At 70.5% G+C, this 113,201-nt stretch carries 93 protein-coding genes (1 of these 93 cut by a window edge); 45 read left to right on the top strand and 48 right to left on the bottom strand.

Annotated features, from left to right (window positions below):
* From OV207_RS05970 to OV207_RS05995, 6 genes are all read left to right on the top strand, one after another.
* Nucleotides 1-1,434, top strand: partial view of a PA14 domain-containing protein gene (locus tag OV207_RS05970; RefSeq protein WP_267553351.1) — the 3' portion only. 462 nt of this gene lie to the left of the window's left edge; the window shows 1,434 of its 1,896 coding nt (coding positions 463-1,896); its start codon lies off the left edge, out of view; the stop codon is at nt 1,432-1,434.
* A 505-nt stretch (nt 1,435-1,939) separates the two neighbouring features.
* The gene (gene hrpA / locus OV207_RS05975) at nt 1,940-5,650 is read left to right on the top strand and encodes an ATP-dependent RNA helicase HrpA (protein WP_267553353.1); all 3,711 of its coding nucleotides are present in this window, start codon (nt 1,940-1,942) and stop codon (nt 5,648-5,650) included.
* Nucleotides 5,651-5,864: 214 nt separating this feature from the next.
* Entirely contained in the window at nt 5,865-7,196 is a 1,332-nt protein-coding gene (locus tag OV207_RS05980) for a PQQ-dependent sugar dehydrogenase (protein ID WP_267553354.1), read from the top strand.
* 294 nt (nt 7,197-7,490) lie between these two features.
* Nucleotides 7,491-8,960 carry a matrixin family metalloprotease gene (locus tag OV207_RS05985; RefSeq protein ID WP_267553357.1) on the top strand — a complete coding sequence of 490 codons (1,470 nt, stop codon included), beginning with the start codon at nt 7,491-7,493 and terminating at the stop codon, nt 8,958-8,960.
* Nucleotides 8,961-9,022: 62 nt separating this feature from the next.
* Nucleotides 9,023-9,934, top strand: coding sequence for a hypothetical protein (locus OV207_RS05990; RefSeq protein WP_267553359.1), 912 nt, complete (start codon nt 9,023-9,025; stop codon nt 9,932-9,934).
* Between the two features lie 170 nt (nt 9,935-10,104).
* Nucleotides 10,105-11,130 (top strand): methyltransferase, encoded by a 1,026-nt coding sequence (locus OV207_RS05995; protein WP_267553362.1) that lies wholly within the window; start codon nt 10,105-10,107, stop codon nt 11,128-11,130.
* Nucleotides 11,131-11,187: 57 nt separating this feature from the next.
* Here the strand turns inward: OV207_RS05995 and OV207_RS06000 are convergent, their stop codons facing one another.
* Nucleotides 11,188-11,517 (bottom strand): hypothetical protein, encoded by a 330-nt coding sequence (locus OV207_RS06000; protein ID WP_267553363.1) that lies wholly within the window; start codon nt 11,515-11,517, stop codon nt 11,188-11,190.
* Between the two features lie 268 nt (nt 11,518-11,785).
* On the opposite strand from OV207_RS06000, the gene OV207_RS06005 reads away from it, so the two are divergent.
* From OV207_RS06005 to OV207_RS06020, 4 genes are all read left to right on the top strand, one after another.
* Nucleotides 11,786-12,850, top strand: coding sequence for a lipase family alpha/beta hydrolase (locus OV207_RS06005; RefSeq protein WP_267553366.1), 1,065 nt, complete (start codon nt 11,786-11,788; stop codon nt 12,848-12,850).
* 53 nt (nt 12,851-12,903) lie between these two features.
* Nucleotides 12,904-13,962 (top strand): Gfo/Idh/MocA family protein, encoded by a 1,059-nt coding sequence (locus OV207_RS06010; protein ID WP_267553368.1) that lies wholly within the window; start codon nt 12,904-12,906, stop codon nt 13,960-13,962.
* A 282-nt stretch (nt 13,963-14,244) separates the two neighbouring features.
* Nucleotides 14,245-15,405, top strand: coding sequence for a M4 family metallopeptidase (locus OV207_RS06015; RefSeq protein ID WP_267553370.1), 1,161 nt, complete (start codon nt 14,245-14,247; stop codon nt 15,403-15,405).
* A 40-nt stretch (nt 15,406-15,445) separates the two neighbouring features.
* Nucleotides 15,446-15,778 (top strand): protealysin inhibitor emfourin, encoded by a 333-nt coding sequence (locus OV207_RS06020; protein WP_267553373.1) that lies wholly within the window; start codon nt 15,446-15,448, stop codon nt 15,776-15,778.
* Nucleotides 15,779-15,967: 189 nt separating this feature from the next.
* On the opposite strand, the gene OV207_RS06025 is transcribed toward OV207_RS06020, so the two are convergent.
* The 4 genes from OV207_RS06025 to OV207_RS06040 form a co-directional block, all read right to left on the bottom strand.
* Complete coding sequence (locus OV207_RS06025; RefSeq protein ID WP_267553376.1) at nt 15,968-18,151, bottom strand: hypothetical protein; 2,184 nt, start codon at nt 18,149-18,151, stop codon at nt 15,968-15,970.
* A complete protein-coding gene (locus OV207_RS06030) occupies nt 18,148-18,924 on the bottom strand; it encodes a hypothetical protein (RefSeq protein ID WP_267553379.1) in 777 nt (258 codons plus the stop codon). Before OV207_RS06030 ends, OV207_RS06025 begins: the two co-directional genes overlap by 4 nt.
* A gap of 150 nt (nt 18,925-19,074) precedes the next feature.
* Complete coding sequence (gene hmgA, locus OV207_RS06035; RefSeq protein ID WP_267553381.1) at nt 19,075-20,370, bottom strand: homogentisate 1,2-dioxygenase; 1,296 nt, start codon at nt 20,368-20,370, stop codon at nt 19,075-19,077.
* Between the two features lie 38 nt (nt 20,371-20,408).
* Nucleotides 20,409-20,876, bottom strand: coding sequence for a MarR family winged helix-turn-helix transcriptional regulator (locus tag OV207_RS06040; protein ID WP_267553384.1), 468 nt, complete (start codon nt 20,874-20,876; stop codon nt 20,409-20,411).
* A 127-nt stretch (nt 20,877-21,003) separates the two neighbouring features.
* Between OV207_RS06040 and OV207_RS06045 the strand changes: the two genes are divergently transcribed.
* From OV207_RS06045 to OV207_RS06060, 4 genes are all read left to right on the top strand, one after another.
* On the top strand, nt 21,004-21,375 hold the full coding sequence (locus tag OV207_RS06045; protein ID WP_267553388.1) for an ArsR/SmtB family transcription factor: 372 nt from the start codon (nt 21,004-21,006) through the stop codon (nt 21,373-21,375).
* Nucleotides 21,372-21,887, top strand: coding sequence for an SRPBCC family protein (locus OV207_RS06050; RefSeq protein ID WP_267553391.1), 516 nt, complete (start codon nt 21,372-21,374; stop codon nt 21,885-21,887). Before OV207_RS06045 ends, OV207_RS06050 begins: the two co-directional genes overlap by 4 nt.
* Nucleotides 21,880-22,344, top strand: coding sequence for a GyrI-like domain-containing protein (locus tag OV207_RS06055; protein WP_267553394.1), 465 nt, complete (start codon nt 21,880-21,882; stop codon nt 22,342-22,344). Before OV207_RS06050 ends, OV207_RS06055 begins: the two co-directional genes overlap by 8 nt.
* Nucleotides 22,345-22,406: 62 nt before the next feature.
* Nucleotides 22,407-23,066 carry a glutathione S-transferase family protein gene (locus tag OV207_RS06060; protein WP_267553621.1) on the top strand — a complete coding sequence of 220 codons (660 nt, stop codon included), beginning with the start codon at nt 22,407-22,409 and terminating at the stop codon, nt 23,064-23,066.
* Between the two features lie 69 nt (nt 23,067-23,135).
* Here the strand turns inward: OV207_RS06060 and OV207_RS06065 are convergent, their stop codons facing one another.
* Nucleotides 23,136-24,833, bottom strand: coding sequence for a PA14 domain-containing protein (locus OV207_RS06065; protein ID WP_267553397.1), 1,698 nt, complete (start codon nt 24,831-24,833; stop codon nt 23,136-23,138).
* A gap of 210 nt (nt 24,834-25,043) precedes the next feature.
* Here OV207_RS06065 and queD point away from each other — a divergent pair, with 210 nt between their 5' ends.
* Nucleotides 25,044-25,430, top strand: a complete 387-nt coding sequence (gene queD / locus OV207_RS06070; protein ID WP_267553400.1) for a 6-carboxytetrahydropterin synthase QueD — start codon at nt 25,044-25,046, stop codon at nt 25,428-25,430.
* Nucleotides 25,431-25,434: 4 nt separating this feature from the next.
* Here the strand turns inward: queD and OV207_RS06075 are convergent, their stop codons facing one another.
* The 3 genes from OV207_RS06075 to OV207_RS06085 form a co-directional block, all read right to left on the bottom strand.
* Nucleotides 25,435-26,142 carry an SDR family NAD(P)-dependent oxidoreductase gene (locus tag OV207_RS06075; protein ID WP_267553403.1) on the bottom strand — a complete coding sequence of 236 codons (708 nt, stop codon included), beginning with the start codon at nt 26,140-26,142 and terminating at the stop codon, nt 25,435-25,437.
* Complete coding sequence (locus tag OV207_RS06080; protein WP_267553405.1) at nt 26,135-26,632, bottom strand: 6-pyruvoyl trahydropterin synthase family protein; 498 nt, start codon at nt 26,630-26,632, stop codon at nt 26,135-26,137. The genes OV207_RS06075 and OV207_RS06080 overlap by 8 nt, the downstream gene beginning before the upstream one ends.
* A gap of 106 nt (nt 26,633-26,738) precedes the next feature.
* On the bottom strand, nt 26,739-28,358 hold the full coding sequence (locus OV207_RS06085; RefSeq protein ID WP_267553407.1) for an NADP-dependent glyceraldehyde-3-phosphate dehydrogenase: 1,620 nt from the start codon (nt 28,356-28,358) through the stop codon (nt 26,739-26,741).
* 138 nt (nt 28,359-28,496) lie between these two features.
* Between OV207_RS06085 and OV207_RS06090 the strand changes: the two genes are divergently transcribed.
* Nucleotides 28,497-29,243: a type 1 glutamine amidotransferase domain-containing protein gene (locus tag OV207_RS06090; RefSeq protein WP_267553409.1), complete on the top strand. Its 747-nt coding sequence runs from the start codon at nt 28,497-28,499 to the stop codon at nt 29,241-29,243.
* A 6-nt stretch (nt 29,244-29,249) separates the two neighbouring features.
* Here the strand turns inward: OV207_RS06090 and OV207_RS06095 are convergent, their stop codons facing one another.
* On the bottom strand, nt 29,250-30,137 hold the full coding sequence (locus tag OV207_RS06095; RefSeq protein WP_267553411.1) for a hypothetical protein: 888 nt from the start codon (nt 30,135-30,137) through the stop codon (nt 29,250-29,252).
* A 230-nt stretch (nt 30,138-30,367) separates the two neighbouring features.
* On the opposite strand from OV207_RS06095, the gene OV207_RS06100 reads away from it, so the two are divergent.
* Nucleotides 30,368-31,579 carry an RICIN domain-containing protein gene (locus OV207_RS06100; RefSeq protein WP_193347200.1) on the top strand — a complete coding sequence of 404 codons (1,212 nt, stop codon included), beginning with the start codon at nt 30,368-30,370 and terminating at the stop codon, nt 31,577-31,579.
* A 61-nt stretch (nt 31,580-31,640) separates the two neighbouring features.
* On the opposite strand, the gene OV207_RS06105 is transcribed toward OV207_RS06100, so the two are convergent.
* Nucleotides 31,641-32,708 (bottom strand): HEAT repeat domain-containing protein, encoded by a 1,068-nt coding sequence (locus OV207_RS06105; RefSeq protein ID WP_267553413.1) that lies wholly within the window; start codon nt 32,706-32,708, stop codon nt 31,641-31,643.
* A 103-nt stretch (nt 32,709-32,811) separates the two neighbouring features.
* On the opposite strand from OV207_RS06105, the gene OV207_RS06110 reads away from it, so the two are divergent.
* Complete coding sequence (locus OV207_RS06110; protein ID WP_267553415.1) at nt 32,812-33,444, top strand: LysM peptidoglycan-binding domain-containing protein; 633 nt, start codon at nt 32,812-32,814, stop codon at nt 33,442-33,444.
* Between the two features lie 120 nt (nt 33,445-33,564).
* The gene (locus OV207_RS06115) at nt 33,565-37,752 is read left to right on the top strand and encodes an Ig-like domain-containing protein (protein WP_267553417.1); all 4,188 of its coding nucleotides are present in this window, start codon (nt 33,565-33,567) and stop codon (nt 37,750-37,752) included.
* 8 nt (nt 37,753-37,760) lie between these two features.
* On the opposite strand, the gene OV207_RS06120 is transcribed toward OV207_RS06115, so the two are convergent.
* From OV207_RS06120 to OV207_RS06135, 4 genes are all read right to left on the bottom strand, one after another.
* Nucleotides 37,761-38,825, bottom strand: a complete 1,065-nt coding sequence (locus OV207_RS06120; protein WP_267553419.1) for a HEAT repeat domain-containing protein — start codon at nt 38,823-38,825, stop codon at nt 37,761-37,763.
* A gap of 162 nt (nt 38,826-38,987) precedes the next feature.
* On the bottom strand, nt 38,988-39,374 hold the full coding sequence (locus OV207_RS06125) for a VOC family protein (protein WP_193347195.1): 387 nt from the start codon (nt 39,372-39,374) through the stop codon (nt 38,988-38,990).
* 37 nt (nt 39,375-39,411) lie between these two features.
* Nucleotides 39,412-39,978: a DNA-3-methyladenine glycosylase I gene (locus OV207_RS06130; RefSeq protein ID WP_267553422.1), complete on the bottom strand. Its 567-nt coding sequence runs from the start codon at nt 39,976-39,978 to the stop codon at nt 39,412-39,414.
* 83 nt (nt 39,979-40,061) lie between these two features.
* Nucleotides 40,062-40,772 carry a class I SAM-dependent methyltransferase gene (locus OV207_RS06135; RefSeq protein WP_267553425.1) on the bottom strand — a complete coding sequence of 237 codons (711 nt, stop codon included), beginning with the start codon at nt 40,770-40,772 and terminating at the stop codon, nt 40,062-40,064.
* Between the two features lie 173 nt (nt 40,773-40,945).
* On the opposite strand from OV207_RS06135, the gene OV207_RS06140 reads away from it, so the two are divergent.
* Nucleotides 40,946-42,601: an FAD-binding dehydrogenase gene (locus OV207_RS06140; RefSeq protein ID WP_193347192.1), complete on the top strand. Its 1,656-nt coding sequence runs from the start codon at nt 40,946-40,948 to the stop codon at nt 42,599-42,601.
* Nucleotides 42,602-42,655: 54 nt separating this feature from the next.
* Here the strand turns inward: OV207_RS06140 and OV207_RS06145 are convergent, their stop codons facing one another.
* A complete protein-coding gene (locus OV207_RS06145; protein WP_267553427.1) occupies nt 42,656-43,114 on the bottom strand; it encodes a GFA family protein in 459 nt (152 codons plus the stop codon).
* Between the two features lie 172 nt (nt 43,115-43,286).
* On the opposite strand from OV207_RS06145, the gene OV207_RS06150 reads away from it, so the two are divergent.
* From OV207_RS06150 to OV207_RS06165, 4 genes are all read left to right on the top strand, one after another.
* Entirely contained in the window at nt 43,287-45,248 is a 1,962-nt protein-coding gene (locus tag OV207_RS06150; protein ID WP_267553429.1) for an alpha/beta hydrolase family protein, read from the top strand.
* 169 nt (nt 45,249-45,417) lie between these two features.
* On the top strand, nt 45,418-45,576 hold the full coding sequence (locus OV207_RS06155; RefSeq protein WP_193347189.1) for a hypothetical protein: 159 nt from the start codon (nt 45,418-45,420) through the stop codon (nt 45,574-45,576).
* Between the two features lie 216 nt (nt 45,577-45,792).
* Nucleotides 45,793-46,335 carry an HNH endonuclease gene (locus OV207_RS06160; protein WP_193347188.1) on the top strand — a complete coding sequence of 181 codons (543 nt, stop codon included), beginning with the start codon at nt 45,793-45,795 and terminating at the stop codon, nt 46,333-46,335.
* A gap of 79 nt (nt 46,336-46,414) precedes the next feature.
* The gene (locus OV207_RS06165; protein WP_267553432.1) at nt 46,415-49,237 is read left to right on the top strand and encodes an AAA family ATPase; all 2,823 of its coding nucleotides are present in this window, start codon (nt 46,415-46,417) and stop codon (nt 49,235-49,237) included.
* Between the two features lie 43 nt (nt 49,238-49,280).
* Here OV207_RS06165 and OV207_RS06170 read toward each other — a convergent pair whose 3' ends face one another.
* The 3 genes from OV207_RS06170 to OV207_RS06180 form a co-directional block, all read right to left on the bottom strand.
* Complete coding sequence (locus OV207_RS06170; protein WP_267553434.1) at nt 49,281-50,081, bottom strand: hypothetical protein; 801 nt, start codon at nt 50,079-50,081, stop codon at nt 49,281-49,283.
* Between the two features lie 121 nt (nt 50,082-50,202).
* Complete coding sequence (locus OV207_RS06175) at nt 50,203-51,792, bottom strand: M56 and MltD domain-containing protein (protein WP_267553436.1); 1,590 nt, start codon at nt 51,790-51,792, stop codon at nt 50,203-50,205.
* Nucleotides 51,792-52,187 (bottom strand): BlaI/MecI/CopY family transcriptional regulator, encoded by a 396-nt coding sequence (locus OV207_RS06180; protein ID WP_267553438.1) that lies wholly within the window; start codon nt 52,185-52,187, stop codon nt 51,792-51,794. Before OV207_RS06180 ends, OV207_RS06175 begins: the two co-directional genes overlap by 1 nt.
* Nucleotides 52,188-52,342: 155 nt before the next feature.
* Here OV207_RS06180 and OV207_RS06185 point away from each other — a divergent pair, with 155 nt between their 5' ends.
* Genes OV207_RS06185 through rimO form a run of 4 tightly spaced genes read left to right on the top strand, consistent with a single transcriptional unit; the run spans nt 52,343 to nt 57,066 of the window.
* Nucleotides 52,343-53,983 carry a ribonuclease J gene (locus OV207_RS06185; RefSeq protein WP_267553440.1) on the top strand — a complete coding sequence of 547 codons (1,641 nt, stop codon included), beginning with the start codon at nt 52,343-52,345 and terminating at the stop codon, nt 53,981-53,983.
* A 25-nt stretch (nt 53,984-54,008) separates the two neighbouring features.
* Nucleotides 54,009-54,506, top strand: coding sequence for a YajQ family cyclic di-GMP-binding protein (locus OV207_RS06190; RefSeq protein ID WP_193347182.1), 498 nt, complete (start codon nt 54,009-54,011; stop codon nt 54,504-54,506).
* A gap of 11 nt (nt 54,507-54,517) precedes the next feature.
* On the top strand, nt 54,518-55,633 hold the full coding sequence (locus tag OV207_RS06195; RefSeq protein WP_193347181.1) for a hypothetical protein: 1,116 nt from the start codon (nt 54,518-54,520) through the stop codon (nt 55,631-55,633).
* Nucleotides 55,634-55,665: 32 nt separating this feature from the next.
* Nucleotides 55,666-57,066, top strand: a complete 1,401-nt coding sequence (gene rimO, locus OV207_RS06200; protein ID WP_227026948.1) for a 30S ribosomal protein S12 methylthiotransferase RimO — start codon at nt 55,666-55,668, stop codon at nt 57,064-57,066.
* 101 nt (nt 57,067-57,167) lie between these two features.
* Here the strand turns inward: rimO and OV207_RS06205 are convergent, their stop codons facing one another.
* The 6 genes from OV207_RS06205 to rplU all read right to left on the bottom strand — a co-directional run bounded on the left by OV207_RS06205 (nt 57,168) and on the right by rplU (nt 62,345).
* Nucleotides 57,168-58,586 carry a hypothetical protein gene (locus tag OV207_RS06205; RefSeq protein WP_267553442.1) on the bottom strand — a complete coding sequence of 473 codons (1,419 nt, stop codon included), beginning with the start codon at nt 58,584-58,586 and terminating at the stop codon, nt 57,168-57,170.
* Nucleotides 58,587-58,601: 15 nt separating this feature from the next.
* Complete coding sequence (locus tag OV207_RS06210; RefSeq protein ID WP_267553444.1) at nt 58,602-59,429, bottom strand: LolA family protein; 828 nt, start codon at nt 59,427-59,429, stop codon at nt 58,602-58,604.
* A gap of 82 nt (nt 59,430-59,511) precedes the next feature.
* Nucleotides 59,512-60,192 (bottom strand): TrmH family RNA methyltransferase, encoded by a 681-nt coding sequence (locus OV207_RS06215; protein WP_193347177.1) that lies wholly within the window; start codon nt 60,190-60,192, stop codon nt 59,512-59,514.
* Nucleotides 60,193-60,196: 4 nt separating this feature from the next.
* On the bottom strand, nt 60,197-61,582 hold the full coding sequence (gene obgE, locus OV207_RS06220; protein ID WP_267553446.1) for a GTPase ObgE: 1,386 nt from the start codon (nt 61,580-61,582) through the stop codon (nt 60,197-60,199).
* A gap of 128 nt (nt 61,583-61,710) precedes the next feature.
* A complete protein-coding gene (gene rpmA / locus OV207_RS06225) occupies nt 61,711-61,986 on the bottom strand; it encodes a 50S ribosomal protein L27 (protein WP_120536731.1) in 276 nt (91 codons plus the stop codon).
* A 50-nt stretch (nt 61,987-62,036) separates the two neighbouring features.
* The gene (gene rplU / locus OV207_RS06230) at nt 62,037-62,345 is read right to left on the bottom strand and encodes a 50S ribosomal protein L21 (RefSeq protein WP_120536730.1); all 309 of its coding nucleotides are present in this window, start codon (nt 62,343-62,345) and stop codon (nt 62,037-62,039) included.
* Nucleotides 62,346-62,604: 259 nt separating this feature from the next.
* On the opposite strand from rplU, the gene OV207_RS06235 reads away from it, so the two are divergent.
* Nucleotides 62,605-62,967: a hypothetical protein gene (locus tag OV207_RS06235; RefSeq protein WP_267553453.1), complete on the top strand. Its 363-nt coding sequence runs from the start codon at nt 62,605-62,607 to the stop codon at nt 62,965-62,967.
* Nucleotides 62,968-62,993: 26 nt separating this feature from the next.
* Here the strand turns inward: OV207_RS06235 and OV207_RS06240 are convergent, their stop codons facing one another.
* Nucleotides 62,994-65,006, bottom strand: a complete 2,013-nt coding sequence (locus tag OV207_RS06240; protein ID WP_267553455.1) for a serine/threonine-protein kinase — start codon at nt 65,004-65,006, stop codon at nt 62,994-62,996.
* 175 nt (nt 65,007-65,181) lie between these two features.
* Between OV207_RS06240 and OV207_RS06245 the strand changes: the two genes are divergently transcribed.
* Together OV207_RS06245 and OV207_RS06250 are read left to right on the top strand one after the other, a co-directional pair.
* Nucleotides 65,182-66,144, top strand: coding sequence for an isopenicillin N synthase family dioxygenase (locus OV207_RS06245; RefSeq protein ID WP_193347173.1), 963 nt, complete (start codon nt 65,182-65,184; stop codon nt 66,142-66,144).
* A 15-nt stretch (nt 66,145-66,159) separates the two neighbouring features.
* On the top strand, nt 66,160-67,203 hold the full coding sequence (locus OV207_RS06250) for a carbon-nitrogen hydrolase family protein (RefSeq protein ID WP_267553457.1): 1,044 nt from the start codon (nt 66,160-66,162) through the stop codon (nt 67,201-67,203).
* Here the strand turns inward: OV207_RS06250 and gatB are convergent.
* Genes gatB through OV207_RS06270 form a run of 4 tightly spaced genes read right to left on the bottom strand, consistent with a single transcriptional unit; the run spans nt 67,200 to nt 70,818 of the window.
* Nucleotides 67,200-68,645, bottom strand: a complete 1,446-nt coding sequence (gene gatB / locus OV207_RS06255) for an Asp-tRNA(Asn)/Glu-tRNA(Gln) amidotransferase subunit GatB (RefSeq protein WP_267553459.1) — start codon at nt 68,643-68,645, stop codon at nt 67,200-67,202. The two genes, OV207_RS06250 and gatB, sit on opposite strands and share 4 nt — an antisense overlap.
* Nucleotides 68,646-68,678: 33 nt before the next feature.
* Complete coding sequence (gene gatA, locus OV207_RS06260; RefSeq protein ID WP_267553461.1) at nt 68,679-70,145, bottom strand: Asp-tRNA(Asn)/Glu-tRNA(Gln) amidotransferase subunit GatA; 1,467 nt, start codon at nt 70,143-70,145, stop codon at nt 68,679-68,681.
* 6 nt (nt 70,146-70,151) lie between these two features.
* A complete protein-coding gene (gene gatC / locus OV207_RS06265) occupies nt 70,152-70,439 on the bottom strand; it encodes an Asp-tRNA(Asn)/Glu-tRNA(Gln) amidotransferase subunit GatC (RefSeq protein ID WP_193347169.1) in 288 nt (95 codons plus the stop codon).
* Nucleotides 70,440-70,482: 43 nt separating this feature from the next.
* On the bottom strand, nt 70,483-70,818 hold the full coding sequence (locus OV207_RS06270) for a zf-TFIIB domain-containing protein (protein ID WP_193347168.1): 336 nt from the start codon (nt 70,816-70,818) through the stop codon (nt 70,483-70,485).
* Nucleotides 70,819-71,007: 189 nt separating this feature from the next.
* On the opposite strand from OV207_RS06270, the gene OV207_RS06275 reads away from it, so the two are divergent.
* The 3 genes from OV207_RS06275 (at nt 71,008) to OV207_RS06285 (ending at nt 75,760) form a co-directional block, all read left to right on the top strand.
* Nucleotides 71,008-74,088: an FtsK/SpoIIIE family DNA translocase gene (locus OV207_RS06275; RefSeq protein ID WP_267553464.1), complete on the top strand. Its 3,081-nt coding sequence runs from the start codon at nt 71,008-71,010 to the stop codon at nt 74,086-74,088.
* A 129-nt stretch (nt 74,089-74,217) separates the two neighbouring features.
* A complete protein-coding gene (locus OV207_RS06280; RefSeq protein ID WP_267553466.1) occupies nt 74,218-74,502 on the top strand; it encodes an antibiotic biosynthesis monooxygenase family protein in 285 nt (94 codons plus the stop codon).
* 34 nt (nt 74,503-74,536) lie between these two features.
* Nucleotides 74,537-75,760, top strand: coding sequence for a THUMP domain-containing class I SAM-dependent RNA methyltransferase (locus OV207_RS06285; protein WP_267553468.1), 1,224 nt, complete (start codon nt 74,537-74,539; stop codon nt 75,758-75,760).
* Here the strand turns inward: OV207_RS06285 and plsY are convergent.
* Both plsY and OV207_RS06295 read right to left on the bottom strand, forming a co-directional pair.
* Nucleotides 75,686-76,264, bottom strand: coding sequence for a glycerol-3-phosphate 1-O-acyltransferase PlsY (plsY, locus tag OV207_RS06290; protein ID WP_267553469.1), 579 nt, complete (start codon nt 76,262-76,264; stop codon nt 75,686-75,688). The two genes, OV207_RS06285 and plsY, sit on opposite strands and share 75 nt — an antisense overlap.
* A gap of 19 nt (nt 76,265-76,283) precedes the next feature.
* Nucleotides 76,284-76,715: a DUF2752 domain-containing protein gene (locus OV207_RS06295; RefSeq protein WP_267553471.1), complete on the bottom strand. Its 432-nt coding sequence runs from the start codon at nt 76,713-76,715 to the stop codon at nt 76,284-76,286.
* 89 nt (nt 76,716-76,804) lie between these two features.
* Between OV207_RS06295 and OV207_RS06300 the strand changes: the two genes are divergently transcribed.
* Nucleotides 76,805-77,359 (top strand): DUF4920 domain-containing protein, encoded by a 555-nt coding sequence (locus tag OV207_RS06300; RefSeq protein WP_193347162.1) that lies wholly within the window; start codon nt 76,805-76,807, stop codon nt 77,357-77,359.
* A 22-nt stretch (nt 77,360-77,381) separates the two neighbouring features.
* Complete coding sequence (locus tag OV207_RS06305; protein ID WP_267553473.1) at nt 77,382-78,020, top strand: hypothetical protein; 639 nt, start codon at nt 77,382-77,384, stop codon at nt 78,018-78,020.
* Nucleotides 78,021-78,036: 16 nt separating this feature from the next.
* Here the strand turns inward: OV207_RS06305 and OV207_RS06310 are convergent, their stop codons facing one another.
* The 4 genes from OV207_RS06310 to OV207_RS06325 all read right to left on the bottom strand — a co-directional run bounded on the left by OV207_RS06310 (nt 78,037) and on the right by OV207_RS06325 (nt 84,668).
* Nucleotides 78,037-78,975 carry a hypothetical protein gene (locus tag OV207_RS06310; protein WP_193347160.1) on the bottom strand — a complete coding sequence of 313 codons (939 nt, stop codon included), beginning with the start codon at nt 78,973-78,975 and terminating at the stop codon, nt 78,037-78,039.
* Nucleotides 78,976-79,074: 99 nt separating this feature from the next.
* Nucleotides 79,075-80,619, bottom strand: coding sequence for a radical SAM protein (locus tag OV207_RS06315; RefSeq protein ID WP_193347159.1), 1,545 nt, complete (start codon nt 80,617-80,619; stop codon nt 79,075-79,077).
* 122 nt (nt 80,620-80,741) lie between these two features.
* Nucleotides 80,742-81,443: a hypothetical protein gene (locus tag OV207_RS06320; RefSeq protein WP_193347158.1), complete on the bottom strand. Its 702-nt coding sequence runs from the start codon at nt 81,441-81,443 to the stop codon at nt 80,742-80,744.
* Between the two features lie 30 nt (nt 81,444-81,473).
* Nucleotides 81,474-84,668 (bottom strand): TonB-dependent receptor, encoded by a 3,195-nt coding sequence (locus tag OV207_RS06325; RefSeq protein ID WP_267553476.1) that lies wholly within the window; start codon nt 84,666-84,668, stop codon nt 81,474-81,476.
* Between the two features lie 230 nt (nt 84,669-84,898).
* On the opposite strand from OV207_RS06325, the gene OV207_RS06330 reads away from it, so the two are divergent.
* The 5 genes from OV207_RS06330 (at nt 84,899) to OV207_RS06350 (ending at nt 89,261) form a co-directional block, all read left to right on the top strand.
* Nucleotides 84,899-85,645, top strand: a complete 747-nt coding sequence (locus OV207_RS06330) for an energy transducer TonB (protein WP_193347156.1) — start codon at nt 84,899-84,901, stop codon at nt 85,643-85,645.
* Between the two features lie 67 nt (nt 85,646-85,712).
* Nucleotides 85,713-86,396 (top strand): MotA/TolQ/ExbB proton channel family protein, encoded by a 684-nt coding sequence (locus tag OV207_RS06335; protein WP_193347155.1) that lies wholly within the window; start codon nt 85,713-85,715, stop codon nt 86,394-86,396.
* Between the two features lie 102 nt (nt 86,397-86,498).
* Nucleotides 86,499-86,912 (top strand): ExbD/TolR family protein, encoded by a 414-nt coding sequence (locus OV207_RS06340; RefSeq protein WP_193347154.1) that lies wholly within the window; start codon nt 86,499-86,501, stop codon nt 86,910-86,912.
* Complete coding sequence (locus OV207_RS06345; RefSeq protein ID WP_193347153.1) at nt 86,912-87,421, top strand: ExbD/TolR family protein; 510 nt, start codon at nt 86,912-86,914, stop codon at nt 87,419-87,421. The genes OV207_RS06340 and OV207_RS06345 overlap by 1 nt, the downstream gene beginning before the upstream one ends.
* A 232-nt stretch (nt 87,422-87,653) precedes the next feature.
* Entirely contained in the window at nt 87,654-89,261 is a 1,608-nt protein-coding gene (locus OV207_RS06350; RefSeq protein ID WP_267553479.1) for a YifB family Mg chelatase-like AAA ATPase, read from the top strand.
* Between the two features lie 18 nt (nt 89,262-89,279).
* Here the strand turns inward: OV207_RS06350 and OV207_RS06355 are convergent, their stop codons facing one another.
* Entirely contained in the window at nt 89,280-90,656 is a 1,377-nt protein-coding gene (locus OV207_RS06355) for an NAD(P)/FAD-dependent oxidoreductase (protein WP_267553480.1), read from the bottom strand.
* A gap of 272 nt (nt 90,657-90,928) precedes the next feature.
* On the opposite strand from OV207_RS06355, the gene recA reads away from it, so the two are divergent.
* A complete protein-coding gene (gene recA, locus OV207_RS06360; protein ID WP_193347086.1) occupies nt 90,929-91,954 on the top strand; it encodes a recombinase RecA in 1,026 nt (341 codons plus the stop codon).
* On the opposite strand, the gene OV207_RS06365 is transcribed toward recA, so the two are convergent.
* From OV207_RS06365 to pssA, 4 genes are all read right to left on the bottom strand, one after another.
* Nucleotides 91,951-92,460, bottom strand: a complete 510-nt coding sequence (locus OV207_RS06365) for a DUF1285 domain-containing protein (protein ID WP_267553481.1) — start codon at nt 92,458-92,460, stop codon at nt 91,951-91,953. The two genes, recA and OV207_RS06365, sit on opposite strands and share 4 nt — an antisense overlap.
* A gap of 57 nt (nt 92,461-92,517) precedes the next feature.
* The gene (locus OV207_RS06370; protein WP_267553483.1) at nt 92,518-94,014 is read right to left on the bottom strand and encodes a hypothetical protein; all 1,497 of its coding nucleotides are present in this window, start codon (nt 94,012-94,014) and stop codon (nt 92,518-92,520) included.
* Nucleotides 94,011-95,276, bottom strand: coding sequence for a CinA family nicotinamide mononucleotide deamidase-related protein (locus OV207_RS06375; RefSeq protein WP_267553485.1), 1,266 nt, complete (start codon nt 95,274-95,276; stop codon nt 94,011-94,013). The genes OV207_RS06370 and OV207_RS06375 overlap by 4 nt, the downstream gene beginning before the upstream one ends.
* Nucleotides 95,277-95,345: 69 nt before the next feature.
* Entirely contained in the window at nt 95,346-96,206 is an 861-nt protein-coding gene (gene pssA, locus OV207_RS06380; RefSeq protein ID WP_193347082.1) for a CDP-diacylglycerol--serine O-phosphatidyltransferase, read from the bottom strand.
* Nucleotides 96,207-96,321: 115 nt separating this feature from the next.
* On the opposite strand from pssA, the gene OV207_RS06385 reads away from it, so the two are divergent.
* A complete protein-coding gene (locus tag OV207_RS06385; RefSeq protein WP_267553488.1) occupies nt 96,322-97,440 on the top strand; it encodes an alpha/beta fold hydrolase in 1,119 nt (372 codons plus the stop codon).
* A gap of 18 nt (nt 97,441-97,458) precedes the next feature.
* On the opposite strand, the gene OV207_RS06390 is transcribed toward OV207_RS06385, so the two are convergent.
* Nucleotides 97,459-98,484 carry a hypothetical protein gene (locus OV207_RS06390; protein WP_267553491.1) on the bottom strand — a complete coding sequence of 342 codons (1,026 nt, stop codon included), beginning with the start codon at nt 98,482-98,484 and terminating at the stop codon, nt 97,459-97,461.
* Between the two features lie 1,245 nt (nt 98,485-99,729).
* Here OV207_RS06390 and OV207_RS06395 point away from each other — a divergent pair.
* Nucleotides 99,730-99,999: an HU family DNA-binding protein gene (locus OV207_RS06395; RefSeq protein ID WP_120535979.1), complete on the top strand. Its 270-nt coding sequence runs from the start codon at nt 99,730-99,732 to the stop codon at nt 99,997-99,999.
* A 24-nt stretch (nt 100,000-100,023) separates the two neighbouring features.
* Here OV207_RS06395 and OV207_RS06400 read toward each other — a convergent pair whose 3' ends face one another.
* Together OV207_RS06400 and ltaE are read right to left on the bottom strand one after the other, a co-directional pair.
* Complete coding sequence (locus OV207_RS06400) at nt 100,024-101,049, bottom strand: M23 family metallopeptidase (RefSeq protein WP_267553497.1); 1,026 nt, start codon at nt 101,047-101,049, stop codon at nt 100,024-100,026.
* Between the two features lie 124 nt (nt 101,050-101,173).
* A complete protein-coding gene (gene ltaE / locus OV207_RS06405; RefSeq protein WP_193347078.1) occupies nt 101,174-102,199 on the bottom strand; it encodes a low-specificity L-threonine aldolase in 1,026 nt (341 codons plus the stop codon).
* On the opposite strand from ltaE, the gene nth reads away from it, so the two are divergent.
* Nucleotides 102,198-102,944: an endonuclease III gene (nth, locus tag OV207_RS06410; protein WP_227026767.1), complete on the top strand. Its 747-nt coding sequence runs from the start codon at nt 102,198-102,200 to the stop codon at nt 102,942-102,944. The genes ltaE and nth overlap by 2 nt on opposite strands.
* Here the strand turns inward: nth and def are convergent.
* The 4 genes from def to OV207_RS06430 form a co-directional block, all read right to left on the bottom strand.
* A complete protein-coding gene (gene def, locus OV207_RS06415) occupies nt 102,941-103,468 on the bottom strand; it encodes a peptide deformylase (protein WP_193347076.1) in 528 nt (175 codons plus the stop codon). The genes nth and def overlap by 4 nt on opposite strands.
* Nucleotides 103,469-103,520: 52 nt before the next feature.
* Nucleotides 103,521-109,352, bottom strand: a complete 5,832-nt coding sequence (locus OV207_RS06420; RefSeq protein WP_267553502.1) for a response regulator receiver protein — start codon at nt 109,350-109,352, stop codon at nt 103,521-103,523.
* Between the two features lie 15 nt (nt 109,353-109,367).
* Nucleotides 109,368-111,761, bottom strand: coding sequence for a replication restart helicase PriA (gene priA / locus OV207_RS06425; protein ID WP_227026766.1), 2,394 nt, complete (start codon nt 111,759-111,761; stop codon nt 109,368-109,370).
* Nucleotides 111,762-112,046: 285 nt separating this feature from the next.
* Complete coding sequence (locus tag OV207_RS06430) at nt 112,047-112,634, bottom strand: hypothetical protein (protein WP_267553505.1); 588 nt, start codon at nt 112,632-112,634, stop codon at nt 112,047-112,049.
* Between the last annotated feature and the right edge of the window lie 567 nt (nt 112,635-113,201).

Consider the following 113,201-nt stretch of genomic DNA (forward strand, 5'->3'; position numbering starts at 1 on the left):
AACTTCAGCGATACCTTCACCCACCTGGACGTCGTGGACGCCCGGCTGCTCCGCACCGAGCTCGTCTTCGAGAACAGCGCGGCAGCCGGCTCGCTGGTGTCGTCCATCATCTGGCTGGACATCACCAGTCGCCGCGGCACCGGGCTCCAGGGGCAGTACTTCAACAGCATGGACCTCACCGGCGTCCCGGTGAACCGCGTCGACCCCACCGTTGACTTCAATTGGGGAGCGGCTGCGCCCCTCTCCGGCGTCGGCGCCGATGGCTTCAGCGCGCGCTGGACGGGCAAGGTCAGCGCCGACCACACGGAAACCCATACCTTCTATACGACCAGCGACGATGGCGTTCGCCTGACCGTGAACGGCACGCGCATCATCGACAACTGGACCCACCACGGCGCAGTCGAGAACTCCGGGACCCTCGCCCTCCAGGCCGGCGAGTCCTACGACCTCGTGCTCGAGTACTACGAGAACACGGGCAACTCCGAGATCAAGCTCTCGTGGTCATCGCCCTCGAAGCCGAAGGGCGTCATCTCCAAGGAGAACCTCTTCCCGGGGCCCGTGAGCACACCGCCTCCTGTCACGGTGCTGACGTGTCCCACGGGCTTCACCCGCGAGCTCTTCCGGGATGACTTCGACGGCAATGCGCTCGACGACTCGAAGTGGAACATCGTCCAAGGCAACAACAGCCCCAGCAACGGCACGTTCACGAAGCTCACCAAGATGCTCCGCGCCAACGTGAAGGTGGAGGGCGGCAGGTTGAAGGTCTCCTCCAAGCGTCACTGCGCGGACCCGTATCCCAACATCACGCCGGAGCACCCTGCCCAGTGCGCGGGGACGAACTACTACTCGGGCGCGTGGCTGAAGGGAAATGACACCTTCGCTCCGGGCAAGGGCGTGATGGCCTTCCACGCCAAGATGCCGGCGCCCATGCCGGGCACGTTCCCTGCCCTCTGGGCCCGCAACAGCTTCGGCGATGCGCGCTATGGCGAGCTCGATCTCGTCGAGACCTGGTGGGACATCCCCAAGGGCACGGCCAACAATCCCAACAAGTTCTCGGTCACCACGCACCTTGGCTCAAGCCCGATGATCCACACCTCGGGCAACGATGTGGGCCCCTTCGCCAATCTGGTGACCGCATTCCACGTCTGGGAAGTCGAGTGGGACGCCACCGCGGTTCCGGCGGTCGCCAGGTACTACTACCGGGACAGCCTGGGCGCCTCGCGCATCCTCGTGCGGGCCGTGAACTTCCAGACCGCCGGCTTCAACGGGAAGGTGACCGACGCGGCGTTCCGCACGGCGCTCGCCGACGGATGGCGTCCCTACATCGACTTCGCCGTGCAGCCGGACGACACCTGGCACGTCGGGCCGGACACCGCGGTGACCTACGACCCGGATGACCTGGAAGTCGATTCGGTCATCATCTGCGCCCCCTGACGCAGCGCCTGTTCCGCAGGGGATGCGCCCGTCGCGTCAACCTGCCGGGGATCTCATCGCGTGAGCGTTCCACGGCGCTGGCGCCCCACTGGGAGCCGTCAGAGACGCCAGCACCCGGCGCCTGCCTCCACACCTGCCGCAGGCGAACACGTCCAGCGCGAAACTCCTGCTTGAGCAACCCGGCCCCATCCCGCCGCGGCGTGCGCTCCGGGGTCGGCTCCTGTCTCGTCGCTGCTAAAGGCAGCTCGCTTGCCTCTTCCGGCTTCGCCTCTGCCACCGATTGAGGGACAGAAATGGCCGGGGTTTCGCGGGCGTCGTGACAAACGCTCCAGCGCCAACGCGCCGCGCGCTCCATGGCGGCACAGCCGCTCCAGCCCCTGCCGATCATTGGCGTGCAGGTGCGTATGGGCGTGCAGGGAGCATCCCTCCAGGAACGCCGGGAGAGCAGGCGCCCACACGATTCGTCAGGGGCGCGGCGCGCGCTTCGGTGCTAGTCCATGCTGCCATGTCCGGCGCCCCACCCGACCCCACCTCCGGCGACTTCCCCACCCTGCACTTCCCCCCCGAGCTCCCCATCTCGAGCCGGGTGGAGGACATCACCGCGGCCATCTCCGCCCATCAGGTGGTCATCGTCGCGGGGGCCACCGGTTCGGGGAAGACGACGCAGCTGCCGAAGGTCCTGCTCGCCATGGGGCGCGGTCGCCCGCGCCAGATTGGCGTCACCCAGCCCCGCCGCATCGCCGCGACGAGCGTGGCGGCGCGCGTGGCCCGCGAGCTGGGCACGGAGCTGGGCACGGACGTCGGCTACCAGATTCGCTTCGAGGACCGCTCGACCCGGCGGACGGCCGTGAAGTTCATGACCGACGGCGTGCTGCTCGCGCAGATCCACAGCGACCCGCTCCTGAAACGCTACGACACCATCGTGCTCGACGAGGCCCACGAGCGCAGCCTCACCATCGACTTCCTGCTCGGGTGGCTCAAGCGCATCCTCCCCAGGCGCCCCGACCTCAAGGTGGTGGTCAGCTCGGCCACCATCGAGACCGAGCGCTTCTCGCAGTTCTTCGGGGGCGCTCCGGTCATCCAGGTGGAGGGCCGGACCTTCCCGGTGGACGTGCTCTACGAGCCGCCCCCCGAGGACGATGAGCTCGCCGACGCCGTCGCCGATTCGGTGGCGAACGTGCTCTCGCTCGACCCGAACGGAGACGTCCTCGTGTTCCTCCCCGGGGAGCGGGAGATCCGCGAGGCCGAGAACGCCCTGAACGCGCGCGAGCTGCGCGGCGCGGTGGTGCAGCCCCTGTATGGGCGCCTGTCGGCCGCCGAGCAGTCGCGCGTCTTCGCCACCATCCCCGAGCGCCGGGTCATCCTCGCCACCAACGTCGCGGAGACGTCCGTCACCATCCCGGGCATCGTGTACGTCGTGGACACGGGGGTGGCGCGCCTGTCGCGCTACGACCCACGTTCGGGCACCACGCGCCTGCACATCGAGCCGGTCTCCCAGGCCAGCGCCGACCAGCGCAAGGGGCGCTGCGGGCGCGTGCGCGAAGGCATCTGCGTGCGCCTCTACGACGAGGCGAGCTTCACCACGCGGCCCGCCTTCACCGATCCGGAGATCAAACGCACCGGGCTCGCGGGGGTCATCCTGCGGATGAAGTCCCTCGGCCTGGGTGACGTCGAGGACTTCCCCTTCCTCGACCCGCCCCAGCCGAAGGCCATCGCCGAGGGCTGGCGGGTGCTCGAGGAGCTCGGGGCCATCGAGGGCAAGGAGCGCGCCTTGACGCCGCTCGGCCACCAGCTCGCGCGCTTCCCGGTGGACCCGCGCGTCGCGCGGATGATCCTCGCCGGCGCCGAGTATGGGTGCCTGGACGAGGTGCTCATCATCGCCGCGGCGCTCAACCTGCAGGACCCGCGCGAGCGGCCACGGGAGCTCGCGCAGAAGGCGGACGCGTCGCACGCGCGCTTCCGTGACGAGAACTCGGACTTCGCGGGGCTGCTCAAGCTGTGGGCGTTCGTGCGCGAGGCCGAGGGCCGGGGGACGTCCCATCTGCGGCGCGTGTGCCGGGACAACTTCCTGTCCTTCCTGCGGGTGCGTGAGTGGCGGGACGTGCAGCGCCAACTGGAGGAGACCGTCCGCGAGCTGCGCCTGTCGCGCAAGGGCCAGGGCGCCCCGGCGCGCGGGGACGTCCTGCACCAGGCGCTCCTCACCGGGCTCCTGTCCCGCATCGGCCAGTGGAATCCGGAGCAGCGTTACTACACGGGCGCGAAGCAGACGCGCTTCATGGTCCACCCCTCGTCGGCGCTCGCGAAGAAGCCCCCTGCCTGGGTGATGGCGTTCGAGCTCGTGGAGACGTCCCAGTTGTTCGCGCGCACCGCGGCGAAGCTCGACCCGGAGTGGCTCGCGGCGGCGGCCCCCCACCTGCTCAAGCGCAGCTTCTCCGAACCGCACTGGTCGGAGAAGTCCGCGCGCGCCGTCGTGAAGGAGAGCGCGACCCTCTTCGGGCTTCAGGTCTTCAAGGAGCGCCCCGTGGCCCTGGCCAGCATGGACCCCGCCCGGGCACGGCTGATGTTCCTCGAGCATGCCCTGGTGCGCGGCGAGTACCGCACCCGGGGGGCGTTCCAGGAGGAGAACCAAGAGGTGCTCGAGCGCGTGGCGCGCCTGCGGGACAAGGCCCGGCGCAGCGAGCTGCTCGACACCGAGGCGCTGCTGACGTTCTTCGACCAGCGCGTCCCGGCGGACGTGACGGACGGAGCGGGCTTCGAGGCCTGGCGCCGCAAGGCCGAGGCGGCCGACCCCGACGTGCTCATCCTCACGATGGAGGATGCCCTCTCACACGACCCGGGCCTGTCCCCGGCGCGCTACCCGGATGCCATCACCCTGCACGGCGCGTCCGTGCCGGTGACGTACACCTTCGACCCCTCGGCAGAGGACGATGGCATCACCGTGAGCGTGCCGCTGCTGCTGCTCGCCCAGCTGGTCCCGGGTGAGCTCGACTGGACCATCCCCGGGTGGCAGCGGGAGAAGCTCACCGCCCTGCTCGAGCAGGTCCCCCGCGCCCAGCGCAAGCAGCTGGGGCCGGTGCCAGAGCTGGTCGACCGCCTCGAGAAGGAGCTGGTGCCCTTCCGGGGGCCGATGATTCCAGCGCTCGCGCGTGCGGTGTCCCGGCTGTGCGGCGTGGACGTGCCCGAGGAGTCCTTCCGGGCGGATGCCGTGGTGCCGTACCTGCGCATCACGCTCCGGGTGCTCGACGAGCGGGGAAAGGAGCTCGCGCGGAGCCGCGACGCCGACGCGCTGCTCGAACAGCACGGGGGACGTGCACGGGCGGCGCTGCGCAGCGTGGCGCCGACTTCGGACTGGGAGCGCAAGGGTCTGACCGCCTGGACCTTCGGTGAGCTGCCCTCGGTGGTCACCCGGCGGGTCGGCGGGCTTGAGGTCCGCAGCCATCCCGCGCTCGTTGACCGGGGCGCGGCCGTGGATCTGGTGCTGCTCGAAACCCCCTCCGCGGCCGACGCGGCCACGCGCACGGGGCTCCGCCGGCTCCTGATGCTCGCCGCGCGCGGACACGTGGCCGTCAGCGCCGCGCGCATGCCGCTGCCCTTCCCGTCCCTGGACGGCGCGCCGCCCGCGCGGGGCCAGGCCGACACCTTCCGGGCGCTCGTCCTCGCACGCAGCGTCGACGATGCGTTCAAGCTCGCACCGGGCGCGCCGTTGCCCCGCACGAAGGCGGCCTTCGAGGCGCTGGTCCAGGAGGGCTCACCCCGCATCGAGCAGGCGGCCCGGGACTGGGCGAACGCCGTCGTCGCCACCTCCATGGAGCTCGCGGAGACGCTCGCCGCGCTCAAGACAGCATCCAAGGGGCCGAGCGGCGCGGCGGCCGTGCGGGACATCCGCTCCCAGCTCGGGCAGCTGTTCCCCGCGAAGCTCATCGAGTGGATCCCCTTCATGCGCCTGCTGAACTACCCGCGCTATCTCCGCGCGGCCCGGGCACGACTGTCGCGTGCGGTGGCGAACCCCGGCAAGGACGCAGGGAAGGCCGTGCCCTTCACCCCCCTGTGGGAGGCCTTCCTCGCCAGGTGCGCCTCCGTGCGTGACCAGGAGGCGGCGCAGGAGCTGCGGTGGGCCTTCGAGGAGCTCCGCGTGGCCATCTTCGCTCCGGAGGTGACGACGCCCGTGTCGGTGACGGTGGCGAAGGTCGGCGCGGCCCTCGCGGCGCTGCGCTAGAACTCGAAGCCCGCTCCCGGCAACGTCGTCACGCAACACGTTCCAGGTTGGCTCAATGGCAGAGCACGCGGCTGTTGACCGCGGGGTTGGGGAGGGTCGCGGAAGCAGGGGGGTGCTCGATCCGATGTCCAGCACCGCCACCGGCTGTAACGCGTCCTTCCCTGTCGATTCGAAGAGCGCGATGTTCACTCCCCTTCCCCCTGGAGTGAGTCACATGCGCATCCTGTCATTGTCCCTCATCGTCGCCACCCTGCTGGTCGGTTGCCAAGAGGATCCAGAACCCACGCCACCGGACTCGGGCGTCCCGCAGCAGGATGCTGGCGCCCCGCAGCAGGACTCTGGCGTTCCTGAAGATGACGCGGGCATCATTGAAGATGACGCGGGCGTTCCGGAAGACCCGCTCCCCAGCGGTCCCCCGGTTCCGCAGGGCCCGCCCAACGTGCCCGAGTTCAAGCCGGCCTTCCCCGGGCAGACGCGCGTCCCCGCCATCCAGACGAAGACGCCCATCCAGGTCACTGAGATTGCGTCGGGCTTCAGGAACCCCTGGGCTCTCGCCTTCCTGCCTGACCAGCGCATGCTGGTGACGGAGAAGCCCACCGGCTCGCTCTACATCGTCACGCAGCAGGGCGCGAAGTCCCCCGCCGTCAGCGGCCTGCCCGCCGTGGACGGACGCGGTCAGGGCGGCTTGCTCGACGTGGAGGTGGGCCCGGACTACGCCCAGAGCCAGCTCATCTACTGGACCTATTCCGAGCCACGCCAGGGCGGCAACGGGCTGGCGGTGGCGCGCGCGCGGCTCGTGGATGGAGCGCAGCCTCGCGTGGAGAACGTCCAGGTCATCTTCCGCATGATGCCCACGCTCGAGTCGACGCTGCACTCCGGGGGACGGATGGTGTTCACCCCGGACGGCAAGCTGTTCGTCACGCTCGGGGAGCGCTCCATCCTCGCGGGCCGTGTCCAGGCCCAGGACGTGAAGAGCCACTTCGGCAAGGTGGTCCGCATCAACCCCGACGGCTCCGTGCCCCAGGACAACCCCTACCTGAAGACCCCGGAGGCGAAGCCGGAGATCTGGTCGGTGGGTCACCGCAACGTCCTGTCCGCGGCGCTCGACGGCCAGAACCGGCTGTGGACGGTGGAGATGGGGCCGCGCGGAGGTGACGAGGTCAACCGCCCCGAGGCAGGCAAGGACTACGGTTGGCCCACCATCGGGTATGGAGAGGACTACTCCGGTGCGTCCCTCCACGACAGTCCCCAGGCTCCGGGCATGGAGCAGCCCGTGTACTACTGGGACCCGGTGATTGCCCCCTCGGGGATGACCATCTACTCCGGGACCCTGTTCCCCGAGTGGCGGAACGACATGTTCATCGGCGGCCTGTCCTCCAAGGCGCTGGTGCGGCTCATGGTGCGGAACGACCGCGTGGTGGGCGAGGAGCACCTCCTCAAGGACATGGACTCGCGCATCCGCGAGGTGGTGCAGGGCCCCGAGGGCGCCCTCTACCTGCTCACCGATGCCACCAACGGCAAGGTGCTCAAGGTCACGCCGCGATGAAGCATCCGTAGGCCACGGCGCGCTCCCCGCACCCCGAGAGCATCAAACCTCGGGGAGCGGAGGGGGCGCGCCGCCGCGAAGCGAGTCAGGCCCGGCGAGCGCCGATGCAGAAGCAAACGGCCGGGTTACACCCCCGCTGGTGCCTCGACAATCCAGTGCGGCGCAGGCCCCTTTTCCTTTATTCGCGACCAGGAATGGGCGGCCCCTGCGTATTTCTTCCATCCCGTCCTCGCCTCGCACCTGGGGCTCGGGAGCAACGAAGACCGCATGGGGGAAATGATGAAACGACCTGGCTTGACCGCAGTCTTCCTGATGGGATTCCTGCCCGCCGCGACGGTGAGCGCCTATGTGTTCAACACGGGGGGCCGGTGGAGCGACAATCCCTATGTCATTGATGTCATCGCCGGCCCGTTCCAGACCCACTTCGGGCTGGACGCCACGCGCACCATGCACATGGCGCGCTCGGGCCTCCAGGCCTGGCTGAACGTGGGCGTGGGCTTCTCCACCAACCTCGCGTTCTACAACACGACGCCCAGCGCGTCGGACATCGAGATCGAGGCGAAGACGTGCTGCGATGGCGACTGCACCTCGGGGTGCCTCGGGCGCGCGACCAACGTCCCTCTGTCGGACAACTGCGCCCTCGACATCTACAAGAACACCAGCAGGTCCCATCTCTACTCGGACGACCGCACCGCCACCTGGGACATCCAGTCCATCCTCTCCCATGAGTTCGGGCACTGCCTCGGGCTGGGCCACCCCTCCAACCCGGAGGAGGCCATCATGAAGCAGGGGCAGTACAGCCACGCCACCTATGCGAAGCGCTTCCCGCGCGTGGACGACAAGACGGGAGGGCAGCACGCGCAGTACATCGCGGACTACCCCATCCGGGTGCGGGATCGCACCGGCGGCGCCTGGACCCAGGTGGCGAAGACCTCCGGCAGCGTCGGCGTGGCGACCCGCGCGGATGGCTGGTCCCTGGTGGCCTATGAGACGGACCCCACCCGGGACACCACCAGCAACGTGGCCCACCTGGCCATCTCCGCCACCGGCGGCGTCAGCCCCGAGTGCATCAACTGGAATGAGTGGACGTCCGACGGCGTGGCCGTCTCCGAGGACACCTCGGGCGGCTTCGCGAAGGCGTTCCTCGCCGCCAACGATGGAGGGCTGATCCTCGTCTACCGGAGCATCCACCCCGCCCTCCTGGGCTGCATCACGGGGACGCGCACCCTGACGACGATGTCGTCCCGGCGCCGCCCCAGCCTCGCGTACGACGCGGGCACCAGCCGGCTCGTGATGACCTTCATCGACCGGGAAACCGGCCAGCTGCGAATCTCCACCTCCGACAGCTCCGGGGCGTGGACGACGCCCACGTCCCTGAACACGGAGTGGACCGACGCGCCCGTCGGCATCGACTGCGGCTACTGGGCGCCGGCCGGCGCGAACCGCTGCTTCATGGCCTTCCCTTCCGCGGACGGCAATCACATCCTGCGCATCGCGGAGGGCTACATCAATGCCTTCGGCGACTACGTGCACGTGGGGACCTACGTGACCGGGGGCTGGACCCTCAACGTCGCGCCGGACATCCAGATCATCAACGGGAACCGGCTGGAGATCATCCACGGGGCCACGGACAACAACCGCACCGCGTATATGTATGTTCGTGATTGCAGCAGCGGGTGCACGGACACCACGTACCCCCTGGATCAGCGGACCTACGTCGGCGGAGGCATCTCAAGCACGAAGCTGGTGACGGCGGCTCCATGAGCGACGCTCGCGCAGACCTGTCACGACACCTCGCTGTGAATGACTTTCGGAGCAAGCCCATCATGATGCCTTTCAAGAAGCAGGGAATGACGCTCGTCCTTGGAGCGGTCCTGGGTGTGGGCGCCACCGGCGTGGCGACAGGGTTCTTCCCCGAGCAGGCCCAGGCCCGGCTGGGACCCACGGCGACACAGGGGCAGATCCACGATGACCATGGCGAGTATGCCCTGGGTCCCGAGGGGTACGTGGCCCAGTCGGACGTCATCGTCACGGGCCGCATCACCCGGGTCCTCGACGCACAAACGCATCCGCGGGGGAGCAAGAGCCCGCGGTACTCCCACCAGCTCGAACTCGTGGTGGACGAGGAGCTCTACCGGAACACGGAGCGCGCGCCCGGCGAGCGGAGCACGCGTCGGATCGTCTCCGTGCCGGCGGCGGGAACGGACCTCTCCATGGGGCGCGCCCACATCGCGGCCCCGGGCGGTGGCACGCACCTGTTCTTCCTGCGGCGCTCGCCGCTCGTCCCAGGGGCCTTCGTCCTCCTGCGGGGGGAGAACGGGCGCATCGACCTGACGGGCTCCTCGGTCCAGCACGAGGTGCTGCGCGGCGGCACGCCCTCCGCCATCCTCGACGAGGTGCGGCGCTACGCCGCGACGGTGCGGGTCTCGCCTTCCTCGGCGGTGCGCGAGTCGCTGGGGGCGCTGCCAGAGGGCGTGCAGCCGGGCCGGTTCTACGGGCGGAGCGACACGCCGGCCGGGCTGCGGCAGGCGCTGAAGACCCAGCAAGACGGGGTGCTGGTGTTCGACGCGCTGCCGGAGGGCGCGGTGGCCTCGCGGCTCCACGTCCTCAACGTCGGGGACAAGTGCTTCGTGCGCACGCAGTGGGAGCCCGGCGCGGCCTCCGGCCCGGTGGCGCTCCATGTGAAGGACGGGGCCCTCTCACCGACGTGTGAGGCGCTGCTCGACAAGACCTTCTGACCCACACCACGGCCCGCTTCGAGCAGTCGAGGCGGGCCGTGGCGAAACATCCACCGCCGATAGGGTGGCCGCCGCGGCGCGGGGCAATCCCAGGCATCGACCCACGGGAGCCGCGGTGGAGCGGGTCGTCGGCGGTGCGCAGCCGCATGGCGCGCGGTTAGACTCCAGACATGAAGATCATCCACGACAAGGATACGTCTCCCACCCAGCAGCTTCATGCATCCATCATGAGCTTCTGGATTACCCAGGTCATTGGCACCGTGGCCCGCCTGGGGATCGCGGACCTGCTCGCGGGAGGAGCGCGCGACAGTGATTCGCTGGCGGCCGAACTCGGCGTCCACCCGGGCGCCTTGTTCCGGCTGATGCGAGGCGGCGTCACCGCCGGCATCCTCGAGGCCGTCTCCGAGCGGACCTTCGCCCTGACGCCGGTGGGCGAAGGGCTGCGCTCGAACGTCCCTGGCTCGCTGCGGGAGCTGGCCATCATCCAGACCGACAAGTCGCACTGGTTGCCCTGGGGCCTGCTCTCCGAGGCGGTGCGCACCGGAAGGTCCACGACGCAAGCCGCCCTCGGCTCCGACATCTGGGGGCACTTCGCCCGGCACCCCGATGAGGCGGAGCACTTCGCCCAGGCCATGGGCAATCTGTCCGGCCTGGTGGCCAGCGAACTGACGCACCACATCGACTTCGCGCCCTTCGCCCGTGTGGCGGACATTGGAGGAAGCCAAGGCGATCTGCTTGCGCAGGTGCTGCGCGCCCATCCCTCCTGCCGGGGCATCCTCTTCGACCTGCCCCGGGTCGCCGAAGGCGCGAAGACGGCGCTGGAGTCCCGAGGCCTCGCCAGCCGGGTGGACGTGGTGGCCGGGAGCTTCTTCGAGCCCGGCATGCCCGCCGCCGACGCCTATCTGCTCAAACACATCCTCCATGACTGGGATGATGACGCCTCCATCACCCTCCTGCGCCAGCTCCACGCCGCGGCCCCCTCCGGCGCCCGGCTCTTCGTGGTGGAGTTCGTGATTCCGGACAACCGGACTCCCGACGCATCCCACCTGATGGACCTCAACATGCTGGTGGTCGCCGACGGGCGCGAGCGCACCAGGGACGAGTTCCAGGCCCTGCTTGATGCGACGTCATGGAAGGTGGAGCGCATCATCCCCACCCGGAGCGGGACCAGCATCATCGAGGCGACGAAGGCCTGAGCAAGGGCGCGTCCCCAGAGGGGCGTCTCACAAGAGACACCCCTCCGTCGCGGCACCTCAGTAGGCGGTGAAGCTCGCGTACTTGCCCGGCCGGAACGTCCTCAGCGTGCCGAGCGCGGTCGGCAGCCCGCTGCAGTCATCGGTCGTGTAGGCGACCACGTTTTCGAAGTTGCTCCACCCCACGAGAGCGTCGGCCGTGGCCGGGAACGGATGGCACCCGTCGTCAGGGGCCGGGTAGTTCGCCAGGGGGGTGGTGAAGTTGTCACCGTAGAACGTCAGGCCCACCTCCCAGTCGATCGCGGAGGAGGCGAACGCGGCGCCCGATGAGACGGCCAGGCCCGCGACGGTGGCGACGGCAAGGACAGCACGAAGAGTGGTTCGGCGCATGATGAGTTCCTCCCAAGACGTGAATGTCTTTGACGTCGAGGATGACGAGGAAGACCTGGAGTCGCAATCAATAAATCATTTTTGCGAATAGGCACATTGAATCACATTAGCTGACATGCTGGCAGCCCGTGAGCACCCGCCGCATCGCGGCATCCGCCCGGGGTTCTCGGCTTCTCACGCGCTTGGAACGGGCACGCAACAAACGACGCCCTCCTCCGACAATGCAGGCAAGTCCCCCGCCCCACTCGGTCCCCCCCGAGGTCCCTTCATGGTCCAGGTCAAGCGTCCTTCCAGCCTCACGCCGCCCTCGCAGACGCGAGGCGCTCCGGATGCCTCCACCCTGGCCAGAGCATCGAAGGGATCCAACGCCCTGGCGGTGAGCGACAGCTTCTCGGCGGGTGCGCCGCGGGGCAACGCGCTCTCGCAGGTGAACAGCCTGCGCCTGCCCATCCCCTGGCCGGGCAAAGGCGAGGCGGACAAGATCGGCTGGATCCAGAAGGCGTATCCACCGGCCAAGGACGCCACGGCGGAGTTCCAGAAGCTCAACCAGGCGGTGCGCACGGGGCAGAACGTGCTGCCCGCCGAAGCCAAGGACTGCGTGTTCCTGGCGGTGGGCGGGCTGCTGTCGGAGGCGGCGCCCAAGGAGATCTACCTCGACAAGAACCTGGACGCGCTCGAAGCCCAGGGGCTGCAGGTGGGCCGGGTGCCCGTGGACACGGACATGGGCGTGGAGCACAACGCGGCCATCGTCCGGCAGGCGGTGCTCGACGCCTCCAAGAACGGCAAGCAGGTGGTGCTGATCGGCCACAGCAAGGGCGGCCTGGACTCCGCGGCGGCCCTGGCGCTGTACCCGGAGCTCAAGGACCACGTGCGCGCCCTGGTCACCCTCCAGTCGCCGTACGGCGGCTCGCCCATGGCGCAGGACCTGCTGGACAACCCCCTGGTGCGCTACGGCGTGGGCGGCGCCATCGAGGCCATTGGCGGCAGCATCCAGGCCGGTGAGGACCTGACGTACGACTCGCGCAAGAAGTTCCTGGCCGAGCACCCGATGCCCGCGGGCATCCCCGCCGTGTGCATGGCCTCCACCACCGCCAACCCGACCTCGCCGCTGTTCGTCGCCGAGGAGTACATGCAGCAGCGCTACGGCGTGAAGTCGGACGGCCTGGTGCTCCCGCAGGACGCGTTCATCCCCGGCTCCAAGTCCGTGACCCTGCACGGGTTGGATCACCTCGATTCGACCGGGACGACGCTGAACCCGTTCAAGCCCTACCAGCCCGAGGACCTGACCCTGTCGCTGGTGGCGATGGCCTTGAACATGCCCAAGGGCGGCTGAGACACGGAGCAGCGAGGCGGTGCGCGGCGCCGGGGGCGGCTAGATTCGGGTCCGTGAGCCTCTTCCCGACCACCCTCCCCCCCGCCGAAGCCATCCCCTTGCGCGGAGGCCCCGTGCTGCGCTGGGGCGTGCTCGCGCCCGGACGGATCGCGGGAGGCTTCGTCTGGGCGCTGCATCAGCACACCGACCAGCGCGTCCACGCGGTCGCCTCGCGTGCCCCCGAGCGCGCCTCGCGCTTCGCCGCGGCCTACGGCATCCCGCGCGTCCACGAGTCCTACGAGCAGCTCGTCGCGGACCCCCAGGTCGACATCGTCTACGTGGCGTCCCCCCACAGCGAACACAAGCGCCAGGCCCTGCTCGCCATCGCCGCCGGCAAGCACGTCCTCGTGGAGAAGCCGCTCGCGCTCAGCGCCTCCGAGGCCCGGGACATCGCCCGGGCCGCTCACGCCGCGGGCGTCTTCGCCATGGAGGCCTTGTGGTCGCGCTTCCTCCCCCAGACGCTGCTCATTGAACAGCTGCTGCGCGAAGGCGTGCTCGGAGACGTCCAGCTCGTCATGGCGGACTTCGGTGGCCGCTTCGACTTCGATCCCGAAGGCCGCGTCTTCAACCCCGCGCTCGGCGGCGGCGCCCTGCTCGACATCGGCATCTATCCCATCTGGTTCGCGCACTTCGCGCTCGGCGCGCCCCCGCGGGTGCACGCCACGGGCTCGCTCACCCAGACAGGCGTGGACGCGCAGGCGGCCCTCGTCCTCAGCTACGCCACGGGCGCCCAGGCGCTGCTGCACACCACCGTCCTCGCCGAGACGCCCCAGGAGGCCGTCATCGCGGGCACGCACGCGCGCCTCCAGCTCGACTCACGCTTCTTCGCGCCCAGTGGCTTCACGCTGAAGGCCGCGCGGTCGGACCAGCGGCTGCGCTGGACCGATACGTCGGGCATCCATGGCAGCGAGGGCCTTGCCTACCAGGCCGCCGCGGTCGCACGGCACATCGCCGAGGGACACACGGAGTCACCGCTGCATCCGCTCGAGCGCAGCATCGCCGTGCTTGAAACCATCGACGCGGCGCGCGGGCAGCTTGGCGCCTCCGGCCGCGACGGAGGGTCCGCTCGCTGAGTCGAGCAGGGTTGGCGGCCCCAGCCCTGCCCACCCACGCACGGAAGACCTGCTGGGCTGGGGCGGCTTGCTGGTGATGTTCTTGAAGTCCCGGCGCCAGCCCCCGCGCCCCGCTCGCACGGCGGCTGAGACGGCCCCCGCGGGGGAAACCCAGGCCAGGGTCCGGCGGCTGGTGTGCCCACGCGGCGGCCCTGGGAACGGCGCGGCCTTGCGCTGGCCACCCGCCGCTTGTGCCAGGAGAGGCGTCCCTAGCTTCAAGGAGACACATCCCTGGGGGACACCATGAGGACGTTTCATCCAAGATGGCATCGGCATTCCATCCACTGCATCCTTCCGCCGTACCTGCTCCGGTCCATCGCGCAGAACGGCACCAGCACCCAGCGCGCCGCGGCGTTGCAAACCGCCTCCGTGGACAACACGTTCCGGAACCTGCGACTCGCCACGACGCTCCCGACCCAGCGGCCAATCATCCGGGGCACTTCGGGAATGATGGCCGAGTCGCAGCGCTACCGCTCCATCTACCACCTGGACGGACAGGAGACCTTTCCTGGCAGGTTGGTCCGCAGCGAAGGACAGGAGGCCTGCGGCGACGCCGCGGTCGACGAGGCCTACGACGGGCTGGGCGCCACGTACGACCTGCTCTGGGAGGTATTCGGACGCAACTCCATCGATGACAGCGGCATGCGCCTGGATGCCCACGTCCACTACGGCACGAACTACGTCAACGCCTTCTGGGACGGCCAGCGCATGGTGTTCGGGGACGGCGACGGAGAACTCTTCAACCGCTTCACCATCGCCATTGATGTCATTGGCCACGAGCTGGCACACGGCATGACGGAGGACGAGGGCCCGCTGGTCTACTTCCGCCAGGCGGGAGCCCTCAACGAGTCGATGTCCGACGTCTTCGGCTCGCTCGTGAAGCAGCGATTCCTCAACCAGACGGCGGACAAGGCGGACTGGCTCATTGGCGAAGGGCTCCTCACCTCCGCGGTCCAGGGCCAGGCGCTGCGCTCCATGAAGGCCCCGGGGACCGCCTTCGACGACCCGGTGCTGGGCAAGGACCCGCAGCCCGGCCACATGCGCGACTTCATCAGGACGTGGGAGGACAACGGCGGCGTACACATCAACTCCGGCATTCCCAACCGGGCGTTCTACCTGGTGGCCACCCAGCTCGGAGGCTACGCCTGGGAGAAGGCAGGCCACATCTGGTACGAGGCGCTGCGCGACACGAAGCTGCGTCCCGACTGCGGCTTCGCCCGGTTCGCCCGCATCACGCTGATGGCCGCCTCCCGGCTCTACGGCGAGGGCGGGGCCGAGGACGCCGCGGTCCGCGACGCCTGGAGCCAGGTGGGCATCCCGGTCTCCCGCGAGAAGGTCTCCGTCGCCTGGGTCCCGCCACAGGGCGTCCAGACGGGAAAGCCCTCGCGTACGCCCCAGGCCTGAAACCAGAGGGGGGCCGTGACGGGCCCCCGGGGAGCGTGTGATGCGCATTGAAATCAAGCGGGAGGGTGGGCTGGCCTTCATTCCCGGCCTCAACAAGCCAAGGCTGCTGGACCTCGCGGCGCTGCCTCCCGCGCAAGCAGACGCCATCGCGCGGAGCGTGCACGCGGCCTCCTTCTTCGAACAGCCCGGCCGCGTGGGCACCCTCACCAAGGGAGCGGATCAGACCCGCTACACCGTCACCATCGAGGACGGAGGACGCCGTCACTCCGTCCAACTGGTGGAGCCCGTCCAGGAGCCCCACCTGCGGGCGCTCCTGGATCTGCTCAAGCAGGTAGAGCGGACGGCGGCACGCCCTCCGGCGGGAGCCCCCTGAAGGCCTGGGGCTGAGTCACTCGCGCGGACCCGCCCTGGTCCGGGGGATTCGAGCAATGAGACAGGGAGGGCCGGGACATGGACACGGGGCGCGGAGCCTCCGCGGCGGCCTGACGACAGGGTGGGTCCCGTCGCTCCCAACTCAACGGGAAGAAGGGGCGCGCCGACTTCCCCCCGCTCCGAGCGGGGATCAATAGACGTAGCGGACCTTCTTCGCCCACTCCGTCTTGCCGTAGTGCTTGTGGAGATAGCTGAAGGCCTTCCGGGCCTCGGGGGTGTTCTGGCCTCCGCAGCCGTACTTGCTCGCCCGCACCGCGCGGAAGAGCGCGATGGGGGACCGGGGGTCCTTGGGGTTCGCCTGCGCCCAGGCGAGCGCCACGCGCGCGTGGAAGACCACCGAGCTGCCCGCTTCGGAGAGGGCCTTCCACTGCTCGGCGGCGGCCTCACGCTCCTCGGGGCTCTCGAAGGAGAACGGCGGCGTGGCCGGCTGAGCCTTCGCCATCGGGCACCACCCGTTGGTGTCATGCCGGATGTCCGCGGTCAGGTCGGAGGCGAGGGGCATGGTGAGGTACCGAGCCGACGACAGTCGCGGCGACACGGCAGGCAGGCCCATGAGGAGGAGGCGTGCGTCGAAGATCCGCTCCTCCGGCGTGGGCCGTCCGACGATGGCCAGCAGCTCCGCGCGGGCCGGGGGCTCGGTTTCTGCGAGCTGGGTCGCCATCGCCTTGAGGGTTTCGTCATCCTCCACCACCGCGGCCAGCGCGAAGGTGGTCCACGCCAGCCGCCGGCGCAGCGCGGAGCCCTTTGGGACCTTCGCGGTCCAGGCCCGCAGCTTGCGCGCCGTGAGCCGGGACTCAAGGCGCATCGCATTTTCCGGGAACAGGCTCACGTCCCCGGTACCGGCCGGCGGTGGAGGAGACTCGATGACCGTGCTCTCCAGCACCTCGTCCCAGGTCCGGGCCAGGGCGAAGCGCTCCTGGCGCAGGAGCGTCCCCAGGGCGGGCATCTCCCGCACGAACTCCGGCGGAATCGCATCCAGCCGGGCACGTGCCGCCGGCAGCTCCCCCTGCTCGCGCAGCAAGCGAATGGAGTGGTACGCGAGGGTCGGCCCCGCGGGTGACGTCAGGGGGACCTTCGCCGCGTCCGCGAGCAGCGTCGGCAGGCCCGGCGAGTCCGCGCGGGACACGTTCAGCGCGGCGACGAGCCAGGGCACATGGGCGGACTTCCTCCAGCGGGCCGTGGCGGAGGCCTGGAGTGGCGCCCGGACGTGCGCCTCCATGTCGGGGGACGCGGCGGTGAGGGTCTTGAGCCACTCCGCGAGCTCGGCCGCGGCGGGGGGCAGCGCGGTGCAGACGCCCCAGGAGCCGTCCGGTTCATGGAGGTCCCCCAGCTCCGCGCTCAGCCCGGACCCCGTGCCCGGCTCGAGCACCCGCGTCAGCAGCTCGCAACTCCAGGCCTTCGCATCCAGGCGGCCGCGCACGAGGCTCTGGAGGCGACGGGCGGGTCCATGGACCTCGCGCAGCTTCGGATCCGCGAGCACCTTCCCGATGGCCTGATCGGCCAGGACGAAGCGCTCGCGGGTCGCCTCGTCCATCCTCCGTTCGTAGGCCAGGTCCGAGGACTGCTCGAACAGCGCCCTGCGAACGGCGGTGCGCGCCACCAGGTATGAAGCCAGGGTGCGGTAGGGCGAGTCGGCCGACTCCGCGATTGCCTGGAAGGCCTTCGCCGCCGCGTCGAACTGGTGGCAGTAGAAGAGTGAGGCCGCCTCCTGGTAGGCGCGCTCGGAGCGACGTCGCGCCTTCTCACGGGGCGTCAGTCCCTCCTCGATGTCCGGCGCCGCCTCCGCCAGGGAGCGGCAGGGGCCGAAGACGACGTCCTGGTGGGCGACCCACTCCGCCAGCAGCGCGGGACGCTGCTTCCACTCCTTCGCGAGCACGCGCGCGGTGCTCGCGGCCTGGAGGAAGGCGTCCGCGTGGATGCGGGAGATGTCCACGAAGTTCTCCCGAATGGCGAACGCCAGGGGGGCGGGCTCGGCCCCGGGAGCGACCTCGTTCCGGGCGGCGGTCCACTGCTGACTTCCCCACTCCGCGACAGGAAGGGAGAATCCGTCGATGACCTGCTTCCATCCTTCCACCACGTGCTTCTGTTCATCCGCGGTGGTGGGGATGCCCATCATCGAGCGCCAGGAATAGACAAGGTATCTCAGGCGGAGGCTCCCCCGCAGCAGGCCCAGGCGCCCGGCGGCGAAGGACTCGAAGGGGACGTCGGGGTGCGCCGTTTCGTCGTAGGAGGAGGCGTCAGTGCCACACGCCACGGCGACAGCGGAGGGGAGGAGGACCGCGAGGCCGACGAGGCCCCTGAGTGAGGACATCATGATTGCGTCTCCGCCACGGCGCGCGCGAACGCGGACTGCGTCCACGGGTGGGGGTTGAAGAGGTAGAGCGTCGAAACACCGGGAGGCACGGCCTGCCACTCGTCGACGGCCAGGCCCATGCTCCCCGCGCACGGTCGGGGCAGCCCGCGCGCGAACCGGGCCCGCCACACGGGGGCCTCCGCGCCCATGCGGAAGAGCTGGGGGACCACTTCATCCACCGGCGCGCGGGTGAGCCAGCTTCCTGGCGCGCACCACGACGCCAGCCCGGTGATGGACAGGGGCATCCCCGGCGGCAGGCGCTCGCGCAGGTCCTGGAGCAACGAGACGTAGGCGTCATGTTCCGACTCGCGCACGTCGAAGTCGAGCTGAAGCGCCGTGACGTCCGGACGCCGCACCAGGGCCGCCAGGCGCTCGGACAGCGCGCGCAGGCGCTCGGGGCTGAAGCGCGCGAACGAGGCCCCCGGGAGCATCTGGAGGCGCACGGTGGCCTTCAGCGTGATGCCCGGCGGGAGCCGCAGCGGCTGGCGGCGGGGGTGCGCGTGCACGTCCCTGTCCGTGAGGTTGAGCGTCGTCAGCAGGAAGGCGACGTCCACGGGCCGTCCGGCGAGGAAGCGGAGGTCTTCCGGCCGCTCCCAGGCCCAGAGGACCAGCCGGGGCGGCGGGGCCGCGTCGGGCGGGGACAGCGGCACGCACAGGAGCGCGAGGAAGGCCGCGGCCAGCAGGCCACGCCGTGGTCCTGCTGGCTCGGGAGGAAGGGAAGGATTGGAGGTCATCGCGGCTGGGGCGCCACACCCGGGAGGCATTCCCGGGCTTCGCGGCGGCTTTTAGCAATCCCCGCGCCACCAGCACCTGCGCCTGTCCACGGGGCGCTGGTGCCCCACCCGGGCTCCGGCAGGTTCGACGCCCCCGGGCGGACCTTCCGCTCAGCGAGGAGGAAGCTGGGCCTTGCGCAGGTCACCCCAGCAGGCGTCGTAGTCCGACTGCAACGTCGGGCTCTCCAGCGCGGCGCGCGTGGGCGCGATCACGTGGCGCGTCTCGAACATGAAGGCGAGCGTGTTGTCGATCTTCTTGGGACCCAGCGGCGCGGCGACCGCGGCCTCGTACGTCTTCCGGTCCGGCCCGTGCGCGCTCATGCAGTTGTGGAGCGACGCGCCTCCGGGCACGAACTGATCCGCCTTCGCGTCATAGACGCCGTGGATGAGGCCCATCATCTCGCTCATCACGTTGCGGTGGAACCACGGCGGCCGGAACGTGTGCTCCGCCACCATCCACCGGGGCGGGAAGATGACGAAGTCGCAGTTCGCGGTGCCCGGCGTCTCGCTGGGCGAGGTCAGCACCGTGAAGATGGAGGGATCCGGATGGTCGAAGCTGACCGTGTTGATGGTGTTGAACCGCGCCAGGTCATAGACGTACGGCGTGTGGGAGCCGTGCCACGCGACGACGTCGAACGGTGAGTGGTCCAGCGTCGTCTCCCACAGGTGCCCCTGGAACTTCTGCACCACGCGCGTGGGCCGCTCCACGTCCTCGAAGGCCGCCACCGGCGCGCGGAAGTCCCGCGGGTTCGCCAGGCCGTTGGAGCCGATGGGCCCCAGCTCCGGGAGCCGGAACGGCGCACCGTGGTTCTCACAGATGTAGCCGCGCACGGGCCCTTCAGGCAGCTCCACGCGCATGCGCACGCCGCGCGGGATGAGCGCGACGTGGCCCGGTGGAACGGCGAGCACGCCCAGCTCCGTCACGATGCGGAGCGCGCCCTGCTGCGGGACGATGAGCAGCTCGCCGTCGGCGTTGAAGAACGCGGTGTCCACCATGGACGTGTTGGCGACGTACAGGTGCACCGCCGCGCCGTCGCCCGCCGCCGCGGAGCCGTTGCCCCCCAGCGTGAACAGCCCCTCCAGGAACGTCGTCGGGTCCGTGGGCAGCGGGAGCGGATCCCAGCGCAGCCGGTTGGGCGGAGGCGGAACCTCGTCGAAGGGGCCGCTGCGCAGGCGGCGCGCTTCGGTCTTCCGGTAGGGCGGATGGGCCGCGCTGGGGCGCAGGCGGTACATCCACGTCCGCCGGTTCTCCGAACGCGGCGCGGTGAACGCCGTGCCTGAAATCTGTTCAGCATAGAGGCCGAACGCGACCTGCTGCGGCGTGTTCTGGCCAACCGGCAACACTCCGGAGACGGCCTCCGTTGCGTGCTCGTTCCCAAAGCCCGTGAGGTATTGGAGCGGTTCCATGCCCGGGATGGTAACAAATGAAACCAGTTTGACAACCTTCAGGGGTCGCGGGCCAGGGCCGCGCTCGCGGCGCGCTCGACGCGTTCGAGCAGCGAGCGCAGGAGCGTGCGCTCATTGGCATCCAGCCCCGCGAGCACCTCCGCCTCGGCCGCCAGCGCGGCGGGGGCCACCCGTTCGTAGATGCGCCGGCCGGCGGCGGTCAGCGACAGCCTCCGCGACCGGGCATCCCGCTCACTGGTGGCGCGCCGCACCAGTCCCCGCGCTTCGAGCGCTCGCGCGGCGCGGCTCACCGGCACCTTGTCCATCCGCGTGCGCTTGACCAGGTCCTGCTGCGTGCGGTCGCCGTCCTCCCCCAGCACGGCGATGAGGCGCCACTCCTGCGTGCTCAGGCCGTGCTGCTCCACGTAGACGCGCGCGACCCGCTGGCTGACGACGTTCGCGGCGACCGACAGGCGGTATGGGAGGAACGCGTCGAGTCTCAGGCTCGCGGTGCGCGGTCGGGTCATCGTGGGGAGTATAGGGAACCGGCCACACGGAGGGCCGGTTCCGGCTGCGTGAGGATGCCCCGGGTCTTGACGCAGGCACGGAGAGGCCGTACATAACCAACAAGTCATGGAACCTACCGGTTATGGAATGCCCTCCGCCGGGCGCCTCGACGCCACCTTCGCCGCGCTCGCGGACCCGACGCGCAGGGCCATCCTGGCCCGGCTCGCGTCGGGTGAGGCCTCGGTGAGCGAGCTCGCCGAGCCGTTCGCGATGAGCCAGCCCGCCATCTCGAAGCACCTCAAGGTGCTGGAGCGCGCCGGGCTGATTTCACGCGGCCGGGATGCGCAGCGACGGCCCCGCCGGCTCGAAGCAGCGCCGCTCGCGGAGGCCACCGGGTGGCTGGAGAACTACCGCCAGTTCTGGGAGGAGAACTTCCAGGCGCTGGACGCCGTGCTCGAGGACTTGAAGGCGCAAGGGTCGCGGCCCCCCACTCCGCGCAAGAGGAGGAAGCAGCCATGAAGAGCACTGGAAACCTGAAGGTCTCCACGCCGAGTGACCTTGAGCTCACGATGACCCGGATCTTCAACGCGCCCCGCCGCCTGGTCTTCGACGCGCACACGAAGCCGGAGTTGCTCAAGCGCTGGCTCGGGGTGCACCGCGGCTGGTCGATGGCGGTCTGCGAGATAGACCTGCGCGTGGGCGGCGCCTATCGCTACGTGTGGCGGGGCCCCGACCGCAAGGACATGGGCGTGAGCGGGATCTTCCGCGAAATCACGCCGCCCGAGCGGCTGGTGAACACCGAGCGGTTCGACGACGCCTGGTACACGGGCGAAGCACTGAACACGCTGCTGCTCACCGAGGAGGGCGGGAAGACGACGCTCACGAGCACGATGCGGTTCGAGTCGAAGGCGGCCCGCGACGAGGTGCTGCGCTCGCCGATGGAGGGCGGCGTGGCCTTCGGCTACGACATGCTCGAACAACTGCTGTCAGCCCAACTGGACTCCCCACGGCAAGGAAGTGGCAATGATTGACACACCGCGAATCCTCCAGACGCAGGCGCAGCTCACCGCGGTCATCCCCGTGACCATCCCCCGCGCGGAGATCCAGCAGGTCATGGGCCCGGGCATCTCCGAGCTGATGGCCACGGTGGCCGGCCAGGGCATCAAGCCCGCGGGGCCGTGGTTCACGCACCACCTGCGCATCACCCCCGACGTCTTCGACTTCGAGATCTGCATCCCCGTCACCACCCCGGTCAAGGCCGCGGGCCGCGTCAGGCCCGGTGAGTGGCCCGCGATGAAGCTCGTGCGCACCGTCTACCAGGGCCCCTACGAGGGCATGGGCCCGGCCTGGGCCGAGTTCGACGCGTGGATCCAGCAGCAGGGGCTCCAGCCTGCCCAGGACCTCTGGGAGGTCTACGTCGCGGGCCCGGAGTCGAGTCCGGACCCGAAGACGTGGCGCACGGAGCTCAGCCGCGCGCTCCTCGGCTGAGCGACGACGCCGCATCCATCACCCTCAACCTACAACTGATGATTGAATCGAGAGGTCCCACGGTGTCGCTCGCGCTCTACGGCCATTCCTTCTCCTCGTACACGCAGAAGGTGCTCATCGCGCTGTACGAGAACGGCACGCCCTTCGAGTTCCGCGGCATCGGGCCGGAGACGCCGCAGCATTCAGCCGAATGGCTGCGGCGCTGGCCGCTGCGCAAGTTCCCGCTCCTGGTGGACGGGGAGCGCAACGTCGTCGAGACCAGCATCATCATCGAGTACCTGCAGCTCATGCATCCCGGGCCGGTGCGCCTGCTGCCCCCGGAGCCGATGGCCGCGCTGGACGTGCGCTTCCTGGACCGCTTCTTCGACCTGCACGTCATGAGCCCGGTGCAGCACGCGGTAAGCGGTGCGCTGACGGGGGATCCGGCGAAGCGCCAGGACGGACTGGCCTTCGCCACCGAAAAGCTGGAGCTCGCCTACAACTGGCTTGAAGGGCACCTCTCGGACAGGACCTGGGCCGCGGGCGCGGAGTTCACGCTGGCGGACTGCGCGGCCGCGCCCTCGCTGTTCTACGCGGACTGGACGCACCGGATCGCCGAGGCCTTCCCCAGGGTGCGCGCCTACCGCGCGCGGCTGCTCGCCCGCCCGTCCTTCGCGCGCGCGGTGGAGGAGGCGCGGTGGTTCCGGCCGAACTTCCCCCTGGGAGCGCCGGATCGTGACTGAAGCGGCGCCCGCGCCAGGGCCGCCCCTGTTGGGAGCCCTGGCACGGGCCGCGGTGGCCGGAAGCTCAGCTCACCGGGGGCTGCACACCGTGGCGCCTTCGTTCCAGATGGTCACGTTGCCCACCGCGGACACGGAGCAGAAGGCACCGCAGCAGTCCTCGTTGGAGCGGCACTGCGAGCCCAGGGGGCGGCAGGTGAAGTGCGGCGGCGTGGTCAGCGCCGTGGTGACGGTCTGCCAGGGGATGCCCGGGCCGGTCCACGACAGCTGCGCGTGGGCGTTGCCGTAGCCTTCGAAGAACTCCATCACCAGGTCATGCGCGCTGTTGGCGCTCAGGGACACGGCGACGTCGTGCGTCTGTCCGCCCTCCGCCTCCATCCAGTTGTCCACGAGCAGCGCGCCGTCCAGCCACAGGCGCACACCGTCCTCCGTGGAGGTGCGCAGCGTGTACGTGCCGGTGGTCGGCGCCGTCAGCGTGGCGGACCAGCGCGCGGACCAGCGATCCGCGGGCACCCCTGACGCGGGCGCCGTGGCCCCCCAGTACGTCGCCACGAAGTTCTCCCGCCGCACGACGGCGCGGTTGTAGAGGAACTCGGAGGTGAAGTACTCGGCCTTCACGCCGGGCTCGCCTTCCGGAACCTCCGGCGTGCAGACCGCGTCGCCTTCATTCCAGATGGTGACGTTGCCCACCGGGAACACGCTGCACGTCCCGGAGCGGCACTGCGCGCTCGCCGTGCAGTGGGCGCCCAGCGGCCGGGGCAGGGGCAGCGCTGAAGTCTCCAGGCGCGACACGGGGACGGTCTGCCACGGCTGGCTGGCGCTCTGCCACTGGAGCAGCACGGAGGCCAGGGCCTCCGCGTCGAAGAACTCCAGCACCACGCTGGCGGGGATGTCCGCCGCGAGCGGGATGGCGCCGGAGCGCTGCACGACGGCGGCGTTCTCGAACCAGTCATCCACCAGCAGCCGGCCGTTCACCCACAGGCGCACGCCCCCGCTGGCGGCGGTGCGGAAGGTGTACGTCTGCGTGAACGCGGGCGTGACGAAGCCTTCGACGCGCACGCCGAAGAAGTCCGCCGGGATGCCGGGGACAGGCGCGCCCGTCCCGGCGTCCAGGGACACGGTGGACAGGTGGCGCAGCACCGGCACGCCCTGCATCCGGATGTTGGGGAAGAAGCGCGCCGCCACGCCCGGCTCGCTGCTGATGAACTTCAGGATGACGACGTACTGCGCGTTGGTGCCCTGCGCCGGGGAAGCCATGCCGCCGCCCAGGGTCAGCGTCCCGGCGGGCAGGGACTTCACGTACACCTTCATCGGCGTGGAGGAGGCGGACGTGGTCGAGGACGGATCATTGGTGGCCAGCACCTCGTCCGTGAGCGCCCAGGTGCCATCCGCGAGCCACGCGGGCAGCACCGTGTTGCGCCGGTCCATGGCCACGTAGACGGTGGCGGCGGAGTTCAATCCCAGCCGGACCTGCGACGCCCCCGCGTAGAGCTTGTCGTCGTTGGCCGCCTGGAGCAGCACCCCGCCCTGGAGCCGCGGGGACAGGCCGGTGAGCGTGTACGTCCGGTCGATGTAGAGCGGGGTGCCCACCTGCGCGGTGGCGAACGTGTAGGGCCGGCCGGTGCCCACGGCCTCCAGGGTGACCAGGCCATTGGCGGAGGTGAGGCCCTGCTCACGGCTCACGGCGGCATCGGCGGTGGCATCAGGCACCGGCCCGCACGCCAGCAGCGTGGCGAGCAGGAGGGTGCACGGAAGAAGGGGACTGCGCATCGGAGCGCCTCTTGGAAAAGGGGGGCGGCAGCCTCGACCGGGCCCCCTTCCAAGGGAAGGGCGATGAGCCCCCAATCATCTGATTCCGGGTAGTCTCCGCGAGGCTTCAGGCCTCCGGGAGGAACCCGCCAGGCGTCCGGGCCCTCCTGTCGCGGCGGATGGACGGGGGGGGGCATCGAAGGTACAAGGCCGCCGCATGGAGGCCGTACCTTGAAGAAGACCCAGCTCATCACCGAAATCTCGAAGGAATACACCTTCGAGGCCGCGCACCGCCTGCCCCACGTCCCCCAGGGGCACAAGTGCTCCCGCGTGCACGGCCACAGCTACCGCATTGAAATCACCCTCCAGGGCCCGCTGCACCCGCAGCTCGGGTGGATCGTCGACTTCGCGGAGATGAACGCCGCCTGGCAGCCGCTCCACGCCCAGTTGGACCACCGGCTGCTCAACGACGTGCCCGGGCTGGAGAACCCCACGAGCGAGCTGCTGGCCGCGTGGGTCTTCGAGCAGCTCCAGGTCCCCGCAGGCACGCGCATCGCTCGCGTCCGCGTCGCGGAGACCTGCACGTCCTCGTGCACGGTCTTCCCCAAGGAGGACTGACGCGTCAGATCTCCACCTGTCCCAGGTTGGCGTGGAGGAGCGCGCCATTCAGGACGGGGGTGATGGCACAGGTGAAGAGGACGTCCGCGATCTCCTCGGGTGCGATGAGCCGCCCGAACGTCGTCTTCCCCTCCACCATCGCGCGCGCCGCGGCGTCCGACCCCAGGTGATCCCGGAGCATCTCCGTGTCCGTGAACCCGGGACAGACGCAGGCGGTGTGGATCCGCGTCCCGGCCAGGTCCTGGCAGGTGGCGCGCATCATGCCCACGAGCGCATGCTTCGTCGTCACGTAGGACGCCACGCCCTTCACGGCCTTCTCCGCCAGCGTGGACCCCACGTAGAGCAGTGAGGAGCCCTCCGTGAGCAGGGGCCGGACCACCCGGTTGAGCACCAGGGGGGCGACGATGTTGATCTCCAGCACGCGCCGCAGGTGGTCCGCGTCCATCGTCAACGCGTCGTCGTGTTCATAGGCGGCGGCGTTGTGCACGACGCACAGGCGGCCCTGCCCCGCGCCGGGGCCGTCACGCAGCGCGGGGGCCAGCTCCGCCTCCCACCCCGGGACAGAGAGGTCCACCTCCACGTTCACGACGTCCGGCACCGTGCACGGGTTGCGCGACACGTTCATCACGCGCCAGCCCTCCCGGTGGAAGCGCTCCGCCGTCGCCCGTCCGATGCCCCGGCTGGCGCCGGTGATGAGGGCCCAGTCAGCCATGCTGTCCCCACTCCCAGGTGGCCCACTGTCCGGGGCCTGAAGCGCATTTCACCAACAGGTGCGTGATGCGGTCGCGCGCCATCGCGGCGCCGTCCCCCACCAGCCCCTCGCCGAAGACGCGCGCCAGCTCCTCCAGCGTCACGTTGGCCGCGGGCAGCACCGTCACGTCGCGCGCGAGGAAGTGCAGCTCCTCGCCGTTGAAGTGCGCCTTGTAGTCGCCCTGCGCGTCCCTCTCCAGGCGCAGGTGCCGTGAGCGGTCGGGCAGGAAGAAGGTCTCGTTCCACGCCTTGCACCGCGCGATGACGGCCTGCTTCAGCGGGCCGTAGTCCGCGAGCAGGCCGTCCTCGGACACCTCGCCCGTCAACGCGACATAGACGGAGAAGTTGTGGCCGTGCAGGTTCTCGCGGTGCGTGGCGGAGAAGATGGTGAAGTGCCCCGCGGAGAACTTCATCTCTTCTTTGTGCAGCTCGATGGTCGTTGTGCGCGCCATGGGGATGGCGGAGGGCTTAGCACCAAGGGCGGAGGGAGCGGAACCACTCCGGCCGGCTCCGTTCACCCGCCGCCACCCGCTCCCCTGCCCTCCGTTCACGGGAGGGCTAGAAGAGGAAGTCGGTGGTCAGGAAGTCCGACTCACGCCGGGTCAGGATGGATTGGACCAGGGTGGTGTTGGCCGGCGTCGTCTTCGTGGCCACCAGGGTGCGGATGGAGAACACCCGCAGGGCGTCCGCGACCGACAGCGTGCCCTCCGCGGAGTCCTTGCGGCCGTTGAAGGGGAAGGTGTCCGGCCCGCGCTGGCACTGGCAGTTGAGGTTGATGCGGCCCACCTGGTTGGAGAACGCGTCGATGAACCGCCCGATGCGCGCCGAGTCCTTCCCGAACAGGCTGAGCTGCTGGCCGAAGTGCGACTCCACCACCAGGCGGACCGCCTCCGCGTCGTCGTCGAACACCATCACCGGGACCACCGGACCGAACTGCTCCTCGCTGGCCAGCCGCATCCCTCCCGTCACCGGGTACACCACCGTGGGGGCGTAGAACGACCGCGAGGACCGGCCGCCCGTCGCGTTCACCACGCGGGCGCCCTTGGACACGGCGTCGTCCACCAGCCCCTGGAGGAAGGCCGCCTTGCCTGGCTCCGGCAGCGGCGTGACGGCGACGCCCGGGTCCCAGGGCATGCCGGGCTTGAGCGTGTCCACCGCGGCCGTGAACTTCGCGAGGAACGCGTCCACGATGCTCCGGTGCACCACCAGCAGTTTGAGCGCCGTGCACCGCTGGCCGTTGAAGGACAGCGTGCCGGTGAGGCACTCCTTCACGGCGTTATCCAGGTCCGCGTCCTCCAGGATGATGGCCGGGTTCTTCGCGTCCAGGCCCAGCACCGCCTTCAGCCGGTGGGGGCGGGGGTGCATGCGCTTCAGCTCGCTGGCGCCCTTGTGGGTGCCGATGAAGGCGAACAGGTCCACCTGTCCGCTCTCCATGAGCGCGCCCACCGTCTCCCGGCCCCGGCCGTAGATGACGTTGATGACGCCGGCCGGGAAGCAGTCGCGGAACGCCTCCAGCAGCGGGCGCACCAGCAGCACGCCGAACTTCGCCGGCTTGAACACCACCGTGTTGCCCATCAGGAGCGCGGGGAACAGCGTGCTGAAGGTCTCGTTGAGGGGGTAGTTGTACGGCCCCATGCACAGCGCCACGCCCACCGGACCCCGGCGGATCTGCGCCATGATGCCCTGCTCCTGCACGAAGCGGGACGAGGTGTGGTCCAGCTCCTTCAGCGCGCGGATGGTCTCGACGATGAGGTCGACGGTGCGGTCGAACTCCTTCTCCGAGTCCGGCTGCGTCTTGCCAATCTCCCACATCAGCAGGTTCACGACCGCCGTGCGCTGGGCGCGCATCGCGACGAGGAAGCGCTCCACGTGTTCGATGCGCTGGGCCACCTTGAGCCGGGGCCACACGCCGCGGCCCAGGTCATAGGCCTTCACCGCCGCCGCGAGCGCGTCCAGGGACTCGCGCGAGGTGAGCAGCGGCGTCGCGCCAATCACCTTCTGCTGGAGCCCCTCCGGCGTCCGGAGGAACACCGGGCTCAGCACGGGGTTGAGCTCACCCGCCCAGGTGCGCAGCTCGCCTCCCACCAGGTACTCGCGCTGCTCCAGGGAGGCGGGGAGCCGCACACCCGGAGGAATCTGCGCGTCGGTGGGGAACAGGTCGTCGAGTGCCGTCGTCATGGGCGCCTTTTTAATGGAGTCGAGAGGCCTTCACCGCATGAAGCGCGGGCTTTCAGGCCGCCACATGGGAAGCATCGTCGTCCGGCCCGGGTGATGCGCGGGCTTGTCAGGCGGTGGGGGGACGGGAAGACTGGAAGCATGTCCCCCGCCCGCCGCGTCCTCGTCCCGCTGCCCGACCGCGACTTCGACGTCACGGAGGTCGCGGTGCCCTGGCGCCTGCTCACCGACGCGGGCCACCAGGTGGTGTTCGCCACGGAGAAGGGCCACATGCCCGCGGCGGATCCGCTGCTGCTCACGGGCGTCATCTTCGGGAAGCTGGGCGCGGATCCAGAGCCCCGGCGCTTCTATGGCGACCTCACCCTCACGGAGGGCTTCCAGAAGCCGCTGACGTGGGACGCGGTGGTGCCGGAGGACTTCGACGCCGTGCTCCTGCCCGGCGGCCATGCGCCGGGCATGCGGCAGTACCTGGGCAGTGAAGCCCTCCAGGCGAAGGTGGCCGCGTTCTGGGCGCTCCAGCGGCCCGTCGCGGCCATCTGCCACGGCGTGCTCGTGCTCGCGCGCGCCAAGGACCCCGCCACGGGCCTAAGCCTGCTGCACGGCACGCGCACGACGTGCCTGCCCAAGTACATGGAGCGCTCCGCGTACCTGCTGACCGCGTGGAAGCTGGGGCGCTACTACCGCACCTACCCCGCCTACGTGGAGGAGGAGGTGGTGGCCGCCCTGGCGGAGCCCGGCCACTTCGAGCGCGGGCCCCGCGCGGGCACGAAGCGCGGCACCGCGGCGGACCACGCGCCCGCCTTCGTGGTGGAGGACGGACGCTACGTGTCCGCCCGCTGGCCGGGCGACGCCTACCTCTTCGCCCAGCGCTTCCTCACGCGCCTGTAGGGACGCCTAGATTTCGTCGTCGCTGCTGTCGGACATGTTCGCGGCGATCTCGTCGAACTTGAGCGGCTTCTCCGGCGGCTTGCGGAAGTTCGTGTCGTCGTAGTTCACCACGCGGCGCATGGTCTTCGGGTTCTTCGCCATGGGGAACGTGGGGTTCGAGCCGGTGAAGGCCTGCTCCAGGGTGAGGTCGCCCTTCTCCACCATGCGCAGCACCGCGCGCCCCGTCTTGTCGGAGCCGGGGACGCGCTGGGGCTCGGACACGTGCATGATGGTCGTGAGCTTGGCGGCGGCGTTCTTCGCCTTGTCCCCCGTGAGCACCGCGGGCGTGCTGTCCGGGTCCTCCAGCTTCTTGAGCAGGTCCTTGGCGATGGCCTTGTCGCTGGCGCCGCCCTCCTTCATCGCCGCGACCAGCTCCGTGTACGTGTGCCCCACCTTCTGCTTGCCGTAGTCCTTGGCCTCGGTGGTGATCTTGAAGCCCGGGTCCTTCGTGGGGAACCGGCTCGCGTTCGTCGGGCCAAAGCCCGTCTCCACCCGCTGCTTGCCCGCGGCCTTCGGGTCCAGCCGCTGGAGGTTGACGAACTCGCTGCGCCCACCGGAGGCCGCCACCGCGCTGGTGGACTCCTGACGGCGCTGCCCCCGGAGGAACTGCCGCTTCGCCCGGTTCTCCGTCGTGTCCGCCTCCTGGGACGTCCCGCCGTCCACCTTCGGCTTCTTGTTCGGGCCGGAGGCGGAGGCCGCGCCATCCACCGCGTCCGCCGGGCGCTTCTGGCCCGACGTCGAGGCCGCCGGGGGCGCGGTCGTGACGGTGTTCCTGGGCTTGGAGCTGGACGCAGCAGGGGGCGGAGACAACGACGGCGCCTTGAAGGAGCTACCGCCACCAATCTTGCGAGGCATTCGAAACCTCCCGGGGGAAGGAGACTGAAGGGGGCCAAAGCCTATTTCCTCCAGTGCCCGCATGAACAGGCTCCAGGGCCCTGTTCAAATCCGACACTTCGGGTTCCCCTCATTGACACGGATTGCACCGCCCCGTCTTCGAATGGCTCCCAGCCACCGCTTAACCATTAATTCGTGCTTTCTTCGCCATCCGAACTATGTTGGCCGGACCCCGTCACACAGGAGTCGTCATGGCCAACACCTCAGGGTTTCGCTGTCTGTCCTTGCTGGGCATCGTGGGCGCGCTGGGAGGCTGTTCCGGGCCGGAGGCCCCGGGGGAGTCCCCGGAGGCGACCGGGCAGGTGGAGCGCCCCGCCATCGTGTCGACCATCACGGAGGGCGACTACGTCATCCGTTCGGTGATGACGAACAAGTGCATCGACGTGGCCTCGTCCAGCACGGCGGACGGCGCCAAGGTGCAGCAGTGGGACTGCAACGGCACCAACGCGCAGAAGTTCCACGTCGCGCCGACGACGAACGGGTACTTCAAGATCATCAACGTGAACAGCGGCAAGGGGCTGGACGTCCAGGGCGTCAGCACCGCGCAGAACGCCATCATCCACCAGTGGAGCTACGTCGGCGGCGCCAACCAGCAGTTCCGGTTCGTGAACCGGGGCGGCACGCAGTTCAGCATGCACCTGCGGCACACGGACATGGCGGTGGACCTGTCCTGGGGCTCCGCCGACAACGGGACGCCGCTGCTCCAGTACCCCTACGGAGGCACCGCCAACCAGCACTGGAGCTTCGACCGGGTCTCCGGTGGTGGCGGCGGTGGCGGGACGGGCTTCGGGGGCATCCTCACCCGCGAGACGTTCAACGCCATGTTCCCCAACCGCCATGGCTTCTACACCTACGACGCCCTGGTCTCCGCCGCGGCCAGCTTCTCCGGGCTCGCGACCACGGGCGACGCCGACACCCGCAAGCGCGAGGTGGCCGCCTTCCTGGCCAACGCCTCGCATGAGACGGGCGGCCTCGTGCACATCGAGGAGATCAACAAGGGCGACTACTGCGACACGTCGTGGGGGCCTCCGGGCTGCTTCTGCGCGGCGGGCAAGCGCTACTTCGGGCGCGGTCCCATGCAGTTGTCCTGGAACGGCAACTACTGCGCGGCGGGCATCGCGCTGGGCCTGCCGCTCCAGGCGAACCCGGACCTGCTCGCGCAGGACGCGAACGCGGCGTGGCGCGCGGGCTTCTGGTTCTGGACCACGCAGACCGGCGCGGGCTCCATGACGGCGCACAACGCCATCGTGAACGGCGCGGGCTTCGGTGAGACCATCCGCACCATCAACGGGTCCAGGGAGTGCAACGGCGGCAACCCCGGCCAGGTGCAGAGCCGCATCGACACCTACGTGCGCTTCTGCGGCATGCTCGGCGTGAGCCCCGGCAACAACCTGGGCTGCTGAGCCCCTCGCGCCGGGGCGGGTGGGGACCTCTCCCTCCGCTCCGGCGTCCGGGCCGCGGCCCTCAGCCCAGCTCCGACAGCAGCTCGCCCAGGGCGGCCTTCACCGGCCCCTTCGCGTCGTGGGCGACCGTCTTCAGCATCTCCTTCGCCTTGACGATGAGGGCGGGCTCCACCGCCTCCAGCGCGGACAGCGCGGCGCCCTGCACCTCCGGGGTGTCCTCCGAGCGCAGCAGCCGCTCCAGCAGCGCGAGGGCCTCCTGGGGCGGGGCGCCCAGGCGCAGGAGGGCCACGGCCGCGCTGGCGGCCACGGAGGGGTTCACGTCCTTGAGGAGGCCTCCCAGGGCGGTGAGGCCGGCCGGCGACACCGGCCCCGTCAGGCCCAGCAGGGACACGCCTTCCACCCGGGCGGCGGAGTTCGGGTCCGTCAGCATGCCGAGCAGCAGCGGCTCCAGCCCCCCCAGCGCGGGCAGGGGCAGGTCCTTCTGGCGGCACTGGTCCAACAGCGCGCGCAGCGAGGACAGCGCCACGTAGCGGCGCATCCCTTCCGTCTTCCGCGCCTGCGCGAGCAGCGCGGCGGAGGTGACGTCCGGCGCCACGGGAGCCAGCGCGCCCACCGCCTCCAGCGCCGCGAAGGACACCCGTTCGTCCGGATCATCCAGGTGGGCGATGAGCTTCGGCAGCAGCAGGCCCTTCTCGTCGGACACCCGGCTCGCCGCGCGGGCCATGGCATGCCGGACCGCGGGATGTTCGTGGTCCAGGGCGGCAGCCAGGGCCGGAAGCTGGGACGGGTCCACCCGGCACAGGTTGCCCAGCACCAGCGCCGCATCCCCCACCGCCGGATCCGCGGCCTCCATCCGCGTCAGGGCCTCCGTGATGGCCTGGACGGCGCTGGCGGCCAGCCGTGCGGGGGGAGGCCACCAGTCCGCCTGCAACAGCGACAGGATGAGCCCCGGGGCCGTGGAGGCCGGCCGCGTCAGGTCCTTGATCAGGAACTGGGCGGTCCGCTCCCGCATCACCACGTCCTCGGAGCCGAGGGCCTCCCCGACCGCCTCCAGGGCCTCCGCCCTGGCTTCCACGTCAGGGAGGGAGAGTCGGGATACCCATTCGTCGACGGGCCGGCTGCTGTTCATGCGGTGCTCCTGGGGAGGGTTTTTCGGGAAGGAAGCAACCCGTGACGCCTTCGGACGATAATCCCGCCACGACTCCCGATTTCCAAGAACGAGAACCAACATCATGAGCTACCGCATCCAGAGGGGCGACACGCTGTCGGCGCTGGCGGGCCGTTTCGGCACCTCGGTGTCCGCGCTGGCCAAGGCCAACGGCATCTCGAACCCCGACCTCATCATCACCGGCAACTCCCTGAAGGTTCCGGGGCAGGCCGACAGCTTCCAGTCGGGGGGCGCGACCGGCGGTGGCCGCGCGTCCTCGGGTGCCTCGTCCTCGGGTGGGACGTTCGGTGCGTCCGGCGCCGCGCCCATGGGTGAAATTCCCAGCTCGTTCGGCGGGAACGCCAGCCGGCTGGCCTCGGCGGCCCGCTCCATGGCGTCGTCGATGAACACCACCGGCTGGTGCGCCAAGGGCGTCAACCGCTCCCTGGCGGCGGCGGGCCTGAACGTCAACCCGCTGCCCTCCGCGTACATGTACGGGAACGTGCTGGCCAAGGACTCGCGCTTCCGCGAGGTGAGCCTCACCGACGAGCAGATCAAGCAGCTGCCCCCCGGCGCCATCGTCGTGACCGACGCCTACAACAGCCCGGGCAACCCCCACGGCCACATCGCCGTCTCGCTGGGCAACGGCATGGAAGCCAGCGACCACGTCGGGCGCATCGCCACGCACGGGACGCAGCGGGTGTTCATCCCCGTCTGAGCCGCTGAAGACATGAGGCAGTCCCCGGCGGCCCTGGAGAGCACTCTCCGGGGCCGTTGCCTTTGGTGCGAGCCCTCCCGTGGAGCTTCCCGCTCCCGGCCATGAGGGACACCCCCACCCATGCACTCCCCCCCTCCGGAGCGGCCCGCCCGCTCCCTCCCCGTGTCCCGCGCGGGCCTGCTCGGCGCGCTCACCTGCGTCCTCCTCACCGGCTGCGTCGCGCCCTCCGGCTCCCCGGAGCCCACCGAAGCCCCTCCGCCCGGCACCGCCACGGTGCGCCAGGCCCTGGCCTGCAGCGGCGGAGGCAGCATCGACCAGCACGCAGCGCAGTGCGACGGCGCGGGGAAGCTCCTGTCGTGGGCGCCCCCGACGAACCCTGGCTCCTCCGCCGCGTATGACCACGTGCTGGAGCTGAACCAGAACTACCTCCTGGCGATGCCCGACGTCAGTGGCCTCACGAACCCTTCCGTGGCGAAGCCCGCGTACTACGCGTTCTCCTACGTGTGCAGCGGCACGTCCCCCGGGTGCGCTCCCGCGGGCGCGCCCGTGGGCTGGCCGCACAACCCCGCCGGCCTGTACGCGATGCTCGTGGAGTCCGGCCTCACGTATTCGCCCTACAAGAATGATCCGCGCCTGAGGACCACCGCGCTGGCGCTCCTGGACTGGCACCTGGCGCACGGCATGACCGGGGTGGGCGACCACTGGTCGCGGGTGCCCTACGCGAGCGGCGCCAGCGGCTCGCTGACGTACGCGGGCGCGACGGCGGGCGGGTCGGTGGGCGTGGGGGATGGCGTGGGTTACCTCCAGCCGGAGAAGGTGGGCGCGCTCGCCTGGGCCGCCGTGCAGGCCTTCAAGTTCAACGGCGACACGGCCTACCGGGACATGGCCATCAACGCGGCCAACCAGCTCACCAGCCACCTGCGCACCCCCAGCGCCACCGTGTCGCCGTGGCCCTACCGCGTGCGCGCGTCCGACAACGCCGTGCGCACCGGCGCGAACATCGTCGACAACTACGCCTCCAACGTGGTGGAGCCGCTCAAGCTCTTCCAGGAGCTCATCCGGCTGGGGCAGGCCGGCACGCTCGACGGGGCGCCCGGCTACAGCGCGACCCGGCTGTCCCAATGGCAGTCCACGCAGGCCACGGTGCTGACGTGGCTGCTCGGTCCCTCCGGCCCCATCGCGACCCAGAACTGGACCCAGTACTTCGAGGACGTGGGCTCGGACGCGACGAACAACCTGAACCAGCTCGTCCCCGGGGAGACGGCCAAGTTCCTGATGGACAACCCAGGCCTGGACCCCAACTGGCAGGCCCACGCGCAGGACATCATCGCCTTCATCGAGACGAACTTCGGGGACGCGCTCGAGTTCGGCGCGCGGCCCATCAAGGAGCAGTACGCCTTCCACTACAAGATGGGCAGCCACACCGCGCGCTACGCCGCCGTGAACGCCCGCTACGCGGAGCTCACGGGGGACGCGGCGGCGAAGGACAAGGCCTTCCGCGCGTTCAACTGGGCCACGTACATGGTGCGCAGCAGCGGGCTCACCATTGATGGGCCCTACCCCAACAACGTCTGGTTCACCGACGGCTGGGGCGACTTCATCCGTCACTTCGTCATCGGCATGGGGGCGCAGCCGGACTGGGCGCCCGCCGGACAGAACCACCTGCTGCGCACCACCTCCGTGGTGAAGAGCGTCACCTACGGGCCCGGCAACGAGGTCCGGTACACCACCTATGACGCCAGCGCGACGGAGGTGCTGCGCCTCGCCTTCGTGCCCTCGTCGGTGACGGCGGGGGGCACCGCGCTCTCGCAGCGCGCGGACCTGGCCGCGGACGGTTGGACCTTCGACCCCGGCAACAACGCGCTGCGCATCCGCCACTCGAACAGCGGAAGCATCGTCGTCTCCGGGGCGCCTCCCACGGCCCCCGCCGTCGCCGTCACCGCGCCCTCCTCCGCACAGAACTTCACCGCGCCCGCCACGCTCACCCTGGGAGCCACGGCCACGCCCAGCACGGGACGCAGCATCGCCAGCGTGACGTTCCGCGCGGGCACCACCGTGCTCTGCACGGTGAGCGCTCCGGTCTCCAACCCCGTCGCGTGCACGGCCACGGGCAGCCTGGGCAATGGCAGTCACACCGTGAGCGCGGAGGCGGTGGACAGCCTGGGTGAGAGCGGCTCCGCATCGGTGGCCATCACCGTGGCGGGCCCGCCGACGGTCGCCATCATCAGCCCCGCTTCCGGCGCGACGTTGCCCACGGGGAGCACGACCTTGAGCACGAACGCCATCGCGGGCGCGGGGCGGACCCTCACGCGCGTGGAGTTCTTCCAGGGCACCACGTCGCTCTGCTTCACGACGACGGGCACGGCCTGCTCGTGGAACGCGACGGCCGGCACGTATTCCAACGTCTTCGCCCGGGCCACCGACAGTGGCAGCCCGGCGCTCGTCACGAACTCCGCGCCCATCGGCTTCACGGTGAGCGCTTCGGCGGGTGGCGTGCGGCTGGTGGGCGTGGACACCGTGGGGACGCAGAACGACTACGACAACGGCGGCTCGGTGAACGCGTTCCAGTACACCGCCGTCGCGACCGGGACGCTGGGCACGCTCAAGGTCTTCGCGGCGCCGGGCAACGCCAATGCCTCGCTGTCCATCGGCGTCTACAGCGATGTCACCGGCGCGCCGGGCACCCTGCTCTCCTCCTGCACCACGGCGGTGGTGGATTCCCTGCCGCTGGTGACGGGCCAGTGGTACGGCTGCACCGCCGCGCCGCAGGTGACGCTCACGTCGGGCACCGTCTACTGGCTGGCCCTGCTGGGCGCGAACGGCGGCGGCGTGTTCCGCTACATGGATCAGCCCACCGGCTCCATGCGCTACTCCCCGACGGGCCTCTACGCGCTGCCGGGTCCCACCTTCGGCGGCTCCACCGTCTATGCGGGCGCGTCCAATGCGTCCCTGCATGGCCTCTCCACGGGCAGCACCTCCGCGCCGACGGTGTCCCTCACCTCCCCTGCCGCCAACGCCAACTTCACCGCGCCCGCCAACCTGAACCTCCAGGCCACCGCGACGGCGGGGCCGGGCCGCACCCTCACGAAGGTGGAGTTCTTCGACCACGGCACCACGCTGCTGTGCACGGTGAACGCGCCGGGCTCGGCCTCCGTGAGCTGCGGGGTCAGCTCGCTCCTGGATGGCGCGCACAGCGTGACCGCGAAGGCCACCGACGACCTGCTCCAGACGGCCACGTCCGCGGCCGTGGCCCTCTCCCTGTCCAACCCGCCCACGGTGAGCGTCACCTCCCCCGTGGCCAATGCGACGTACACGGCCCCCGCCTCCGTGCCGCTGGCCGCGTCCGCCACCGCCGGTCATGGCCGGAGCATCGCGCGGGTGGACTTCTACGCGGATGGCGCGACCCTGGTCTGCTCCAGCACCACCAGCCCCTACGGCTGCACCTGGAGCAACGTCGCGCAGGGAAGCCACACGGTGCGGGCCGTGGCCGTGGACAGCGCCAGCCCCGCCGCCAGCACCCAGTCCAGCCCGGTCTCCCTCACCGTGAGCAGCGCCGCCACCGTGCCCTCGGCCCCCACCGGCCTGACGGCCACGGCGGTGTCGTCGGGGCAGATCGACCTGACCTGGACCGATGCGTCCAACAACGAGAGCGGCTTCCTGGTGGAGCGCGCGCCGGACGTCTCCGGGGCTCCGGGCACCTTCGCGCAGGTGGGGACGCCGGCCGCCAACGTGACGTCCTTCAGTGACCCGGGCCGCGCCGCGAGCACCCGCTACTGGTACCGGGTCCGGGCCACCAATGGCGCGGGCGCCTCCGCCTTCACGGCCGCCGCCAGCGCGACGACCCTGGCCGCGCCCACGGCCCTGGTCGGCAACAGCACCGTGCTGACGGCGTCCGACTTCGAGAACGCGGGCGTCGCGGCGGCCTTCAGCTACGTGGCGAGCGCCACCGGCACCGTCACGCGCCTGCGCCTCTACGTGGACGGGCAGAGCACGGCCACCACGCTCCAGCTCGGCCTGTATGCGAATGGGAGCGGGACGCCCGGCGCGCTGCTGAAGAGCTGCACCGTCGCGACGGTCACGGCCAATGCGTGGAACGTCTGCGACATCACGTCGCAGGCGGTGACGACGGGCACGACGTACTGGCTGGCCGTCCTGGGCCCCTCCGGCGGAGGCAACGTCTACTGGCGCCACACCAGCGGCACCGGGAGCTACAAGGTCCAGCCGGGCCTGACGACGACCCTGCCCTCCACCTGGACCGGGACCGGGGGCTACCCGGGCAGCGACATGTCCGCCTACGCCGGCAACTGACGCCAGGCTCAGTCCAGTTGGGCCAGCAGCTCGCGCAGGGCCTCACGGGTCGGTCCCGTCGTGTCTCGGACCACCGACTCCAGCATCCCCTTCGCGCGGATGAGCGTGGGGGCGTCGACCTCCTCCAACGCGGAAAGGGCGGCGCCCTGGACGTCGGGCGCCGCCGCCGGGCCGAGCTGCCCCTTCAGCAGGAAGAGGGCCTCCGCCGGCGGCGCTCCCAGCCGCAGCAGCGCCACGGCGGCACAGGCCGCCACGGAGGGACTCTCATCCTTCAGTTGCTCCCGCAGGGCCGCGAGCGCGTCCGGCGACCGGGGCCCCGTCAGCCCCAGCAGGCACACCGCCTCCATGCGGATGGGGGGCTCCGGCTCCTCCAGCGTGCTCAGCAACGCGGGCTCCAGGTCCGCCAGCGCGAGCGGCGCCTGTCCAGACAGGCGCCGCTCCTCCACCAGGCTGCGCAGGGACACCAGGACCAGGTAGAGGCGGGCCCCGTCCGTCTTGCGCACCTGCTCCAGCAGCCGGGGCGCGGTCAGCTCCGGCGCCAGAGGGGCCAGCGACCCCAGCGACTCCAGCGCCGCGATGGCCACCGACTCCTCGTCGTCCAGCAGCGCGAGCAGCCGGGCCATCCACGGCAGCGCGGCCGGCCCCACCCGCCCCACCACGCGCGCCGCGGCGCTCCGGACCGAAGCCCGCGGGTGCGTGAACGCGCCCTCCAGGAAGGAGAGCCGGGAAGGCTCCACGCGGCACACGTTGGTCAGCACCAGCGCCGCGTGCTCCACCTCCGGCGCGTCGGCCTCCAGCCCCGGCAACACCGCCATCACCGCCTGGAGCGCGTCCGCGACGAGGGAGGCCTGCGGGGGCCACCAGCTGCGCTGCAACAGGAACAGCACCGACCCGGCGACCTTCGTCCCGGGGCGCCCCAGCTCCTGGAGCAGCGCCCGGGCGGTCTCCTCCCGCGACGACTCGTCCCCGGAGCAGAGCAGGTCGCCCAGGGCCTCCTGGGCCTCCTCGCGCGCGACGCCGTCACGCGCGGAGAGGCGGGCCTTCCATTCATCCATGGTCGGGACGCGACCCACGCGGAGCTCCTCCACCGAAGCGCGCCGGGAGGAAGACCTCCATCCGGCGCGGGTTCAGGCGATCATCCCGCGCCCCACGCGGGCCGTCACGGAGGAACCGCGGTGACGCGGCCCTTCGCGTCCACGTAGCGGCCCGGCGCGCACCCGCGCGAGCGCGGCCTCTCAGACCTGGACCATCTGGATGAGGTTGCCGCAGGTGTCCTCGAATACGGCGATGGTGACGGGCCCCATGGGCGTGGGCTTGCTGCGGAACACCACGCCCAGCTTCAGCAGGCGCTCATATTCGGCCTGGCAGTCATCCACGCCGAACGCCGTCAGGGGGATGCCCGCGTCGTACAGCGCCTTCTGGTAGACGCGGGCGGGCGCGAAGCCCATGGGCTCCAGCAACAGCTCCGTGCCTGTCTGCGCGTCGGGCGAGACGACGGTCAGCCAGCGGTACGTGTCCCCCACGGGGACGTCCACCTTCAGCACGAAGCCCAGGACCTCCGTGTAGAACTTCAGGGCCTTCGCCTGGTCGTCGACCATCACGCTGGTCATGGTGATGCGCATTGCGTGTCTCCCAAGGGGTGCTGCGGGGTTTCAAGTCTCAGCGGTGTCGGAGGCCATGACGGAAGCAGTCCACGACATGATCGTCAACGATGCCCGTCGCCTGCATCCAGGCGTAGACGATGACCGGCCCCACGAACTTGAAGCCGCGCTGCTTGAAGGCCTTGGAGAACGCTTCCGACAGCGCGGTCTTCGCCGGCACGTCACCCCTGCCCGTCCAGGTATTGCGCAGGGGCTTGCCGCCCGCCAGGGTCCAGACGCACGTGGAGAAGTCCTCGCCGGCGTCCGCCATGTCCAGGTACGCGCGGGCGTTGCCGATGGTCGCCTCAATCTTCGCGCGGGCCCGCACGATGCCGGCGTCGCCCATCAGCCGCGTGACGTCCTTGTCGGTGAACCGCGCCACGACCTTCGGCTCGAAGCCCTTGAAGGCCCTCCGGAAGGCCTCGCGCTTGCGCAGGATGGTGATCCACGCGAGCCCGGCCTGGAACCCCTCCAGCATCAGCAGCTCCCAGAGCGCGCGGCTGTCGCGCTCCGGCACGCCCCATTCCTCGTCATGGTAGGCCTGATACAGCGGGTCACCCTCAGCCCAGGCGCAACGGTGTGGCATCCGCACTCCCCAAGGTCACGCGCCCGCGGGCGCACGGCAGGGCTACCACGGCGCCTGAACGGGCGACCAGTCCTGTTCTTGCGTCAGGCGGGCCGGGTCAGCAGCGCGAACAACCCATCGCTCCACCACCTGCCGCGCAGTCCGGGCAGGAGCCGTTGCCAGTGGATGCTGCTGCGGGGGATGCGCCCGGGCAGGGGGTAGTCGAAGTCGATGGACTGGAAGCCCGCTTCGGCGGCCATGCGCCGGGCGTCCAGTTCGGTGATGGGGGTGATGTGCCCGGAGTCGCGGTAGTCCTGGTCGCAGAACGCGGGGAAGTACCCCCGGACCAGGAAGGACAGGCGCGCGGTCAGGCTGTCGTTGTTGGGCGTGGTGATGAAGAGGTGTCCTCCCGGGCGCAGCACCCGGAAGGCCTCCTTCACGAAGTGGCGCGGGTTGGCCAGGTGCTCCAGCACCTCGATGGCGAACACCCAGTCCACCGACGCGTCCGCCCAGGGCAGCGCGTCCCGCGACACGTCGCGCGCGTGGAACTCCACGCCGGGCAGGCGGCTCGCGCCCGCGTCATGGATGTCCGTGCTGAGGATGCGCTCGATGGCGGGGTTGCCCTGCAGCCGGCGGATCCACCCCCCGCGCCCCGACCCCACGTCGAGCACCACACCCGAGGCCCGCCGCCCCGCCACGCTCCAGGCCGCGTCCCGGAGCGTCTCCGGGGACAGGCCCTCCTCGCGTTGGGCGTAGGCGGCGGCGTCGTGGCCCAGGGGCCCCGTGTCGCCCTTGCGCGTCGCATTCGAGTCCATCCGCAGACGCTCGCACAGAGTCGGAGCTCCGTGAAGCGGACCCGCCGGGGCTCTCCCAACAGGCCATCCAATCGCGTGACATGGCCACGCCACCCGCCCAAAAGACTCTCAACCCCCGGGAGCGGGAGCTTCGCCTATCATCCGCGCGCGCAACGTCACCAGGAGGCAACCGCATGGGACAGGAAGTGGACGTCATCGTCGTGGGCGGAGGGTTGGCGGGCCTCGTCGCCGCGACCGAACTGGCGGATGCCGGCAAGCGCGTCGCCGTCGTGGACCAGGAGGGTGAGCAGAACCTGGGCGGGCAGGCGTTCTGGTCCTTCGGCGGCCTGTTCCTGGTGGACTCGCCCGAGCAGCGGCGCATGGGCATCAAGGACTCGCACACGCTCGCGCTGGAGGACTGGATGGGCACCGCGGGCTTCGACCGCGAGGAGGACCACTGGCCGCGCAAGTGGGCGGAGGCCTTCGTCGGCTTCGCCGCGGGTGAGATGCGCTCCTGGCTGCACCAGCAGGGCATGACCTGGTTCCCCGTCGTGGGCTGGGCCGAGCGCGGCGGCTACGGCGGCGTGGGCCACGGCAACTCCGTGCCCCGCTTCCACGTCACCTGGGGCACGGGCCCCGGGGTGCTCGCGCCCTTCATCCGCCGGGCGCAGGCGGCGCGGGACGCGGGCAAGCTCACGTTCCTGTTCCGCCACCGCGTGGACGAGCTGCTCGTCACCGCGGGCGCCGTCGTCGGTGTTCGCGGCATGAAGCTGGAGGCCACCGACGTCCCCCGCGGCGTCAGCAGCTCCCGCAAGACGGAAGGCGACTTCGAGCTGCGCGCGCAGGCGGTCATCGTCACGTCCGGCGGCATCGGCGGCAACCACGAGCTGGTCCGCAAGAGCTGGCCGCAGCGGATGGGCCCCGCGCCGAAGTTCATGGTGCAGGGCGTCCCCGACCACGTGGACGGGCGGATGATCGCCATCACGGAGGCAGCGGGCGCGCGCCTCATCAACCGCGACCGCATGTGGCACTACACCGAGGGCCTGCGGAACTGGAACCCCATCTGGCCCCGCCACGGCATCCGCATCCTGCCCGGCCCCAGCTCGCTGTGGCTGGACGCCACCGGCAAGCGCCTGCCGCCGCCGCTGTTCCCCGGCTTCGACACGCTGGGCACGCTGGAATACATCCTGAAGACGGGCCATGAGCACACCTGGTTCCTGCTGAATCAGCAGATCATCAAGAAGGAGTTCGCGCTGTCCGGGTCGGAGCAGAACCCGGACCTCACGGGCAAGGACTGGCTGGGCGTGCTCAACCGCGCCGTGGGCAAGAAGGCCATGGGCCCGGTGGAGGCCTTCAAGGAGAAGGGCGAGGACTTCGTCATCGCCGGGAACCTGCGCGAGCTGGTCGCGGGCATGAACGCGAAGACGGAGAAGCCGCTGCTGGACTTCGCCACCGTGGAGCGCGAGGTGCTGGCCCGCGACGGCCAGCTGGCCAACCCCTTCGGCAAGGACCTGCAGATCGCCGCCATCCGCCAGGCGCGCAACTACCGGGGCGACCAGCTGGTGCGCACCGCGAAGCTGCACCCCATCCTCGACCCCAAGTCCGGGCCGCTCATCGGCGTGAAGCTGAACATCCTCACGCGCAAGACGCTGGGCGGCTTCGAGACCGACCTCGCGGGCCGCGTCTTCAACGCCCAGGGGGAGACGATTCCCGGGCTCTACGCGGCGGGCGAGGTGGCCGGCTTCGGAGGCGGTGGCGTCCACGGCTACCGCGCGCTGGAGGGGACGTTCCTCGGCGGCTGCATCTTCTCCGGCCGCGCCGCGGGCCGCGACGCCGCCAGCCGCGTGTAGCTCCCGTTCAGCGGGCAGGGGCCTTGAGACACCCTGCCCTCTCGCGGTCCGCGCTCAGGACACCGTGGCCTGGAAGGGCCACGGGCTGGAGCGCGACCCGGCCATCCAGTTGTCGTGCCGGCCGTCCCAGTACTGGAAGGTGAGCAGCGACGGGTCCACGTCATCCAGCGTGCCGATGTGGATGGAGCGGAACGCCCCACCGAGCTCCGGGACGTCGCCCGCGCCGAAGCACATGACGCCGCAGTGCTTGCAGAAGCTGCGGGAGTTCGGGCTCCCCTCGCGCGCGTACCGGGTCACGTCCTCCTGGCCCTTGAGGAGCCGGAAGGCCTCAGGCTTCATGCTGGTGCTGCCGCCGTCGCCGTACTTCGTGCAGAACGTGCAGTTGCAGCGGCTCACGTCGGCCAGGTTCACGGTGGCCTCGTAACGCACGGCGCCACAGTGGCAGCCCCCCGTGTAGGTCCGCACGCCGGCCTTGGCAGGGTTCTGCTGGGAGTCGTTCTGGGTCTGGGTCATGGCGAAGTCTCCGGTGCCGCGTTGAAGGAACCCGACCCTTATCTCCCCTGCCAGTGACAGCCTTATGTCAGGTTTGTCCGCCCCCCCCTGATGGGGGGGTCCTGGAGGCCCCCTGACCTTCCCCGTGGGGTTGGGGCAGATTCGCGGGGTTCGCCGCATCCCCGGAGGCACCTTGACCGCCTGGAAACCGCTGCGCCGCATCCTCGCCGTGACGCTGTTCCTCCCCCTGCTGGCGGTGGCTGCTCCGCCCGCCCCGGCGTCGAAGCCGGCCCCGGCCGCCGCGCGCAAGCCCGTGCAGCGACCGTCGCGCCAGTACACGATGGAGCAGTTCATGGGGACGACGGAGGTGACGGACCCGGTGTTCGCCTCCGATGAGAAGCGGGTCCTCTTCTCCTCGAACGCCACCGGCATCTACAACGTCGCCAGCGTCCCGGTGGCGGGGGGCAAGCCCACCGCGCTGACGCACTCCAAGACGGACAGCGTCCGGCTGGTGGGCGCGTTCCCGCGCGACAACCGCTTCCTCTTCGAGCGTGACCAGGGCGGCAACGAACAGACGCACGTGTTCGTGCGCACGCCGGACGGCAAGGAGCAGGACCTCACGCCCCTGAAGAAGGGGGTCGCGCACTTCATCGGGTTCAGCCAGGACGAGTCCGCCTTCTACGTCGTCACCAACGAGCGCGACGAGGGCGCCATGGACGTGTACCGCCATGACGCGAAGACCTACGCGCGCACGCTGCTGTTCCAGAACGACAAGGGCTTCGCCGTGGCCGGCGTCGCGCCCGACGAGACGTGGGTGGTGATGAACGAGTCCCTCACCACGTCCGACGGCAACGTGTGGCGCTACGACGTCGCGACGAAGACCCTGAAGAACCTCACGCCCCACCAGGGGGCCGCCAGCTACAGGGTGGCGGACATCGACCCGGTGTCCGGGGAGCTGTACCTGCTCACCGACGACGGCTCGGAGTTCACCCGGGTGGTGCGCCAGTCGAAGGAGACCGGGAAGCTGGAGGAGGTGGAGAAGGCGGACTGGGACATCTTCGCCACCACCTTCTCCCGCACGGGAGCCTGGCGCGTCACGGCGCTGAACGTGGACGGCGGCACCGAGGTGCGCCTGCACGACGTGAAGGCGGGCACCCAGGTCGCCCTGCCCCAGCTGCCCGAAGGCGTGGTGTCCGACCTCGTCTTCGCGCGCGGAGAGAAGCGGCTGGCCTTCCTGCACGAGGGCGACCGCTCCTCGCCCAATCTGTACGTCTATGACCTGACCACGAAGAAGGCCACGCGCCTGACGAACACGATGGGCAAGGCGCTGGATTCGGAGGACCTGGTGGAGTCGCAGGTGGTGCGCTTCAAGTCCTTCGACGGGCTGGAGATCCCCAACCTGCTCTTCAAGCCGCACCAGGCGACGGCTGGGAAGAAGGCACCCGCGCTCGTCTGGGTGCACGGCGGCCCCGGGAGCCAGACGCGCAAGGGCTACGTCAACTTCATCCAGTACCTGGTGAACCGGGGCTACGTGGTGCTGGGCATCAACAACCGGGGCAGCACGGGCTACGGCAAGGCGTTCCACAAGGCGGACGACCAGAAGCACGGCAAGGAGCCGCTGCTCGACGTCGTGGAGGCCCGGAAGTACCTGGCGAGCCTGCCGTACGTGGACGGCTCGCGCGTGGGCATCATCGGCGGCAGCTACGGGGGCTACATGGTGCTGGCCGCGCTCACCTTCCACCCGGACTCCTTCGAGGCGGGCGTGGATGCCTTCGGCATCTCCAACTGGCTGCGCACGCTGAAGGGCATGCCGCCCGAGTGGGGCGCCTTCCGTCAGGCCATGTTCCAGGAGGTGGGCGATCCGGAGAAGCAGGAGGCGATGCTCAAGGAGATCTCCCCCCTCTTCCACGCCGAGCGCATCAAGAAGCCGCTGCTCGTCATCCAGGGTGCCAATGATCCGCGCGTCCCCCAGGCGGAGTCGGATGAGATCGTCGCCGCCGTGAAGAAGAACGGCGTCCCCGTCGAATACCTCCTGCTCCCCGACGAGGGCCACGGCTTCAAGAAGAAGAAGAACGAGGTGCTGGTGAATGAGCGCGCCCTGGAGTTCTTCGACCGCTACCTCAAGCCCGCGACAGCGGCCACGCCCACGCCCTGAGAGACGCGGTCGCGAAGGACCTGCACGCACAGGCCCACATCACGGCGTGAGGCGAGCCTCGCGCCGGACCGCCGCCGGTCGCGAGCCCTTGCTCCGACGCCCCGGAAGCCACGGGCTGTCAGGAATGAATTCCCGCCGCCGTCCTTCGGGAACGAAAGGAGCGGTCCCCATGCGCACGGCGACGAAGCAGGCCCCGATGAACCTCCAGAACTTGAACCCTTCCGGTCACGGCATCGAAGCGTCCTCGCATCCCAGCCCGGGCACCGCTCCCTTCACGTGCCGCTGGCGCGACTTCGCGTCCTATCGCCTCGCCTCGCCCGGCTCCTGAAGGCTTCCACGCCCGTCCCCGACGCGGCACGGACCCCCTCCCGAGGCCGGGCTCCCCACCAGGGAACCCGGCCTCGTCTTGCGTCCGGGCGTCCCGCATCACCTTCGCCCCACTTCACACCCATAGGCCGCGCACGGGGTGCAGCCTGGATTCCAAATCCGGGCGAGCAGGGTTCGACTCCCTGGCGGCCTGTCCTGCCCGAAAGGCCCCCGTGTCATGGAAACGCTGGTGTTGAGCCAGTCCTATGAGCCCGTCGCACGCATCCCCTGGCAACGCGCCATCCACCTGCTCTTCCAGGGCAAGGTGGAGGTGGTGGAGGAGTACGAGGACCGCGTGGTGCGCTCGGTCACGGTGGAGCTGCGCATGCCGTCCGTCATCCGCTTCGTGCGCGCCCTGTGGAGGGGCCCGCGCGGCATCCGCTTCAGCCGTGAGAACGTCTACCAACGCGACCACTGCCGCTGCCAGTACTGCGGCCGCAAGGTGACGCGCCCGGAGGCCACGTACGACCACGTGGTGCCGCGCGCGCAAGGGGGCCGCACGAGCTGGGAGAACATCGTCATCGCGTGCGTGCCCTGCAATCAGCGCAAGGGCAACCGGACCCCGGCCCAGGCGCGCCTGACGCTGCTCGCCGTGCCCGTGAAGCCGAAGAAGATGCCCAACGCCGTGCACCTGTCGTTCCTCGTGGAGCAGGGCGTGCCCCTGTCCTGGCGCAAGTTCCTGAGGGACGTCGCCTACTGGCACACGGAGCTGGAAACCTGAGTCCCGTCGGGTGCCGGGACTTCGCTTCCGTGCGGCAACGGTTAGAGTGCCGCACGTCGAGGGGGCGTTCCGAACCACCATGGCGACGAGGAAGAACGAAGACCAGGAGCGGCTCATCGACCGCGACCTCACCGCGATGGCGCGCGAGGGGAAGCTGCCGGCCGCGTACGGCGTGGACGTCGCCGTGACGGAGGTGCTCGGCCTCCTGACGCGAGGAGGCAAGCACCCACTGCTGGCGGGCGAGCCCGGCGTGGGCAAGAGCGCGCTCGTGCAGGAGGTGGCCCGCCGCATCGCGGAGGGCCGCGTGGACGGGGACCTGGCGCAGGCGCGACTGGTGGAGGTGTCCGTCGCCAACATCCTGGCGCGCAGCACCCAGCGCCAGGCCGCGGAGAGCTTCGAGGAGCTGCTCACGCACCTGGGCCGGCACCCCTGCCCCATCGTCTACATCCGCGACCTGCCGGTGGCCCTGGGCGGCCCCCTGGCCCCGGTGGCCGTGCGCGCGCTGCGCACCGGGGGGCTGCGCTTCATCTTCGAAACCGAGCCCAAGCGCGTGCAGGAGCTGCTGCGCGCGGACGAGGCCCTGGCCGAACGGCTCCACCTGCTGCCGCTCCAGGAGCCACCCCTGGAGAAGGCCCGGTGGATCGTCGGCCGCGTGGCGGAGGAGCTGGAGCGCGAGCTGCGGCTGCCCATCGACCCGGCCGCGTGCGACCTGGCCCTGCGCCTGTCCGCGAAGTTCCTGCTGGCGCAGCACATGCCGCGCAAGGCCATCGAGCTGCTGAAGGAGACGGCGGCGGAGGCCGCGGGCGTGGCGCGCGACCACGTGGGGCCGGAGGACGTGCTCACCCGCTTCTGCGCCGCCACGCGCCTGCCCCGCTTCGTCGTGGACGACGCGATGCCGCTGGACCTGGAGGAGACGGAGCGCTTCTTCGGGGAGCGGCTGCTCGGCCAGACGGACGCGGTGGGCGCGGTGCTGCGGTCGGTGGCGCTGCTCAAGGCGGGCCTCAACGACCCGCGCCGCCCGCTGGGCGTGTTCCTCTTCGCCGGGCCCACGGGCGTGGGCAAGACGCAGCTGGCGAAGCTGCTGGCCGAATACCTCTTCGGCTCCTCCGACAGGCTGGTGCGCCTGAACATGGCGGACTACCCCAACGACGGCGACGAGAGCGTGCCCTTCGGCGCGTCGTGGGCGCCCGCGCTGGAGACGCGGCGGGGAGAGCTGTCCGCGCTGCTCGACGGCAAGGTGTTCACCGTGCTGCTGCTGGACGAGTTCGAGAAGGCGGCGCGCAGCGTGCACGACCGCTTCCTCCAGCTCTTCGACGAGGGCACCTTCGTCAACGGCGCGGGCGAAGCGGTGTCGTGCAACAACACGCTCATCGTGGCCACGTCCAACGTGGGCTCGGAGGTGTACCGCGAGGCGGGCCTGGGCTTCGCCGCGCACAAGCGCGCGGAAGAGCAGGTGTCGGAGGTGGACCGCCGCATCGCGGAGGCCTTCCGTCCGGAGTTCCTCAACCGCTTCGACGCCATCTGCCACTTCCGGCCGCTGTCGCGCGTGGACATCCGCAAGATCGCCCAGCGCGAGGTGGGCCGAGTGCTGGAGCGCGAGGGCATCCGCGCCCGCGCCCTGGACGTCGAAGTGACACCGGAGGTGGTGGACCGGCTGGTGGAGCGCGGCTACTCACCGCAGTTCGGCGCGCGCTACCTCCAGCGCGAAATCGAGAAGACGCTCACCGCGGCGCTGGCGGTGGAGATTGCCCGCAGGCCCCTGCCGCCGGGGACGCCCGTGCGCGTGGAGGCCCGTCCCGGAGGCCGCGTGGTGGCGGTGGCCGAGCCCGTCCCGCCGCCACGGGAGGTGACGGCGCAGCTGCTGCTGCCCTCCGCCAAGGCCGCGGCGGTGAAGCGCCGGCTGGACCGCAAGTCGCTGCTCATTGAAATGGACCGGCTGGTGGGCCGTGCCCGCGCGCTGGCCACGTCCGCCGGACGGCCGGAGCTGGAGGAGCGCCGCGCCGCGCTGCTCGCGGAGACGCAGGCGCCGAACCTGTGGGACGACCCGCTGCGCGCGGCGGACGTCATCCGCGCCTTCCGCACGGTGGAGGCGCAGATTGGCGAGCTGGAGCGCCTGGAGGCCGCGTGCCTCTTCGGGCGGCGGCTGGTGCGCGAGGCGAAGAACGAGGTGCAGCTGGCCTCCGCGGCCCGGCAGGTGGAGGACGTGGCGCGCGAGGTCCAGATGGCGGAAGCGCTGCGGGCCTCGGGGGCCACGCCGCTGGACAACGAAGCGCTGGTGGACATCTGCGCCAGCGACGCTTCCGAGCAGCAGGACGCATGGGTGCAGGAGCTGGCCACCATGTACCTGGGCTGGGCGCAGCGGCGGGGCTACGAAGCCACCGCCGTGGCGGAGGCGGAGACGCCCGCGCGCGTGGTGGTGCGCATCGCCGGGCCGGGCGCGTACGGCTTCCTCGCGGGCGAGACGGGGCTGCACCGCCGCCTGGAGGAGGAGAAGCGCCAGCGCGCGTACGTGCGCGTGCACCGGGGCGGGCCCATGGAGGAAGTGGAGCGGGCGTTGCTGGTGCTGGAGGGCCGTCCGGTGAAGAGCCGCGAAGGCGAATACCTCCAGCGCGTGCGCAACGAGGTCACCGCGAAGGATGAGGCGACGGGGCGCATGCTGACGCTCATCGGGGCCGGGGAGATGGAGGAGCTCAAGGGCATCGCCGCGCGCGTCGTCGCGGGACAGGGCGCCAGCACCGATGAGGCCCGCCGCTACTTCCTGGGCCGGGGCGCCCGCGTGGAGGATCCGCGCACCGGCGCCGGCACCCCTCGCGTGAAGGACGTGATGCGCGGCGAGCTGGACGTCTTCATCGCCGCGTGGATTTCACGGCCTCCGCCGGAGTCGACTCCGCCGCTCGCGTGAAGTGTCCACGTTCCCCGAGGAGCCCCGCGCCGCGACCGCAGTCTCAGGGCAGGTATCCCCGAGCCACACCCTGGCGCATCGCCTCCGCGAGCACGTCCAGCCCGTGCGCGGTGTTGATGCGCGAATGGGACGTGGTGCCGCTGACGATCTGCACCGCGCCGCCCAACACGAAAGGCAGCGGCCGGCGCCCCAGCCGCAAGAGGCGCTCGTCGTAGAAGGCCGCCGGGGCGCGCTCGCGCAACAGGCGCGGCAGGGCGACCATGTTCGCGGTGCGCGACGGCTGCATCGCGGGCCCCAGGCACGAGAAGTCCAGCCCCACCTCCGGCAGCATCGCGCCGCGTCCTTCGCGGTCGAAGACGAAGACGACCTGCGACGTCTCCTCCTGCGCGCCGCGCACGCTCGTCTCCGTCGTCTTCGTCATCTTCAGGCCGCCCGTGATGAGGGCCGCGCCCAGCGCCACCTGCGTCTTCTTCTCGGTGTGCTCGCTCTGCGTGCGCATGGAGCTGGCCCCCCGGAGGATGACCGTCACGTCCTCCCAGGCCAGCGTGAGCGGCGCACCGGAGCGGGGCGTGAACGTCACCTCCGACGCGCCGAACGTCACGGTCCGGGCCGTCACCCGCTCCACCGTCTCCGCCTCATCGATGGCGAGCGCCGCGAGCCCCGCGTCCTGGAGCGTCTTCACCAGGGCGTCCGCGGCCTCGGGCGCGAGCCGCGCGAGCAGGGCCGGCGGCTCCGGCGCCAGCCGCATGCGGGCCTCCGCGGGCGCCATGCCCGCCGCCGCCGCGAGCACCTGGGCTGCTTCGGGGACTTCTCCCGCCGGACGAACGAGCGCGACGATCTTCATGGCTCTCCCCAACCCCTGCGCTGGCCTGCCTGGCAGTGCGAGGCATCCTCGCGCGAAAGCCGCCGGCGCGCACCCGAGCACGGACGCCCGGGGAGATTCCCCGGGCACCCGAGCAGGGACGTCAGTCGAGCAGGTGCGGATTGCGCAGGAGCAACACCCCGGCCTGCACGGTGCTGGTGTAGCCGTTGAGCCTGCCCGTGCGCGTCAGCTCGCTCACGTCGCGCACGCCCGTCTCCACGAGGACCCGGTCCACCACGCCCTCGCCCTGGTTGTAGGCCGCGAGCGCGAGCCGCCAGTCGCCGTACCGAGCATGCAGCGCCTGGAAGAGGGCCGCGGCGGCCTCCGTCTCACGGGCCACGTCCAGCCGCTCGTCGAGCCCGGCCTCCACCTTGAGCCCGTAGCGGCGCGCCGTGGAGGGGATGAACATCCACACGCCCGCGCCCCTCGGCCCCGGCGCAAGCGACGGCTCCCCGGACGTCTCCGGCAGGTTGCTCACCGCCGACTCCACCATCGCCACCGCCAGCAACCCTTCCGGAAGCGAACGCGAGCGCAGCGTGCCCGCCAGCGCCTCGCGGTGCACGGCGAGGTTCGCCAGGGCCTTGCGCATGAAGTCGCGCCCCTTCGGCGTGGTGATGAACCGGTTGAGCTGCTCCACCACCGCCGCGTCCACCACCACCGGCAGGTCCCCCTCCTTCTGCCCCGCCGTCGCGAGCGCCTGGGCCTCCGCGAGCGACACCGCGCGCCCCTTCGCCGCGCCCTGTGCCCACAACGCCAGGGGCGCCATCACCAACGCCAGGGACAACACCAGGCCCAGGGCATGCCCGGAGCGACGAGGACGGGGTTCGAACACCATGCGGATTCTCCTGACGGTGGGGTGCGACATGCCGGTGACTCCGGCGGGAAGGGGGCGCGAGCCCGGGACGCGCGATGACGCCTGGAGCAGGCACCGCGCATAGGCGTCCGCGGGCACCCGGGGCCCGGTGACGAGCGCTTCGTCGCAGGCGAACTCCTGACATTCGGCCAGCCACCGGCTGAAGGCCCGCGCGAAGGGATTCCAGAAGAAGGCGCTGTCGAAGCCGAGCCGCGCGTACGCGAACACCGTGTCGCGCTGCCGGTGGTGTTGCAGCTCGTGCCGCACCGTGAGCCGGAGCGCCTCCGCGTCCTCCAGGAGGACGGAGGGCACCACCACCCAGGCCCCACCTCCCGGAAACCAGACCGAGTACGCGCCCCCGTCCGCCTCCCCCAACACCAGACGCACCCGGCCCACGCGGCGAAGCAGCGGCAGCGCCTTGAGCCGCCGACGCAGGCGCAGCGATCGCCCCAGCTCCCACGCCAGGAACCCGAGGCCGCCCACGCCCACCATCACCGCGAGCATCCCCACCGGAACGCCGCCCCCCTTCGCGGACGGCTCCGACACGGCACCCGGCGCGGCCCGGGCCACCCGAGGCTCCACCGGGGCGACGGAGCGCGCCAGCGAGCGCTCGAACGCGAAGAGCGGCGCCACCGGCAGCACGTCCCGCACGGCGAGCGCCGCGAGCGGCAACACCACCGCCAGCCCCCACGTCACCCGCCCCACGCGCAGCGTCTGCCGCGCGCTCAACCTCCGCTCCATCCCCAGCCACAGCGCGGCCCGCAGCAGCCCGAAGCCCACCGCCACCAGCGCCGCCGCCGTGAGGTACGCGGCCAGCAACTCCCGCGAGAAGGGCCCCATCACCTGCCCCCCTTGCGTCCCAGCAGCTTGCGGATCTGCTCCACCTCCTCCGCCGACAACGGCACCGCCTCCACCAGCCGCGCCACCAGCGAAGAAGGGGTGCCGTCGAACACCGTCGCCACCAGGTGCCGCACGCTCTGGGCCTCGTAGGCCTCGCGCGACAGCCGCGCCGAATACAGGTGCCCGCGCCCCTCCTTGCGGCTGTGCACCACCCCCTTCTGCTCCAGGATGCGCAGCACCGTGGACACCGACGTGTAGGCCAGCTTGCGCTCCGGCGGTAGCGCCGCGAGCACGTCCGCCACGCTCACCTCCCCCAGCTTCCACACGAGCTGCATCAGCTCCAGCTCCACCGGCGTCAGCGGCCGGGGTTCCTCGGCGGACGGCGACCTGGACATGCCAGCGACCTCTCCTCAAGACGAACTAAGGACTTAGTTCCAAACCAACTAAGCCTTTAGTTTGAATCCGTCAAGCAGGCGGCCGGTGGTGGGGAAACGCCAGGGGGTGCGGATTCCCACGCGCCCGGTGGGGCAAGTCCTTAGACTGCGGGCACATGCTCCACGTCATACCTCTGGGCGGCCTCGGCGAAATCGGCCTCAACGCCATGGTGCTCGCCTGTCGTGGGGAGCTGCTGCTCATCGATGCGGGACTGATGTTCCCCACGGCAGGGATGCCGGGGGTCGACATCATCGTCCCGGACTTCACCCACCTGAAACGCAACGCCGCGCAGTTCAAGGGCGTGGTGCTGACGCACGGGCACGAAGACCACATTGGCGCGCTCCCCTACCTGCTCGACGAGTTGCCGGTCCCCGTCTACGGCACGCGCTTCACGCTGGCGCTCGCGCGCAACCGGCTGGAGGAGCTGGGCGTGGAGGCGGACCTGCGCGAAATCGAACCGCGCACGCCCTTCAAGGTCGGCACCGCCTTCACGGTGGAGGCCACGCGCGTCACGCACACCGTGCCGGACGCGGTGGGCTACATCGTCCGCACGCCCGAAGGCACCATCATCCACACCGGCGACTTCAAGCTGGATCCGGATCCCATCGACGGGCTGAAGACGGACCTGGAGCGCTGGGGTGAGGCTGGCGAAGAGGGCGTGCTGTGCCTGCTGTCGGACTCCACCAACTCGGAGCTCCCCGACGAGACGGGCAGCGAGCGCGTGGTGCAGACCACCTTCGAGCGCCTCTTCCACGAGACGAAGGGCCGCATCGTCGTCGCGCAGTTCTCCTCCAACCTCCACCGCGTGCGGCACCTGCTGGAGCTCTGCGAGCGCACCGGCCGGCTGGTCGCGCTCCAGGGCCGCAGCATGGTGCGCAACGTGGAGCTGGCGCGGGAGATGGGCTACCTGCAGGTCCCCGACTCGCTCTTCGTGCACCTGGACTCCGTGCCGAAGCTCGCGCCCCACCGCGTGGCGGTGCTCACCACCGGCGCCCAGGGCGAGCCCCGCGCGGGCCTCACCCAGTTGGCCCACGGCGACGGCCCCGTGCGGCTGGAGCCCGGCGACCTGGTCATCGTCAGCGCGCGGCCCATCCCGGGCAACGAGCGCTCCGTGGGCGCGCTGCTCGATCAGCTCCACTGGCGCGGCGCCCGCATCGTCTACGCCCAGGTGGAGCCCGGCGTGCACGTCTCCGGACACGCCAGCCGCCCCCAGCAGCGCCGCGTGCTGGACATCGTGAAGCCGCGCCACTTCGTCCCGGTACATGGGGAAATCCGGCACCTGCACCGACACCTGACCACCGCGCGCGAGTCCGGCATGGCCCCCGAGGGGCTGCTCCTGGCGCACGACGGCGACGTGGTGACGTTCGAGGAAGGGCGGGGCCGCTTCTCCGGCAGCGTGCCGTCCGGGCGCATCCTCCGGGAGCGCTCCGGCAGCGGGGTGCTGACGCCGGAGACGCTGGCGGAGCGCAACCGGCTGGCGGAGACGGGGCTGGTGGCCGCGGTGGTGGTGCTCCGGCGCGACACCCAGGCCCTGGTGGCGGGCCCCCAGCTGTCCGGCCAGGGGCTCTCCCCCGACGAGCAGGGGATGCTGTCCCGGGTGGCCGTGGAGGCGAAGGCCTACTTCGAGGAGCTGAACCCACAGCTCCGCGGCGACGACGCCCTGGCGCGCGAGGAGCTGGTCCGGGCGGTGAAGCGGGCCTTCAAGCAGCACACCTCCCGGCGCACCCTGGTGGTGCCCTTGGTCGTCCGGGTGTAGGTATGGTAAGGGCGGCCCACCCCCCATGCCCTCTTTCGACGTCGTCTCGAAAATCGATCTGGCTGAGCTCGACAACGCGGTCAATCAGACCAAGAAGGAGCTCAGCACGCGCTATGACTTCCAGGGCGTCAACGCCGACATCGTCGTCGCCCCGGACCACACCTCCGTCACGGTGAAGGCCAACAGCGAGGACAAGGTCCAGGCCGCCAAGGAAGTGCTGCTGGTGAAGCTGGCCAAGCGCGGCATCAGCCTGCGGGTGCTGGAGTTCGGCGACATCGAGAAGACGGGCCTCGCGAACGTCAAGCAGCCCATCAAGCTGCAGCAGGGCATCCCGGTGGAGAAGTCCAAGGAGCTCATCAAGGTGCTCAAGGACTCGAAGATCAAGGTGCAGGGCTCCATCCAGGCGGACCAGCTCCGCGTGACGGGCAAGAACCGCGACGACCTGCAGGCCGCCATGGCGCTGTTCCGCCAGGAGCAGGACCGGCTGAGCCTGGACATGCAGTTCACCAACTTCCGCGACTGAGTGCCCCCGCCATGCACGCCGCCCCCCTGGCTCCGCTGACGCTCCTGCTGCTGGCCACCGCCACCCCGTCGTTCGCGCAGGAAGCCGCGCGTCCCAGCCGTCCGGTGCCCGTGCTCAAGAAGGCGCCGCGTCCGGAGAAGGGGCTCAAGGACTTCGGCTCGCCGCTGGTGCTCAAGCCGCTGACCGTCGAGGGCGCCACGGCGAACTTCTCCGCCCGGGTGGGCTGGCGCAAGGACACGCTCTTCGTCGGCGTGGAGGCCACGGACAACCAGCTGCTCGCCGGCGACCTCATCACCCTCACCCTGTCCTTCCCGGACGCGGGCCCCACCGCCTCCGGCTACACCTACCGCTTCGCCTTCGACGGCCAGCGCACGTCCGCGCCCGAGAGCGGCACGCCGCGGTTCGCGCAGGGGCTGGTGAACGCCGCCGTGCACCGCCAGGGCGACACGCTCTCCGTGGTGGCGCTGGTGCCGGTGCGCGCCCTGCCCCGCTTCCCCGCGGTGGAGCCGCTCGTCATGGACCTGTGCGTCACCTACGAGGACCAGGACCAGGTGGGCGCGAAGACGGTGCCGGTGTCCAACTGCACGGGCGGCACCACCATGGTGGGCGAAGCGCTGCGCCTGCCGGACGAGGCGCGCAAGAACCTCAAGCTCAAGCCCCCCGCGTCCGTCACCGCCCTGGAGGCGGCGCCCACGGGCTGGCTCGGCTGGGGCATCCTGCCCTACCCGGAGTGGGCCCAGGGGGAGGCGGCGCTCACGCCCGCGTCCCTGCGCGCGCTGGTGGCGCCCAACGCGGTGGACGCGTCGAAGATGGGCGTCAACGTGCCGGAGGCGTTGAGCCTGCCGGACGGACGACCGGTCGTTACGGTGCTCACCGGGAAGAATCCCTATGCCGTCGAGGGTCAATGCGACTCCGACGACGAGCTTCGGATGGGGCTCTACGTGGTGTCGGGGAAGACGGCGCAGCAGGTGCTCGAGTGGCCGGCCGCCACCTGTGCGCTGGGTCGCGCCAGTTCCATCGAGCTGGATGAAGAGGGAGCGCTGACCATCGGTTACTCGAACGGCGCCATCGTCAACTTCGCCTGGAGTGCGGACCACTTCGAGCGGACGGAAATCGGAAAGCGGTAGACGCAGTGGAAGAAACCAAGAGCCTGTACATGATGACCCTCGGCTGCCCGAAGAACCGGGTGGACTCCGAGGTGATGCTGGGCACGCTGCGCACGCGCGGCTATTCGCTCGTGCAGGACCCCGCGGCGGCCCAGGTCATCGTCGTCAACACGTGCGCCTTCATTGGCCCGGCGAAGCAGGAGTCGGTGGACTCCATCCTGGAGATGGCGGAGCTCAAGAAGACGGGCGCGTGCAAGACGCTCGTCGTCACGGGCTGTCTGTCCCAGCGCTACGGGCAGGACCTGTCGCAGGAGATGCCGGAGGTCGACCACTTCCTGGGCACCAGCGCCTACGCGCAGATTGGCGACCTGCTGGCCGCCGAGGCCTCGCCGCGTCAGGTCATCCCGGATCCGGACTACATCCACAACGCCCAGACGCCGCGCATCAACTCGATGCCGAAGTACACGGCGTATCTGAAGATTTCGGAGGGCTGCGACAACGCCTGCGCCTTCTGCATCATCCCCACGCTGCGCGGCGGCCAGCGCTCGCGCACGGTGGAAGACATCATGGCCGAGGCGCGCAACCTGGCCGACAGCGGCGTGCAGGAGCTGAACCTCGTCGCGCAGGACCTGACGGCGTACGGCCATGACCTGCCCGGCAAGCCGAAGCTCCACGAGCTGCTCAAGGAGCTGGTGAAGGTGGACGTGAAGTGGATCCGCCTGCACTACGCCTACCCGCGCGTGTTCCCGGACGAGCTCATCGACGTCATCGCGTCCGAGCCGAAGATCGCCAAGTACCTGGACATGCCGGTGCAGCACGCCAGCGACAAGCTGCTGCTGTCCATGAAGCGCGGCCGCAACTCCAAGTTCCTCAAGGAGCTGCTCACCAAGCTGCGCGAGCGCGTGCCCAACCTGGTGATGCGCACCTCGCTCATCGTCGGCCTGCCGGGTGAGACGGAGGAGGACTTCGAGCTCTTGAAGGAGTTCGTGAAGGAGCAGCGCTTCCAGCGCCTGGGCGTCTTCCAGTACTCCGACGAGGAGGGCACCTCCGCGTTCGACCTGCCGAACAAGGTCCCGGCGAAGACCATCGAGCGTCGCTGGCGCGAGGTGATGGCCATCCAGAAGCGCATCAACCGCGAGCAGAACAAGAAGCTCGTGGGCCAGAAGCTCACCGTGCTGGTGGAGGGCCCCAGCGAGGAGTCCGAGCACCTGCTGGTGGGCCGCCACGAGGGCCAGGCGCCCGAAATCGACGGGCAGGTCTACATCAACGACGGCCTGGCGTACCCGGGCGAGTTCGTCACCGTGGAGGTGACGGAAGCGCACGACTACGACCTCATCGCCCGCGTGGTGGAGCGTCCGGATCCGAAGCAGCGCACGCACACCCCGCGCGAGGCCCTGCCCGCCCCCGTGCCCATGAAGGCGCTGAAGCGCCCAGCGGAGCCGCGGCCGGAGTAGTTCCTTCCCGGCAGCGTCCAGGTGGTTGCTCGGGCTCCAGCGCGCACTCCTCGACGGGAGGCGGGCTGCGAGCCCGAAGCATTTGTCGGGGCGGCCCGGAGCTACTTCGGATCCTCGGGCTCCAGCTCGCGCTCCTCGACGGGAGGCGGCTGCGGGCCCGAACCCCTGGTGGGCACCGCCACCCCTTCGCCCAGCGGCGTCGGCTGGCACTCGCACACCGTGCGCCGCGACGCGGTCTCCGTGACGAAGGCACAGGTCGTGGGGCACTCGGGCTGACGGCCCTCCTCCACCAGGGACACGGCGTAGCTCCGCGCGCCCTGGAGCGCGGCGTGACACGCGGGCAGGCTCTGCGCGAGCGACACCCACGGCAGCCGGTGCTGCGTGTTGGCGCCCCGCAGGGTGGTGGGGAAGCTCAGGCCCACCTGACACCCCGTCTCCAGGCGCTGACCGTCCGCGCCCCGAGGCTCCACGTACAGGCGGACGCCCTCCGGCACGTCCCGGTACACCGCGCCGGAGAGCGCCACGGCGCCGTCCGGTTCCAGGCGGACGAAGACGCCGTAGCAGGCCTCCTCGCTGAAGGTCCCGCCCTCGCCCGCGCACTGCTGACGGCCACCGCCTTCGGGCATGCGCACGCGCGGCCTGCGCAGCACCAGCGCGCCTCCCTGCGCGTCCACGGTGGCGGTGAAGCGGCCCCACACGTCCGGACCCAGGCGGCCCAGGTTGCTCTGGGATGGCCAGCGCCCGGCGGCCTCCATGACCAGGGGACGCACGCCCAGCCCCTCCGCGACCTCCACCGCGTCCACGGCGAAGGTGCGCGGCGGCAGCCCCGCGGCCGTCTCCAGGGGCTGGAGTCCCTGCGCCAGCGCGGGGTCCACCGCCAGCCGGGAGAAGGGCTCGCGCGTGCCCAGGACGAAAGGCCCGGTGATGCTCGCCGCGCCCTGCGTCACCTGCACGGCGAGCAGCGGCCAGTCCCCCACCGGCTCGCGGCTGAGTTCCACCACGTGCGACTCGCGCACCGCGTCCGAGGCGCGCAGCTCCGCCTCATGGGCTCCCCGGGGGCGCGTGGCGCTGAAGGTCACCTCGCGGCGCAGCGGCTCCACCGTGAGGGCATACGGGGCCAGCACGTCCTGCCCCAGCGTCACCGAGCAACCCTGCTCGCCGGACAGCAGCACCGTGCGCAGGGGCGGCGCCACCGGGCCCACCGTCAGCGGCGGGGCCTGCACCTCGGGCCAGGAGCGGTGGCCACCGGAGGACTCGGGCACGCGCGCGGTGCCGGCGGCGATGGGCGGGGCTCCGTCGAAGCAGCCGGCGGACACCAGCGACAGCGGCCGCGCGACGTCCAGCACCACCGGCACGGCACGGCCCGCGAGCCTCCCCGCGACGGTGAGCCGCAGCGCGGGGGAGGACAGCAGGGGCAGCGTCTGCCCCACGAGGCTCGTGGGACGCACGGGGCCCGGGGGCGCGGCGGACTGACAGCCCGCGCCCAGCAGCACGCACCCCACCAGCAACACGCCGCGCATGGAGGGCGGCCTTCCCTACGGCGCCTTCGCCTTGGTGAAGTCGTCCACGCGGGTGCCCTCCGGCGGGTTCAGCTTGAAGCTGTCCGCCGCGACGCCCACGTTCGTCTTCAGGTCCAGGAAGGCGATGGTGTTCTCACTGCCGTCCGGGTCGACCACGGTGCTCTTGAGCACCTGGGCGGACGTGGGGTCCACCTCCAGGCGCACCTGACGGAAGCGCGGCTCCGTCTTCAACGGATCCAACACCAGCAGCGTGCCCTTGCAGTCCTTGCAGGCGCCCTTGGAGATGGCGAACTCGTCCGCGAGCTTCCCCTGGCCGAAGAGGAACGTCACCGACGCGGAGAGCTGGTTGGTGTCCACGGCGGCCACCGACAGCGTCTGCGCGGCCGGGTCGTACGCGTACACCTTGCTGCCCGCGAGCACGAAGGTGCGCGGCGACGGGTTCGTGTACTCCCAGCGCATCAGGCCCGGCTTCTTGTACGTCACCGTGCCCGTGGACGACTGCGTGCGGCGGAAGGTCTTGTACTTGTAGTCCTGCTTGAAGCCCGACTTGAAGTCGTTCGTCTTCTCGTAGAAGGCCTGCATCCGGTCCACGAGCGTCTTCACCTCGGGCGTCATCTTCGGCGCGGGCTTCGTGGCGCTGGTGGCCGTGGCCGCCGTGCCCGCGTCGGGCGGCTTCGTGGCCGAGGGGGCGGCGGCCGTGCCCGCGTCCGTCGTGGCAGCGGGCTTCGGCGCGGCGGCCGGCTTGGGCGCGGGCGCCGCCTGGGCCACGGGAGCGGAGGGGGCGGCGGGGGTGGGGGCCTGCGGCGCGGCGAGCAGCGTGAAGAGCAGGGATTCCAGCAACATGGCGTGCGCCTCCGGAGCAGGCGCCCAGGGGCGCCCGCAGGGTCCATCTACCGCATCCGGACGGCCCCCGGGGGGCCAGCATTCACCGCTGTGTGGCTTTGACCAGACGCTTCCGCTGCTTCACGCCCAGCAGGTAGAAGCGCTCCCGCAGCTCCTGGGCCTGCTCCGGCGTCAGGTCCCCGGAGCCTCCCAGGTGCTCGTCCCGCCAGGCGATCGCCCGGCTGATGCTGGCCGACGCCGCCGCGGAGATGTTCAGGCTCTGGCTGAAGCCCTTCATGGGCACCCAGAAGGTGCCGTCCACGCCCGCCAGCACGTCGTCGCTCACGCCGAAGCGCTCGTTGCCGAACACCATGGCGAACTTCGTGTCGAAGCGCAGGCTGTAGAGGCTGGTGGCCCCCTCGCGCAGCGCGGACGCGTAGAGGCTGAAGCCCTGCCCCTTCAGGTGCTCGCGGCAGTCCGCGAACGTCTTGTAGAGGTGCACGTCCAACCACTTGTCGCAGCCCTGGGCCACCCGTGAATTGGGGACGAAGGGCGCGTCCGGGTTGATGACGACGTGCACCTCCTGCACGCCCATGGACTCGCAGGTGCGCAGCACCGCGGCCATGTTGAAGTTGTCCTCCAGCCGGTCGAGCACCACCGTGAAGTTGCGCGTGCGCTGCGCCACGACCCGGTCGATCTTCTCCTTGCGCACGTCGAGCAGGAACTGCTCCGGCTCGACGACGTCGCGCTCGAACTTCTCGTAGCGGGGGCCTCCACCAGCCATCGACTCAGCGCCTCCCGCCGGACTTCTTCGCGGCGGACTTCTTCACGGCGGACTTCTTCACGGCGGCCTTGCGCACGGGCTTGCTAGCGGACTTCTTCGCCACGGCCTTGCGCGCTCCCGAGCTCCGGGACGAGGTCTTCTTCGCGGTGGGCTTCTTCGCCACGGCCTTCTTGGCGACGGGCTTCTTCGCCACGGCCTTCTTCGCCGTCGACTTGCGAGCCGCGCCCGCCTTCTTCGCCGCGCCCTTCTTCACCACGGCCTTCTTCGCCGCGGGCTTGCGCGACGCCGAGGCCCGGGTCGACGCCTTCTTCGCGGCCTTCTTCGCCGGAGCGGCGGAGCGCTTCCCCGCGCCCTTCGACGGGACCTCCGTGTGGATCTTGTCGGTGCGGCCGGTGAAGAGCACCTCCGCCACCGAGTCCATCAGCGCCTGCATGCCCTCGCCCGTGGCGCAGGACACCGGGTACACGCGGATGCCGCGACGGCGCAGGGCCTCCGTGAAGGGGGCCAGCCGCTCCCGCGCCTCCGTGAGGTCCAGCTTGTTGGCGGCCACCACCTGCGGCTTGCCGGCCAGCTCCGCGCTGTACTTCTTCAGCTCCTTGTTGAGGATGTTGAAGTCGTCCAGCGGGTTGCGGCCCTCCCCCATCGCGCCCATGTCGATGAGGTGCACCAGCACCTTGCAGCGCTCCACGTGGCGCAGGAACTGGTGGCCCAGGCCCACGCCCTCGCTGGCACCCTCGATGATGCCGGGGATGTCCGCCATGACGAAGGACAGGTGGTCCTTGTACTGGACCATGCCCAGGTTCGGCACCAGCGTGGTGAACGGGTAGTCCGCCACCTTGGGCCGCGCCCGGCTCACGCGCGAGATGAACGTGCTCTTGCCCGCGTTGGGGAAGCCCAGCAGGCCCACGTCCGCCAGCAGCTTCAGCTCCAGCCGCAGGGTGACCTCGTCGCCCTGGGTGCCGTCCTGCGCGAAGCGCGGCGTCTGGCGCGTGGAGGTGGCGAAGTTCATGTTGCCCAGGCCGCCACGGCCGCCCTTGGCCGCGACGTACACCTGGCCCGGCTCGCTCAGGTCCACCAGCAGCTCGCCGGTCTGCTCGTTGCGGATCAGCGTGCCCACCGGCACCTGGAGCACCATGTCGTCGGCCGCGCGACCGTTGCAGTCGCTGCCCATGCCGTGCTCGCCGTTCCTGGCGCGGTGGTGCTGCTGGTAGCGGTAGTCGAGGAGCGTGGTCAGCTGCGGGTTCGCCACGAACGACACCGAGCCGCCGTTGCCACCGTCCCCACCGTTGGGGCCGCCCCGCTCAATGAACTTCTCGCGCCGGAAGGACACGGCGCCATTCCCGCCGTCCCCCGCCTTCACGTAGATGCGTACTTCGTCGACGAACTTCATGGGGGGACTGCCCTCCTGGAAAAACACAAAGCGGGCCGTCCACGCATCCAACCGTCGGTGAGGACGGGGTGGACCGGGAACGACCCGCTCGGGGATGCCGTGCCCGGGGTTGCCCCCGGAGCGACCGACTAGGCGCTCGCCTGCTCGGCGGCGGCCGGGTACACCGACACCTTCTTCTTGTCGCGGCCGAGACGCTCGTACTTCACCACGCCGTCCACCGTCGAGAAGAGGGTGAAGTCGCGGCCGAGCTTCACGTTCGTGCCCGGGTGGATGACCGTGCCGACCTGCCGCACGAGGATGCTGCCCGCGGAGATGGTCTCGCCGCCATACACCTTCACGCCACGGTACTGCGGGTTGGAATCACGCCCGTTGCGCGAAGAACCCTGTCCCTTTTTATGGGCCATGACACCTGCTCCTTGAAGTTCGAGTGAAGAAGACCTGCGAAGGGGACCGACTAGCCGGAGATCGAGGTGACCTTCACCTCGGTGTACGGCTGACGGTGGCCACGACGGCGGGTCCAGCCTTCCTTCTCCTTGCGGAAGTGGAGGACGCGGCGGTGCTTGTCCTGCGCCAGCACCTTGCCCACGACCTTCGCGCCCGACACCGTGGGCTGCCCCACCTTCGGGCTGTCCGAGCCGCCCAGCAGGAGGACCTCGGTGAAGGAAACCTCGGCGCCGATGTCACCGGTGATCTTCTCGATCCGGAGAACGTCGCCCTCGGCAACGCGGTACTGCTTCCCGCCCGTGCGAATGACTGCGTACATCGTCGAACCCCTGTCAGCTATGGAATCCAACGCGCATTTCGGACGGCGACCGCCCGGCGCGCTAAAAGACGGCGGGACTTACGGGAAACCCAGGGGGGAGTCAAGGCACATGGCGGATCAGAACGACCGCAACCCCCACCCGTCACTTTTGAATAGAATTCCTGGAATAAAGTCCACTAGAACGCAAGCCTGGGATCGCAGAGGATGCGATCGGCTTGTAAAACAAACCTGTACCTCATCCCTGAGGGGGAGAACCACCATGAAGAAGCTCCTGATCAGCCTGGCGGCCATGGCCTCGCTTACCGCGTGCGGCGGCAACCTGTGCGACGACTCCGAGGACGCGGCCAACGACCTGTTCGAGAAGGCCGAGGCCTGTGGCCTGACGCTCCAGAAGCCCGCGGAGCCCACGGACGCGGAGCGCGACGCCTGTAAGGAGGCCCTGGACGCGTGCTCGGACTCCGACAAGGACAAGCTGGACGAGTACCTGTCCTGCCTGAAGGACGCGGAAGGCTGCGACGACAAGACGACCGCCGAGCAGGCGGCGTACGGCGCGCGCATCGAGGCGTGCAGTGCCAAGCTCACCGGCGTGAGCGCCGCGTGCGCCTTCGGCTCCGCGGACTGAGTCGCCAGGCTTCGGCCTGACGGCACCTAGAGCCCGGTTCCCTCCCCTGGGAATCGGGCTCTTTCATTGCGGGCGACCGTGCCTCGCGTGCCCAGCGCCCGGTCCACCACCCGGCGGCGCTGCTGGAACTCCAGCTCCAACGGATCCAACAGCAGGCCGCGCTCGTAGGCCTCCAGGGCCCGCTTGAGCTGGCCGTCCCGCTCCAGGGCGCTGCCGGTGAGGAAGTGCACCCGCGCGGTGCCCACCGCCCTGGGATGCTCGGCCAGGAACTCACGGCGCAGGACCTCCGCCTGCCCCGCGGTGAGGCCCGCCTCCAGGCACCGGGCGACGCCCCGGGGGTTGCCCAGCCGGGCGTCGTAGCGTGCCCGGCGCGGCGGCAGGCCCAGCGTGTCACCCGCGTCCCTCACGCGGCCCAGCATCGCCTCCAGGCGCGCCTGCTGTCCCCGCGACAGGGGCCGCTGCCGCACGGCCGACAGCGCGGTCCACAGCTCGCGGGCCCGCTCGCGCGCGGCCTCCAGCTCCACGTCCGGAGAGAGGCCCAGCACCACGTAGTGGGTCCCCTCCCCGCCCAGCCGTTCAGCGTGGGCCGCGAGGATGCGCTCCGCCTCCGCGTCATCCGGAAGCTCCCGGGGCGCGGGCGGCGGTGAGGCCGGGGTGCCGGACAGGTGCTGCTCCACGCGCGCCTTCAACGTGGGCGACGGCGAGACGAACTGGACGCCGAAGCCCGGGCGCATGCTCCAGGCCTGGGCCTGCTCGGGCGAGACATGGCGCACCACCTCCCCCGTGACGGTCAGCGGCCCCGTGCGCAGGGGCAGCACCACCTGGACCCGGGAGAACAGCGGGGGCAGCTCCCCCGTCGCGTGCAGGAACACCCCGCCGCGCGACAGGTCCGAGCCCGTGAAGGGCCGCGGCTGCGCGCCGGGCTGGAGCAGCACCTGCACCGGCGCCAAGAGGGTTCCTCCATTCGCCGCCACCGGAGGCGTGCCCCGGGGCGCTCCCGGCGGCAGGGGGGACGCGGGACGGGGACCCGGCATGGCCACGCGCGGCGGAGGGGTCCGGACCACCAGGGCCTGCTCCAGCGCGGCGCGCAGGGCCAGCGCGTTCGGGAAGCGCTCCTCGGGGGTCTTCGCCAGCGTGCGCAGCACGACGGCTTCCAGCGCGGCCGGAACCGTGGGGCAGAGCGAGCGCGGCGGCGGAGGCTGCCGCGTCTGGTGCGCGACCAGCTGGGCGGTGAGCCCCTCGTCCGGAAAGGGCAGCCGCCCGGTGAGCAGCTGGTAGGCGATGACGCCCACCGCGTACAGGTCCGCGCGGCCATCCAGGCGCCGGCTCAGCGACTGTTCGGGGGCCATGTACTCCGGGGTCCCCACGATGATGCCCGCCATCGTCTCCGGCATGCTCGCGTCCACCAGCTTCGCGATGCCGAAGTCGAGCACCTTCACGAACGGCATCCCCCGGCCGCGCTTCACCAGGAAGATGTTGTCCGGCTTCAGGTCGCGGTGGACGATGCCCCGCGCGTGCGCCGCGTGCAGCGCGTCACACACCTGGGCCAGCATGGGCACCACCGCGCCAGCCGACAGCGGCGTCCCCACCCAGGCGGACAGCGGCGCCCCTTCCAGGTACTCCATGATGAGGTACGGACGCGGCGCCGCGGCGTTGAGGTCGAAGATGCTGACGATGTTCTCGTGCCCGATGAGGTTGACCGCCCGGGCCTCGGCATGGAAGCGCTGCACCAGCTCCGGGTAGCGCGCCAGGTGCTCGTGCAGCACCTTCACCGCCACCCGGCTGCCAATGGAGACGTGCTCGCCCAGGTACACGGACCCCATGCCACCCCGGCCCACCCGGCGCACCAGCCGGAAGCTGCCCATCCGCGTCCCCACCAGCGGATCCACCTCTTCCTGCGCCGGCCCCGTCCCCGGCTCCACCGCGCCCGCGCTCACCACGGCGTCCGCCTCACGGACGAGCGTGTCGCACGACGTCTCCGGTCCATGTCCCCGACCGCACGCCACACACGTGCGCTCACTCCTCGCGACTTCGGCCATACCGCTCCCCCCCGGCCAATTCCCCGCCCAATCTGCACATCCCGGAAGCCCCGTATCCACTGTCAATGAGGGCGGTTGTCGCAAAGTGAGGGAGGGCCCCTCCCCTGGGCCGGGGTGACGGTTGGGCGCAGGACTGCGGCGTGTCAGGAAGGTGTCACGCGGGTAGGATGCGCCCATGTCCCGCTCGGCCCGACGCATCCCCACCGTGAACCTGTCCCACTACCGCTCCGGCACGCCCGAGGAGCGGGCCCGCTTCGTCCAGGTGTTTGGCGACGCGCTCAAGGAGTTCGGCTTCGTGACCGTGGAAGGCCACGGCGTCGAGGACGCGCTCATCCGCCGCACGTACGCGGACGTGGAGCGCTTCTTCCAACTGCCGGAGTCCACCAAGACGCGCTACGCGGTGCCGGAGCGTCCGGGGCAGCGCGGCTTCATGGCGTTCGGCCAGGAGCACGCGAAGAACCGCAAGGTGGGGGACATGAAGGAGTTCTGGCACGTGGGCCGCGAGCTGCCTGCGGGCCACCCCTACCTGGAGGACTACGGCGGCAACGTGTGGCCGGAGGAGGTGCCCTCCTTCCGCGAGCACACCCTGACGCTCTACAAGGAGCTGGACGACGCGGCGACGGTGATGCTCCAGGCGCTCGCGGACTACCTGGGCATCGCGCGCAACACGTTCAGCGACATGACGGTGGATGGCAACTCGGTGCTGCGGCTCATCCACTACCCGCCCCTGAAGGACCGCTTCATCCCGGGCGGGGTGCGCGCGGCCGAACACGAGGACATCAACTTCATCACGCTCTTGTGCGAAGGCACGTCTGGCGGCCTGGAGCTGCTCACGCGCGACGGCGAGTGGATTCCCGTGGACACGCTGCGCGGGCAGATCGTCGTGGACTCGGGCGACATGCTCAGCCGCGTGATGAACGGCGTCATCCCGTCCACCACGCACCGGGTGGTGAACCCGCCCAGCACGGAGCAGGACACCGTGCGCTACTCGATGCCCTTCTTCGTGCACCCGTTCTCCGACTGCATCCTCAAGCCGCTGCCGCAGACGGAGACGCCGGACAACCCCGCGCGCCACCCGCCCATCACCGCGGACGCGTTCCTCAAGCAGCGCCTGCGCGAGCTGGGCTTCCTCAAGTAGCCGCCCGGGCCCCTCGTGCCTCCGCCCGACGCCGTCGAACTGTTCGCCATCCAGCCACGCATCACGCTGGACGACTACGCCTCGCCAGAGACGTTCGCCGCGCACCACCGGGCCCTCGCCGCGCGGGTGGACGCGCTGCGAGCCCGGGACGCTTCGGGCCGGCCGCTGCATCCCGCGCTCGCCGTGTGGCCGGAGATGGTGGGCGCGGCGCTCGGGCTGATGGGGCACCTGCCGCGCGTGCGCCGCTGCAAGACGACGAACGGCGCGATGACGCGCGTGGCGCTCGCGGAGTGGCTGGCGATGTTCCGGACCTGGCGCGCCTTCCAGCCTCCTTCGATGGAGGAGTGCCTCTACGCCACGGTGGCGCCCCGCGTGCACCGGGCCCTGTTCGAGACCTTCTCCGGAATCGCGCGCGATCATGGTCTGTGGGTGGTGGCGGGCAGCGCGCTGCTGCCCGCCAACCGCCTGGGCATCGACACGCCGGAGTACGCGCCGGCGTTGGCCCGCACCTTCAACACCAGCTACACGTTCGCGCCGGACGGCCACTGCGTGAGCGTCACGCGCAAGGTGAACCTGGTGCCCACGCAGGAGGACGTGCTGAACCTGAGCCCCGGTCGCCCGGAGGACCTGCCCGTCGTGGACACGCCCTTCGGAAGGCTGGGCACGCTCATCTGCTACGACGGCTTCCGGGAGCCGCACACCTCCGGGGAGCCGTGGTTCGTGCCGTGCGCGCAGTACCTGGATGCGCTGGGCGTGGACGTGCTCGCGCAGCCCTCCGCCAACGCCTGGGCCTGGGACGCGCCCTGGGCCTTCAACGCGCCGGGCGAGTCCCAGCTTCGCCGCGAGCAGTGGTTCAACGAAGGCCTCTTCACGCAGCTGCGCACCCTGAAGCGCGTGCGCTACGCGGTGAACCCGCAACTGACCGGAGGCTTCTTCGAGAACACCTTCGAGGCCCCCTCGCTCATCCTGGAGCGCAGGGGACCGGACGACGTGCACGTGCTCGCCCAGTCCGCGGATCCGCGCGGAGAGGACGTGCTCCACGTCACCGTGCCGGGTTAGTCCCCGAGCTTCTTCTTCAGCAATTCGTTGACGAGGCCGGGGTTGCCCTTGCCCTTCATGGCCTTCATCACCTGCCCCACGAAGAAGCCGTACACGCTCTTCTTGCCGGCCTTGTACTTCTCCACCTCGCCCGCGTTCTTCGCGAGGATGTCGTCCACCACCGCCTCCACCGCCCCCACGTCGCTCACCTGCGCGAGGCCCTTCTCCGCGATGATGTCCGCCGGAGCGCGGCCGGTGCGGAACATCTCCCCGAGCACGTCCTTGGCCGCGTTCGCGGACACCGTGCCCTTCTCCACCGTGGCCAGCAGCTCGCCCAGCTGCGCCGGCGTGAAGCGCAGCGCGGACAGCGGCGTGCCCTCCTCCTTGAGAAGGCGGCTCAGCTCACCCAGGAACCAGTTGGAGAGCTTCTTCGCGTCCGACACATGGGCGGCGCAGGCCTCGAAGAAGTCCGCCAGCGGGCGCTCGGCGGTGAGGATGCGCGCGTCGTAGGCGGGCAGCCCGTACTGGCCCATGAAGCGCGTGCGCTTCGCGCGGGGCAGCTCCGGCAGCGACTTCGCCTGCGCGTCCCGCAGCGCGTCCGACACGAGGAGCGGCTGGAGGTCCGGCTCCGGGAAGTAGCGGTAGTCGTGCGCGTCCTCCTTGGAGCGCATCGACCGGGTGATGCCCTTGTTCACGTCCCAGAGGCGCGTCTCCTGGTCCACCTTGCCGCCGGACTCGATGACGTCCACCTGCCGCGCGGCCTCGTACTCGATGGCCTGCTTCAGGAAGCGGAACGAGTTGAGGTTCTTCAGCTCGCAGCGCTGCCCATAGGTGGTGGACCCCTTGGGCATCACCGACACGTTGGCGTCACAGCGGAAGCTGCCCTCCTCCAGGTTGCCGTCGTTGACGCCCAGGTACACCAGCACGTCGCGCAGCACCTTGAGGTACTCCACCGCCTCGTCCGCGTCGCGCAGGTCCGGCTCGCTGACGATCTCCATCAGCGGCACGCCCGCGCGGTTCAGGTCCACCAGGCTCTGGCCTCCGGAAGCGGACGCGTCGTGCACGCTCTTGCCCGCGTCCTCCTCCAGGTGGATGCGTCGCACGCGCACCGTCTTCTCACCCGACGGCGTGTCGATGACCAGCTCGCCCCACTCGCAGATGGGCTGGTCGTACTGGGTGATTTGATAGCCCTTGGGCAGGTCCGGATAGAAGTAGTTCTTCCGGCTCCACACGCTCGTGGGCTTTACCGTGCACCCGAGCGCCAGCCCCGTGCGCACCGCGTACTCCACCACCCGCTGGTTGAGCACCGGCAGCACCCCGGGCATGCCCAGGCACACGGGGCAGGTGTGGTGGTTGGGCTCGGCGCCGAACGCGGTGGAGCAGCCGCAGAAGATCTTCGACTGCGTGAGCAGCTGCGCGTGGACCTCAAGGCCGATGACCGTCTGGAAATCGCTCAGGGGCATGGCGGTGTCACCCTTGCCGGCGTCCGCTCCCCGCTAGACGGGGACGGCGCGGCGGAAGAAGTCGTGCTCGCGCTCGAACGCGCGGGCGATGCGCAACAGGCGGGCCTCGTCGAACGGGCGCCCCAGGATCTGCAGGCCCACCGGCAGCCCGCCTTGCGTGAAGCCGCACGGCACGGACAGCCCGGGCAGGCCCGCCAGGTTGCAGGGCAGCGTGTAGACGTCCATCAGGTACATGGACAGCGGGTCGTCCACCTTGTCGCCCAGCTTGAACGCCGGCACGGGCGACGTGGGCGACACGAGCGCGTCCACCTGCTGGAAGGCCCGCGTGAAGTCCTCGCGGATGAGCGTGCGGACCTTCTGCGCGCGCAGGTAGTAGGCGTCGTAGTAGCCGGCGGACAGCGCGTAGGTGCCCAGCATGATGCGGCGCTTCACCTCCGCGCCGAAGCCCTGCCCCCGCGTCTGCGTGTACAGCTCCTTGAGCCCGCGCGCGTCCTTCGCCCGCTGCCCGTAGCGGATGCCGTCGTAGCGCGCCAGGTTGCTGGAGGCCTCCGAGGACGCCAGCAGGTAGTACGTCGCGAGCGCGTACTTCGTGTGCGGCAGCGACACGTCCACCAGCGTCGCGCCCATCCGCTCGAACTCCTCCAGCGAGGCGCGCAGCGTGCCCTCCACCTCCGGGTCCATGCCCGCGGTGAAGTACTCCCGGGGCACGCCCAGCTTGAGCCCGCGCACCCCGTCCTCCAGGCCCGTGAGGCAGTCCGGCGTCGCCACGTCCGCGGAGGTGGAGTCGAGCGGATCATGCCGCGCGATGAGCTGGAGCAGCGCCGCCGTGTCCGCCACCGTGCGCGCCATGGGGCCCGGCTGGTCCAGGGACGAGGCGAAGGCGATGACGCCGTAGCGCGACACCCGGCCATAGGTGGGCTTGAGCCCCACCGTGTTGGTGAAGGCCGCGGGCTGGCGGATGGAGCCGCCCGTGTCGGTGCCCAACGCGCCGAACACCTCGCGCGCCGCCACCGCCGCCGCCGAACCGCCCGACGAGCCGCCCGGCGTACGCGTCAGGTCCCACGGGTTGTGGGTGGGGAAGTACGCGCTCGACTCGTTGGACGAGCCCATGGCGAACTCGTCCATGTTCAGCTTGCCCAGGAGCGGCAGCCCCGCCTCCTTCAGCAGGCGCACCACGGTGGCGTCGTACGGCGGGACGAAGCCCTCCAGGATGCGCGAGCCGCAGGTGGTCTCCACACCCTGGGTGAGGAAGATGTCCTTCAGGCCCACCGGCACGCCGTCGAGCGCGCTGGCGGGGCTGCCCGACTGGCGGCGCGCGTCGCTGGCCTCGGCGGCCCTCAGCGCCCCGGCCTCATCCACGCGCAGGAAGGCGCGCACCTTCGGGTCCACCTGGGTGATGCGCTGGAGGCTCGCGCGGGTGGCCTCCACGGAGGACACCTCGCGCGTGGCCAGCTTCGCGGCCAGCTCCAGCATCGACAGGTCGGTGAGCGTCGACGACATGGCGGGCTACTCCAGGATCTTCGGGACCGCGAAGGCGGTGCCCACCTTCGCGGGCGCGTTGGCGAGCCCCGCTTCCGGGGGCAACGACGGCCGCATCACGTCCTCGCGCAACAGCGAGGACGCGAGCGTCGCGTGGGAGGTGGGCTCCACCTGACCGACGTCCAGCGCCTCCAGCTCCGCCACCGCCTCCAGCACCTGCGACAGCTGGGTGGCGTAGCGCGACTCCTCTTGCGGCGTCAGCGACAGCCGCGCCAGCGTGGCCACGTGCCGGACCTGCTCGAGCGTGAGGGCCATGGGGACCGCCTCCTGGAGGTTCTGGACGATGCGCTGACGACGACTACGAGCGCTTGAACAGGTTGAGGATGGCGCCCATCACCTTGCCGCTCTGCTCGTGGCCGTGCTGGCCCAGCATCTGCTCCAGCTCGCCCGCGTCCAGCCACACGCCGTGGCAGTTGAAGCAGCTGTCCAGCTCCACGTTGCCCTGCTTGAGCGTCTGCAGGTCCATGCCGCACTTGGGGCACTTCATGAAGTGCAGCTTCTTCAGCTCCTCGCGCTGCTGGGCCGCCGTCTCCTGGGACTGCTGGAGGGCCAGCTTGCGCTTGGCTTCAATCTCCTCGCGCGCGAAGTAGTCGTCTTCGTTGTGGGAGGGCTTTTCGGGGGTCAGGTCGGACATGGCTCGGGTTCTCCTTGGCGGCAGGCACCATACCCTCTCCCCGAGGGGCCGCAGCCGAAATGTAGGCCCTGTCCGGCCCCCTGGGATGACTGCCGGAAAATTGACCCGGCCCCCTCCCTCCCTATTCTCGCCGCGCGGATTGCTACAGCTCGCTACGCGGCTGGAATCGGGCAGAGGGAACCGGGGTCCATGACAGCGGCCAAGAAGGGTGGTCGGGCGGAGAAGGCAGTGCTCTCCCGACAGGAAATCGCGACCAAGCGCAAGGCGCTCGCGAACAAGAAGATGAAGGCGGGAGGGGCAGCCAGCCCGGCCAGGAGGGCGCTCGTGGGCGTCTTCGTCCTGGCCGCCTCGCTGCTCGCCTTGCTGGCGGTCGCCACGTTCGACGCGCACGACCGGAAGGGCCCCGGCTTCCACAACGCGGTGGGGCCCATGGGCCACCTCATCGCGGAGGCGCTGCGCGGCGCGCTGGGGGTGTGCGCCTACTTCGTCCCCGTGGGTGGCATCTACACCGCCGTGGTGCTGTTCGTGGGCAACCGCGAGCGGCGCCGGCTGCCGCAGATCATCTCCCTGGCGCTGCTCACGTGCAGCGTGGCGGTGCTCTCGCAGCTCATGTTCGCCAAGGACAAGGGCTGGGCGCACCCTCCGGGTGGCGCCCTGGGCGCGGGCCTGGGCGGGCTGATGGAGGGCATGTTCTCCACGGTCGGCACCGTCATCCTCGTCACCGCCATCAGCGCGGCGGCGCTCATCGTGGGCACGCAGTACACGTTCTTCAAGCTGTGCTCCTACGTGTGGGCCGGGCTCACCGTGCTGGGCCGCCGCATCTCCGAATCCGCGCACGTCTTCTGGGAGGCGCAGAAGGTGTCCTACCAGGCCCGCCAGGAGCGGCTCGCGCAGGAGAAGGAGGAGGAGGCCGCCTTCCTCGCCGAGCTGGAGGCCGAGGAGGAGGAGCTCTCCGAGGCCGAGCGTCTGGCCGAGGAGGCCGAGGCCGCCGAAGCGGAGGCCATGGCCGAGGAGGCCGTGCGCCTCGCGCGGCAGGCGGAGAAGGAGCAGGCCGCCAACGCGAAGAAGGCCCTCAAGGAGTCGCGCGAGAAGCCGGAGCGCAAGCCCGTTCGCGAAGAGGCGCCGGAGGACGACGACGCGCAGGACGAGCAGCCGTCCCTGCCCCCGGAGCGCGCCGAGCGCCGCCCGCCGGGCGCGGATCCCGCCTGGGCCGCGTCCTTCCTCGCCCCCCAGCCGCAGCTGCCCGCATCCACCGAAGGCGCCGAGCCCCCGCGCCGCGCCCGCAAGACGCCGCAGATCGTCACCCCGCCCTCCGCGCCGTCCTCGCCCCCCGTGCCCGCCGCGGCGCTCGCCGCCCCGGTGGCGGAGGCCCCGGCGAAGCCCCTGGTGGCGGACAAGGCGGAGAAGCCCGTCGCGGCCTCGCCCGGCAACGCGCTCGTCCCCGCGCCGCCCTCCGCGCTGGCGCGCATGCCCCTCATCGTGGAGCCCAAGGCCCCGCCCAAGCCCACCGCGGTGAAGCGGCCGCAGGACCAGTTCGAGTTCGTCGGTGACCGCAAGAGCTTCTCCCTGCCACCGCTGGACGTGCTGGAGGCGGACAAGAAGGAGCGCACCGCGCTGGACAAGGACGCGTTCCTCGTCACGGCGGAGAAGCTGCGCGCGAAGCTCGCGGACTTCGGCATCGTGGGCGAGGTGGTGGAAATCCGCCCCGGCCCCGTCGTCACCATGTACGAGTTCCTGCCCGGCCCCGGCATCAAGGTCAGCAAGATCGCCGCGCTCCAGGACGACCTGGCCATGGCGATGGAGGCCATGCGCGTGCGCATCGTCGCCCCCATCCCCGGCAAGGGCGTGGTCGGCATCGAAGTCCCCAACCGCGACCGCGAGACGGTGTTCCTCAAGGAGATCGCCGAACAAGACACGTTCCAGAAGAGCGCCAGCAAGCTCACCATGTGCGTGGGCAAGGACATCGAAGGCATGCCGTACGTCTTCGATCTGGTGAAGGCGCCCCACCTGCTCATCGCGGGCACCACCGGCTCCGGCAAGTCCGTGGCGGTGAACGCGATGATCATGAGCATCCTCCTCAAGGCCACGCCCGAGGAGGTCCGCTTCATCATGGTGGACCCGAAGATGCTGGAGCTCTCCGTCTACGAGGGCATCCCGCACCTGCTGCTCCCCGTCGTCACCGACCCGAAGAAGGCCGCGCTCGCGCTGCGCTGGGCCGTGGAGGAGATGGAGCGCCGCTACCAGCTGCTGTCCGAGGCGGGCGTGCGCAACATCGCCGGCTACAACAAGCTGGTGGAGACCAGCGCGTCGGAGGTGAAGGCCGCCGCGCCCGCGCCCGCCGCGAAGAAGAAGACGAAGCCCAAGAAGCTCTTCGTCGTGGACGTGGAGGGCAGCACCGTGCCCGCCGCCTCCGCGAGCGACGGCATGGGCGTGGCTGCCCCGCGCGAGGACGACTCCGACGAGCTGCGTGAGGCCATCGTCTCCGAGCCGGCCCCCGACCTGGAGGCCGACGGCGAGGTGGACGCGGAGTTCGAGGAGGAGGGCGACGCGCCCGAGCAGGTGGAGGCCGCTGGCGAGGCCAAGAAGGAGCTCAAGAAGCTGCCCTACATCGTGGTCATCATCGACGAGCTCGCCGACCTGATGATGGTCGCGAGCCGCGAGGTGGAGACGTACGTCGCGCGGCTGGCGCAGATGGCGCGCGCGGCCGGCATCCACCTGATGGTCGCGACGCAGCGTCCGTCCACGGACGTCGTCACCGGCATCATCAAGGCCAACTTCCCCACGCGCATCAGCTTCATGCTGCGCTCGAAGCCGGACTCGATGACGATCCTCGGCACGGTGGGCGCGGAGGCCCTCCTGGGCATGGGCGACATGCTCATCATGCCGCCCACGAGCGCCCACCTGCAGCGCGTACACGGCGCCTACGTGTCCGAGCAGGAGATCAAGAAGGCTGTGGACCACCTCAAGGCCCAGGGCAAGCCCGTCTTCGACGAGTCCATCCTCAAGCCGCGCGACGAGGACGTGGAGGGCGGAGAGCAGGAGGACGAACTGTCCGACGAGCTCTACGACCAGGCGCTCGCGGCGGTCAGCGAGATGCGCTCGGTCTCCATCTCCATGCTCCAGCGCAAGATGCGCATCGGCTACAACCGCGCGGCGCGCATGATCGAGCGCATGGAGCGCGACGGCGTGGTGGGCCCCGCGGACGGCGCCAAGCCCCGCGAGGTGCTGCTGCGCGGCCTGGGCGACATGCCCGGCGCCGGGGCGATGTAGCCCCCGCCCACGGCCTCCCCGCCGGGGAACGGACACCCGTTCCCCGGACGTTTCCCCTCGGGGGCGCTCCGGACCTGCTCCGGGCGCCCCCGTGGTTCTTTCCGCCCAGGGTTCCCGGAGCCGCCCCGAATGATCGTCGCCATCTCCCGCTTCCGCGCCCCGCCCGAAGAGGCGGACGGCTGGGTCCAGCGCCTCCAGGAGCGCTCGCGGAGGGTGGACGGCTACGCGGGCTTCCTGGGCCTGGAGGTGCTGCGCTCGTTCGAGCGCTCGCCTGAAATCCTGCTGGTGACGCGCTGGACGGACCGCGACGCGATGAAGGCCTACTTCCAGTCCGAGGACTTCCAGCGGGCCAAAGGGGCCAGCGCATCCCAGGAGGACGCCACCTTCGCGCTGTACGAGGTCGTGGCCACATGACATTCGCCCCGCGCTCGTCTAAGGGCGGTGCACCATGGCTGAACGTCTTGCCCTATTCGCCACCGCCGCACGCGGCACCGAGGACCTGCTGGCCGAGGAGCTGAAGGAACTCGGCGCCAAACGCATCCGCCAGGACCGGGGCGGCGTGCGCTTCATGGCCTCGCTCGACGAGGCCCTCAACGTCTGCCTCTGGTCCCGCATCGCCATGCGCGTGCTCTACCCGCTGGGCGAGTTCGAGGCCCCGGGCGCGCAGGGCCTCTACGACGCCGTGGCCAGCGTGCCGTGGGAGGAGCACCTCACCACGAACGTCACGTTCGCGGTGGACGCCAACCTGAAGGACACCGAGCACGCGCACTCGGGCTTCGTGGCGCTGAAGGTGAAGGACGCCATCGTGGACCGGCTGCGCGACAAGCTGGGCTCCCGGCCGGACGTGGACACGCGCAACCCGGACGTGTCCGTGGTGGCGCACCTGGTGAAGGAGAAGCTGTCGCTGTCCCTGGACCTGGTGGGTGACCCGCTGCACCGGCGCGGCTACCGCGTGCGCCCCACCCCCGCGCCCCTCAAGGAGAACCTGGCCGCGGCCCTGCTGCGCGCTGCGGGCTACACCGGCCAGGAGGCCCTGGTGGATCCGATGTGCGGCTCGGGCACCATCGTCATCGAGGGCGGCCTCATCGCCCGCAGGCGCGCCCCGGGCATCGGCCGCAGCTTCGCGGTGGAGCGCTGGCCGCACATGGGCCCCCGGGCGCGCGAGCTGCTCGCGGACCTGCGCGCGGACGCGCGGCGCAACGAGCGCAAGGTGGAGGTCCCCATCCTCGGCTTCGACAAGAGCGAGGAGGCCCTGGAGGCCGCGGACCGCAACGTGAAGGCGGCGAAGCTGGGGGAGGAGGTCCAGCTCGCGGAGGGTGACGCGACGAAGCTCGGGCCCCTCCCGGAGGGCGGCGGGCTCATCCTCACCAACCCGCCCTACGGCGACCGGCTGGGCTCCGGCGGACAGAAGGGCATGAAGACCTTCTACTTCAAGCTGGGCGACTCGCTGCGCGCGCTGCCGGGCTGGCGCGTGTGGGTGCTGTCCGGCAACCCTGCCTTCGAGAGCGCCTTCCACTCCCGTCCCATGATCCGCCGCGACGTGTGGAACGGCCCCATCCCCTGCACCCTGCTGGGCTACCGCGCCCCGGCCGGCCTCTCAAAGCCGGTGCTCGGTGCGCCGGGCGAGCCGCTGCAGGTTGCTCCGGTGCGTCCAGAGCATGAGGACGAATAGGCCCGCGGTGAGCAGCACGTAGTCGCGGGAGCGCGCGGTGAGGAACGCGGTGACGATGGCGACGACGGCGGCGGACAGCGACCCCACCGAACTGACGCGCCACTTCGCCACCACCAGCCCGTAGATGACCGCCCCGGCGAGCGCCGCCGTGGGCACCAGCACGCACAGCACGCCCAGGGCCGTGGCCACGCCCTTGCCGCCCTGGAGCTTGAGCCACACCGGGTACACGTGCCCCAGCACCGCGGACAGCCCCACCAGCGCGTGCGCCAGCGCGTCGCCCGGTAGCCAGTACAGGGCCAGGCCCACCGGCACCGCGCCCTTGACCGCGTCCAGGAGCAGCACCACCGCGCCCAGCTTCTTGCCGGCCACGCGCGTGACATTGGTCGCGCCGATGTTGCCGCTTCCGCTGGCGCGCACGTCCACGCCGAGCAGCCACCGCGTCAGCAGCACGCCGAAGGGCACGGAGCCGCAGAGGTAGCCCAGCAGGAGGAAGGCGGAGAGCACGGAGGAAGGGGCGCGGGCGCTACGCCAGCAGGTGCGGGAAGCGGGTGTGCACGACGACGTAGGCGTAATTGACGAGCAACACCAGCGGGAACGCGATGCGCACCCACCGCCATTCGCGCTCCTCCAGCCCCACCTCCGGGATGGGCAGCGCGAAGAGGAAGTGCAGCAGCGTCAGCACCGCGGCCGCCGCGAACAGCAGCGCGAACACCGTGCCCAGCGGGTTGGCCTCCCAGGCCCCCGGGATGTTGAAGTGCGCGACGCGGTCCGCCACCCGGGTCAGCCCACAGCCCAGGCAGGGCCAGCCTGTATGCTCGCGCAGCACACAGCCCCAGAAAGGGATGAGCCGCGCCACGGGGACGTACCGTCCCACGAGCAACCCTCCGAGCCCGACGAGCCCAATCCATTCGAATGTACCCAACCGGCGGTTGGGGGCGGGGATGGTGACCTTCATGCGCACCTCGCGCCGAGTGTGCTGGACAAGCCGGAAGGATGGAAGGGGCGCCTTGCCCGGGCCCGGAAACCTGGGCTAAGCGAACGGGCATGCACATGCTCCGCTCCGCCCTGCTGACGCTGGTCGCCGTTCCCCTCGTGGCCCTCGCGGCGGAGAAGACGCCCGCGCCCGCCAAGGCCGCCGCCGAGAAGAGCGACTGCCACCACCCCGCCGAGGCGAAGGCCTCCGAGGCCGCCAAGGCCGCGAACACCGGCTGGACGCTCACCCGGGGCGACGCCCTCAAGGGCGAGCCCACCGTGAAGCTCGCGGAGCTGCTCGCCAGGCCCCAGGCCCACGACGGCAAGTCCGTGCGCGTGGAGGGCCAGGTGCGCAAGGCCTGTGAGAAAAAGGGCTGCTGGATGGAGCTGGCCCAGGACGCCAAGAGCCCGGGCGTGCGCGTGACGTTCAAGGACTACGGCTTCTTCGTCCCGCTGGACTCCGCGGGCTCGCAGGCGCGCGTGGAGGGCGTGGTGAAGGTCGCGGAGCTGAGCGACGCCCACGCGAAGCACTACGAGGCCGAGGGCGCCATCGTCCCGCGCGGCGCCGACGGCAAGCCGCGCGAAGTCCAGCTCGTGGCCTCCGGCGTCGAGCTGCGCCGCCCGTAACATGGGAGGCCGCAGCTTCAGCATGCGCGGCGTGCAGGGCGCGGCCGACCGGGCCGTGCAGCACGCCCGCGCGTGGCTCCTGGAGACGGAGCCCGGGTCGCGCGTGCACGACGTGCAGTTGGATCCGCGCTTCCAGCACCGGGGCGTGGACCTGCTCTGGGAGCTGCCCTCGGGCGAGGTGCGCGGCATCGAGGTGAAGGGCGACCGCAACGCCACCCGCCGCCGCTACTTCTTCGAGCTGGTCTCCAACCTGGAGAAGGACACCCCCGGCTGCTTCCTGTACAGCGGCGCGGACCTGATGGTGTACGTGTTCCTCACGCAGGGAGAGCTGCACGTGCTGCCGCTGCCCCGGGTGCGCGAGTGGTTCATTCCCCGCGCGAAGGACTATGCCCTCAAGCACGCCTTCACCCAGACGGGCGCCATCCGCTACACCACCGTGGGCGCCGTGGTGCCCGTGCGCGACGTGGCCGAAGGCGTCCCCGGCGTGAGCGCGGTGAAGCTCAAGCGCGCCGCCCCCGTTGAACTGCCCGGCACGCCCGCTGCCCAGGCCGTGACGCCCGACACCGGCGCATCCAACGACACGCCAGCCGCCGCGCCCCCCGTCCCGGCCGACGCTGGGGCTCCGCCGCGACGGAGCCCCCGGCGCACGGGGACGGGGTGAGCGACCGCCCGCCGGACTAGCGCCGCCGCTGCGGCTGCGCGTGCTGGTGGCGGTGCTGGCGGTGGCCCGGGTGCATCTTGTCGTGCTGGGCCTCCAGCCGCTCCTGCGTGCCCATCAGCTCCAGCAGCGCGGCGCGGTCGTTCTGCTGCTTGAAGATGTGCTCCAGGCGGGGCACCAGGTCGAGCGCCAGGTGGATGTCGTTCGCCTTCTCCGCCTCCGCCAGCAGCGTGCGGCCCTCGATGGACGCGTCAATCCACGCCTGCAGGTGGATGAGGCCGTCCACCGCCAGCAGGCGGGAGATGGGCGCGCGCGTCGTGTCGTGGATGAGGTTCTTCAGGTCCTGGATGGCGGGCTCGCGCTCGCCCCGGGCGGCGCGGACCACCGCCTGGGAGATGCCGCGCCGGTCGGGCAGCAGGAACTCCTCGATTTCGGCGAAGGCCGCCGCGTCCTCCTGGTGCCCCTGGGCGGCCAGGGACTCGGCCAGGCTGTCGAACAGCTCCGCGTCCTTCTCCGAGAAGGGCGCCAGCGCCTCCTGGAGGAACGGCGCGGGCAGCGCGCCCTTGTCATCCAGCGTCAGGCGCGAGCGCAGCGACTTCAGGCGCTCGAAGGCGGCGGGCACCGGGGCGTCCTGCTGGCCGTTCAGGCGCTGGACGAGCGCGTTCATCAGCGCCGCCAGTCCTTCCGTGAACTCCTGCGGGGACACGCGGTCCCCCATCCAGCGGCGCCACAGCTCCACGGCCGCGGCCACGACGTAGTCCTTGAACGGACCGGTGCCCTTCCAGGAGCCCTTCCACTGCTGGGCGATGCCCAGCGGATACGCCGTCTCCGCCAGCTTGCGGTAGTCCGCCTCGCTCACGGGGACGCCGTAGTGCCCCAGCGTGCCCAGCAGGGCCTCCGTCGGGTAGTCCTTGAGGCCCTTCGTCTGCCATGACTTTTCCACGCGCTGCGTGCTCACCAGATGCGCTCCAAGGCCATGCGAGTGCCGGCCATCGGCCCCGCTGGGCGTCTTGTAGCGGAAAGCGGGGCTTGTCGGGTACGGCCTTGCGGGCCCCCGTCAGGCGGCGGACGGCTGGGGAGGGGGGCGTCCCGGCACGATGGGCCACACCGTGGGCTGCCTGCGCCCGTCTTCCACCCGGCGGGCCAGGTACGGGACGCACTCGCGCTCCTGGAAGGCCCGCTTCCAGGCGGCGAAGGAGCCTCCCGCGCGCCAGGCGTCCATCGCCGCGAGCCCCGCCTCCGGGCCGCACTGGGCCAGCATGTACTCCACCCAGGCCCAGCGCGCGGACGTGGGCCGCACCTCGGCCCGACCGCGCAGGCCCTTGCGCAGCCGCTCCAGCTTGTTCTCCACCTCGCGCAGGCCCGCGAAGGGCGCCCCATCCAGCGGCGTGTTGCGCTTGGCCACGAAGGGCGCGACCCCCAGCGCCACGGGCAGGATGCGGGACAGCTCGGTGGTGAAGCGGATCAGCTCGTCGATGTCCGCGTCGTCCTCATGCGGCAGCCCCACCACGTTGTAGACCTTGAGCTGCTTCATCCCCGCCGTGCGGGCGAAGCGGGCCGCGCGGACGATCTGCTCCTCGGAATGCTTGCGGTCCACCAGGTCCCGCATCTTCTGCGAGGCCCCGTCCGCGGCCACCGTGAGGTTCGTCGCCCCACCCCGCCGCAGCTGGTCCACCAGTTCCTGCGTGAGCCGGTCCGCGCGCAGCGAGGACACGCCCACCTCCCGCCCCGCGTCCACCAGGGTGCGCAGCAGCTCCACGATGCGGGGGTGATCCGTCACCGCCGCGCCCACCAGCCCCACGCGCTTCGCATGGGCGGGGATGAGCGACAGGATGCGCTCCGGGGGCACCGTGCGCATGCCGCCATTCGTCGTCCGGCGCATCACGCAGTAGTGGCAGCCGCGCGAGCAGCCCCGCTCCGGCTCGATGAGGAACATCGAGCGAAGCTCCGTGTGCGGCGTGATGATCTGCGTCCGGGCCGGCAGCCGGGCGTCCGTCGCCTTCGCCACGTGGTAGCGCGCCCCGCCCCGCCCGGGCACCCGGAAGCCGGGGATCCGCGACAGGTGCTCCAGCAGCGCCTCGCGCTCCATGGACGCCGCGGCCTCCAGCAGCACGTGGATGAGGTCCTCCGCCTCGCCCTGGACCAGCACGTCCACGAAGGGCTCCAGCGGGTCCGGGTTGGAGAACGTCAGCGGACCGCCCGCCACCACCAGCGGATGCCTTGCCGTCCGTTCCGCCGCAAGAACCGGCAAACCAGACAACTCCAACATCGTGAACAACCCTGTGAGCTCCAACTCATACGCCACAGAGAAGGCAAGCATTGCAAAACCAGACACCGGTGCCTGGGATTCCCAGGTAAACAATGGCGTCCGTGTTCTCTTGTATGTCTCGACATCATCGGGAAGGAAGACACGCTCGGCGGTCGCGCCGGCGTGCTCATGCACCTCCCGGTAGATGGCCTGGTACCCCAGCGAGCTCATGCCCACGTGGTAGGGGCTCGGGTAGCAGAGCGCGACCCGGTAGGGCGCCTCCTTGCGGAGCGTCCCCTGCTCGTCCGCCAGAAGCGAACAGACGTGCTCGATGAGTTCGTATCGGCCCTCCATGGTCCTCCAGAAAGTGGAATGCAGGTTGCATAAACACCACGGCCCCGGACCGCTACTCCCTCGTGGGGGAGGAGCTGCCGGGGCCGCGGAAGACCTTCAGGGTCGCCGAGTAGGACCGACGACTACTTGAACGACGGGACGTTGTCCGTCAGGACGCAATGGCCCAGCTCGGAGTCGCACTGCGCCTTGAAGTCCGGGTTGATGCCGGAGCCTTCGCCGCACGTGTCCGGACCGTTCGTCTCATCCGGAACCGCATCAGGATCGCAGGGCGTGGACGGCCACATCGCCCGCCAGGCGTAGCGGGAGACGCAGCCGTTGTTCGTGTACGTGAGCTCGCCGGCCATCTGCGTGCCCGGCGCACCCGGGTTCGAGTACACCTGGACATTGGCGAACTGGTACGTGATCGCTTCCGGAGCGGCCGTGTAGTCCTCACCCGTGGTGGCGTTGACGCCAGCAGAGCTGAATTCCGTGGCCTTGCAGAAGTCGTTCTCGTCCGTCGTCGTCTCCAGGCTTCCGATGGTCTGGAGGCCGGCGTACGTGTTGCCCGGGTCGAACTGACCCAGCGCCGCCAGGGCGTTAGGACGGATCACCAACTGAGACGTTCCCTGGTCCGGATTCGCGAACTTGAAGACGCCCAGGTCGTCGCCCGTGAGAGCCTCCGACCCGGCGCAGTTCTGACCCGTCGGGGCTTCGATGGCCTCGTACTTCACGAACCACACGCCCTCTTGGACGATGCAGCCCGCACTCGGCTGCTCGAAATCGCAGGCGGTGAGGCTGCCTGCCGTCCCCAGCATCACCAGCGTTGAAAGAATGCTCTTGCGCATGTTGCTGATCTTCCTCACGTGGGTACTGGTTTAGAACGTGTACCGGACACCGAAGCGGATCTGCCGCGGGGCCTGGTAGCGGTCGGGGTTCTTGAAGTTCTTGTTCACGTCCTCGGCGCTCAGGAACTCGCCCGGCGCGCCCCCCGCGATGGGAACGCGGCCAGGGTTGTCACCCGAGGGCAGGTCAGCCGCCGTACCGGGGGTCTGGGTCGCCACGTCGAACACCGGGAGGACCTCGGAGAACGTGTAGGACTCGTCCACGCTGTCCACGCCCTGGAAGTTGAAGAGGTTGAACACGTCCAGGGTGAAGGTGACGACGTTGTCCTTGCTGATGCGGTAGTTGACGCCCACGTTGGAGTCGACGCTGTTGATCCACGGGGTGCGACCACCGGTGCCGCGCGGCAGGACGAACGTCTCGTCCTGGCCGTAGTTCGGGTAGGCGCCGAGGTAGTTGATCGGCTGGCCCGAGTTGCCGCGGTAGGACAGACCGATGCTGGCGGACAGCGCGTTGGAGAAGTTGATCTCCTTGGCGCCGAACACCTTGATGGCGTGCGTACGGTCGAAGGGCAGCAGGCCCGTGCGGTTGTTCAGAAGCTCAATCAGGTCGAAGTCCGCGAGGATGTTCGGATCGAGCTGGTTGTTCTCCGGACGGAACAGACCGGGGTAGTTGCCGTACAGGCGGGACCACGTGTAGTTCGCCTGCGCCAGCCAGCCGTCCGTGAACGTGCGGTTCAGGTAGACGGTGACCGCGTCGTAGTCACGAACCGGCGTCGGGAACTCCTTGGCGAAGCCGCTGCCGGGGTTGCCGAGGAAGTACGTGTTGCCGTCGTCGCGGCTCATGTCCTCGATGACCTTGCCCATGTTGCGGTGCGTGTAGGTGGCACCGAGACGGGTGTTGGCCAGGAGCTCGTACTCGCCACCGACCACGAACTCATCGGAGGACTGCGGCGAGATGTCCGGGTCGACGGCCTGGTTCTGCACCAGACCACCGCTGTACAGCTCGTTCGCGTTCAGGCTGTTTTCCGCGCGGGGAACGACGAGGTTCGGGTCCGCGCAGGCGCCACGCTGACCTTCCAGCGTCGACGGATCGCAACCACCCGCCCCACCCGGCTCCGCCAGGAAGCGACGCGCACCGAAGCGACGCTCGCCCGGGAAGGCGCGGTCCATCATGTTGAGCGGAACCTGCTCGTAGTACCGGGCGAAGTTGACGAACAGCTTCGCACGGCCGTTGGCGAACGGATCCAGCACGGCGCCGAGACGGGGCGACCACTGGTTGCCGAGCTGCAGCGCCAGGTTGCCGTCACCGCCGTACATCGACTGCACGTCGTAGCGGACGCCCAGGTTCAGGGTGACGCGGTTGGCGATCGACCAGCTGTCCTGAAGGAAGCCACCGATGGTGGTGCCGCTCGTCGACGACTGCTGCAGGGTCTCGAAGACCGGCGAGTCCGGCGCCGTCTGGTAACCGTAGCGGCGGTTGTCGGACCAGATCGGGACGATGACGCCCTCGCGGGTACGCGCCGACGATTCCTGCCAGAACACGCCGCCCGAGTACGCCTTCTTCTGGTCGTAGGTCAGGAACTCCGCGTCCACGCCCGCCTTGAAGACGTGCGTGCCCAGCGCATTGAGCAGGTAGGTGCCCTTCGCGTTGATCTGGTAGCGGTCCAGCGTGGCTTCGGACATGAAGCCGGGGCCGCCGACCCGGTAGTTCGTCGCCGGGCAGCGCACTTCCTGCTCCGCCGCGGTCGTGCCGCAGAACTCAGCCGCGTTCGGGATGCTCTCGAACGTGGTCAGCGAACGCTGCCCCGTGTACTGCGCCAGCGCATAACCCGCCAGGCCCGTCGTGTCACCAATGGCGCTGCCGTCCGCCGGAGGCGTGGAAGCGGTCTGGTGGAACCAACCGGCGTTCGCGTCGATCAGGATCTTCTTGTCCAGGAAGGCGCCGGCGTACTTCAGGCCGAGGCCCGTGGAGTTCGCGCGGTTCTCGGTCTGGCCGATGTCCCCGGGACGCGTCGTCTGCGCACCCGGCAGACCACCCGTACGGGGGCTGATGGACAGCTTGCCCAGACCACCCGACACGGTCGGGGTGCCGTTCAAGGAGAACGACACGTTGTGGTCCTGGTTGATGAGGTACGTCAACTTACCCATGTACTGGATGGTGCGCGAGTCCGCGAAGTACTTCCGCTGCGACCCAGGGATCTCCTGGACCACGCTGAAGCCGTTCGCATCCGTCGCGATGTCGCCATCGTCGTTCAGGGTGAAGGCGTTGAGCGCACGGGTGTGCTCATAGCGCTGGAACGCAGGCGTGAAGCCCGCGAAGAACCAGAGCTTGTCCTTCAGGATGGGACCACCGAGGGTCGCGCCGAAGTCGCCCAGGTTGCTCAGGGCGTTCAGGCCGGTGACCGTGGTGCCGTCCTCGATGACCAGCTTCCGCTTGCCTTCCGTGGCGCCCGGGGTCCAGTTGGCGAACACAGAGCCGTGGAACTCGTTGGAGCCCGACCGGGTCACCGCGTTGATGACACCGCCCGTGGAGCGACCGAACTCCGGCATGTAACCGCCGGTGATGATGTTCACGTCCTGCACGAACTCGATGCTCAGCGGGCTGGCGTTCACGCCGAAGGCCGGGTCGTTCGTGGACAGACCGTCCACCACGTAGCCGTTCTCGGGCGAGGTCGTGCCGTTGATGGACACGCCGTACTGGTCGGACTGGGCGCCCGGGGCGAGCTCGGCCAGGGACTCAAAGGAGCGCGTCGCGCCACCCTTGCCCACCGGACGGGCCACCGCGATGCGCTTGATGAACTCCTGATCCACGTTCACGCCAGTGTTCGTGGAACCAACGTCGATCGTCGGCGGGCTGCCGATGACGTCCACCGTCGACGTGAAGCTGTCCGGCAGAAGCTCCACGTTCACACGGATGGTGCGATTGAGGAGCAGCTGGATTTCCGGGCGGGCGTAAGGCTTGAACGTCTCCTTCTCGAACCGCAGCGTGTACGTGCCCGGGGGCAGCTGGGGAATACGGTAGTTACCCTGAGCGTCGGTAACCACGATCTGCTCGCCCTGCAGGTTGGGTGAGGTGGCCGTGACAACGACATCGGCCGCCGGCTTCTTGTCCTCCGTGTTGATGACAGTGCCGAGAATGACGCTGGACTGCGCGAAAGCTGCTGATCCGTACAGAAGACCCGCAGCAAGGACAACTCCGGTTTCCCGAAGTACGTGTTTCACTTGCATACCAAACCCCTCCAAGGTGGGCTGCAACCGAAAATGACCTCGGAAAATATCCGAGGTCAAGCAGTTGTCAATAGACCGTTGCTTTTTGGTGACCAGTGGGGCATTGGCGCGATCACGTCGACGGCGCCCGACACGGTTGCTTGAACCCGGAACCCTTTTCTGTATGGTAGCGGCCCTTCAATCCGGGCAGGGCGGGACAGGCAGTCCACTGGTGAAGAGGAGTTACGTGCATGTTCGATTCAGTCCTTGACCGTGGGCAAGGACCCAGGTCTCGCTTCGGCGTCGGTGCGGGCATCTCCACGGTGCTCCACATCGGCCTGCTGGGTCTTGTGGCCTACCTCTCCTCGCGTCCTCCTCCCATCGAGGAGAAGGAGGTCGAGGTCACGCTGAGGGCGACCATGGCACCGCCGCCGCCGCCGCCTCCTCCCCCTCCTCCCGCGTCGAAGCCGAAGACGGAGAAGAAGGTCACGCCCAAGAAGCCCAAGGACGTGATCGTGCAGCCGAAGGAGATCCCCCAGCAGAAGCCGGAGGAGACCGAGACCCCGCCCGAGGCCGAGGAAGAAGAAGCGAGCGAGGCCGAGGTCGAGGGCGGCGTGGAGGGTGGCGTCGCGGGGGGTGTTGTTGGAGGCGTGGTCGGGGGTGTGATCGGGGGCGTGGTGGGCGGGCAACTGGGCGGAACGGGCACGGACGTGCTGTCGTTCGGTCAGGGCATGACGCGCCCGGAGAAGATCGGTGGTCCAGAGGTGTCGTACACGCGTGAGGCCATCGAGGCGCGCGTGCAGGGTCTGATGATCGTGAAGTGCGTCATCACGACCGAGGGGAAGGTCGAGCGCTGCCGCGTCATCAAGCCGCTCCCCCACATGGAGCAGGCCGTGATGGACGTGCTGGCCGCCTCACGCTACAAGCCCGTCACGTTCCAGGGCCGGCCTGTCGAGGTCCAGTACACCTTCAACTTCAACCTGAAGCTGCCGCGCTGATCCAGCGCACCCGCTGAACAGTCAGCCGAATCTACCCCGCGCTCGTGAGGAGGAGCGCTCCATAGCCATGCAATTCACTCTTGCCGAAATCTGGAATCACACGGGCCTCTTCGCCCGCATGATCATCTTCACCCTCGCCATCATGTCGGTGGCGTCGCTGGTCGTCATGGCGGAGCGGGTCATCGTCTTCCGCAAGACGCGCTCGGACAGCCGTAACTTCGCCGCGAAGATGGGCGCCATCCTCGCGAAGGGCGACCTGACCACCGCCGCGAATACCAACCTGGGCAAGGACGTGGGTCACCTGGGCCGCGTCATCAACTCCGGTCTGACGGCGTACCGCATCAACCCCGGCAACAAGGACCTGGCGGTGGAGTCCGTGGCCCGGGCGCTGGAACGCCAGGCGCAGCGTGAGGTGCAGAGCCTCAAGCGCGGCCTGACCGTGCTGGCCACGGTGGGTTCGACGGCGCCGTTCGTGGGCCTGCTGGGCACTACGATGGGCATCGTGAACGCCTTCCAACTGATGGCGGCGGCCGGCTCCGGCGGTCTGGGCACCATCTCGGCCGGTATCGCCGAGGCGCTCATCACCACGGCCTTCGGTCTGCTCGTCGCGATCCCCGCGGTGATGATCTACAACTTCCTGCAGGGTTGGGTGGATGCCCGCGCCGTGGACATCTCCGAGTCCTCCAACGAGTTCCTGGACGTGGTTGCGCGGCACGTGGGCGGCGGCGCCCAGTCCTCGCACGTGGCTTAGCTCAAGCCCACCCCTGGGACATCCCCACCCTCGAGGGCTGCACGGCGTCAACCCGCCGAGCCGCCCCGGGGTGGGACTCCCTTCCCGGACACAGGTGCACGCATGGGAATGTCAGCAGGCCCCAAAGGGGGCATCAAGAGCGACATCAACGTCACGCCGCTGGTGGACGTGGTGCTGGTGCTCCTCATCATCTTCATGGTCGTGACGCCCATGCTCCAGCGCGGAAAGTCCGTGGAGCTGCCCAAGGCCACGGAGATTGAAAAAGAAGGCGGCAAGGATGCCGACCCGCTGGTCCTCTCCATCACCACGGACAAGAAGGTGTTCGTGGAGAACGACGAGGTCAACGAACAGGGCCTTCAGGAGAAGATCGCCGAGGAGCTCGTGAAGGATCCGGGCAAGAAGATCCTGTTGAAAGGTGACAACACCCTGAGCGTGGGTGACGTGCGCAAGGTGCTGGACACGGCCCGCAAGGCGAAGGCGAAGCAGATCGCCCTGGGTGTCGAGGAGAAGAAGTAATGTCTCGAGGACACAAGCAGCGTCAGTGGGTCAAGGCCTCATCCGCGCCGAACTCGGAGATCAACGTCACGCCCCTGGTGGACGTGGTGCTGGTGCTCCTCATCATCTTCATGGTGGTGACCCCCCTCCTGGAAAAGGACATCCTCGTCCGCGTCCCGGAGACGGAGGTCGAGGAGAACCAGCCTCCGCCGGAGCCCGACGCGCAGCAGATCGTCGTGCAGGTGGACAAGGACGGCGCCTACTCCATCAACACGGAGCAGATCCCCGCCGCCGACTACGTTGCCCGCCTGAAGCGGATGTTGAACTCCAAGAAGGCGGACGAGAAGGTCGTCTTCTTCATGGCGGACGACGCGGCCAACTACGGCAAGCTGGTGGTGGCGCTCGACGGCGCCCGCGCCGCGGGTGCGAAGATCCTGGGCATGGCCACCGAGCTGCCCCCGAACGCGGTCATCCAGGGCACGCAGACGATGCCCGAGGGCGCTCCGCCCGCGCCGACGCCGACGCCCTGAGCCACCCGCTCAGGCCGGGCTGAGGCCGCTTCACCCATCGCAGGTTTCAACGAGAAGCTCGCTGGCGGGGATCCTTCCCCAAGCCAGCGGGCTTCTCGCTCTTCCGGCGCGGGTCCCCGCACGGGATGGGACGTCTGGGCAGGTGGATGGCCTCCCCTGTCCTCGCGGGGCAGGACCGTCGGTACGGGCATTGCTCTCCCCTTCCCCGGCGCAGGGTGGGAAGGGGAAGACGATGCTGGCTCGGGTGAGGTCGGGGGCGTTGATGGGCATCGACGCGGTGGTGGTGGAGTGCGAGGTCGACATGGCCCTCGGGCTTCCCTACTTCAACGTCGTGGGGCTGCCGGAGGGGGCTGCTCGAGAGTCGAAGGTGCGGGTCGTGTCCGCGCTGAAGAACACCGGCTTCGACCTTCCGCAGAAGCGGATCACCGTCAACCTGGCGCCCGCGGACATCCGGAAGGAAGGAGCGGCCTTCGAGCTGCCCATCGCGCTGGGGGTCCTGGCCGCGGCGCGGCTGATGGAAGAGGAGCCGCTGGGGCACTACCTCTTTGGCGGAGAGCTGTCGCTGGATGGCTCCATCAAGCCCATCAAGGGGGTGCTCCCCCTGGCCGTGGCGGCCCGGAATGGGGGGTTCCGTGGGGTCATGGTGCCAGCCGCCAACGCGGTGGAGGCAGCGCTCGTGGAAGGCCTCCAGGTGCTGCCCGTCGCGCACCTGCGCGAGGCCGTGGGGCACCTCACCGGCAGTGCCCCCCTGACGCCCCTGAGACGTGAGGCGACACCAGGGAACGGACCTCGCAAGGCGACCGCGGACATGTCCGATGTTCGTGGCCAACCGGAGCTGAAGCTGGCCCTGGAGCTCGCGGCGGCGGGCGGACACAACCTCTTGATGGCCGGCCCTCCCGGTTCGGGCAAGACCATGCTGGCGCGACGGCTGCCGGGCATCCTTCCGGAGATGACCTTCAACGAGGCGCTGGAGGTGACGAAGGTCTACTCCATCCAGGGATTGCTGGGAGAGGAGCAGGCCCTGATGCGCGAGCGCCCCTTCCGGGCCCCGCATCACACCCTGTCCGACGCGGGGCTCGTGGGTGGCGGGCCCGCAGCCAGGCCAGGAGAGCTGTCGCTGGCCCACCACGGCGTGCTGTTCCTCGATGAGCTCCCTGAGTTCCGCAAGAACGTGCTGGAGGTGCTGCGCCAGCCCCTGGAGGAAGGGGCCATCCACCTGGCCCGAGCCAGCCAGCACATCACCTACCCCTGTCGGGTGATGCTGGTGGCGGCGATGAATCCCTGCCCCTGCGGCTACTTCAACGTGCCGGGGCGCAAGTGCACCTGCGCGGAGCACCGCGTCTTCGACTACCACGCACGCGTCAGCGGCCCGCTGTTGGACCGCATCGACATCACCGTGCAGACACGGCCGGTGGAGTACCACCAGCTCGCGGCGAAGACGCAGGAGCTTCCCAGCCAGTACTACCGGCAGCGTGTGGAGGCCGCCCGCGAACGACAGCGTGTCCGGTTCCAGGATGCGCCGGACGTGCACTGCAATGCCCAGATGCCTTCGCACCTGCTGCGCCGCTACTGCGTGATGTCTCCTCGCGCGGAGCGGATGCTGGAGCTCGCGGTCAGCCACCATGGACTGTCCGCCCGCGCGCATGACCGGATCCTCAAGCTGGCCCTGACGCGCGCGGACCTTGAAGGACATGGGCGCATCGAGGCCGTCGACATGCAGCTCGCGGTCGACTGCCGGATGCTGGACCGCCGGGGGTGGCTCCACGCCAACACCCAGGGTGCGACGGATGCTTCGCGCCCCACCGCTCCCTGGAGAGCGGACCCGGCTGGCAAGCCCTGACCCGCGGCTCCGCGGACGTCAGTACGGCACGATGGCGGGCGTGGAGGCATCACGGACGGCAGGCGCATCCTCGACGCCCGCTGCGGCCGGGCGCTGCCCCTCCCCGGGCAATCGCGCCCCGCCCGCGACTTCGAGCCGGGGTGCGGGCCCCGTGATGATCCGCGCCGACCTGCCGAAGGTCAGGTACGCGTAGGCCCAGTTGAGCAGCACGGCCAGCTTGCTTCGGAAGCCGATGAGGAAGGTGATGTGGATGAAGAGCCAGGCCAGCCAGGCGATGAAGCCGGACTGCTGGACGCGGCGGAAGGCCACCCCCACGGCGTGCCCCCTCCCGATGACGGCGTAGGTGCCCCGGTCCCAGTAGTGGAAGGGCTGCATCGGCTGGCCGGCGAGCTGGCGGCGGAGATTGAGGACCGCGTGCTTGCCCTCCTGCATCGCCGCGGGTGCCACGCCTGGAACGGCGCTGCCGTCGTCCTGCTTGACCAGCGCCAGGTCGCCCACGACGAAGATGTCCGGATGGCCGGGCACCGTCAGCTCGGGGGTCACGGGAACACGTCCCGCGCGGTCCAGCTCCACGCCGAGCGAACGGGCCACCGGCGAGGCCTCCACGCCCGCGGCCCAGAGCACGGTGCGGGCCGCCAGATGCTCGGGCCCCATGTCCAGGCCCGTGTCATCAATGTTCGTCACCCGGGTGCCCGTGCGGATCTCCACCCCGAGCTTCTCCAGCACCCTGCGGGCATTCCCCGACAGGTTCTCGGGGTAGGTGGGGAGCACCCGGTCCATGCCTTCGATGAGGATGACGCGCGCGTCCCGGGGGTCGATGTTCTGGAAGTCACCCGTCATTGAATTGCGGCTGATCTCCGCCAACGCCCCCGCCAGCTCCACCCCCGTGGGGCCTCCACCGATGATGGCGAAGGTCAGCAGCGCACGACGGCGCTCGGGATCCGCCTCACGCTCGGCCAGTTCGAAGGCGAGCAGCACGCGGCGGCGGATCTCCACGGCGTCCTCGACCGTCTTCAACCCCATCGAGTGTCGCGACCATGCATCGTTGCCGAAGTACGAATGCGTGGCCCCCGTGGCCACGATGAGGAAGTCGTACGACAGCTCGCCGTCGGCCAGGAGGACTCGCTTGTTCGCGGCGTCCACCCCGGTCACCTCCGCGAGCAACACCTGGGCCTGCTGGCGTCCGAGCATCGCCCGCAGCGGCGCGGCGATGTCGCTCGGGCTGAGCGTGGCCGTGGCCACCTGATACAGCAGGGGTTGGAAGAGGTGGTGGTTGTGGCGGTCCACCATCGTGACGCGGACCCCTGCCTTTCGCAGGTACCGGGCCGCGTAGAGGCCGCCGAAGCCGCCTCCCAGGATGACCACATGGGGAAGGTTCTCACGGGTCGTTTTCACACTGGGTAACGTCACGCCGGGGGGCCCGGGTTGCAATGTCAGGCGCATGGCCTGACATAGATGGACTGTCATCTCCCCCCTGGGCCCGCTTATGCGGTCCCCCAAGCGCCTTCTCAACGCCCAGGAGACAAACGCGCCGCTCCGCCGCGCGGGACGGCTCGCTCGGACCTGGACGCTCCTGGGCTTCCGTCACCTGGGAGCCCCTGCGGCATGTCCGTTGCTGTCCCACCGCCCGAGGCATCCAGCCCACGGGCGGCGAGGAAATCCGACGAATGAGCAAGCTGACGGAGAAGTTGAAGGCAGTGGCGGCGGCGGTGGCATCCATCGAGAAGCAGTTCGGCCGGGGCGCGGTGATGACGCTGGGCGCGGATGCGCCGGAGCAGAAGGTCGCGATCATCCCCACGGGCTCGGTGGGGCTGGACCGGGCGCTCGGCGTGGGCGGCTATCCCCGGGGACGCGTGGTGGAGTTGTTCGGCAATGAGTCTTCCGGGAAGACGACGCTGACCCTGCATGCCATCGCGCAGGTGCAGGCCGCGGGAGGCGTGGCGGCCTTCATCGACGCGGAGCACGCGCTGGACCTGTCCTACGCGCGCAAGTTGGGGGTGCGCACGGCGGAGCTGCTGGTGGCCCAACCCGATACGGGGGAGCAGGCGCTGGAGATCACCGAACAGCTCGTGCGCTCGGGGGCCGTGGACCTCATCGTGGTGGACTCGGTGGCGGCGCTGGTGCCTCGCGCGGAAATCGAGGGGGAGATGGGGGACGCGCACATGGGCGTCCAGGCGCGGCTGATGAGTCAGGCCCTGCGCAAGCTCACCGGCGCGGTGAGCCGCTCCGGCACGTGCATCATCTTCATCAACCAGATCCGCATGAAGATTGGCGTGATGTTCGGCAACCCGGAGACGACGACGGGCGGCAACGCGTTGAAGTTCTACGCGTCGGTGCGCATGGAGATCCGCCGCACGGGCAACCTCAAGGAGGGCGACGCGGTGGTGGGCTCACGGGCCCGCGTGAAGGTGGTGAAGAACAAGCTGGCGCCTCCGTTCCAGGAGGCGGAGTTCGACGTGCTCTATGGCACGGGCATCCACCGCACCGCCGAGGTGCTGGACCTGGCCGTGAGCGCGGGGGTGGTGGAGAAGTCCGGCAGCCACTTCAGCCTGCGCGGGGAGCGCATCGGACAGGGGCGCGAGCGGGCCTCGGAGTGGCTGCGCGAGCACCCGGATGTCCTGGAGTCCCTCGCCCGGGAGCTGACCGGCGCCAGCGCCCCCCTGCTGGCGCAGGCCTCCTCCGAGGCCGCCTAGGAAGCCGGGTGGAGCGCTTCCAGCGAGAGGGGGACCTCCAGGTGCCGCTGACCTGCCCGCAGCCTCAGGTGCCCTTCCGGGCCCTCCTCGAGGAGCTCACCGAACTGGTACTGCGCATCGCGCGAGAAGCGCGCCTTCGCCCTCCCCTGTTTCACACGGCACGACAGGACGCCCTCGGGCGAGAGCTGGAGCGAGGCCGGGTCCAGCACTTCCGCGGTCCGGTCGCTCAAGCGAAGGGACACGCGCTCGTCTGGTGTGACGTCCACGGTGCGCACCTCATAGGCCGCGTCCTCCACCTGGACGTAGCACCAGTCCGGAGCGATGCGGAGCTGGTAGCGCCCGTCGTCATCGAGGACCAGGGAGGCGTTGAAGAGTTCGATGATCTTCGGGTGCTCGATGGGTGCGTCGTCGTGCCACCAGCGCAGGGTGGAATCGAGGCGGATGCCGCTGTCCTCACGGGTGTGCCAACGCTTGCCAGGAGGGGGCTGACCGGAGGGAGGTTGCATGTCGCCTCTTATCTGTGCGCGAGGCCCGGCGAATACAAGCCGCCGGGCCCCGGACGCCTACCAGTTCCGGACGTACTCCGTGTAGCCACGGAAGGCCACGGCGCCCCAGAAGTTCACCAGCACGCCAAGCGCCAGCGCGGCCACCACCGCGCGGTTGCGCAGGGACCATCCGCCCACGGCGAAGAGCAGCAACAGGTAGGGCGTGTAGTCCAGGCTGAAACGGAAGCCGAACTGCATGTAGCCGGTGTTCTGGTAGAAGAGGCCGGGCAGCGCGCACACCGCCACGGTCAGCCACAGGGGCCAGTGCAGCCGGGGACGCGTTCGGGGCACCAGCAGGAACACCAGCAGCGGCAGCGTGAGCAGCAGCGTCAGCCCATGCGGGTCGTACGACAGCCGGGGCGGAGACAGCGACACCTGGGGCAGCTTGAGGAACGCGGCCTGGAGGTTGCGCGACAGGTACTCGAGGTTGAAGAGCCCGAAGCGGTCGATGTCCACGTTCACCCGGTTGTTGAACAGGTACGAGTGACCGAACTCCCCTGGCTTGCCGAAGCGGTAGACGTTGTAGGCGGCGGCGAGCAGGGCCAGGGGAGCGGCCCCCAGCCCGAAGAACACGAGCTTGCGGAGCGCGGGCCTCCATGTGGTCGGGAGGGCCTTGAGCTGGGCCAGCCGGTCCGGTCCCGGGCAGAGCGCCTCCAGGACGAAGAAGAGGCCCGCGAAGACGAGGGGCGTCCGGGTGAGCACGGCCATGGAGAAGAAGAGGCCCGCGAGCAGGGGGCGCCGGGCCCCCACGGCGTTGCGCACGTACAGGCACGTGAGCGCCACCCCCATCACCTGCGCGCCGAACCAGACCTCGCCCCGGATGGCGCAGTAGAAGAACAGCGTGCCGAAGGCGAGCACGAGCGACAGCACCACGTTGTCGTCGCGGGTGCGAGCCGTCTCCCCTTCCTGCGCGAGGAAGCGCAGCAGCGAATAGAAGAGCGCCACCGCCAGCGCGCCCACGAAGACGCCAAAGGACGTGTCGTTGAACTGGTAGCCGTGCAGCGCGACGAAGGGGAGCATCACCACGGCGGGGAACGACGGGAAGCTGACGAACCAGCGGTCGTCACGGAGGGGGCGGCCTTCGCACCGCACCTTCTGGCCATCCACCAGCCGGACACACGCCCAGTCCTCCAGGTTGGGCAACACCTGCGGGTCCACGTCCAGGCGTCCATCCAGCCAGGACTGGGCCTGGTAGATGAAGTGAGGCGCGGCGCTCTGCCGCAGGAAGCGCTGCGAGCTGAAGCTGGACAGCACCGCGAACGCCACCAGGAACAGCACCACCTCCACCCGGTACGCCGCCAGCCACAGGCGCACCGCGCTTCGCACCGGATGCGCTCCCTTCGCGGCGGGAGGACCCGCCATCTCCTCGGGCATGGTGGGGGAGGCCGGGTCGGGCGGAGCGGAGGTCATGGGGACCGGCAGGTCCAGCGAGGAACCGGGGGACGGGGCCTGGGGCGCCGGAGACGGCGCGTCCGGAGCGGAAGGACGGGGACGCTTTGATTTGGAGCGACTCATGGCGACACGGGGGCGGCGAGCAGGTGCAACCTCAACATCTCCAGCACATGGGAGGCGGCGAACAGGCGCACACGGTCCCGGTCCCCGGCGAGCGACACGCGCTCGCAGCGAGGCTCGAAGTCAGGGCCGGCGAGGGCGCAGTAGACGGTGCCTACCGGATCCTCGGGCGTTCCGCCTCCGGGACCGGCGTAGCCCGTCACGGACAGACCGAAGGTCGCGCCGCAGGCGGTGCGAACCCCCTCGGCCATGGCGAGCGCCGTCTGCCGGGACACCGCGCCGTGCCGCGCCAGGACTTCCGGTGGGACCCCCACCCAGGCGGACTTCATCTTCTCCGAGTAGACGACCGCGCCCCCCACGAACACCTGGCTGGCGCCAGGGACGGCCGTGAGGTCCTGCGCGATGAGGCCACCCGTGCAGCTCTCCGCCACCGCCAGCGTATGGCCCGCGCGCGCCAGCAACCCCAGGAGGACCGGCGCGTATTCGTTGGCATCCGCGCCGTACACGTGCGTGCCCAGCACGACCCGACACGCGGCCTCCGCGGCGGAGAGCGCGGCATCCGCCTCCGCCTGGGTGGGCGCCTCGGCCATCAGCTTCAGGTGGTTCTCGGGCGCGTGCGTGCGGAAGCCGAACACCACCCGGGGATGGCGGGAGATCAGGGGCATCACCTGCTGGTTCAACACCGATTCGGGCAGGCGCACCGTGCGCAGCAGTCGGAAGGCCCGGAAGGTGCGGTGGGCTTCGGAGGCGAGCCAGCCCCGCACGCGCGGCAGCACCTCGCCGTCCACCAGCGCGCGGTATTCGCGCGGCACCCCTGGCAGGAAGAACAGGTGCGCTCGGCCCAGCTTCTGGATGACCAGCGGCGCCGAACCCTGGGGATTTCGCACCGGTTCGGCGCCGGCGGGGATGCGCGCCATGCGCAGGGCTCCCGGGTTGATGGCCATGCCCCGCGCGGCATACCGCTCCTCGATCCAGCCCATCACCCGCGCGTCTTCCTCCAGGGGAACGCCCGCGGCCGCCGCGGCGCACTCCAGGGTGAAGTCGTCCGTCGTGGGTCCCAGGCCGCCCGAGACGATGATGACGTCCGCGCGCGCCGAGGCCTCCAGCAGCGCGCCCGTGATGTCCGGACGCACGTCACCGACCACCGTCACCCGTTCGACCTTCACACCCAGGTCGAAGAGGCGGGCTTCCAGATAGGTGCTGTTGGTGTCCGTGATGAGGCCGGTGACGAGTTCGTCACCGGTGCACAGCAGCTCGACGCGCATGGGCCGGGCATCCTAGCGGTCCCGGGCCGGGAGGGCACGGTCCGCGTCCGCCTTGCCGCGCCCGGCTGCTCAGAGATACGCGGGACCGTCGTCGGTGGCGCCCGACTCGGAGTCCTCGTCGTCCTCTTCTTCGAGTCCGGCCGCCACGACCACCGCGGCGGCGGCTCCCGCGCCGACCTTGCGCGACGCCAGCCGGCTGCGCACCGAGACCGCGGACTCCACGAGGCCCATCAGCAGGTACGCGAAGAAGTACGTCACCAGCACCCAGGCCGGGTGGAACTGCCGGGCAATGAAGCCGCCCGTGAGGGCCATGATCAGGAAGACGAGGCCCGTCTTCAGACCGGGCCGCGCGTCCTTGAAGGTGCGGTAGCGCACCGTGGACACCATCAGCAGCGACAGGGCGCCCACCGCCACCGCGACGGGCAGGCGGGCCGCATCCCCCAGCACCTCACCCTCCGAGGCCACATGGTGGGAGATGATGAGCGAGACCAGCACCCCCGCGGCCAGCGGGATGGGCAGGCCCACGAAGAAGCCTCCACCACCGCCGTGCGGGTTGCGCATGGCGAGCACGTTGAAGCGCGCCAGCCGCATGGCACCGCACGCCATGAACGCGAAGGAGATGAACAGGCCCCAGAAGCCCATGGGGGCCAACGCCCATTTGTAGACGAGCAGCGCCGGCGCGACACCGAAGGACATCACGTCCGCCAGGCTGTCGAGCTGCATGCCGAAGTCGCTCTGCGTCTTCGTCAGCCGGGCCACCCGTCCGTCGAACCCGTCGAAGAACATGGCGAAGAGGATGGCCAGGGCCGCCTGGTACAGCTGCACGGGTTCCGCTTCACCCGAACACAGGGTGATGGCGTAAAAGCCACAGAAGATGGAGGTGACGGTGAAGAGGTTCGGGAGCACGAACATCAGTTTCCGTAGCTTCATCGTTCCCTCGACTTCCCCTGGTGGTCGGCTGCCCATGCGGCAGAAACGGCGAGGGAACGGACCTTAGCAGGGTTTTATTCGCGCCGGAGTCGGTCCCCGGTCGCATGGAGGAGAAATGCCGTACGGGCGTTGGGCCCTGTGGGCGGTGGGGGCAGCGGTCGTCCTGCTGCTCGTGAACATCTTGTGGGTCCTGCTGGTCCGGCGCTGGTACCGCCTGCGGGGCCCCTTGCCGGAGATGCTGCGGGTGCGCTGCAAGGACGGCTGGGAGCTGGCCGTGCACGTCCGGCGAGCCCCGGTGCGCCGCTTCGCCGAGCCCGTGCTGCTGTGCCACGGGCTGGCGGCCAACCGCTACACCTTCGACTTCGAGCCACCCTACTCCGTGGCCCACTACCTGAACGAAGCGGGCTTCGACTGCTTCAGCGTGGAGTGGCGCGGCACCGGGCACTCGCGCCAGCCCCCCCGGGGTCGCAGGCCCACGGACTTCACCATCGACGACCACATCACCCAGGACGGGCCGGCGGTGCTGGAGCTGGCGCTCAAGGAGACGGGCGCCAGGCAGGCCTTCTGGCTCGGTCATTCGCTGGGCGGACTGGTGGGCTACGGCGTGGCCCAGGGCGCCGAGGGCGAGAGGCTCGCGGGCCTGTTGGAGTTGGGGGCGCCGGTGCACCTGAAGTCGGGGCCCTTCTTGAGCAGGCTCGTCTCGCTCGGCGTGCGCGCCGCGTGGCCGGGCAGCATCCGGCAGGAGTGGATGAGCGCCAGCGTGGCGCCCTTCCTGGGCTACCTCGCCCTGCCCCTGTCGGACATCGTGGTGAACCCCCGGCACGTCGCGCCGCGCGTCCTGCGGCAACTGTCCGTCAACATGATGTCCTCGATGAGCCGCAAGGTGCTGCTCCAGTTCCAGGACTGGATCGCCCACGATGCCTTCCGCTCCTACGACCGCAAGACGGACTGGCGCGCGGGCATCGCGAAGCTCCAGCAGCCCGTGCTCGTGATGGGCGGCAGCGCGGACCGGCTGGCCACCTCGGCCAACGTGGAGTCGCAGTACGCCCTGCTCACGTCACCTGACCGCACCCTGCACATCTTCGGTCGGGACCGCGGAGACAAGATGGACTACGGCCACGGCGACCTCATCTTCGGCACCGGCGCTCCGACGGAGGTCTATCCCGTCATCCGCGAGTGGCTGGAGAAGCGCGCCACGCCCCTGTCTCCCGAGCCTGCGCCCGCCCAGGGTTGAAGGGGCGAGGGGTGAACCTCAGCGGGCCGGCGGGTCGGCTTCGAGTTGGACGCAGCGGGCGTCCAGGCCTCGCGTGAGGCTTGCGTCGACCCGCTTCAGGCGGACGCGCGTCGCGCCCTCGCAGTCAGCGGACACCAGCGGGCCCCGGGCGCCCTTCGCGGTGAGGGCCTCCACCCGCAGTTGGCCTCCTTCGATGGCCAGCAGCACGGACTCGCCGGCATCGTGGGACGTGATGTCCCGGGCCTCCACGGTGGCCTTCGAGTCCACCGACAGCGCCGCGAGTTCGCAGGCCAGGAGCCGGGCGTTGCGAAGCACCACGCGGGACTGCTGCGCCGCCAGTACGCACGTCCCCTTCGCGTCCTCGACCGTGACGGTGTCGATGTCCGCCTCCACCCGGCGCAGGTGGAGGCCGTCTCCCGCGACGCCGTCCGCCGTGCTCACCCCCAGGATGCGTCCCTCGCGCAGGCGCACGCGCCCCTGCACCGCCACCACGCCGTACTCTCGCGAGCCTTCCAACCGGAAGCGACGGACCTCCAGGTCCGAGTTCGTGAGCTGCAACGAGCCGTAGGTGCCCGCGTCCTTCACGACCACGTCCTCCAGCAGGCCGGTCGTCGTCGTGAGCCCCAAACCGGCCCGCGTGGCGTGCTCCGAGCTGAAGCCCCGCACCAACACCTGGGTCCCGCTCGTCGTCAGGCCGTACTCGTGCCCCTGGACCCGCACGTCCACGAGCTTCAGCGTGCCCCCTACCGCGAGGAACGCCGGGCCCGTCCCCTCCGACACGCGCGCCCGCTCGACTTCCGCCACGCCGCCTTCCTGGCTCAGCGCCACCCGGGGCCCCTGGAAGCACACCCCCTCCAGCCGGACCGTGGCGCCGCCTCGGAGCCGGACACCGCGCTCGAAGGGCCCCGTGAACGCGCTGTCGCGGAGGACCAGGCCAGGCGCGGGGGAGCCTGGAGTCCAGGCCTCCACGAGCACGCCCACCGCGAGCCGGCGGGCCGGCGGGGAAACAGGCCCCGCCTGGTCACCGGGCTGTGCATTCCCCATCGCAGGCGGGAAGCCCCCAGAGGGAACGGACCCCTCCGGGCCCGCGAGCCGTGCCTTCGCCATCGCGTGCGGGAGGCCTCCAGGGGAAGCAGATCCCGCCGGATCACCGGGTTGCGCGTTCGCCATCGCAGGCGAGGGAACTGGAGAAGCAGGTCCCGCCGGGTCGCTAGTTTGCACGTTCGCTATTGCAGGTGAGGGAATTGGAGAAGCAGGCCCTGCCGGGTCGGCGGGTTGCGCGTTCGCCGCCGCAGGCGAAGGAACCAGAGAAGAAGCGGGCCCCGCCGGGGCGCCGGGTTGTGCGTTCGCCACCGCAGGCGAGGGAACCGGAGAAGAAGCGGGCCCCGCCGGGTCGCTAGCATGTGTGTCCAGGGCCGACACGGCGGATTGCGCTGTCGGGGCGGCTTCTGGGGAGCACCCGGCCTGCCCCTGGGCCTGGAGGGCTCCTCTCGCCTCGAACCGCAGGCCCTTCCCTTCCAGGTGCCCGGCCCCGACCCGGATCGCCCCCAGCGACTGGCCCCGGAAGACGACTCCCTCGCTCCGCACCCGGCCCCCGACCTCTAGACCCCAGGTGCCCCCTTCCACCGCCAGGGACTCCAGGACGGCCTCGTCCCTGGCGATCACCACCCCTCCGGTCCCCGGATTCGGGGCCGTCAGCACCGTGGCGGGGCCCACGCCCACGAGCCGCGTCCCTCCTGGCAGCCGGAAGGGGCCCTCGTAGCGACCGGCGGCCAGGTGCACGAGCAGCGGGCCTGGACGGGCCAAAGCGTCCGAAAGGGAGCGGAAGGGCCGCCCCCGGGTGCCGTCGCCTCCCGCCCCCGCAGCGTCCACCCAGAGCTCGCCCGGGCCTGACGGCTTCAGCGGCGGCGGCCTCGAACAGGCGCACACCAGGACCAAGAACCAGGGCAGGAGTCGGGATGGCACGCGGGCAGGCACTCTAGCCCCTCGACGGTGCCCTGCTGGAACTGGATCAGGACCCGTTGCTAAGTGATCGATCTTCCAAAGACTTTCATCCGCAATCGATCATCAGGCGATCACTCCCCCTTTCCACGAAAGAGGGAGTGTGAGGATGTATCAAAAGATGCGATCCTTCCTCTCTCTACAGGGTGTATTTTCCGAAGCCCAGTTTTCATCCGGAGGCCTAATTTCCGGCCTGGGAGCAGGTGGCGCATTGACAGTCGAAACCTCGATTTGTTACCTCCGCCATCCGCTCGTTCAACGCCAGACAACGCAAGAGGGAGGGGTGTCATGACCAAGGCAGAGCTCGTGGAGGTGGTGGCTGCGCAGTCGAGGCTCACGAAGAAGTCCGCCGCCCAGATCCTCGACATCGTCTTCAACAACATCGGCAAGGCCGTGAAGAAGGACACGCGCTTCAGCTACCCGGGGTTCGGCACCTGGTCGCTGCGCTCGCGCAAGGCACGGAAGATCCGCAACCCGCAGACCAACGAGATGATGAAGCTCAAGGCGTCGAAGACGGTCGGTTTCCGGCCTGCCAAGGAGCTGAAGAACTCGCTGTAGTGGGCAGCAGCAGGACCGTCCCCCTCAGGGGCGCGAACCCGTGGAGTTCGGGTGACGCCCCTGGGACGTGAGGGCGGGTGATTGCCGCGGTGGCTGAGCCACGGCCCGCTCCTCCTGGGGCGACCCGGAGGACGGCTCGGGCGTGACGAGCGCCTCCAGCGGATCCAACGAGCTGCCGTCGTGCCAGAGCTCGAAGTGGACGTGGACACCGGTCGCGAGGCCCGTGTCCCCCGCGAGCCCGACCACATCGCCCCTCGCCAGCACCTCGCCGGTCGTCACGAGCACCTGGGACAGGTGGCTGTAGCGGGTGACCCATTGGCCGTGGTGCTGCACCTCCACCTGCTGGCCATGGTCGCCGTTCCAGCCGGCGCGCAGGACGACGCCCTTCTCCGCGACGGCGACGACCTGCCCCCGGCGAGCCGCCAGGTCCACGCCCAGGTGGCGGCGGAGCTGGCCGGTGATGGGGTGCCAGCGCTCGCCGTAGAGGCTGGTGATGGTGACCGGCTCCACGGGCCAGGCGAGGCGCGGCGGGCCGGAGGGCTCCGGAGGCTGTTCCCAGCGGCGCAGGGTGGACGCGCGGACGATGAGGCGGCCCACGCGCAGCACCACCGCCTCCGCGAGGGGACCCGGCATGTCGCCGTAGAGGCGCGCGTCCTGCTCCAGCTCCGCCTCCATGATGCCCCGGGCGCGCGTCAGGTCGCGGCCGTCCGTATGCTCCACGGGCCGGGCCAGGAAGGCGTCCAGGGCCGCGTTCATCTCCGCCCAGTTGCGCGCCTGTTCCGGGGGCATGGCGCTGCCGCGCTGGACCTTCTCGCGGTAGGCGCGGGCCTTGTCCGCGAAGGAGGCGAGCGCGGCGTCGAGTTCGGGAGAGCGCTCAGGGGCGAGCGGGCCCCGGGCGTGCTCCGGCTCGGGGGGCAGGAAGGGCGAGGATTCGCTGAAGGAGGCGCCGTCGCCCGAGGTCGCGTACAGCTCCTCAAAACTCATCTTCTCCGCGCGCGGCGTGGCGCAGGCGGAGAGGGCCAGCAGGGCAAGGACGGCGGGTCGGCGCACGGCGCGGCGAGCCTACCATGCACCGGCCCGGGCTCCCGTTTCCGGCCGGTGGCGGCTCCGTGGGTGGGGGCTGGTGCGTGCGGTTCGCACCCGGGCCAGGAACCAGGGCCCCCGTGCGCCACCGTCAGCTGGCGAAGGCGGCCCGGATCCTCGCCAAGGCGTCGTCGATGTCCGCCGCGGACACGTCCAGGTGGCACACGAGGCGGATGGAATGGGGGCCGGTGGCGTTGGTCAGGATGCCCTGCTTCAGGAGCAGCGCGGTGGCCTCCGCCGCGGGCCTCGCGAGGTCCGCGAACACCATGTTCGTCTCCACCCTCGACAGGTCCACCGTCACGCCCGGCACCTGCGCCAGCCCCTGCGCCAGCCGGCGCGCGTTGGCGTGGTCCTCGGCCAGGCGCTCCACGTGGTGGTCCAGCGCGTACAGGGCCGCCGCCGCGAGGAGGCCGGCCTGTCGCATGCCTCCGCCCAGCCGCTTGCGCAGCCGCCGCGCCTCGCGGATGACGTCCGCCCTTCCCGCGAGCGCCGAGCCCACCGGCGCCCCCAACCCCTTCGAGAAGCACACCGCCGTCGAGTCCGTCAGCGAGGCCCACGCGGACGCCGGCTGCCCCGCCGCGACCTCCGCGTTGAACAGCCGCGCTCCGTCCAGGTGCACCGCGAGCCCCGCCTTGCGCCCCGCCTCCACCACCGCCCGGAAGCGCTCCACCGGCCACACCGTGCCGCCGCCCCGGTTGTGCGTGTTCTCCAGCGACAGCAGGCGCGTGCGGGGATTGTGGATGTTGTCCTCGCGCACCGCCGCCGTCACCGTCTGGGGCGTCAGCAGGCCCCGCTCGCCCGGCAGCGCCGCCGGCTGCACGCCCCAGAGCGCCGGCACCGCGCCGCCCTCGTAGTGCAGGATGTGGCTGCCCTCCTCCGTGAGCACCTCGTCGCCCGTGCGGCAGTGCGCGCCGATGGCGATCTGGTTCGCCTGCGTGCCGGAGGGGACGAAGACGGCGGCCTCCAGCCCGAGCCGCTCGGCCACCCGCTCCTCCAGCCGGCGCACCGTGGGGTCCTCGCCGTAGACGTCGTCGCCCACCTCCGCGTCGGCGATGAGGCGCCGCATGGCCGGCGTGGGCTTCGTCACGGTGTCGGAGCGGAAGTCGATGGGCTTCATGGTTCTCCTCGCTTCAAGAAAAGGGCGCCCGTCCTGCGCGCTTGGGCCGGGCCGCCCCGTGACATACAACGCCCGCGTGGCCCGGCGAGAGACAGTGGCGGAGAAGCGGCAGCGCGCGGTGGGAATCCTGGACGGCCTGGAGGCGGCCATGCCGGACGCCCGCATCGAGCTGGACTACCGCACGCCCCTGGAGCTGCTGGTCGCCGTCATCCTGTCCGCCCAGTGCACGGACAAGCGCGTCAACCTGGTGACCCCCGCCCTGTTCGCCCGCTTCCCCGACGCCCGGGCCTACGCCGCCGTGGAGGCCACGGACGTGGAGCCCTTCATCCGCACCTGCGGCCTGTACCGCGCGAAGGCGAAGAACATCGTGGCCACGGCGCGCACGCTCGTCGCCGAGCACGGAGGCCAGGTGCCCCTGGTGCGCGACACGCTGGCGCAGCTGCCGGGCGTGGGCCTCAAGACCGCCGGCGTGGTGTGCATCCACCTGGGCGGCGACGCGGCCTTCCCCGTGGACACGCATGTGAAGCGGCTCGCGTACCGGATGGGCCTCACGACCCACGAGGATCCGGACAAGGTGGAGAAGGACCTGCAGGCGCTGCTGCCCCGGGAGCGGTGGACCCTGGGGCATCAGCTGCTCGTGTGGCATGGGCGGCGCATGTGCTTCGCGCGCTCGCCGGCCTGCGCTTCCTGCACGGTGGCGGCGCGCTGCCCGAAGAAGGGCGTGAGCGCCACCGCGAAGGCTTAAGCGGACGCCGGGGCGCCCTGGTCGCGCGACGCCTTGTGCTTCAGCATCCGCTTGCGGATGAGCCCGCGCTTGAGCGACGAGACGTGGTCCACGAAGACGGTGCCGTCCAGGTGGTCCGTCTCGTGCTGCACGGCGATGGCGAGCAGGCCGTCACAGCGCAGCATCTGCTCCTGGCCGTCCTCGTCCAGGTAGCGCACCGTGGCGACGGCGGCGCGGTCCACGTCCTCGGCCTCGCCGGGGATGGACAGGCAGCCTTCCGTGTAGGTCGTCTCACCTTCGAGCGAGACGAACTCCGGGTTGATCATCGCCAGGGGCTTCGCCTCCGGCTGCTGAGGCCGGGTGTCCAGGACGATGATGCGCTGGAGCACGCCCACCTGCGGGGCGGCGAGGCCCACGCCTTCGGCGGCGTACATCGTCTCGAACATGTCCTTCACCAGCGCGCGGACCTTGTCGTCCACCTTCACCACGGGCCGGGCCTTCTGCTTCAGGATGGGGTCGGGCCAGATGAGAATTTCGCGAACCATGGGGCACTCTTAACCCCACCGGACCGCGACGGGCAACCGTCCCCACGGGGCTTCAGTCGAGCAGATTACGCGCGTACTCCCCTCGCAGCCGGTCATCCCCCAGCGCCCGGGCGGCCTCCGTCAGCACGGCGCGAATCTGCTGTGCGCGGTGTTGGAGGGCGGGGTCCGGATGACCGGCGAAGCGCAGGGGGTGGAACTCGGCGGCCAGGAGGGCGTAGGCCCGCTTGACCTCCTCGCTTCCGGCCGAGCGCGCGAGCCCCAGCACCGTGAAGTAGTCCGCCTCCTGGATCTCCTCGAACTTGGCCTCCAGGCGGTGCACGTCCAGCTCCGGGGGCAGGTCCCCCATGGCGTCGTCCGACGGCGGGTGCAGCACGATGAGCCCCAGCGTCCGCGCCACCGCGAGCGTCTTGAGCGCGCCGTCCTGGGGCAGCCCCGCGCTCAGGAGCAGCATCTCCAGCGTGCGCTCCCCGTCCACGCCCTGGAGGAGCTGGAGTTCGCGTCCGGTGATTCCGAAGTCCGCAGGGGCGACGTGCGCGTCGCCGCGCGCCACGTGCGCACGCAGCGAGCCCGCCGCGTCCAGCAGGGACTCCGCGGTGAGGGTGTTGCGCAGGCCCTCGGCCAGCAGGTGCAGCGGCGGGCGCGTGGCGGCGGCGAGCGCCACCTCGTGGGGCGCGGGCTCCTGCACCAGCCGGTAGAGCGTGGAGGGCTCCGCGAGCGCGTCCAGGAAGACCTGTTCGGTGTAGCGCTGCACCAGCGGGACGGATTCGGCTTCGCGCACGTAGCCTCTGCCGCGCAGGGCCTCCAGCAACGTGCCCGTGGTGGCGCTGCGCACCAGCCGCAGCTCCGCTTCCTGGCGCGCGTCGATGAGGCCGTCCGCCCGGGCGCGGTCGATGAGGGATTCACCCTGCGCCGAGGACGCGGCGCCCACCAGCGCGCCGTCGCGCAGCCACAGCACGCGCAGCGCGTTCATCACCTTGAGCTCCAGGCGCACTTCCATGCGCGCGTCGCACAGCCGCAGGACGAGGCGCGCGAGCCCCTCCTGGGTGAGGCTGCCGCTGCGCGCCACCGCCATCTCCGGGCGGCCCGGCGATTCGAGCGGCAGCAGCGAGGCCCGGGCCTGCGCCGCGGCCTCCTCCGCGTCCCGCTGCGCGCGGGCTTCCAGTTGTTCGCGCTCGCGGTCGGTCTGGAGGCGCTGCTCGACGGCGTCCGCCTCCAGCTTCACGCGGGCTTCGCGCTCGCGGGTGAGCTCCTCGCGGAGCTGTTCGAGCTGGGCCTGGAGGGTGTCGCGGGCCTGCGTGAGGGCGGCGGCCTCCGACTGGAGGCGGGCCTCCGCGTCCGCGCGCGCCTGGGTTTCGGCGGCGAGGCGGGCCTCCGCGGCGGTGCGGGCCTGGGACTCGGTTTCGATGCGCTCTTCGATGTCCTTGCGCGCCCGGGCCTCGGAGTCGAGGCGGACCTCCAGCACGGTGCGGTGGCGGCCCTCGGCCGTGGCCTTCGCGGTGGACTCGGAGGCCTTCTGTTCGGCCTTCAGGGCCCGGGCCTCCGCGTCCTCGCGGGCCTTCGTCTGCTCCTCGGCGCGGGACTCCGCCTCGGAGCGCAGGCGGTTGGCCTCCTCCAGCGCCTGTTCGGCCTGGGCCGCGTGTGCCCGCGCTTCGGCCTGGGCCCGCGCGAGTTCATCCGCGCGGCTGGTCGCGTCGGTCTGGGCGTGGGTGGACTGCTCGGCGCGAGACTCCGCCTGGGCCAGCGCCTGCGTGAGCTGATCCGTCCGGGCCTGGAGTTCGGCCTGCGCCTTCGTGAGCTGTTCTACGCGGTGTTCGGCTTCGGTCCGCGCCTGCGTGAGCTGCTCCGCGCGAGCTTCCGCTTCGCTCCGTCCCTGTTGGAGCTGATCCGCCCGGCCCTCCGCCTGGGCCAGCGTTTGCGTGAGCTGCTCCGCGCGCGCCTCCGCCTGCGCCTGGGCGTGCGTGAGTTGTTCGAGGCGGGCTTCCGCCTGCGTGAGCTGATCCGTCTGGCTCTTCGTCCCGGCCTGGGTCAGCGCGAGCTGTTCGGTGAGGGCCTCTGCCTGGGCCGTCGCTCGCGCGAGCTGTTCGGCGCTGGCGTCTCGTGCCTGCGCTGCCTCCAGGGCCTGCGCTTCAGCGCGCTTCACTGCGTCTGACAGCTCGCTCACGCGGGCTTCGGCCTGCTTCAGGGCCCGCGTCAGTTGCTCCACCCGTGCTTCCGACTGGAGCAGGGCCTCGGCGGGCTGGGCGGCCTTCGCCTCGGCCCGCTGGCGCGCCTGCTTGAGCTGCTCCATGCGGGCGTTGGCCTGGCCCATGGTCTCGGCGAACTGCGCCTCGTTCCGCTTGCGGACCTCCTCCGACTGCTCTGCTCGGGCGTGGGCCTGCGTCAGGGCTTCCTCGGCCCGCGCGGCCCGCGCTTCCGCATCCGCCAGGGCCTCTCCGGACTTCGCGGTGGTGGCCTCGGTCTGCTTCCGGGACTCCTCGGCCTGCTCCGCCCGGGCTTCGGCGCTGGCCCGGGACTCCTCCGCTTGCGCGGCACGCCCCTCCGCCTGCGCGAGCGTCTGGGCGGACTGCCTCGCCTTCGCTTCGGCCTGCAGCAGCACCTGAGCCAGTTGCTGGGCTCGCGCTTCCACCTGCGCCAGCGTCTGGGCGGACTGCGTCGCCTTCGCTTCGGCCTGCGCCAGCGCCTGCGCGGCCTGCTGCGCCCGGCCCTCCGCCTGCGCCAACGTCTGGGCCGCCTGCTTCCCCTTCGCTTCGGACTGGGCCAGCGATTGGGCCAGTTGGTGTGCTCGCACCTCCACCAGCGACAGCGCCTGCGCGGAGTGCTTCACCTTCGCTTCGGCGGCGACCCGTGCCTTCGACTCGGCGTCAGCCCGGGCTTCGGCATCGGCGCGCCGGGCCTCCAGGTCCGCACGGAGCGCGGCCTCCTTGCCGTCGCGGGTCTCCAGCTCCTCCCGGGCCCGGGCTTCGGTCTCCGCTCGCCGCCGGGACTCCTCGCGGGCCGTGGTTTCGGCTTCGGCGCGAGCCTCCGCCGCGAGGCGAGCCTCGGCTTCCGCGTTGGCGCGGGCTTCCGCCACGATTCGCGCTTCGGCCTCTGCTTCGGCCCGGGCTTCCGCTTCGGTGCGGGCTGCCTGCTCCAGTTCGGCGCGAGCTTCGGCCTCCGCGCGGGCCTGGGTCTCCTGCCGTGCGAGGCGTTCAGCCTCCTCGCGCGCGTGGACCTCCGAGGCCATGCGCTTCTCAAGCTCGGCGAGTTCGAGCCGCGCCATCTCCGCGACGGCCTCGGCTTCGCGGCGCGCACGCTCTTCCGAATCCGCTCGGGACTCGGCGTCCACCCGTCCACCCGCTTCGGACGCGAGCCGGGCCTCCACCTCCGCCAGGGCCTGCGTCGCCGACACGGCCCGGACTTCCGAATCCGCGTGGGCCGCCGAGGCCTGCTTCAGCAGGGACTCGGCGCGTGCACGGGCGTGGACCTCCGCTTCGGCGCGCACCTCCACGGAGCTGCGGGCCTCGACCTCCGCGTCCGCTTCGAGCCGGGCATCCTCGCGCGCTCGCGCTTCGCTCGCGACGCGCTCCTCCAGTTCGATGCGAAGCGTCTGCTCCGCCTCGGCCAGGGACTCCGCGTCCGCCGCGCGGGCCTCCGCCTCCTGGATGAGGGCGTAGGCCTGCGCCAGCTCCTCGCGCAGGGATTCCAGCTCGACTTCCAGTTGCGAGCTGGCCTCGGACTCATCCGCCGAAACAGCGTCCTGCTTCGCGCCCGCATCCTTCTTCGCGCCAGCGTCCTGCGTCAGCGCGGCCTGCGCCTTCGCGCCCGCCTCGGGCCCAGGTCCGGCCTCCGCCTTCGCCTCAACCTCCACGGCCCTGGCGAAAGGCGCGGCAGGTTCCTGGACGCCGGTGCTCGCGGGGCGCGGCCTGTTCGACCAGAGGAGCCCTCCCTGCTTGGAGGTCGATGAACCCGGGACCGTACGACTCGCGTCCCATCCACCTGGGCGCGCTGCTGCGGCGCTCACGCGCGACGCATCGCTCGGCGCGGGTTCCGTGGCCGCACGGTCCGACTTCGCTTCGTCATCCGTGCGCGAGGGAGCATCACCATCACCCGACCCCGTCGCTTCGCGCGTCTCCGTCTTCGCATCCGCGCGTGACGCCGAGGCATCCCGAGACTCCGCCCCCGCGAGCGGACGGGCACCTTCCGCCGACGGCGCCTTCGCGTCGTCATCGACCGTCTCGGAGTCGAACCAGTCCGCGCCCACCGGCTTCACGGGCGCGGCGGTCGCCTCCGGCTTCGCGGCGCCCCGGGTCTCTTCATCGTCGGTCGCCCCACCCTCCTGGTCCCGAGCCTCCGCGGAGGCCTTGAGCTCCGCCTCCAGCACGTCCCAGTTCGACAGGCCCGCTGCCGCCAGCTCCTCCGCGGTCGGTTCCGCCGCCGCGTCGCCGTCGCCCGTGGACAGCCCCGCCGCAGCCAGCTCCTCGTCGGTCGGATCCGCGTCCTCGTCCGTGGACAGCCCCGCGGCTTCCAACTCCTCCCGGGTCGGCTCCGCGTCGTCCGTCCCACCAGCGCCTGCCGCGGCGGCGCGCTCTTCCTTCGCCACGTCGTCCGCGACCGAACCGAAGTCCGTCTCATCGAAGGCCGCCGACGCGGACGCTCCATCCGAAGCCGTGCGGCGCGCTTCCAGCTCGGGATCCGGCGCCAGCTCCGTCCAGGCCAGCGGCTCCGCGCCCTCTCGAACGGGGATCTTCGCCTCGGGCGCCATGCCAGGGACGTCGTCCGAGTCGACGTCGAAGAAGTCCTCGTCCCCCAGCCTCGGCGTGGGCTTCACCGGCCGCAGCCCAGGCGGGGTGAGGCGCTCCTCCCGGAACGCGAGCTTCCCCGAGGGGAGCCCCGCCTCCGCCCCCTGCTCGCGGGACAGCCGCTCCGCGTCCGCGCGCAGCTCCGCGTCGAAATCCTCCGTGACCGCCAGCGGATCCGCCTCCGCCGACTTCGCCCCGGCGCTCGGCACCACCTCGTTCGGGAAGGGGAAGCGCAACGTCGCGCGCTCCTGCGAGGCCCGTCCGTCGGGCACCGGAGGAAACGCCGCCGCCGCGCTCTTCCGGGGCGCGTCCGGATCCGCGTCCCACTCCTGCCCGATGTCCGCGTCCGGATCGCCCTCGCCCCAGGCCTCCCCGGTGTCCGCACCCGACGAGCCGCCCTTCCACGCCGACGCGGAAGAAGACGCCGTGCCCACCGACAGCGCCGAGTCGATGGACGCCATCGCCTCCGCTTCCACCTCCAGGTGCGCCTGCTCCAGCGCGACGTTCATCGCCAGGTGCGTGCTCTGCTCACGCTGCTGGTGGACGACGTGCGCGCTGCGCTCCTCGCGCGTCATCGCCGCCACTTCCCAGTCCGTCTGGTTCAGCGGCGCCAGGTCCCCGAACAGCGCGTTGGCCAGCGCCGGGTCTCCGCCCACCGCGTGCGCCGTCGTCGCGTGCCACGTCTCCTCCGAACCGGGGCCGGTGCCCCGCGCGGGCTCCGCGAGCGTCCGGTTCTCCACCACGCGCCAGCCGTCCGCCTCCGCGGGCGCGCGGATCAACGTGTCCACCAGCGTCACGAAGCCGGGCCCGTCCAGCGGCAGCGGCGCGACCGGGGCGCTGAAGCCGTCAATGGCTTCGCTCAGCAGCAGCACCCGGGCCTTGTGGCCGTCCGGGTGCTGGAGCAACTCCTCCAGCACCACGCGTCCGCGCCCGCTCTCCACCCCGGGGGCGAGCACGATGAGTTCTGGCAGGTGGTGCCCGAAGGCAATGAGTGCGTCCGCGGCGGAGGTGGCGAGGATGACCTCGTGCCCTTCGCGGGACAGCAATCGCCGGACGGCGGCGATGGTGGCGATGTCGTCGTGTACGAGGAGGACCGAGGCGCCCATGGGGGGGCGGACACTCTACATCATGGCCCCGGGATCCACGTCGATGACGACCCTCACCCCGGATGGCACATCCGCCAAGGCCGCCTCCAACCGGGCGAGCAGTGGGGCAAGCGCCGCATGCGTCGGCGCCTTGAGCAGGAGCTGCCAGCGCGTCTTGCCCCGGATTCGGGCGATGGGCGCCAGGGCGGGCCCCAGCAGGCGCACCCCCACGGAGGCCGGCGGCATGTGGCGACCCACCAGGTTCCCCAGGAAGCGCGCCACGCTGGCGGTCTGCTCGGGGTGCTCCCCTTCCAGCCGGACGGCCGCCATGCGCGCGAAGGGCGGGTAGGCCAGCGCCTTGCGCCACTCCAGCTCCTGCCTGGCGAACCCGTCGAAGTCGTGCGCCAGCATCCGCTTCACCGGCTCCGCGTCCGGGTTGTAGGTCTGCACCAGCACACGGCCCGGGTCCTTGCCGCGCCCCGCCCGCCCCGCCACCTGGGTGAGCAGGTGGAAGGTGCGCTCCGAGGCCCGGAAGTCGGGGATGGCCAGCGACGTGTCCGCCATCACCACGCACACCAGCGTCACGCCCGGGAAGTCGTGCCCCTTGGCCACCATCTGCGTGCCCACCAGGACGTCGAGTTCCCGGCGCGCGAACGACGCCAGCAGCTCCGTCAGCCGCTCCGCGCTCGTCGCCGAGTCCCGGTCCAGCCGCGCCACGCGCGCGCCCGGCAGCCTTTCGGAGACCTCCGCCTCCACGCGCTCCGTGCCGATGCCCAGCTTGAGCAGCGGGCCCGTGCACTCGCGGCAGCTGGCAGGCACCGGGAACGCCACGCCGCAGTAGTGGCACACCACCCGGTTCTGGGAGCGGTGGTGCGTCATGCACACGTCGCAGTCGTGGCACTTGAGCGACAGGCCGCACACCTCGCACAGGAGGATGGTGCTGTGGCCCCGGCGGTTGAGGAACAGGATGACCTGTTGCCCCTTGGCCACCGTCTCCTCCATCGCCTGGAGCATCTGCGGGCTCAGGATGGGCGCCTCTTCCGTCACCTGCCCCTCGCGCGGACGCTCCACGCGCAGGTCCACCAGGCTGATGGTGGGCATGGGCCGGTCATCCACGCGGCTCTTCAGCTCCAGCAGCTTGTAGCGCCCCGCGCGCGCGTTCTGGAGCGTCTCCAGCGCGGGCGTGGCCGAGCCCAGCACCACCACGGCGCCGGCCTGCTTGCCGCGCACCACCGCCAGGTCGCGCGCCTGATAGCGCAGCTTCTCGTCCTGCTTGAAGGACGGGTCGTGCTCCTCGTCCACGACGATGAGCCCCAGGTTCTCCACCGGCGCGAACACCGCCGAGCGCACGCCCACGGCGATCTTCACCGTGCCCTTGCGCAGGGCCTGCCAGTGGAACAGCCGCTCCCGGTCCTTCAGCCCCGAGTGCAGCACCGCCACGTCCCCGCCGAAGCGGCTGCGGAAGCGCCCCACGAGCTGCGGCGTCAGGGCGATCTCCGGCACCAGCACCAGGCTGCCCTTGCCCTGCGCCAGCGCGTGCTCCACCGCGCGCAGGTACACCTCCGTCTTGCCGCTGCCGGTGACGCCGTGCAGGAGGTACGGCTGGAAGCCCCCGGCGTCCACCGCGCCCTGGAGCTCGCGCACCGCCGCGTCCTGCTCCGGGGTGAGCCGGTCCGGGCGGCCCTGGATGAGGCCCTCGCGCACGCCGGGCTCCAGCACCACCTCCACCAGCTTCACCATCCCGCGCGCCGCCAGCTTCTTGAGCGTCTCCCGCGCGCCGGGGATGGCGTGCGCCACCTCCTCCAACTGCGCGCGTCCGCCCACCGCCAGCAGGTACTGGAGCGCGGCGGCCTGCGCCGGGGCGCGGTTGAGCTGCGGCGGCACCTCCGTGACGAGCGCCTCCGCGAAGTGCTGCACGTCCGCCTTCGCCGCCTTCTCGTCCACCGCGGTGGAGAGGCCCGGCGGCAGCGCGCCGCGGATGACCTCGCCCAGCGGGTGGCGGTAGTGCTCGGCCGCGAAGCGCAAGAGCGCGATGAGGTCCTTGGGCAGCGACGGCGAGTCCTCCAGCACGCGCTGGATGGGCTTGAGCCGGACGCCGCCTTCCACCGGCGCGTTGGCGGGCCCCAGGTAGAAGCCCAGCGCCATGCCCCGGCCAAAGGGCACGAGCACGCGCTGGCCCGGGGCCAGGCTGCCCGCGAGCGCGTCCGGCACCAGGTAGGTGAACTCCCCGCGCACGGGACGGCCAACGGCGACGGATGCAAGGAGGGCGGGGGTGGCGCTCACGACGGGGCGCACTGTAGCGGCGCGCTCCCGCGACGACAGTTCCCGTCCCACATCCGTACGGCGCGTCCGCAGCGGGATGGAACCGCGAGAGGAACCCTCCCCGTCCGTCCCCGGAACACCGCCCAGCGCGAAGTGCTCTTGCTCCATGTGCCGCCCTCTTGCCGCCAGCTCCCCGACCCCGCCCGTCCTGCACCCGGGATCCACTGTGCCCGGGGCGTCTGACATGCCCCTTGATTTCGTCCGGAAAGCCGGAAGGGGGTGCACGCCCGGTTCGAGGGAGGGTCAGGCTGGGCAGGGAGTGTCTGGAAGGCCGCCGCTTCGGGCGGTCCTGGCAGCCTGTCCCCACCTGCACGCAGGGGGTGCTGATGGATCCGGACGAGGCGAAGCGGGGCCGCGTCATGCGCGCGATGATGACGAGGGTGAAGCTGCACGTCACCGCGCTGAAGCAGGCGGCGCAAGGGCGGTGGCCGTCGCTTCCGTCCAGAAGAACGGGCCTTGCGTCTCCACCTTCAGGTGGCCCTCGTTGATGGCCACGATGAGCCGGCGCAGCAGATCCTGCTGCTGTTGTGGCGTGAGCGACGACATGGACGCGGACAGCTCACGTGCCTGGGCATCCCCCCACTGGCGGGCGTTGAGGGCCCGGTCCACCACCTCGTTGCCGCGGGCCCAGGCCGCCGCGTTCTCCGGGGCGGGAACGGTCGGCTTCTGGGACGCCGGGGCGTCCTCCTGGGGCCCGGCGCTGGAGGCCTGGGCCTGCAACGCGCGGGTCACGGCCTGCTCGAAGCGCGCGTCCAGGTCCGCGGGCAGCGCGGCGGGCGCCGGGATGGGCGCACCCGGCAGTGCCACGGCGAGGCCCTGGCGCTGCGCGAGCAACTGGTCGAGGCGCCCCTCCAGCCGCTCCAGCCGGACCTGGAGATCCTGGGAGCCAATGGAGGCGCGCTGCCCCTGCACGAAGAGGGCAAGCCCCACGCCAAAGAGCATCAGGTTGAGCACGACGAGCGTGCGGCTGAGTGGAATCATGGCGTGGGGATGCCTTCAACCGAGGCCGCTCAGGGCACCTTGGGCTCGAAGGAGGAGCCGGTGCCGACCACGATGTCCGTGCAGTTCCCCGAGACGTCGTAGGTGGCCTGCAGGTACGAGTCCGAATTCAGCGAACGGACCTGCGCGAGCAGGGCGGCATAACGGTATTCACAACGACGGGACTGCTCACCTTGGTGCCGGCGAAGCTGACGGTGGAAAGACCCATCGCAACGCACAGACCCAACATCATCCCTGTCTTCTTCATGCGGACTCCCCCCAATGACTGACTGCCTCCGGTCGCGCGAATCGCGTCCGGAAGCCCGCATGACATATCTTTGCTTTTGGATACTCTACCTCTGTCATTGTGTTCGGGAGTGCGGTCAAGTGGTGGCATGGGAGACACGCGGCTTGGACATACGCTCCAGCTGCACGACTCCTTCAAAGAGTGGCACGCCAGCGTTTGTTGCGTGTAGACGCGGTACGCGCCCGTCTCGCGGTCCAGCAACAGGCAGGTGCACTGGCGGGCCCCTTGACAGGCCATGGGCGCGGGGACGAGCAGGACCGGGA

The organism is Corallococcus sp. BB11-1 (genome assembly GCF_026626625.1).
Lineage (GTDB): Bacteria > Myxococcota > Myxococcia > Myxococcales > Myxococcaceae > Corallococcus > Corallococcus soli.

Excerpts from the sequence above, each read along its gene's own strand:
- OV207_RS06300 (WP_193347162.1), top strand. The coding sequence starts at position 76,805 with ATGCACATGCTCCGCTCCGCCCTGCTGACGCTGGTCGCCGTTCCCCTC.
- rimO (WP_227026948.1), top strand. The coding sequence starts at position 55,666 with ATGACCCTCGGCTGCCCGAAGAACCGGGTGGACTCCGAGGTGATGCTG.
- OV207_RS06055 (WP_267553394.1), top strand. The coding sequence starts at position 21,880 with ATGATTGACACACCGCGAATCCTCCAGACGCAGGCGCAGCTCACCGCG.
- OV207_RS06340 (WP_193347154.1), top strand. The coding sequence starts at position 86,499 with ATGGGAATGTCAGCAGGCCCCAAAGGGGGCATCAAGAGCGACATCAAC.
- gatC (WP_193347169.1), bottom strand. The coding sequence starts at position 70,439 with ATGGCCCTCACGCTCGAGCAGGTCCGGCACGTGGCCACGCTGGCGCGG.
- OV207_RS06025 (WP_267553376.1), bottom strand. The coding sequence starts at position 18,151 with ATGATGTCCTCACTCAGGGGCCTCGTCGGCCTCGCGGTCCTCCTCCCC.
- pssA (WP_193347082.1), bottom strand. The coding sequence starts at position 96,206 with ATGAAGCTACGGAAACTGATGTTCGTGCTCCCGAACCTCTTCACCGTC.
- OV207_RS06005 (WP_267553366.1), top strand. The coding sequence starts at position 11,786 with ATGGTCCAGGTCAAGCGTCCTTCCAGCCTCACGCCGCCCTCGCAGACG.
- OV207_RS06320 (WP_193347158.1), bottom strand. The coding sequence starts at position 81,443 with ATGCGCAAGAGCATTCTTTCAACGCTGGTGATGCTGGGGACGGCAGGC.
- OV207_RS06095 (WP_267553411.1), bottom strand. The coding sequence starts at position 30,137 with ATGCCTCGCAAGATTGGTGGCGGTAGCTCCTTCAAGGCGCCGTCGTTG.
- OV207_RS06110 (WP_267553415.1), top strand. The coding sequence starts at position 32,812 with ATGAGCTACCGCATCCAGAGGGGCGACACGCTGTCGGCGCTGGCGGGC.
- OV207_RS06015 (WP_267553370.1), top strand. The coding sequence starts at position 14,245 with ATGAGGACGTTTCATCCAAGATGGCATCGGCATTCCATCCACTGCATC.
- OV207_RS06325 (WP_267553476.1), bottom strand. The coding sequence starts at position 84,668 with ATGCAAGTGAAACACGTACTTCGGGAAACCGGAGTTGTCCTTGCTGCG.
- rpmA (WP_120536731.1), bottom strand. The coding sequence starts at position 61,986 with ATGGCCCATAAAAAGGGACAGGGTTCTTCGCGCAACGGGCGTGATTCC.
- OV207_RS06080 (WP_267553405.1), bottom strand. The coding sequence starts at position 26,632 with ATGGCGCGCACAACGACCATCGAGCTGCACAAAGAAGAGATGAAGTTC.
- OV207_RS06315 (WP_193347159.1), bottom strand. The coding sequence starts at position 80,619 with ATGGAGGGCCGATACGAACTCATCGAGCACGTCTGTTCGCTTCTGGCG.
- OV207_RS06235 (WP_267553453.1), top strand. The coding sequence starts at position 62,605 with ATGAAGAAGCTCCTGATCAGCCTGGCGGCCATGGCCTCGCTTACCGCG.
- OV207_RS05990 (WP_267553359.1), top strand. The coding sequence starts at position 9,023 with ATGATGCCTTTCAAGAAGCAGGGAATGACGCTCGTCCTTGGAGCGGTC.
- OV207_RS06345 (WP_193347153.1), top strand. The coding sequence starts at position 86,912 with ATGTCTCGAGGACACAAGCAGCGTCAGTGGGTCAAGGCCTCATCCGCG.
- OV207_RS06280 (WP_267553466.1), top strand. The coding sequence starts at position 74,218 with ATGATCGTCGCCATCTCCCGCTTCCGCGCCCCGCCCGAAGAGGCGGAC.
- OV207_RS06305 (WP_267553473.1), top strand. The coding sequence starts at position 77,382 with ATGCGCGGCGTGCAGGGCGCGGCCGACCGGGCCGTGCAGCACGCCCGC.
- OV207_RS06105 (WP_267553413.1), bottom strand. The coding sequence starts at position 32,708 with ATGAACAGCAGCCGGCCCGTCGACGAATGGGTATCCCGACTCTCCCTC.
- OV207_RS06295 (WP_267553471.1), bottom strand. The coding sequence starts at position 76,715 with ATGAAGGTCACCATCCCCGCCCCCAACCGCCGGTTGGGTACATTCGAA.
- OV207_RS06130 (WP_267553422.1), bottom strand. The coding sequence starts at position 39,978 with ATGCCACACCGTTGCGCCTGGGCTGAGGGTGACCCGCTGTATCAGGCC.
- OV207_RS06170 (WP_267553434.1), bottom strand. The coding sequence starts at position 50,081 with ATGAAGATCGTCGCGCTCGTTCGTCCGGCGGGAGAAGTCCCCGAAGCA.
- OV207_RS06140 (WP_193347192.1), top strand. The coding sequence starts at position 40,946 with ATGGGACAGGAAGTGGACGTCATCGTCGTGGGCGGAGGGTTGGCGGGC.
- OV207_RS06275 (WP_267553464.1), top strand. The coding sequence starts at position 71,008 with ATGACAGCGGCCAAGAAGGGTGGTCGGGCGGAGAAGGCAGTGCTCTCC.
- rplU (WP_120536730.1), bottom strand. The coding sequence starts at position 62,345 with ATGTACGCAGTCATTCGCACGGGCGGGAAGCAGTACCGCGTTGCCGAG.
- OV207_RS06245 (WP_193347173.1), top strand. The coding sequence starts at position 65,182 with ATGTCCCGCTCGGCCCGACGCATCCCCACCGTGAACCTGTCCCACTAC.
- recA (WP_193347086.1), top strand. The coding sequence starts at position 90,929 with ATGAGCAAGCTGACGGAGAAGTTGAAGGCAGTGGCGGCGGCGGTGGCA.
- OV207_RS06020 (WP_267553373.1), top strand. The coding sequence starts at position 15,446 with ATGCGCATTGAAATCAAGCGGGAGGGTGGGCTGGCCTTCATTCCCGGC.
- OV207_RS06330 (WP_193347156.1), top strand. The coding sequence starts at position 84,899 with ATGTTCGATTCAGTCCTTGACCGTGGGCAAGGACCCAGGTCTCGCTTC.
- OV207_RS06050 (WP_267553391.1), top strand. The coding sequence starts at position 21,372 with ATGAAGAGCACTGGAAACCTGAAGGTCTCCACGCCGAGTGACCTTGAG.
- ltaE (WP_193347078.1), bottom strand. The coding sequence starts at position 102,199 with ATGAAGCCCATCGACTTCCGCTCCGACACCGTGACGAAGCCCACGCCG.
- OV207_RS06180 (WP_267553438.1), bottom strand. The coding sequence starts at position 52,187 with ATGTCCAGGTCGCCGTCCGCCGAGGAACCCCGGCCGCTGACGCCGGTG.
- OV207_RS06210 (WP_267553444.1), bottom strand. The coding sequence starts at position 59,429 with ATGTTGCTGGAATCCCTGCTCTTCACGCTGCTCGCCGCGCCGCAGGCC.
- OV207_RS06115 (WP_267553417.1), top strand. The coding sequence starts at position 33,565 with ATGCACTCCCCCCCTCCGGAGCGGCCCGCCCGCTCCCTCCCCGTGTCC.
- OV207_RS06135 (WP_267553425.1), bottom strand. The coding sequence starts at position 40,772 with ATGGACTCGAATGCGACGCGCAAGGGCGACACGGGGCCCCTGGGCCAC.
- OV207_RS06285 (WP_267553468.1), top strand. The coding sequence starts at position 74,537 with ATGGCTGAACGTCTTGCCCTATTCGCCACCGCCGCACGCGGCACCGAG.
- OV207_RS05995 (WP_267553362.1), top strand. The coding sequence starts at position 10,105 with ATGAAGATCATCCACGACAAGGATACGTCTCCCACCCAGCAGCTTCAT.
- OV207_RS06175 (WP_267553436.1), bottom strand. The coding sequence starts at position 51,792 with ATGGGGCCCTTCTCGCGGGAGTTGCTGGCCGCGTACCTCACGGCGGCG.
- OV207_RS06045 (WP_267553388.1), top strand. The coding sequence starts at position 21,004 with ATGCCCTCCGCCGGGCGCCTCGACGCCACCTTCGCCGCGCTCGCGGAC.
- OV207_RS06165 (WP_267553432.1), top strand. The coding sequence starts at position 46,415 with ATGGCGACGAGGAAGAACGAAGACCAGGAGCGGCTCATCGACCGCGAC.
- OV207_RS05980 (WP_267553354.1), top strand. The coding sequence starts at position 5,865 with ATGCGCATCCTGTCATTGTCCCTCATCGTCGCCACCCTGCTGGTCGGT.
- OV207_RS06100 (WP_193347200.1), top strand. The coding sequence starts at position 30,368 with ATGGCCAACACCTCAGGGTTTCGCTGTCTGTCCTTGCTGGGCATCGTG.
- OV207_RS06205 (WP_267553442.1), bottom strand. The coding sequence starts at position 58,586 with ATGCGCGGCGTGTTGCTGGTGGGGTGCGTGCTGCTGGGCGCGGGCTGT.
- nth (WP_227026767.1), top strand. The coding sequence starts at position 102,198 with ATGGTTCTCCTCGCTTCAAGAAAAGGGCGCCCGTCCTGCGCGCTTGGG.
- OV207_RS06430 (WP_267553505.1), bottom strand. The coding sequence starts at position 112,634 with ATGATTCCACTCAGCCGCACGCTCGTCGTGCTCAACCTGATGCTCTTT.
- OV207_RS06365 (WP_267553481.1), bottom strand. The coding sequence starts at position 92,460 with ATGCAACCTCCCTCCGGTCAGCCCCCTCCTGGCAAGCGTTGGCACACC.
- OV207_RS06125 (WP_193347195.1), bottom strand. The coding sequence starts at position 39,374 with ATGCGCATCACCATGACCAGCGTGATGGTCGACGACCAGGCGAAGGCC.
- OV207_RS06160 (WP_193347188.1), top strand. The coding sequence starts at position 45,793 with ATGGAAACGCTGGTGTTGAGCCAGTCCTATGAGCCCGTCGCACGCATC.
- obgE (WP_267553446.1), bottom strand. The coding sequence starts at position 61,582 with ATGAAGTTCGTCGACGAAGTACGCATCTACGTGAAGGCGGGGGACGGC.
- OV207_RS06085 (WP_267553407.1), bottom strand. The coding sequence starts at position 28,358 with ATGACGACGGCACTCGACGACCTGTTCCCCACCGACGCGCAGATTCCT.
- OV207_RS06145 (WP_267553427.1), bottom strand. The coding sequence starts at position 43,114 with ATGACCCAGACCCAGAACGACTCCCAGCAGAACCCTGCCAAGGCCGGC.
- OV207_RS06030 (WP_267553379.1), bottom strand. The coding sequence starts at position 18,924 with ATGACCTCCAATCCTTCCCTTCCTCCCGAGCCAGCAGGACCACGGCGT.
- OV207_RS06185 (WP_267553440.1), top strand. The coding sequence starts at position 52,343 with ATGCTCCACGTCATACCTCTGGGCGGCCTCGGCGAAATCGGCCTCAAC.
- priA (WP_227026766.1), bottom strand. The coding sequence starts at position 111,761 with ATGGAGCAAGAGCACTTCGCGCTGGGCGGTGTTCCGGGGACGGACGGG.
- hrpA (WP_267553353.1), top strand. The coding sequence starts at position 1,940 with ATGTCCGGCGCCCCACCCGACCCCACCTCCGGCGACTTCCCCACCCTG.
- OV207_RS06385 (WP_267553488.1), top strand. The coding sequence starts at position 96,322 with ATGCCGTACGGGCGTTGGGCCCTGTGGGCGGTGGGGGCAGCGGTCGTC.
- hmgA (WP_267553381.1), bottom strand. The coding sequence starts at position 20,370 with ATGGAACCGCTCCAATACCTCACGGGCTTTGGGAACGAGCACGCAACG.
- OV207_RS06155 (WP_193347189.1), top strand. The coding sequence starts at position 45,418 with ATGCGCACGGCGACGAAGCAGGCCCCGATGAACCTCCAGAACTTGAAC.
- OV207_RS06090 (WP_267553409.1), top strand. The coding sequence starts at position 28,497 with ATGTCCCCCGCCCGCCGCGTCCTCGTCCCGCTGCCCGACCGCGACTTC.
- OV207_RS06240 (WP_267553455.1), bottom strand. The coding sequence starts at position 65,006 with ATGGCCGAAGTCGCGAGGAGTGAGCGCACGTGTGTGGCGTGCGGTCGG.
- OV207_RS06335 (WP_193347155.1), top strand. The coding sequence starts at position 85,713 with ATGCAATTCACTCTTGCCGAAATCTGGAATCACACGGGCCTCTTCGCC.
- OV207_RS06000 (WP_267553363.1), bottom strand. The coding sequence starts at position 11,517 with ATGCGCCGAACCACTCTTCGTGCTGTCCTTGCCGTCGCCACCGTCGCG.
- OV207_RS06215 (WP_193347177.1), bottom strand. The coding sequence starts at position 60,192 with ATGGCTGGTGGAGGCCCCCGCTACGAGAAGTTCGAGCGCGACGTCGTC.
- gatB (WP_267553459.1), bottom strand. The coding sequence starts at position 68,645 with ATGCCCCTGAGCGATTTCCAGACGGTCATCGGCCTTGAGGTCCACGCG.
- OV207_RS06195 (WP_193347181.1), top strand. The coding sequence starts at position 54,518 with ATGCACGCCGCCCCCCTGGCTCCGCTGACGCTCCTGCTGCTGGCCACC.
- OV207_RS06065 (WP_267553397.1), bottom strand. The coding sequence starts at position 24,833 with ATGCGCAGTCCCCTTCTTCCGTGCACCCTCCTGCTCGCCACGCTGCTG.
- OV207_RS06270 (WP_193347168.1), bottom strand. The coding sequence starts at position 70,818 with ATGTCCGACCTGACCCCCGAAAAGCCCTCCCACAACGAAGACGACTAC.
- OV207_RS06390 (WP_267553491.1), bottom strand. The coding sequence starts at position 98,484 with ATGGGGAATGCACAGCCCGGTGACCAGGCGGGGCCTGTTTCCCCGCCG.
- gatA (WP_267553461.1), bottom strand. The coding sequence starts at position 70,145 with ATGTCGTCGACGCTCACCGACCTGTCGATGCTGGAGCTGGCCGCGAAG.
- OV207_RS06350 (WP_267553479.1), top strand. The coding sequence starts at position 87,654 with ATGCTGGCTCGGGTGAGGTCGGGGGCGTTGATGGGCATCGACGCGGTG.
- OV207_RS06395 (WP_120535979.1), top strand. The coding sequence starts at position 99,730 with ATGACCAAGGCAGAGCTCGTGGAGGTGGTGGCTGCGCAGTCGAGGCTC.
- OV207_RS06370 (WP_267553483.1), bottom strand. The coding sequence starts at position 94,014 with ATGAGTCGCTCCAAATCAAAGCGTCCCCGTCCTTCCGCTCCGGACGCG.
- OV207_RS06075 (WP_267553403.1), bottom strand. The coding sequence starts at position 26,142 with ATGGCTGACTGGGCCCTCATCACCGGCGCCAGCCGGGGCATCGGACGG.
- OV207_RS06040 (WP_267553384.1), bottom strand. The coding sequence starts at position 20,876 with ATGACCCGACCGCGCACCGCGAGCCTGAGACTCGACGCGTTCCTCCCA.
- OV207_RS06375 (WP_267553485.1), bottom strand. The coding sequence starts at position 95,276 with ATGCGCGTCGAGCTGCTGTGCACCGGTGACGAACTCGTCACCGGCCTC.
- OV207_RS06420 (WP_267553502.1), bottom strand. The coding sequence starts at position 109,352 with ATGGGCGCCTCGGTCCTCCTCGTACACGACGACATCGCCACCATCGCC.
- OV207_RS06190 (WP_193347182.1), top strand. The coding sequence starts at position 54,009 with ATGCCCTCTTTCGACGTCGTCTCGAAAATCGATCTGGCTGAGCTCGAC.
- def (WP_193347076.1), bottom strand. The coding sequence starts at position 103,468 with ATGGTTCGCGAAATTCTCATCTGGCCCGACCCCATCCTGAAGCAGAAG.